77 protein-coding genes and 6 pseudogenes (1 of these 83 cut by a window edge) are annotated in these 115343 nt (G+C 69.8%); 52 read left to right on the forward strand and 31 right to left on the reverse strand.

Features of this window, described 5'->3' with window-relative positions; genetic code table 11:
• The 4 genes from BTH_RS10590 to BTH_RS10605 form a co-directional block, all read left to right on the forward strand.
• On the forward strand, positions 1-1494 hold the 3' portion of the coding sequence (locus BTH_RS10590; RefSeq protein ID WP_009894013.1) for an aldehyde dehydrogenase (NADP(+)). 99 nt of this gene lie to the left of the window's left edge; the window shows 1494 of its 1593 coding nt (coding positions 100-1593); the start codon falls outside the window, past its left edge; the stop codon is at positions 1492-1494.
• The gene (locus tag BTH_RS10595; RefSeq protein ID WP_009894015.1) at positions 1487-2521 is read left to right on the forward strand and encodes an Ldh family oxidoreductase; all 1035 of its coding nucleotides are present in this window, start codon (positions 1487-1489) and stop codon (positions 2519-2521) included. Before BTH_RS10590 ends, BTH_RS10595 begins: the two co-directional genes overlap by 8 nt.
• 374 nt (positions 2522-2895) lie before the next feature.
• Positions 2896-4188 carry an MFS transporter gene (locus BTH_RS10600; RefSeq protein ID WP_009894016.1) on the forward strand — a complete coding sequence of 431 codons (1293 nt, stop codon included), beginning with the start codon at positions 2896-2898 and terminating at the stop codon, positions 4186-4188.
• 175 nt (positions 4189-4363) lie between these two features.
• On the forward strand, positions 4364-5896 hold the full coding sequence (locus BTH_RS10605) for an MFS transporter (RefSeq protein ID WP_025404206.1): 1533 nt from the start codon (positions 4364-4366) through the stop codon (positions 5894-5896).
• A gap of 107 nt (positions 5897-6003) precedes the next feature.
• On the opposite strand, the gene BTH_RS10610 is transcribed toward BTH_RS10605, so the two are convergent.
• The 7 genes and pseudogenes from BTH_RS10610 to BTH_RS10635 form a co-directional block, all read right to left on the reverse strand.
• On the reverse strand, positions 6004-6441 hold the full coding sequence (locus BTH_RS10610) for a DoxX family protein (protein WP_009894019.1): 438 nt from the start codon (positions 6439-6441) through the stop codon (positions 6004-6006).
• Positions 6442-7296: 855 nt separating this feature from the next.
• Complete coding sequence (locus BTH_RS10615; protein ID WP_009894021.1) at positions 7297-7671, reverse strand: DUF1493 family protein; 375 nt, start codon at positions 7669-7671, stop codon at positions 7297-7299.
• Positions 7643-8101 (reverse strand): annotated as a pseudogene (locus BTH_RS30485) (STM2901 family protein). The gene BTH_RS10615 and the pseudogene BTH_RS30485 overlap by 29 nt, the downstream one beginning before the upstream one ends.
• A gap of 377 nt (positions 8102-8478) precedes the next feature.
• Positions 8479-10200 carry a lactate permease LctP family transporter gene (locus tag BTH_RS10620; protein WP_009894024.1) on the reverse strand — a complete coding sequence of 574 codons (1722 nt, stop codon included), beginning with the start codon at positions 10198-10200 and terminating at the stop codon, positions 8479-8481.
• Between the two features lie 309 nt (positions 10201-10509).
• A complete protein-coding gene (locus BTH_RS10625) occupies positions 10510-11238 on the reverse strand; it encodes a LutC/YkgG family protein (protein ID WP_011401497.1) in 729 nt (242 codons plus the stop codon).
• Entirely contained in the window at positions 11235-12683 is a 1449-nt protein-coding gene (locus BTH_RS10630; protein WP_009894030.1) for a LutB/LldF family L-lactate oxidation iron-sulfur protein, read from the reverse strand. The genes BTH_RS10625 and BTH_RS10630 overlap by 4 nt, the downstream gene beginning before the upstream one ends.
• The gene (locus BTH_RS10635; protein WP_009894032.1) at positions 12680-13486 is read right to left on the reverse strand and encodes a (Fe-S)-binding protein; all 807 of its coding nucleotides are present in this window, start codon (positions 13484-13486) and stop codon (positions 12680-12682) included. Before BTH_RS10635 ends, BTH_RS10630 begins: the two co-directional genes overlap by 4 nt.
• A 379-nt stretch (positions 13487-13865) precedes the next feature.
• Between BTH_RS10635 and BTH_RS10640 the strand changes: the two genes are divergently transcribed.
• Positions 13866-14585: a FadR/GntR family transcriptional regulator gene (locus tag BTH_RS10640; protein ID WP_019256118.1), complete on the forward strand. Its 720-nt coding sequence runs from the start codon at positions 13866-13868 to the stop codon at positions 14583-14585.
• Positions 14586-14873: 288 nt separating this feature from the next.
• Entirely contained in the window at positions 14874-15701 is an 828-nt protein-coding gene (locus BTH_RS10645; RefSeq protein ID WP_011401499.1) for a hypothetical protein, read from the forward strand.
• Positions 15702-15782: 81 nt separating this feature from the next.
• Here BTH_RS10645 and BTH_RS10650 read toward each other — a convergent pair whose 3' ends face one another.
• A complete protein-coding gene (locus BTH_RS10650; RefSeq protein WP_009894036.1) occupies positions 15783-16958 on the reverse strand; it encodes an acyl-CoA dehydrogenase family protein in 1176 nt (391 codons plus the stop codon).
• Positions 16959-17362: 404 nt separating this feature from the next.
• Between BTH_RS10650 and BTH_RS34415 the strand changes: the two genes are divergently transcribed.
• Positions 17363-17875 carry a hypothetical protein gene (locus BTH_RS34415; RefSeq protein ID WP_155275563.1) on the forward strand — a complete coding sequence of 171 codons (513 nt, stop codon included), beginning with the start codon at positions 17363-17365 and terminating at the stop codon, positions 17873-17875.
• A 29-nt stretch (positions 17876-17904) separates the two neighbouring features.
• Here the strand turns inward: BTH_RS34415 and BTH_RS10660 are convergent, their stop codons facing one another.
• The 4 genes from BTH_RS10660 to BTH_RS34420 form a co-directional block, all read right to left on the reverse strand.
• On the reverse strand, positions 17905-19299 hold the full coding sequence (locus BTH_RS10660; protein WP_009894037.1) for an LLM class flavin-dependent oxidoreductase: 1395 nt from the start codon (positions 19297-19299) through the stop codon (positions 17905-17907).
• A 20-nt stretch (positions 19300-19319) separates the two neighbouring features.
• Positions 19320-19829, reverse strand: coding sequence for a MetQ/NlpA family ABC transporter substrate-binding protein (locus BTH_RS10665; RefSeq protein WP_025404207.1), 510 nt, complete (start codon positions 19827-19829; stop codon positions 19320-19322).
• Positions 19830-20144: 315 nt separating this feature from the next.
• Complete coding sequence (gene malR / locus BTH_RS10670) at positions 20145-20849, reverse strand: LuxR family transcriptional regulator MalR (RefSeq protein WP_190275336.1); 705 nt, start codon at positions 20847-20849, stop codon at positions 20145-20147.
• A gap of 761 nt (positions 20850-21610) precedes the next feature.
• Positions 21611-21850 carry a hypothetical protein gene (locus BTH_RS34420; RefSeq protein WP_154660016.1) on the reverse strand — a complete coding sequence of 80 codons (240 nt, stop codon included), beginning with the start codon at positions 21848-21850 and terminating at the stop codon, positions 21611-21613.
• A 242-nt stretch (positions 21851-22092) separates the two neighbouring features.
• Between BTH_RS34420 and BTH_RS10680 the strand changes: the two genes are divergently transcribed.
• The 14 genes from BTH_RS10680 to BTH_RS10745 all read left to right on the forward strand — a co-directional run bounded on the left by BTH_RS10680 (position 22093) and on the right by BTH_RS10745 (position 57840).
• Positions 22093-30471, forward strand: coding sequence for a type I polyketide synthase (locus BTH_RS10680; RefSeq protein WP_011401503.1), 8379 nt, complete (start codon positions 22093-22095; stop codon positions 30469-30471).
• 99 nt (positions 30472-30570) lie between these two features.
• Positions 30571-31089 (forward strand): SET domain-containing protein-lysine N-methyltransferase, encoded by a 519-nt coding sequence (locus BTH_RS10685; protein ID WP_009894046.1) that lies wholly within the window; start codon positions 30571-30573, stop codon positions 31087-31089.
• 525 nt (positions 31090-31614) lie between these two features.
• On the forward strand, positions 31615-32640 hold the full coding sequence (locus BTH_RS10690; protein WP_009894047.1) for a TauD/TfdA family dioxygenase: 1026 nt from the start codon (positions 31615-31617) through the stop codon (positions 32638-32640).
• A gap of 8 nt (positions 32641-32648) precedes the next feature.
• Complete coding sequence (locus BTH_RS10695) at positions 32649-34070, forward strand: aminotransferase (RefSeq protein WP_009894048.1); 1422 nt, start codon at positions 32649-32651, stop codon at positions 34068-34070.
• A complete protein-coding gene (locus tag BTH_RS10700; protein WP_009894049.1) occupies positions 34064-35476 on the forward strand; it encodes a gamma-aminobutyraldehyde dehydrogenase in 1413 nt (470 codons plus the stop codon). The genes BTH_RS10695 and BTH_RS10700 overlap by 7 nt, the downstream gene beginning before the upstream one ends.
• 56 nt (positions 35477-35532) lie before the next feature.
• Positions 35533-47679 carry a thioester reductase domain-containing protein gene (locus BTH_RS10705; protein ID WP_009894051.1) on the forward strand — a complete coding sequence of 4049 codons (12147 nt, stop codon included), beginning with the start codon at positions 35533-35535 and terminating at the stop codon, positions 47677-47679.
• Positions 47680-47684: 5 nt separating this feature from the next.
• Positions 47685-48746: an NAD(P)-binding domain-containing protein gene (locus BTH_RS10710; protein WP_009894052.1), complete on the forward strand. Its 1062-nt coding sequence runs from the start codon at positions 47685-47687 to the stop codon at positions 48744-48746.
• Positions 48743-50107, forward strand: a complete 1365-nt coding sequence (locus tag BTH_RS10715) for a hypothetical protein (RefSeq protein ID WP_009894053.1) — start codon at positions 48743-48745, stop codon at positions 50105-50107. The genes BTH_RS10710 and BTH_RS10715 overlap by 4 nt, the downstream gene beginning before the upstream one ends.
• Positions 50104-51366, forward strand: a complete 1263-nt coding sequence (locus BTH_RS10720) for a diaminopimelate decarboxylase (RefSeq protein WP_009894054.1) — start codon at positions 50104-50106, stop codon at positions 51364-51366. Before BTH_RS10715 ends, BTH_RS10720 begins: the two co-directional genes overlap by 4 nt.
• A gap of 29 nt (positions 51367-51395) precedes the next feature.
• Positions 51396-53264 (forward strand): AMP-binding protein, encoded by a 1869-nt coding sequence (locus BTH_RS10725; protein WP_009894055.1) that lies wholly within the window; start codon positions 51396-51398, stop codon positions 53262-53264.
• Between the two features lie 72 nt (positions 53265-53336).
• Entirely contained in the window at positions 53337-53768 is a 432-nt protein-coding gene (locus tag BTH_RS10730) for a hypothetical protein (RefSeq protein ID WP_009894057.1), read from the forward strand.
• On the forward strand, positions 53769-54668 hold the full coding sequence (fabD, locus tag BTH_RS10735; RefSeq protein WP_009894058.1) for an ACP S-malonyltransferase: 900 nt from the start codon (positions 53769-53771) through the stop codon (positions 54666-54668).
• A 16-nt stretch (positions 54669-54684) separates the two neighbouring features.
• A complete protein-coding gene (locus BTH_RS10740; protein WP_009894059.1) occupies positions 54685-56553 on the forward strand; it encodes a fatty acyl-AMP ligase in 1869 nt (622 codons plus the stop codon).
• A 387-nt stretch (positions 56554-56940) separates the two neighbouring features.
• Positions 56941-57840, forward strand: coding sequence for an AEC family transporter (locus BTH_RS10745; RefSeq protein ID WP_009894060.1), 900 nt, complete (start codon positions 56941-56943; stop codon positions 57838-57840).
• A gap of 198 nt (positions 57841-58038) precedes the next feature.
• Here BTH_RS10745 and BTH_RS10750 read toward each other — a convergent pair whose 3' ends face one another.
• On the reverse strand, positions 58039-58509 hold the full coding sequence (locus tag BTH_RS10750) for a GNAT family N-acetyltransferase (RefSeq protein ID WP_009894061.1): 471 nt from the start codon (positions 58507-58509) through the stop codon (positions 58039-58041).
• Between the two features lie 155 nt (positions 58510-58664).
• Between BTH_RS10750 and BTH_RS10755 the strand changes: the two genes are divergently transcribed.
• Together BTH_RS10755 and BTH_RS10760 are read left to right on the forward strand one after the other, a co-directional pair.
• The gene (locus BTH_RS10755) at positions 58665-59324 is read left to right on the forward strand and encodes a GntR family transcriptional regulator (RefSeq protein ID WP_009894062.1); all 660 of its coding nucleotides are present in this window, start codon (positions 58665-58667) and stop codon (positions 59322-59324) included.
• On the forward strand, positions 59308-60549 hold the full coding sequence (locus BTH_RS10760) for a dicarboxylate/amino acid:cation symporter (RefSeq protein WP_011401507.1): 1242 nt from the start codon (positions 59308-59310) through the stop codon (positions 60547-60549). The genes BTH_RS10755 and BTH_RS10760 overlap by 17 nt, the downstream gene beginning before the upstream one ends.
• A gap of 803 nt (positions 60550-61352) precedes the next feature.
• On the opposite strand, the gene BTH_RS10765 is transcribed toward BTH_RS10760, so the two are convergent.
• From BTH_RS10765 to BTH_RS10780, 4 genes are all read right to left on the reverse strand, one after another.
• Positions 61353-62885 carry an efflux transporter outer membrane subunit gene (locus tag BTH_RS10765; protein WP_009894065.1) on the reverse strand — a complete coding sequence of 511 codons (1533 nt, stop codon included), beginning with the start codon at positions 62883-62885 and terminating at the stop codon, positions 61353-61355.
• Between the two features lie 10 nt (positions 62886-62895).
• A complete protein-coding gene (ceoB, locus tag BTH_RS10770) occupies positions 62896-66081 on the reverse strand; it encodes a multidrug efflux RND transporter permease subunit CeoB (RefSeq protein ID WP_009908091.1) in 3186 nt (1061 codons plus the stop codon).
• 61 nt (positions 66082-66142) lie between these two features.
• On the reverse strand, positions 66143-67369 hold the full coding sequence (locus BTH_RS10775; RefSeq protein WP_009908092.1) for an efflux RND transporter periplasmic adaptor subunit: 1227 nt from the start codon (positions 67367-67369) through the stop codon (positions 66143-66145).
• Between the two features lie 49 nt (positions 67370-67418).
• Positions 67419-68273: an alpha/beta hydrolase gene (locus BTH_RS10780; RefSeq protein WP_009894067.1), complete on the reverse strand. Its 855-nt coding sequence runs from the start codon at positions 68271-68273 to the stop codon at positions 67419-67421.
• Positions 68274-68461: 188 nt separating this feature from the next.
• Here BTH_RS10780 and ceoR point away from each other — a divergent pair, with 188 nt between their 5' ends.
• The 3 genes from ceoR (at position 68462) to BTH_RS10800 (ending at position 71236) form a co-directional block, all read left to right on the forward strand.
• Positions 68462-69466, forward strand: a complete 1005-nt coding sequence (gene ceoR, locus BTH_RS10785) for a putative multidrug efflux transcriptional regulator CeoR (RefSeq protein ID WP_009894068.1) — start codon at positions 68462-68464, stop codon at positions 69464-69466.
• A gap of 49 nt (positions 69467-69515) precedes the next feature.
• Positions 69516-70273 (forward strand): IS5 family transposase gene (locus BTH_RS33470; protein ID WP_099005207.1). Its coding sequence is split into 2 segments (ribosomal slippage): positions 69516-69831 and positions 69831-70273, totalling 759 coding nucleotides; the frame shifts between segments, so codons are not numbered across the junction.
• 669 nt (positions 70274-70942) lie between these two features.
• The gene (locus tag BTH_RS10800; protein WP_009894071.1) at positions 70943-71236 is read left to right on the forward strand and encodes a DUF4148 domain-containing protein; all 294 of its coding nucleotides are present in this window, start codon (positions 70943-70945) and stop codon (positions 71234-71236) included.
• A gap of 203 nt (positions 71237-71439) precedes the next feature.
• Here the strand turns inward: BTH_RS10800 and BTH_RS10805 are convergent, their stop codons facing one another.
• From BTH_RS10805 to BTH_RS10815, 3 genes are all read right to left on the reverse strand, one after another.
• The gene (locus tag BTH_RS10805) at positions 71440-72501 is read right to left on the reverse strand and encodes a purine-nucleoside phosphorylase (RefSeq protein ID WP_009894074.1); all 1062 of its coding nucleotides are present in this window, start codon (positions 72499-72501) and stop codon (positions 71440-71442) included.
• A 77-nt stretch (positions 72502-72578) separates the two neighbouring features.
• The gene (locus BTH_RS10810) at positions 72579-72902 is read right to left on the reverse strand and encodes a hypothetical protein (protein WP_102815719.1); all 324 of its coding nucleotides are present in this window, start codon (positions 72900-72902) and stop codon (positions 72579-72581) included.
• A gap of 300 nt (positions 72903-73202) precedes the next feature.
• Positions 73203-73388 carry a 4-oxalocrotonate tautomerase gene (locus BTH_RS10815; RefSeq protein WP_009894077.1) on the reverse strand — a complete coding sequence of 62 codons (186 nt, stop codon included), beginning with the start codon at positions 73386-73388 and terminating at the stop codon, positions 73203-73205.
• Between the two features lie 115 nt (positions 73389-73503).
• Between BTH_RS10815 and BTH_RS10820 the strand changes: the two genes are divergently transcribed.
• Positions 73504-74403 carry a LysR family transcriptional regulator gene (locus tag BTH_RS10820; RefSeq protein WP_038707774.1) on the forward strand — a complete coding sequence of 300 codons (900 nt, stop codon included), beginning with the start codon at positions 73504-73506 and terminating at the stop codon, positions 74401-74403.
• Positions 74404-74586: 183 nt separating this feature from the next.
• Here the strand turns inward: BTH_RS10820 and selD are convergent, their stop codons facing one another.
• Complete coding sequence (gene selD / locus BTH_RS10825) at positions 74587-75651, reverse strand: selenide, water dikinase SelD (protein WP_009894080.1); 1065 nt, start codon at positions 75649-75651, stop codon at positions 74587-74589.
• 207 nt (positions 75652-75858) lie between these two features.
• Between selD and BTH_RS10830 the strand changes: the two genes are divergently transcribed.
• Positions 75859-76692, forward strand: a complete 834-nt coding sequence (locus BTH_RS10830; protein WP_009894083.1) for a DMT family transporter — start codon at positions 75859-75861, stop codon at positions 76690-76692.
• A gap of 271 nt (positions 76693-76963) precedes the next feature.
• Here BTH_RS10830 and BTH_RS10840 read toward each other — a convergent pair whose 3' ends face one another.
• The gene (locus tag BTH_RS10840; RefSeq protein WP_009894086.1) at positions 76964-78652 is read right to left on the reverse strand and encodes a PLP-dependent aminotransferase family protein; all 1689 of its coding nucleotides are present in this window, start codon (positions 78650-78652) and stop codon (positions 76964-76966) included.
• A 141-nt stretch (positions 78653-78793) separates the two neighbouring features.
• Between BTH_RS10840 and BTH_RS10845 the strand changes: the two genes are divergently transcribed.
• Positions 78794-80077, forward strand: coding sequence for a 4-aminobutyrate--2-oxoglutarate transaminase (locus BTH_RS10845; protein WP_009894093.1), 1284 nt, complete (start codon positions 78794-78796; stop codon positions 80075-80077).
• A 93-nt stretch (positions 80078-80170) separates the two neighbouring features.
• Positions 80171-81640 (forward strand): NADP-dependent succinate-semialdehyde dehydrogenase, encoded by a 1470-nt coding sequence (gabD, locus tag BTH_RS10850; RefSeq protein WP_009894094.1) that lies wholly within the window; start codon positions 80171-80173, stop codon positions 81638-81640.
• Here gabD and BTH_RS30535 read toward each other — a convergent pair.
• Entirely contained in the window at positions 81615-82223 is a 609-nt protein-coding gene (locus tag BTH_RS30535) for a hypothetical protein (RefSeq protein WP_201762912.1), read from the reverse strand. The genes gabD and BTH_RS30535 overlap by 26 nt on opposite strands.
• Before the next feature lie 279 nt (positions 82224-82502).
• Between BTH_RS30535 and BTH_RS35630 the strand changes: the two genes are divergently transcribed.
• The 4 genes and pseudogenes from BTH_RS35630 (at position 82503) to BTH_RS10870 (ending at position 86604) form a co-directional block, all read left to right on the forward strand.
• Positions 82503-83045 (forward strand): hypothetical protein, encoded by a 543-nt coding sequence (locus BTH_RS35630; protein ID WP_160457881.1) that lies wholly within the window; start codon positions 82503-82505, stop codon positions 83043-83045.
• Positions 83046-83359: 314 nt separating this feature from the next.
• Positions 83360-84352 (forward strand): Rieske 2Fe-2S domain-containing protein, encoded by a 993-nt coding sequence (locus BTH_RS10860; RefSeq protein ID WP_009894097.1) that lies wholly within the window; start codon positions 83360-83362, stop codon positions 84350-84352.
• Positions 84352-85389 (forward strand): annotated as a pseudogene (locus tag BTH_RS10865) (oxygenase). The gene BTH_RS10860 and the pseudogene BTH_RS10865 overlap by 1 nt, the downstream one beginning before the upstream one ends.
• A 99-nt stretch (positions 85390-85488) precedes the next feature.
• The gene (locus tag BTH_RS10870) at positions 85489-86604 is read left to right on the forward strand and encodes a methyltransferase (RefSeq protein WP_009894098.1); all 1116 of its coding nucleotides are present in this window, start codon (positions 85489-85491) and stop codon (positions 86602-86604) included.
• Positions 86605-86897: 293 nt separating this feature from the next.
• Here the strand turns inward: BTH_RS10870 and BTH_RS10875 are convergent, their stop codons facing one another.
• Together BTH_RS10875 and pcaF are read right to left on the reverse strand one after the other, a co-directional pair.
• Entirely contained in the window at positions 86898-88442 is a 1545-nt protein-coding gene (locus BTH_RS10875; protein ID WP_009894100.1) for a methyl-accepting chemotaxis protein, read from the reverse strand.
• Positions 88443-89206: 764 nt separating this feature from the next.
• Positions 89207-90409, reverse strand: a complete 1203-nt coding sequence (gene pcaF, locus BTH_RS10880) for a 3-oxoadipyl-CoA thiolase (protein ID WP_009894101.1) — start codon at positions 90407-90409, stop codon at positions 89207-89209.
• 235 nt (positions 90410-90644) lie between these two features.
• Here pcaF and BTH_RS10885 point away from each other — a divergent pair, with 235 nt between their 5' ends.
• Positions 90645-91430 (forward strand): IclR family transcriptional regulator, encoded by a 786-nt coding sequence (locus tag BTH_RS10885; protein ID WP_009894102.1) that lies wholly within the window; start codon positions 90645-90647, stop codon positions 91428-91430.
• A 289-nt stretch (positions 91431-91719) separates the two neighbouring features.
• Positions 91720-92475 (forward strand): TetR/AcrR family transcriptional regulator, encoded by a 756-nt coding sequence (locus BTH_RS10890; protein ID WP_009894103.1) that lies wholly within the window; start codon positions 91720-91722, stop codon positions 92473-92475.
• 279 nt (positions 92476-92754) lie between these two features.
• Here the strand turns inward: BTH_RS10890 and BTH_RS10895 are convergent.
• Positions 92755-93114: pseudogene (locus BTH_RS10895) on the reverse strand (MFS transporter); the annotation flags it as partial.
• On the opposite strand from BTH_RS10895, the pseudogene BTH_RS10900 reads away from it, so the two are divergent.
• Both BTH_RS10900 and BTH_RS10905 read left to right on the forward strand, forming a co-directional pair.
• Positions 93098-93688: pseudogene (locus BTH_RS10900) on the forward strand (LysR substrate-binding domain-containing protein); the annotation flags it as partial. The pseudogenes BTH_RS10895 and BTH_RS10900 overlap by 17 nt on opposite strands.
• A 227-nt stretch (positions 93689-93915) precedes the next feature.
• Positions 93916-94698: an ABC transporter substrate-binding protein gene (locus tag BTH_RS10905; RefSeq protein ID WP_009894106.1), complete on the forward strand. Its 783-nt coding sequence runs from the start codon at positions 93916-93918 to the stop codon at positions 94696-94698.
• A gap of 186 nt (positions 94699-94884) precedes the next feature.
• On the opposite strand, the gene BTH_RS10910 is transcribed toward BTH_RS10905, so the two are convergent.
• Complete coding sequence (locus BTH_RS10910) at positions 94885-96996, reverse strand: acyltransferase family protein (RefSeq protein ID WP_009894107.1); 2112 nt, start codon at positions 96994-96996, stop codon at positions 94885-94887.
• Between the two features lie 270 nt (positions 96997-97266).
• On the opposite strand from BTH_RS10910, the gene BTH_RS10915 reads away from it, so the two are divergent.
• On the forward strand, positions 97267-98382 hold the full coding sequence (locus BTH_RS10915) for a succinylglutamate desuccinylase/aspartoacylase family protein (RefSeq protein WP_009894108.1): 1116 nt from the start codon (positions 97267-97269) through the stop codon (positions 98380-98382).
• 261 nt (positions 98383-98643) lie between these two features.
• On the opposite strand, the gene BTH_RS10920 is transcribed toward BTH_RS10915, so the two are convergent.
• Entirely contained in the window at positions 98644-99453 is an 810-nt protein-coding gene (locus tag BTH_RS10920; protein ID WP_009894109.1) for a MetQ/NlpA family ABC transporter substrate-binding protein, read from the reverse strand.
• Positions 99454-99756: 303 nt separating this feature from the next.
• Between BTH_RS10920 and BTH_RS10925 the strand changes: the two genes are divergently transcribed.
• The 11 genes and pseudogenes from BTH_RS10925 (at position 99757) to BTH_RS10965 (ending at position 110188) form a co-directional block, all read left to right on the forward strand.
• Positions 99757-100905, forward strand: a complete 1149-nt coding sequence (locus BTH_RS10925; protein ID WP_009894110.1) for a porin — start codon at positions 99757-99759, stop codon at positions 100903-100905.
• 206 nt (positions 100906-101111) lie between these two features.
• Positions 101112-101372, forward strand: a complete 261-nt coding sequence (locus tag BTH_RS10930; RefSeq protein ID WP_009894113.1) for a DUF2866 domain-containing protein — start codon at positions 101112-101114, stop codon at positions 101370-101372.
• Positions 101373-101808: 436 nt separating this feature from the next.
• Entirely contained in the window at positions 101809-102192 is a 384-nt protein-coding gene (locus tag BTH_RS10935) for a DUF6232 family protein (RefSeq protein ID WP_009894115.1), read from the forward strand.
• Position 102193: 1 nt separating this feature from the next.
• A pseudogene (locus tag BTH_RS30560) lies at positions 102194-102536 on the forward strand (LysR substrate-binding domain-containing protein); the annotation flags it as partial.
• A gap of 170 nt (positions 102537-102706) precedes the next feature.
• Positions 102707-102934, forward strand: a complete 228-nt coding sequence (locus tag BTH_RS10940; protein WP_009894116.1) for a hypothetical protein — start codon at positions 102707-102709, stop codon at positions 102932-102934.
• 507 nt (positions 102935-103441) lie between these two features.
• Complete coding sequence (locus BTH_RS10945; protein WP_025369985.1) at positions 103442-105727, forward strand: TonB-dependent hemoglobin/transferrin/lactoferrin family receptor; 2286 nt, start codon at positions 103442-103444, stop codon at positions 105725-105727.
• Between the two features lie 56 nt (positions 105728-105783).
• On the forward strand, positions 105784-106935 hold the full coding sequence (locus BTH_RS10950; RefSeq protein WP_009894118.1) for a hemin-degrading factor: 1152 nt from the start codon (positions 105784-105786) through the stop codon (positions 106933-106935).
• Positions 106932-107858: a heme/hemin ABC transporter substrate-binding protein gene (locus tag BTH_RS10955; RefSeq protein WP_009894119.1), complete on the forward strand. Its 927-nt coding sequence runs from the start codon at positions 106932-106934 to the stop codon at positions 107856-107858. The genes BTH_RS10950 and BTH_RS10955 overlap by 4 nt, the downstream gene beginning before the upstream one ends.
• Positions 107855-108091, forward strand: coding sequence for a hypothetical protein (locus BTH_RS34425; protein ID WP_009894120.1), 237 nt, complete (start codon positions 107855-107857; stop codon positions 108089-108091). The genes BTH_RS10955 and BTH_RS34425 overlap by 4 nt, the downstream gene beginning before the upstream one ends.
• A complete protein-coding gene (locus BTH_RS10960) occupies positions 108088-109209 on the forward strand; it encodes a FecCD family ABC transporter permease (RefSeq protein ID WP_009894121.1) in 1122 nt (373 codons plus the stop codon). The genes BTH_RS34425 and BTH_RS10960 overlap by 4 nt, the downstream gene beginning before the upstream one ends.
• Before the next feature lie 160 nt (positions 109210-109369).
• Entirely contained in the window at positions 109370-110188 is an 819-nt protein-coding gene (locus BTH_RS10965; protein ID WP_009894122.1) for a heme ABC transporter ATP-binding protein, read from the forward strand.
• A 25-nt stretch (positions 110189-110213) separates the two neighbouring features.
• Here the strand turns inward: BTH_RS10965 and BTH_RS10970 are convergent, their stop codons facing one another.
• Complete coding sequence (locus BTH_RS10970; RefSeq protein WP_009894123.1) at positions 110214-110822, reverse strand: trimeric intracellular cation channel family protein; 609 nt, start codon at positions 110820-110822, stop codon at positions 110214-110216.
• Between the two features lie 12 nt (positions 110823-110834).
• Positions 110835-112967, reverse strand: coding sequence for a penicillin-binding protein 1A (locus BTH_RS10975; protein ID WP_009894124.1), 2133 nt, complete (start codon positions 112965-112967; stop codon positions 110835-110837).
• Between BTH_RS10975 and BTH_RS35885 the strand changes: the two are divergent.
• Positions 112956-113160, forward strand: a pseudogene (locus BTH_RS35885) (hypothetical protein); the annotation flags it as partial. The gene BTH_RS10975 and the pseudogene BTH_RS35885 overlap by 12 nt on opposite strands.
• A complete protein-coding gene (locus BTH_RS10980; protein ID WP_009894125.1) occupies positions 113150-114121 on the forward strand; it encodes an HTH-type transcriptional regulator ArgP in 972 nt (323 codons plus the stop codon). The pseudogene BTH_RS35885 and the gene BTH_RS10980, both read left to right, overlap by 11 nt.
• On the opposite strand, the gene ltaE is transcribed toward BTH_RS10980, so the two are convergent.
• Positions 114090-115103, reverse strand: coding sequence for a low-specificity L-threonine aldolase (gene ltaE, locus BTH_RS10985; RefSeq protein ID WP_009894126.1), 1014 nt, complete (start codon positions 115101-115103; stop codon positions 114090-114092). The genes BTH_RS10980 and ltaE overlap by 32 nt on opposite strands.
• Positions 115104-115343: the final 240 nt, after the last annotated feature.

The following is a 115343-nucleotide window of genomic DNA, read 5'->3' on the forward strand; positions in this document are numbered from 1 at the left end:
CCCGCGTTCGGCGGCGCGAGCCTGCGCGACCTCGACGCCGCGTGCGCGCTCGCCGACGACGCGTTCGACACATACCGCGAAACGACGCTCGACGCGCGCGCCGCGTTTCTCGACGCGATCGGCCGGCACATCGTCGCGCTCGGCGACGCGCTGATCGAGCGTTGCGCGGCCGAATCGGGGCTGCCGCGCGCGCGGATCGAAGGCGAGCGCGCGCGCACCGTCGGCCAGCTCGGGCTGTTCGCGTCGGTCGTGCGCGACGGCGGCTTCATCGACGCGCGCATCGACCCCGCGCGCGCGGACCGCAAGCCGCAGCCGCGCGTCGACCTGCGCCTGCGCAACGTCGCGATCGGGCCCGTCGCCGTGTTCGGCGCGTCGAATTTTCCGCTCGCGTTCTCGGTCGCGGGCGGCGACACCGCGTCCGCGCTCGCGGCCGGCTGCCCCGTGATCGTCAAGGCGCATTCCGCGCATCCCGGCACGTCCGAGCTCGTCGGCCGCGCGATCCAGGCGGCCGTGCGCGAATGCGCGCTGCCGGCCGGCGTGTTCTCGCTGCTGTTCGATGCGTCGCGCGAGGTCGGCCAGGCGCTCGTCGCCGATCCGCGGATCAAGGCGGTCGGCTTCACGGGCTCGCGGCGCGGCGGCGTCGCGCTGATGCACATCGCGGCCGCGCGGCACGAGCCGATTCCCGTCTACGCGGAGATGAGCTCGATCAACCCGGTGCTGCTGCTGCCCGGCGCGCTCGCCGCGCGGCATGATGCGATCGCGCAGCAGTTCGTCGCGTCGCTCACGCTCGGCGCGGGACAGTTCTGCACGAATCCGGGGCTGATTCTCGCGATCGACGGCCCGGCGCTGCGCGCGTTCGAGCAGGCCGCGGCGGCCGCGATCGCCGCCGCCGCCGCGCAGACGATGCTCACGCCGCCCATCCACGCGAGCTACTGCGAAGGCGTCGCGCGGCTCGCGTCGCACGACGCGGTCGAGCGGCTCGGCGAAGGCCCCTCGGGGGAGCGCCATCAGGCGCGCGCCGCGCTGTTCGCGACGACGGCCGATGCGTTCATCACGCGCGCCGAGCTGCGCGACGAGGTGTTCGGCCCGGCGTCGCTCGTCGTGCGCTGCGCGGACGCCGGCGCGCTGCACCGCGTGCTGAAGGCGCTCGAAGGCCAGTTGACGATCGCCGCGCACCTCGGCGACGGCGACGCGCCGCTGTTCGCGCAACTGCGCCCGACGCTCGAGCGCCGGGCCGGCCGCATCCTCGTGAACGGCTTCGGCACGGGCGTCGAGGTCGGCCATGCGATGGTGCACGGCGGGCCGTTCCCGGCGACATCGGACACGCGCACGACGTCGGTCGGCGCGCGCGCGATCGAGCGCTTCCTGCGGCCCGTGTCGTATCAGGACGTGCCCGACGCGCTGCTGCCCGACGCGCTGCGCGACGGCAACCCGCTGCGCGTGCCGCAACGCATCGACGGCGCGCTCGCGCCGCGGGAGGCGCGCGATGAATGATCCGCAAGACCTCGCGCGGCCGGACGTCGTCCTGTCGCTCGACGACGTGCACGCGCTCGCGCTGCGCGTGCTCGCGCGCCACGGGCTGTCCGACGCGCACGCGCGCGCGATCGCGAACGTGATCACGCAAGGCCAGCGCGACGAATGCCATTCGCACGGCGTCTACCGGCTGCTCGTGTGCGCGCGCTCGCTGCGCCTCGGCAAGGTCGATCCGCACGCGGCGCCGACGCTGCGCCGGCTATCGCCGTCGATCGTCGCGCTCGACGCGCATCGCGGCTTCTCGCTGCTCGCGTTCGAGACCGGCCTGCCGGTGCTCGTCGAGATGGCGCGGCGGCACGGCATCGCCGCGATGGCGATCAACCGCTGCTACCACTTCTCGGCGCTGTGGCCGGAGGTGGAGGCGATCGCCGCGCACGGCCTCGCCGGCCTCGCGATGAATCCGAGCCATAGCTGGGTCGCGCCCGAAGGCGGCGCGCGGCCGGTGTTCGGCACGAACCCGCTCGCGTTCGCGTGGCCGCGCCCGGGCGGCACGCCGTTCGTGTTCGACTTCGCGACGAGCGCGATCGCGCGCGGCGACATCGAGCTGCACGCGAAGGAGGGCAAGCCGATCCCGCCGCATTGGGCGCTCGACGCGAACGGCGCGCCCACCACCGATCCGAAGGCCGCGCTGCAAGGCGCGATGCGCACGTTCGGCGGGCACAAGGGCTCGGCGCTCGCGGCGATGATCGAGCTGCTCGCCGGCGCGCTGATCGGCGACATGACGAGCGCCGAATCGCTCGCGTTCGACGAAGGCGTCGGCGCGACGCCGTGTCATGGCGAGCTCGTGATCGCGCTCGATCCGAAAGTGTTTCTCGGCGACGCGCTCGAAGCCGGCCTCGCGCGCGGCGAGCGCATGCTCGATGCGATCGTCGCGCAGGGCGCGCGGCTGCCGTCGCAGCGGCGCTTCGACGCCCGCGCGCGCAGCGTCGCGCACGGCGTGCGAATTCCGGCCCGGCTCCACGACGAGATCGTCGCGCTGCTCGACTGACGCGCCGACGAGCCGGCCGCGCCGCCGAAGCCGACCGAAGCCGACCGGAGCCGACCGGAGCCCGCCGGAAACCCCGCCTGAAGCCGCCCGCCCGCGTCGCCGCGCGGGCGCGCGGCGCGCCCCCACACACGGTTTTCCGCCCGCCGGCAATTGCCGATTTCCACGAGGCCGGCGCGGCCGTCGGCTATTCGTCAGTCCTGTAGAATCGCCGGCATTGCGTCGCGTTCGTCTTCCCGTGCGGCTCCCATCCGGCCGCCGCGCGGTTCGTGTCCCGTGCGCCATCCCGCGCGTTGCACCGTCAGTCCGACGACGAGGCCCGCCGCCCGGCCCCATCCGCGCGGTACACAACCATTCGAACCAGGATCGCCCCGACCATGCCTGCTTCCGAACTGAGCGCCGTCTCAAGCGCCCCGCCCCGCGCCCTGACGGGCCGCGACTACAAAACCCTCGGCCTCGCCGCGTTGGGCGGCGCGCTGGAGTTCTACGATTTCATCATCTTTGTGTTCTTCGCGCCCGCGATCGGCCAGCTGTTCTTCCCGCACGACATCCCCGACTGGCTTCGCCAGTTGCAGACGTTCGGCATCTTCGCGGCCGGCTATCTCGCGCGGCCGCTCGGCGGCATCGTGATGGCGCACTTCGGCGACCTCGTCGGCCGCAAGCGGATGTTCACGCTGAGCGTGCTGCTGATGTCGGTGCCGACGCTGCTGATGGGCCTGCTGCCCACCTACGACAGCGTCGGCATCCTCGCGCCGGTCGCGCTGCTGCTGTTCCGCGTGCTGCAGGGCGCGGCGGTGGGCGGCGAAGTGCCCGGCGCGTGGGTGTTCGTGTCCGAGCACGTGCCGTCGCAGCGCATCGGCTACGCGTGCGGCACGCTGACGGCGGGCCTCACGATCGGCATCCTGCTCGGCTCGCTCGTCGCGACGGCCATCAACAGCCGCTTCTCGACAGCCGAAGTCGCCGCGTTCGCGTGGCGCATCCCGTTCCTGCTCGGCGGCGTGTTCGGCCTCTTCTCCGTCTACCTGCGCCGCTGGCTGCACGAGACGCCCGTGTTCGCCGAGATGAAGGCGCGCAAGACGCTCGCGGCCGAGATCCCGCTGAAGGCGGTGATTCGCGACCACGGCCGCGCGGTGATCGTGTCGATGCTGATCACGTGGATGCTGTCGGCGGCGATCGTCGTCGTGATCCTGATGACGCCGACGCTGCTGCAAAAGCAGTTTCATATCGCACCCGCGACCGCGCTGTTCGCGAACAGCATCGCGACGCTGTGCCTGACGGCCGGCTGCATCACCGCCGGCTCGCTCGCGGACCGCTTCGGCGCGAAGGCGGTGCTGTCGATCGGCGGCATCGCGCTCGCCGCGTGCTACTACGCGATGTACACGCAGATCGCCGTCGACGCCTCGCGCCTCGTGCCGCTCTACGGGCTCGCGGGCTTCGCCGTCGGCACGATCGGCGCGGTGCCGTTCGTGCTGGTGAAGAGCTTTCCGGCCGTCGTGCGCTTCTCGGGCATCTCGTTCTCTTACAACGTCGCGTACGCGGTGTTCGGCGGGCTCACGCCGGTGATCGTGTCGCTGCTGATGAAATCGAGCCCGCTCGCGCCGGCCTACTATGTCGCGGCGATCTGCGTGCTCGGCGCGGTCGCGATGCCGTTCGCGAAGGACGCCGAATAACGTCCGTTGCGCGGGCGGCGCAATGCCGCCCGCCACGCGTCTTTCGGGCCTCGCGCGAACGGGCCGCGAGCCGCGGGAAACGCCGCCGGAACGCACCGGCCCCTCGTCCGCGCCGCATTCGACATTTCAGAAGCGTCCGCAACGTCGCCGTCCCGCACGACACTACGATGCGTGCATGGACACCCGCCTTCCTCACCCCGCCCTTTCCCGCGCCGCGCTCGTGCGCATCATCCCGACCGTGAGCGCGGGCTTCGTCATCACGCAGCTCGACGTGACGATCGTCAACGTCGCGCTCGCGCGCATCGGCATCGATCTGCATGCGAGCGTCGCGGGCCTGCAATGGATCGTCGACGCGTACACGCTCGCGGTCGCCGGCCTGATGCTGTCGGCCGGCGCGCTCGGCGACCGCTTCGGCGCGCGCCGGCTGTTCGCGGCCGGGCTCGCCCTCTTCGCGGTCGCGTCGTTCGTCTGCGGCGTCGCCGCGAACGCGCCGGCGCTCGTCGCGGCGCGCGCGCTGCAAGGGCTCGCGGCCGCCGCGATGCTGCCGAATTCGCTCGCGCTGCTCAACCACGCGTGCGCGCACGATCCGCGGCTGCGGGCGCGCGCGGTCGGCTGGTGGACCGCGTCGGGCGCGATCTCGATCGCGGCGGGCCCGGTGATCGGCGGCGCGCTGATCGCGCAGTTCGGCTGGCGCAGCCTCTTCTTCGTCAATCTGCCGCTATGCGCGGCCGGCCTCGTCGCGACGTTCCTGTGGATCGACAGGGATGACGCGCGCGCGGCGGCGGCGGCGGCGTCCGGTCATGGCCGTGCGCGCGGCCCGGGCGCGCAGACGCAGCAGGCGCAAGAAGCGCAAGAGGCGGCGGCGGATTCGCGGACATCCCGTGCAACCGCGCCCGCGCGCGCCGCCGACACGCCGCGCGGCATCGATCTTCCGGGCCAGTGTCTCGCCGTCGTCGCGCTGACGCTCTTCACCGGCGCGGTGATCGACTGGCATCCGGCGCTCGTCGCCACCGCGCTCGCGGCCGGCGCGGCGTTCGTGTTCGTCGAATCGCGCAGCGCGCATCCGATGGTGCCGCTCACGCTGTTCAGGCAGCGCGCGTTCAGCGTCGCCGTGCTGTTCGGCGTCTGCATGAATCTGTCGTACTACGGAATCATCTTCGTGCTGAGCCTGTACTTGCAGCGCGTGCGGCACGACACGCCGCTCGAGGCGGGGCTCGCGTTCCTGCCGCTCACGGGCGGCTTCCTGCTGTCGAACGTCGCGAGCGGCTGGGCGACCGCGCATTACGGCGCGCGCCGGCCGATGATCGCGGGCGCGCTGATCGGCGCGACCGGGTTCGTGCTGCTGGGCGCCGTGCGCGCCGATACGCCGATCGCGATGCTCGTCGTGCCGTTCCTGCTGATTCCGGGCGGCATGGGGCTCGCAGTGCCCGCGATGACGACGACCGTGCTCGCATCGGTCGAGCGCGCGCGCGCCGCGACCGCGTCCGCCGTGCTCAACACCGCGCGGCAGGCGGGCGGCGCGATCGGCGTCGCGGGTTTCGGCGCGCTCGCGAGCGGCGCGCTGCCGGCGGACATCGTGTCGGGATTGCATGCGTCGGCGCAGGTGTCGGCCGTGCTCTTCGCGAGCGCCGCGGCGATGGCGGCCGTCGTGCGCGGCACGCCGCATCCTGCGGCATCGGGCAAGCGGGCTCGCGCGAACGCGCGCTGAGCCGGCGCGCGCCGCGTGAAGCCGCGGCGGATGAGCGCGCGACGAACGTCTACCGAACGGGGACTGTGAAAGAAATCGATGTGGCGAGGCGCGAGCTCGCGGAAAACTCAGCGCAGCGAGCCGTAAGACGACGACGGCCGCCGCGCGCCGTCGATGCTCGCGCCGCCCGCGCCCGTCACGTACAACAGCAGGAAGCCGCCCGCGATCGCGACGTTCTTCCAGAAATGCACGGCCATGTCGCGCTGCAACGCCGGGCTGGTCGCGTCCCAGAAGTTGTGCCCGATCAGCGCGGTCGCGATCGTGTAGATCGCGAGCATGAGCGCGAGCGGCTTCACCTTGTAGCCGACGACGAGCAGCACGCCGCCGAGCGCTTCGAGCGCGACGATCGCGGGCGCCGCGACCTGCGTGAACGGCACGCCGAGCCCCTTCAGATAGCCGACGAACTCGCCGTATCCCGTCACCTTCATCGTGCCGCCCCAGAGGAACAGCACGGCGAGCAGGAGCCGTGCGAAAAAAATGACGCCGGAATCGACGGAACGCGTCATGCGTGACCTCCTCTGATCAATCGACGAACGCCGCGCCGCACGCGGCGTATCTCGTAAATCCGCCAGAATAGGAGGTCTCGCGCATCGTTCCAAGCAAAAGGTTGTAGCAAAACGTTGCAACCGCGCTCATTCCCTTTGCATCTCCCGCAAATCCGCACACGATCCATCGTCTTGCCATGCAGATGTAAGGCGAGCGCATCTACATCAGATCCGCCCACGTGACGCCAAACGTGACCGGTGAATGCGGCATGCTTTCTGAGTGGTTTCCGCGGACTCTGCCGCTGGAGTCATCACACTGCCGGGCTATTTGCGCATGATCGGTACCCAGTCTGATTAAGTGCCCTGATAGACGCGAGGCGGCGCGGTAAACAGCCTGAATCGCGGAAGCTCCGGCTCGACGGCTCCGCGCGGCTGAACATCCTCTCGCATGGCTCTCAGCAGGTCATCGAGCAGGCGGTCGCGCATTTCGCGGGAGCGCTGCTTGTGAAGACGTCTCGTCAAGCAGGGCATCCAGCGCTTTCGGCCCCCTCAGCGAGCCGACGAGCATTGACGCGTTTACCGCATCGGCGTACCGCTCGTGTGCGTCAGCCTCAATAACGCGGCCTTCAACGACGCCGGAAAATGCTGCCACGTATTCTCGGTAGTGCTCCGGCCGGAATTTGCGCCGGTCCGCATCGTGTTCGCGCTTTCTCGTTAGCAGGACCCCCACCGCAATCCCAGCGACCGCCGAAAAGCCGGTGATGACGCCGGGCAACAGATCGGCGCTCGCCCCCCCTCGAGCGAATATTCGTCAGGCCGCCACTCTACGCAGCCAATCCAGTGAAAACGGCCCGCCGACACTACGACGCCGTGCGCTCATCTACGCCGGCCGCCGACAGAAGCTTCGATTTCGGTGGAGTCCCACCGCCCACGGCGCATCGCCTCAGCCAGCATCTCAAGTGTCAGCGGCACCAGTTCGGGCCGACGAAACTTCTTCGAGAACAACCCAAGAACCGAGGACAGCAATTGCTGCCCCTCCGGGTTGAAGTAGCGACGGTATGGGAAGTCCTGGGCAGCAACCTGAAACGTCTTTGCCCACTTGTCGATAAACTCGACTGCGTCCAGCCCTGTCAGACCGAGGTCCTGTTCCAGACGCGACTCCGGCTGCAGTTTCAAGCTACCACCGAACAACGGCTGCCCGAGTTCTTCCCGTGCAAACGCCTCAAGCCGGCCCCAGATCTCGTCGTTCATCCAAGCATCCGATCAGCGGCTTCACAAGCCGGTTATAGGTCGAAAGCGTGTTACGCATGATGAGAACGGCATCCTTTGCCAGCAAGACCTCACCGACTATGGGAATCGTCCGTCCGACCCAAGCCCCGAGGTTGCGCGTAAAGGCAATACGAAAGCCTGAAAGCCCCACTCCAGTCATCATCGGCAAACGAACCGCCAGCTTGAAGGGCAACAGCTTTCGCGCGGCAAGCGAGGCAACCGACGTACCCTTCGTTGCGTCGGCGAACTTACCGGGCACCGGCACATCGGACTACCCCAACAAAACGGCCGCAGCCGCGCCGAGGTCATCGAATCCTAGTTGTTTCTGCGTTTCATCGAGGGCCACGTACACGAAAAGATCGACGGGCCTGAGATTCTGGCGGACACCGTAAGCGTATCGGTTATCGCTCATTCTTTTCTCCGATCATCGGGCGAGGCTTTGCTGCTCTCTCAGCATAGGCTTGGAGCCCCGCGGACGCGTTACTTTACATGATCGGTATAAAGGAGATGGCCCCGCGGAAGCGAGCCGCCATGCAGAGCGATCGCCCTGTATCGGCTTATTCGGCATGCAAACTGTTCAGGAAGTCGACCGCCCACGGCCCGCGCTGCTTCGCGTCGGCGCTTCAGGCTCTCGTGAGCCCACTTCGTCAGCCTCCTTCCTTCGCCATGCGAAACGGCGAAAGCGAACAGACGCGCCGCCCGCACGCGCCCCGCTCGTCCGCGCGTACGAAACAGCGCGCGCTGTCACGATCGGCGGCGAACGCACGCATGCATTCGCCGCCCGCGCATTCAGTGCACGATCATCCCCGTGAGCCAGTACGCCTGCACGCAGGTCATCACGCCGACGACGAGCGCGAAGAACAGGCTGTGCCGCAACGTGAAGCGGAACAGGTCCGCCTCGTGGCCGACGAGACCGACGGCCGCGCACGCAACCGCGATCGACTGCGGCGAGATCATCTTGCCCGCGACGCCGCCCGTCGTGTTCGCCGCGACGAGCAGCGTGCTCGGCACGCCGATCTGCTGCGCGGTAGTCGCCTGCAGCGAGCAGAACAGCGCGTTCGACGACGTGTCCGAGCCCGTCAGGAACACGCCGATCCAGCCGAGCAGCGGCGAGAAAAACGGAAACGCCGCGCCCGTGCCCGCGAGCAGCAGCGCGAGCGTCGTCGACATCCCCGAATAGTTCTCGACGAACGCGAACGCGAGCACGAGGCCGATCGACAGCACCGGACGCTTCAGTTCCTTCAGCACCTCGAAGAACGTGCGCACGCCGGTGCGCGCCGGAACGTTCAGGATGGCCATCGATACGATCGCCGACAGCAGGATCGCGGTGCCCGTCGCCGCGAGCAGATCCCAGTTGAACACGGCGGGCACGGGCGTCGGATGCGCGACGACGGGCGCCATCTTCTGCGTGAGCTTGTCGAGATGCGGGATGTGAAACTGCAGCGTCGTGAACGCGAGCGCGCCGCCCTTCGCGAACAGCGCCTTGAACGGCTTCATGCTCCAGATCGTCACCATCACGGTCAGCACGACGAACGGCGACCACGCGCGCGCGATTTGCGCGAACGAATACGGCGAAGGCCGCCGGCCGCCGCCCGTCGCGCGCGCGCCGCCCAGGCCGCCCGGCATGCCGCCGAGCGCGAGCGCGCCGCCGCCCGCCGAGACGACCGATTCCGCGCGGGCGGCCTCGCGCGCGCGCAACGGCCGCCACACTTTCAGGAACGACGCGAGCGCCACGAGGCTCGCGAGCGCCGAGGTCACGTCGGGCAGTTCGGGGCCGACGTAGTTCGACGTGAAGAATTGCACGATCGCGAAGCTGCCGCCCGCGACGAGCGCGGCGGGCCACGTCTCGCGCACGCCCTTTACGCCGTCCATCACGAACACGAGCCAGAACGGCAGGAAGAACGACAGGAAAGGCAACTGGCGCCCCGCCATCGCGCCGACCGCCATCGGATCGAGGCCCGACACCTGGCCCGCGACGATCACCGGAATGCCGAGCGCGCCGAACGCGACGGGCGCGGTATCCGCGATCAGGCACAGGCCCGCCGCGTACAGCGGATTGAAGCCGAGGCCGACGAGCAGCGCGGACGTGATCGCGACCGGCGCGCCGAAGCCCGCCGCGCCTTCGAGAAACGCGCCGAACGAGAAGCCGATCAACAGCATCTGCAGCCGCTGATCGTCGGTCAGCGACACGATCGAGCTGCGGATGATGTCGAACTGGCCGCTCTTCACGACGATCTTGTAGAGGAACACCGCCGTGACGATGATCCACGCGATCGGCCACAACCCGTACGCGAACCCGTAGGCCGCCGACGCGAGCGCGCGCTCGGCGGGCATCCCGTAGACGGCGATCGCGATGACGAGCGAAAGCGCGAGCGTGAGCGCGCCCGCGACGTGCCCCTTGAGCCGCAGCACCGCGAGCGACACGAAGAACAGAATGATCGGCGCGCCGGCGGCGAGCGCCGACCAGCCGACGCCGCCGAGCGGCAGATAGACCTGGTTCCAAACCTGCACGTGTGTCTCCTTCCGTGAATGAATCTGAATGGGCGACGGCCTCGCGGGCCGTTCGTATCGGTGCGCCGGTCAGTGCCGGCGCTTGGTTTTCGGTGCGAAGCGCGTCGTCCGCCGTCGCGCGTCGCGTGCTGTTGACTGGGGCGCTTCCTCGATGCCGCAGAAGGCCGTGTCGGCGAATTGCCGGGCCAACGACGCCCCGCTTCGGCAATCAGTCGGATCGCCGCTTTCGGTCTTCTTCGCGCAACGCGCCGCATCGCCGCGCACGCATGCGTTTCGATCCGCCGAGCGCAGCGCCTCGCGCGCCAGCCGTCACGCGTCGTCGCAAATCAGCACGAGCACGCGCTTCGGGCCATGCACGCCGACCTGAACGGTCTGCTCGACGTCGGCGGTGCGCGACGGCCCCGTGATCACGTTGATCGCGCGCGGCAGCGTCGCGATCGTCGCGCGCACGCGCGCCCACGCATCCTCCATCGTCGCGACGATCGCGCTGCGATTCACGAGCACGACGTGCGTCGCGGCGACGAAGTTCAGCGACGTCGGCGTCGCGCTCGACGACAGGCACACGACGCTGCCCGTCTCCGCGATCGCCGCGAACGACGGCGTGACGCTGACGAGCCCGTCGCGGCGCAGGTCGACGCCGGGCAGCGCGCGATGCGTGCGCCACGGCAGCGCGTCGAGCGCCGCGGCGACGACGAGCGGCGCATCGGCAAGCCCGACGTCGCGCAGATACGCGTCGACGGCGGCGGGCGCGCCGGCGGCCGTCGCGATGTGCGCGCACGTCGCGGACACCTGCTGCGCCTTCGCGACGAAGCGCGCGACGAGATCGACGTCGCCGAGCGAGATCGCCGGGCCGCGCGCGGCGGCCGGCGAGCCAGAAGACGCCGCGCTCGAATCGAGCGTCCCGCGCGCGCGCGGCGCGTCGGACGCATCGGCCGCGGCCGCCGTTCGCGCCGGCGCCGGAAACTGCGCGGCGAGCGACGCGCGCTCGCCGCCGAGCGCCGCGCGGATGCGGCCGAGAATGTCGTCGCGCGCGCTCATCGCCGCACCTCCTGCCGGTTCGCTCGCGTCGCGTCCCATGTCTCGAAGAACGTGCGCGGCGGCGGCTTCGGCAGTTCGCGCGAATCGGTCCAGCCGGACGCGAACGGCACGCGCGCGATGCTGCCGCGCTTGCCGCCGAGCCCGCGCAGCACGCGCGCGCCGACGCGCGTGAGCCAGTGATAAAGCGCCGGCCGCCGCGCGACCACGCCGAACGCGCGCAGCAAGAATCGCGTGCCGGGCGCGGTGAGCCGCGCGTCGAACTGCATCCCGCGCAGCTTCTTGAGCAGCGTCGGCAGCGGAATCTTCACCGGGCACACTTCCGCGCAGCGCCCGTTCAGCGTGCACGCGTTCGGCAAATCGGTATCGTGCTCGATGCCCTGCAGGAGCGGCGTGAGAACGGCGCCCATCGGCCCCGGATAGACCCATCCGTACGCATGCCCGCCGACCGCGCCGTACACCGGGCAATGGTTCATGCACGCGCCGCAGCGGATGCAGCGCAGCATGTCGCGGAATTCGCCCGCGAGCATCCGCGTTCGGCCGTTGTCGACGAGCACGACGTGATATTCCTGCGGCCCGTCGAGATCGTCGCCGCGCTTCGCGCCCGTGCTGAACGTCGTATACGACGTGATCTCCTGCCCGGTCGCGCTGCGGCCGAGCAGGCGCACGAACAGCGCGACGTCGTCGAGCGTCGGCACGACGCGCTCGATGCCCGCCGTCACGATGTGCACGCGCGCGAGCGTCGACGTCAGGTCGCCGTTGCCCTCGTTCGTGCAGATCACGTTCGAGCCCGTCTCGGCGACGAGATAGTTCGCGCCGGTGATGCCGACGTCCGCGACGAAGAACTTCTCGCGCAGCACCTGGCGCGCCTCGCCGACGACGTCCGCCACGGTCTCGCGCGGCCCGTCGTACTGCGCGGGCGAGTGATGCCCGGCGAACAGTTCGGTAACCTGACCGATCGTCTTGTGCAGCGCCGGGAACACGATGTGGCTCGGCCCTTCGTGCGCGAGCTGCACGATGTATTCGCCGAGATCGGTCTCGACCACTTCCATGCCCGCGCCCTCGAGCGCGGCGGGCAGGCCGATCTCTTCGCCGACCATCGATTTGCCGCGCGTGATCGTCTTCGCGTTCGCGTCGCGGCAGATCTTCAGCACGATCTCGCGCGCCTGCGCCGCGTCGCTCGCCCAGTGGACGACGCCGCCCGCACGCGTGACGGCCGCTTCATAGCGTTCGAGATACGTGTCGAGATTCGCGAGCACGTGGTCCTTCACGGCCTTCGCGCGCTCGCGCAGCATCTCGAACTCGGGCAACAGCGACACGACGCGCCGCCGCTTCTCGATCCAGCCCTCGCCGAGCATGCCGAGCGCTTCCTGAAGCTGCGCGTCGTGCAGCGCGGCGCTCGCGCGCGCCTTGAACGTCGGCGTCGCGGTGGAAGGTTGCGCGCTCATTCGTCCTCCCCGCAGATCGGCTCGACGTTCATTCCGGTCAGCACTTCGGCGATGTGATAGACGCGCACCGGGCTGCCCTCGCGCTTGAGCCGCCCGCCGATGTTCATCAGGCAGCCGAGATCGCCGCCCGCGAGCACGGTCGCGCCGCTCGCGCGGACATTCGCGGTCTTGTCGGACACGATCTTCGTCGAGATCTCCGGATATTTGACGCAGAACGTGCCGCCGAAGCCGCAGCAGACTTCGGCATCCTTCATTTCCTTCAGCTCGACACCTTCGACGCGCGCGAGCAGCGCGCGCGGCTGCGCCTTGATGCCGAGGCCGCGCAGGCCCGAACAGGTGTCGTGATAGGTGAGCGTGCAGCCCGCCACCGCGGCGCGCTCGGGGCCCGCCCAGCCGAGCACGTCGACGAGAAAGCTCGTCAGCTCGTGCGCGCGCGCGGCGAGCCGCTCGGCGCGCGGCTTCCACGCGGGATCGTTCGCGAGCAGGTCCGGATAGTCGTGGCGCAGCGTGCGAATGCAGGAGCCGGACGGCGCGACGACGTAGTCGTAGCGCTCGAATGCTTCGATCGTGCGGCGCGCGATGCCGCGCGCGTCGTCGAAATCGCCGCTGTTCAGCGCCGGCTGGCCGCAGCAGGTCTGCGCGCGCGGCGCGTCGACCGTGCAGCCGGCCGCCTCCAGCAATTGCACGGCCGCGAGCGCGGCGCTCGGCCGGAAGAGATTCGCGAGGCACGTGACGAACAGGCCGACGCGCGGCGTCTCGCGGGCGCCGCCGGGCGCGCCGGCGGTGTGCGGGGATGAGTCCATGTGTTTGATCCGGCCGCTCGTCGCGGCCGCTTCCTGGTTTCAACGGATGACATCGACGAATGGGCTTCGGCGAACCGGCGCGCGACCCCGCGAACCCGCCGTCAATGCCCTATACTTTGGTCAAGTTGGTCTGACCACGCTGGCCAAGATAGTGAGATGGCGGTCGGCTGTCAATGTCGCGACGATCAGGGAAAACGCCGATCGGCAAGGCGCCGATCGAGCCGAACCCCGCGCCGGCATTGGCTCGGAAGGCCATCGGGGCCCCGCCGGGTATAATTCCGCGCGGCCGCCGTACGCTGCGGCGCGCATCGGCCGGCGCGCGAGCGACCGGCCGCACAAGCCGGCGTCCGCGCCACCCAACCGTCCAGAAGGCCCGTGCATGACGTTTCAGCCAGTCGAGTCCTACACCCGCGTGCGCCTGTCCGATGTGGTGTCCGACCAGATCAAGTCCCTCATCTCGGCGGGCAAGCTGCTGCCCGGCCAGAAGCTGCCGACCGAGCGCGAGCTCGCCGCGCAGCTGAGCGTGTCGCGCCCGTCGCTGCGGGAGGCGCTCGTGCGGCTCGAGGCCGACGGCTTCATCGGCTCGATCGGGCGCGGCGGCTTCGTCGTCGCGGACATCACGGCGCCCGTCGTGTCCAATCCGCTCGCCGATCTGCTGTTGCAGAACCCCGAGGCGAGCCACGACGTGCTCGAGCTGCGCCACGGCCTCGAAACGATCTCGACCGCGTATGCGGCCGAGCGCGCGACGCCCGGCGATCTCGTGAAGATCAAGGCCGCGTACGACGCGCTCGCGGGCCATTCGCTGAAACACGAGCCGGGCCGGCTCGCCGAGGTCGACGCGAACTTCCACCTCGCGATCGCCGACGCGACGCACAACGTCGCGCTGATCCACGTGATGCACGGCATTCACGGGCTGCTGCAGGAATCGATGCACAAGTCGCACCGGCTCGTGAACCATGCGGACGCGATGGAGCGCGCCCTCCTCGAACAGCACACCGAGATCTACGAGGCGATCGCCGCGAAGGACCCCGAACGCGCGCGCGCGGCGGCGGAGCGCCATCTGCGCTACGTGCGCGCGCTGTACGAGCAGGCGGCCTGACGCGCCGCATCGGCCACGGCACGCATCGCCGGAATCCCGCGTGGTCCGAGCGCCTCACGAACGCGAACGTCGAGTCGGACCACGAAGTGAGCGCGCGCTATCCGCGGATCATGAAGGGGCGGCGCATCTCACCGGGCGTCGCGCGCTGACCGCCCGGCATCCGATTGCACCGCCGCGCCGCCCGCCGTCACGGAAACCGCCGGTCGTCACGAGCCGCACATCGGCGTGTCACACATCGCGTGTCTGATCTGATTCGGGATACCGACTTCCGGTCGACCCCGTTCCTCGTTGATCTCAGGGCCCGCATGCGGCGCCGGCGCACGAGCGCCGCTCCGTCCGGGCCGGACCGGCACCGACATGAAAGCACGGCCGATGCTCGAATATGCGCTGCACCCGGTCGACGATCGACTGGTCCACGTCGACGCACTCTGTCGCGCGGCCCCCGTCCCGCACGGGTGGGCGCGCTGTCCGCTGTGCCTGGAAGCGCTGTACGTCGTGCAGTTGCGCGACCGCTCGCACGCGCGCCGCTTCGTCCATCTCGCGGGCGAATTCGCGCGCTGCCCGCTCGTCAACGACGCGCTGCCGAATCCGCTCGCCGTGCACGTCGGCCCGCCGCTCGACGAGCACGGCCGGCGCGCCCGCGCGACCTTCTTCCAGCACTGGCAGCGGCATCTGCACACGATCCGGCAGACGGCGTGCGCGTTCGGGATCGCGCGCTTCATGCGCGCGATCGAGCTCGCGGACGTGCTGAAGCTCTGGGCATGGCCGACGCTCGCGCAACGCGACATCCCCTACATCCTGCTCGTGCTGACGGAATTCATCGCCGCGCCGCGCGGCGAGCGCAGGCAGGCCGCGTGGTCGCGCTTCTGGTTCGACGCGTCGGTGCAGCGGGTCGACGATCTGCGCAAATCGCGCGGCGTGCTGCCGCGCCTCTTCCGGCTGCGCTACCGGCTGCCGAGGATGTCCAAGTTTCCGAACGTGCGGCATCTGATCGACTGCCAGCCGGTGCAGATGGACGACGTCGCTCCGAGCGACGCGGCGATCGGCACGCCGCGCGCGGACATCGCCGCGTTCGAGGCGTTCGCCGCGCGCTTCGCGCGGCGGCCGATCGAATGACGCAGCGCACGAGCGAAACGAAAACGCGGCGAACGAGCGCATGCGCGGCGAACGAGCGATGCACCCGGCTGCGTCACGCCATCAGGAATAGAGCGACGCGTCCGGCAGTTCGCCCGTCAACGCATGGCGGCCGACGTCGCGCAGCCGGTAGTCGAGCGGATCGTGCAGCGTGTGCGTGCGCGCGTTGCGCCAGAAGCGGTCGAGCGCGAGCGGCGCGGCCGTCGCGCGTGCGCCGCACGCGTCGAACAGCGCCTCGCTGACATCGAGCGCCGCGCGCTGCGCGACGATCTTCGCCTCCGAGATCGCGAGCGCCACTTCCGCGCGCGCCGCGGCCGTCAACGCGTCGCGCTCCGCCCATGCGCGCTGCAGCGCGCGCGCCGCACGGTCCGCGAGCGCCTCGGCGCTCACCGTCTGCACGCGCATGTCGCCGAACCGCTGCAGCGTGTACGGATCGTCGGCCGCTCGCTCGACGCCCGAATGCACCCACGGCCGCCCCGCGCGCTGCACGTAGTCGCGCGCCTCGGCGAGCGCGCCCTCCGCGATGCCGACGAACAGATTCGTCAACACGAGCTGCGACACGAGCGTGCGCAGCGTCGCGCGCGGCGTCGGCGGCGCCTCCGACCGATGCAGCACCTCATCGGGCTCGACGCGCACGCCGTCGAACGACACGCTGCCGCTGTCGGTCTGCCGCTGGCCGATCGGGTCCCAGTCGTCATGCACCGCGATCCCTTCGCGCTGCGTCGGCACGACCGCGAACACCGGCTTGCCCGTGTCCGGATCGTGCGCGGACACCGTCATCCGCTGCGAGCCGCGCGTGCCCGAGCAGAAGCCCTTGACGCCGTCGAGCCGGTAGCCGCCGTCGCCCGTCGCGCGCGCGACGAGCCGCGCGTCGAGCGGATTCACCGCGTTGCCCCACCACCAGTCGTGCTCGACCGTGCCGCGCAGGTAGCGCTCGCGCTGCGCGGCGCTGCCCCACACGTCGACGCTGACGATCTGCAAACATTGAAAGCCGAGCAGATGCGCAAGCGCGCTGTCGACGCGCGCGAGCGCGCGGATCGTGTGATAGATCACAGGCCAGCCCGCTTCCTGACCGCCGAATTCGCGCGGCACCGCGAGCGTCAGCAAGCCGGCGTCGGCGATCCACTGCTTCTCGCGCGCAGCATGGCCGCCCGCGCGATCGCGTTCCGGCGCGCTCGCGCGCAGCGCCGCGATCAGTTCGGCTAGCGTGCGTGGCGGGCGGCCGGCGCCGAGCGTCATTTCAACCAGGGCTCGTGGATCGTTCATACGGATGCTTCCCAGATGGCGGGCTTGTCGTGCGATGCGGCGGCGGCCGGCGATGTCACGCGCGCGCACGCGCCGCACCGCCGTTTGTGGTCAGTCGCCCGATTTGCGGTGTGGTGTGCGTCGAATACTAGCGCCGGGCACCTGTAATCAATGTACAAATATGTGTCTGTAAAGTGTCGCGACGCGCAGCCGAGCCGGCGCGCATCGGAATGCTCGGCGCGCGGCCGGGCGGCGAACCGGCATCGACGGGCGGGCGCGCGCGGCGGCCGTCGACAAGGGTTGCTTACATGGCTTACGAAATGCGGTTCGTTCGGATACCTGCCTGTCGGCGCGCCATGCTCGTTCAACCGATGTCCGCGCATCGCGCGAAGCGCCGCGTGCCGAAGACCCTGCCCCGCTCGAACCGCGCCGCGCGCGCAGCCGATCGTGATGGCGGCGGCGGCCGCAGCAAGGTCTTCGTGACGCGATTGCGGCATCGCGCCCATGAAGCCTTGATCGTCACGCATCCGCATGTCAGTCCGATGTGCGGGCGGCGCCTCGGCGCGGGCGGCGTATCTGGCGTCGCGCGCGATCGGCCGGGCCTTCGCATCGCACGCAATCGGCGAACCATCGTCGTGCGGCGTGCATCACGCGGACGCGCCGGATCGGTCCGGCGGCGGCTCGACGGTGAGCTTTTTCGGGAGCCGATGCGGCGCCCGCGATATCCGCCGTGCGCACACGATCCGCGGCTCGCGCCCGTGCAACGCCTCCGGCCGCATCCCGCGCGCCGCCGCGCGACGGCGTTCGCTCGCCCCGTCCGGCGCCGGCCGTCGTTCGCGTGCGCAAGCCGCGCGCACGCGCTCATGCGGCGTGCCGGCCGCACGTTCGATGAAACCCGGGGAACCGAATAGCTGCACCATCGAATCGCCTCGTCGCGTGATCATACTTGCCCGGTGTCGCGCTCGCGGCCGAACCGGTGCTGCGCGCCCGCATGCCAGCCGGGCAACCGGCCGCTCTCGCCGAACAGCTTCGCGCGCAGCGTCGGCGCAGCGTCGTAGTCCTCCTTGTAGAGGCCGCGATTCTGCAACTCCGGCACGATCAGATCGACGAAATCGTCGAACGACTCGGGCACCACCGTGCGCGTCACATTGAAGCCGTCGATGCCCGTTTCCTCGACCCATGCGGCAAGCGCGTCCGCGACTTGCGACGGCGAGCCGACGAGCGGGCGATAGCGTCCGCCGATCGACATCTGCTCGAGGATGCGCCGCACGGTCCATGCCCCCGTCGCGCTCGCCGTCGAGATCGCGTCGACGGCCGATTGAATCGCATCGGTCTTCACGTGCGCGATCGGCTCGTCGGGGCCGAAGCGCGAGAAATCGATGCCGGTCGAGCTCGCGAAGTGCGCGAGCCCCGCTTCCGGGTTCGCGTGGCGCCGGTATTCGTCGAACTTCTCGCGCGCCGCCCGCTCGTTGTCGTCCGTCACGACCGTGATGCCCGCGAAGATCTTGATCGACGCCGGATCGCGGCCGATCCGCGCGGCGGCCGCGCGAATGTCGGCCGCCGCCGAGCGCGCGGCGGCCTTGCTCCGGCCGTTCACGAACACGCATTCGGCATGCTTCGCGGCGAACTCGACGCCGCGCGCCGACGAACCGGCCTGGTACAGCACCGGCGTGCGCTGCGGCGACGGCTCGCTCAAATGAATCGCGTCGACCGAGTAATACGGCCCGTCGTGGCGCACGCGGCGCACCTTGTCGGGCCGCGCGAACACGCGCGCGTCGCGGTCGCGGATCACCGCGTCGTCGTCCCAGCTCCGTTCCCACAGCTTGTAGACGGCCTCCATGTAGTCGTCCGCGCGCGCGTAGCGCTCGTCGTGCCCGATCTGCCCCGCGAGGCCCATGCCGCGCGCCGCGCTGTCGAGGTAGCCGGTCACGATGTTCCAGCCGATGCGGCCTTTCGTCAGGTGATCGAGCGTCGACATTCGCCGCGCGAACAGATACGGCGGCTCGTACGTGAGATTCGCGGTCACGCCGAAGCCGAGATGCGTCGTCGCGTGCGCCATTGCCGGCACGAGCAGCAGCGGATCGTTGACGGGCACCTGCACCGATTCGCGCAGCGCGACATCGGGGCCGCCGCCGTACACGTCGTAGACGCCCACGATGTCGGCGAGAAAGATCCCGTCGAACTTGCCGCGCTCGAGCGTGCGCGCGAGATCGGTCCAGTAGTCGAGGTCGGTGTACCGCGCGGAGCGGTCGCGCGGATGCGTCCACAAGCCGTGATTGATATGGCCGACGCAATTCATGTCGAACGCGTTCAGCAGGATCTTTCTCTTCGCCATCGCGCGCACTCGCGGCCTTGTCACCCGACCGCGTACAGCGAGCCGAATGCGTTGTCGAGCGACTTCCTCACCGCCGGCGAATGCTGATGGATCGCAATGAAGCGGCGAATGCGCGGATCGTTCGCGATCGCGACCGGCGCGCCGTCCTTCGGTTGATCGAAGCGTTTGATCTTCCTCGAATAGAGGCCGATCTTCATGATTGTGCGCGGCGCGATCGCGACGAAATCGTAGCCGCCCTGCTTCTTCGCGTTCTCGAGGAACGGGATGTGATGAAAATGGTTGACGTCGATTTCCTGGTTCGCGAGCGGCGCGCTCCAGTCGGTGAACTCGATGATCTTCACGTCGAGGCCCTGCGCCTCCTTCGCCGCCACCTTCAGCGCTCCGATCTGCGGGCTCGTCGCGATGCCGGCCTTCAGCGGCGCGGAATCGGCATGCGCGAGCGGCGCGGCGAACGCGACAAGCGCAAATGCGGCGGCGGCCGCACGCGATGCGCGCCGGACGACGCGCACAAGGAAAAGGCGAGACTGCATAGGAGAACTCTCTTCAGGATGCCGAAACGCATGTGTCCGGCGGTCAGGCGAAACCGCCTGCACCTACGCTTGCGCGACTGTGCGGCCGCTTCGTTTCGGAATGAACTGCGATCGATGATAGGGCCGGGCGGCGAAGATGGTCTACGAAGCGATTTCGCAAAGTAAATCGCCGCGGACGATATAGCGCGAACGCGCCGAGGGGTAAGCGGATCGTGCGGCAGCGCGATAGCCGCGCTACGTTCGCCCAGCTCCCGCCGGACAGGCGGATCGCCGCACGGCCGCGCGCCGCCGCGTGCGCCCGGCGGCGGCGCCCGCTCAGATCAACCCGCGAGCCGATGCGATGACGACCGCCTGCGCGCGGTTGTTCGCGCCGATCTTGCGCGCGGCGTTCGACAGATGGAACACGACCGTGCGCTCCGAGATGCCGAGAATCTTCGAGATTTCCCACGCCGTCTTGCCGCGCCCCGCCCACTGCAGCGATTCGCGCTCGCGCGCGGTCAGATCGCACGAGCCCTGCCTGCGCAACCGGCAGTCGAGCAGTTCATGCATCGCCGCGTGCACGAAGCTCGCGAGCAACTGCGACAGACTCAACAGCCGCAGTATGTCGTTCGCGTCGTGCTCGAACGGATCGTCGGTCGCCATGCTGAGCATGCTGATCGCGCCGCTGCGATCGTGAACGGGGCAACTGAGCCCGTAGACGAGGCCGTACGATTTCGCCTCGTCGCGCATGAGCTTCGCGCGGCCGGTCGTATAGAGCTCGTCGTGCCAGATGAGCGGCACGGTCCGGCACCGGCAATGCTGGACGACGGGATCGATCGACAGGTAGTCGGCGGCGTCGTAACGCAGCCGCCACTCGGTCGGAAATCCGTCGAGCATGCAGCGGCTCGACGCCGCGCCGGAAATCTGATGCCGGTACGCGAAGTTCTTGAAGCCCAGTTGGCGAACGTGGTACGCCGTCTGCTCAAAGAGGCTCTTCTTGCAAGTCGCGCTCAGAATTTCGTTAAACGAACCAATGGACAAGCCTTCGAACATAGAACCGCCCAGCTCAAGTGAGGATGTTACGTTAGCGAACCAATGAAGAAAGCGTGCTCGAAAGGACGTGCGGGCAACGGCGGCCCGCGCGCGGCGAAACGCCGGCGAGCGCGCCCGCCGCGCCGCCGAAGCGCGAGCGCGCCGTCCGTTTCGTCGGATGCGGCGGGACGATCGGCCGCCTGCGCCGAAGCCGAACCGGCGGCCGGCGATCGAGCATCGCTCGAATCCCGCGCGCGCCGGCCCTACCCGCATCACGGCCACCGCCGCACATGCGCGTGCGCGCGGCGCGCGCACGCGCGACGCCGCCCGGCAAGCAACGGACCCGCTGCGGCATGCGCCCTCGTACGCATGGCGGACCGGCGGCGCGCGCCGAAAGACCGCTGAAGACCGCTGCGGGCGATTGTCGGCTGACTCGACACGCACGACGCCAGCATCGACCGACGATCGAACAGGACATGCCCGGAAGACCGCCGGCGCACGCGGCTCCCTTTGTCTCGTCGGCGCACGCAGCGTTCTAGACGGGCGACGCGCGCACGGCGACGGGCCGCACACGCGACGCACTGCGCACTCCGGCGGCGACGGCCCTTCGCCACGGCGGATCGGCAACGGCATTTCCGACTATTTCAGGGAGAGCGAAGTTCAGTTTGCTTTTAGATTGCCCCAGATTGTTTCAGATATTGGGATCAAAGCGGCGCCTCGTGCGCGAATTCATCCAGAACAAGGAGGAAATCCTCGGTGAATTTCCAAATTTATTTTTCGGTAATTGCATAATTAAATACATTAAAGCAGCCCGCATCATTGGCCTCGATGATATCCACAATGCATCGAATCGACATCACGGTTTTGCGCATATCGCGATCCGATTTCGCAATCGTTGCTTTTGGTTGAACATATCGACCCGGCATTTCGAAAGATAAAAATTTCCCGAGTGAACGTGTCGGGTATGCGGTCAAAGGATTGCGTCCGTCGCGGGTTCGCGAGCGTTCCATTGTTGGATTCCCAATAGCAATTCCTTCGAACCACCGGCATTCCATACAACAGTTTTTGTATTTTTAGGAATAGTCTGATCCCGTTTTTGGAGAAAGTCCCAATCACGGTCGCACTCGCATTTATTGCGCCCGATTTACGCGAAATACACTGCAAATCGATTACGAAGCGACTGTAAGAAGTTGCAGTATCGATTGTTTCATTTCCTCTGATAATTTACCGCCGGTCATTCGGAGTGGTTCTCATGAGGCAAATAGTTTCAACGAGCAACGGATCTCTCGATAGTCGAGCCCGGATCGTCGCATTCCCGTTCGCGGGCGGCAGCGACGCGAGCTACGCGGACATGGCCCGCGCACTTGGCGGCGCGTTCGCTTTCACGACGCTCAGCCTGCCCGGTCGCGGCGCGACCCAGCACATTCCGTTCTACGACGACTGGCCGTCTCTCGTCGACGATCTCGCCGCCGAGGTCGCGCGGCTCGACGACGGCACGCCCTTCTTCCTGTTCGGCCACAGCCTCGGCGCGCTGCTCGCCTACGAAGTCGCGCGCGCGCTCGAGCAACGCGGCGGCGCGCAGCCGGCCGGCGTCTTTCTGTCGGGCCATCCCGCGCCCTCGCGCGAGCGCGCAACCGACGCATGGCGTCAACCGACGCATGCGCTGCCCGACACCGCGTTCATCGAAGCCGTGCGACGCTGGGGCTTCTTCCCGGACGGCGCGCTCGACGATGCCGACGTCGCCCGCTACGTTCTTCCGCCGCTGCGGGCGGACCTCCGGCTCGCCGAAACCTACCGGCACGCCCCCGGCGACGCGCTGCGCGCGCCGTGCGCGATCTACGGCGGCGCGGCCGATCCGAGCACGACCATCGACGATCTGCGCGCGTGGCGCGCGCACGTCGGCTCACAGCATGCGTGCCCGGTCGAGACGTTCGACGGCCATCATTTCTATTTTCTGGAGCCGACATCGCGCGCGGCGCTGTGCGCGAGCGTCGCCGGCCATATCGAGCGACGGCTCGCGGAGCGCCCCGCGTCGATCGTCGCGGCGACGCCCGATCCGGGCTCGCGCGTCGCCGCGTGCCTGCGCGCGGCCGACGATTGGGGCGATGCGCATTCGGTGCTCGCCGCGATCCGCGAGCACGTCGCGCGCACCCCCGATGCGCTCGCGCTGAAGGACGGCGAACGCACGTGGACGTACCGGCAACTCGCATCGCATGCGGGCGAGCTCGCCGACGCGTTTCGCGCGGCGGGCGTCGGCCGGCAGGATGTGGTCGGCGTCTTTCTGCCGCACGGCGCCGAGTATGTGCTGACGATCGTCGCCGCATGGTCGATCGGCGCGTCGGTATGCCTGCTCGAAAAGAGCTGGCCCGATTCGCTCGTCGGCGAATTCGTCGCGAGCTGCCGCGTCGCGCAGTTCGCGACGACGCCCGAGTTGCTCGCGCGCGCGGCCAAACATCTGCCCGATGCGCGCTGCACGCTCGTCGGCGCGCGCCCGCCGCTCGCGGACCGCGCATGGGCGAGCGTCGCGCCGCGCCCCGACGACATCGCGTTCGTCTCGTTGACGAGCGGCTCGACGGGCAAGCCGAAGGCCGTCCTCACGACGCACATCGGCACGAGCTACTGCTTCCACGCGCGCGACGCGCTGTACCCGTACGCCGACGGCGAGCGCGAAGGGCTCAACGTGTTTCTCGCGTGGGAATGCCTGCGCCCGCTGATGTTCGGCCGCCCGGCCGTCGTGATCGGCGACGACGTGATCTTCGATCCGCCCCGGCTCGTCGCGCTGCTGCGTCGCGAGCGGATCACGCGGCTCGTCGTCACGCCGTCGCTGCTCGAAAGCGTGCTCGATTTCCCCGGCGTCGCCGCGCAACTGCGCGACGCGCTCGCGCACATGTCCGCGTGGTTCCTGATGGGCGAAGTCATGCCGCCGCGCGTCGTCGACAAGGCGCGCGCCGCGTTCCCGCCATCGGTGCGGCTCGTCAACGCGTACAGCACGTGGGAAAGCCTCGACGTCTGCTACGCCGATCTGCTGCCGTCGCGCGCGAGCGACGGCAGCAGGCGCGTGCCGATCGGCCGGCCGCTGCCCGGCTGCGCGCTCGCGGTGCTCGACGATGCGGGACGCGCCGTGCCGGCGGGCGAGACGGGCGAACTGCACATCGCGTCACCCGGCCTCGGTCCCGGCTATCTCGACGATGCGGCGCGCACCGCCGAGAAATTCCTGCCGTCCGCGCCCGCGCTCGCCGAACGCGGGCACGACGCGCCCGTCTACCGGACGGGCGACCGCGCGCGGCTGCTGCCGGACGGCCAGATCTCGATCCTCGGCCGCATCGACAACACGGTGAAGATCCGCGGCTTCAAGGTGCTGCTGCACGCGGTCGAGAACGTGCTCGACGCGGTCGAAGGCGTCAGCAAATCGCTCGTCGTGCCGATCGACGATCCGCACACGCGGCAGCCGTCGGCGCTCGCCGCGTACGTCGTCGGCAGCGACGGCGCGCCGTCGGAGACGACGCTCGCGCGGCTGCGCCAGCAAGCGCGCGCGAAGCTGCCCGAATACGCGGTGCCCGCGCATTTCATCGGCCTCGATGCGTTTGCGCTGCGCGCGGGCACGTCGCGCAAGCTCGACAAGCAGGCGCTGCCGCCCGTGCCGAGCGACGCGCGAACCGCCCCTCGCGACGCCGCCGCCCCAAGCGCGGGCGACGGGCTCGAAGCGCGGCTCGCGCAAGTGTGGCGCGACGTGCTCGGCGTCGCGTCGGTCGCGCGCGACGATCACTTCTTCGAGCTCGGCGGCAACTCGCTGAGCGCCGCGAAGGCGGTCGGCCTGCTCGGCGAGCGGCTCGGGCTCTCGCTCGCGGTCGTCGATCTGTATCAGCACAGCCGGCTGCGGGATCTCGCCGATCACTGCCGCCGCTCGCGGGAGGACGCCGCGCGCCCGCGCGCGGACGAAGCGCGCGACGTTCGCGCGCCGCGCGCGGCATCGGCCGCCGATGCGCCGAAGGTCGCGATCGTCGGCATGGCCGGCCGCTTCCCGGGCGCGGACTCGGTCGACGCGTTCTGGCGCAACCTGACGCAAGGCGTCGACAGCCTGTCGCGCTTCGCGCGCGAGCAGTTGCTCGCGAAGGGCGTCGACGCCGCGACGCTCGATCATCCGGACTGGGTGCCGGCCGCGCAGGCCGTCAGCGACGCGGACAAGTTCGACGCGCTCTTCTTCGGCATCGGCCCGCGCGAAGCGGCGCTGATGGACCCGCAGCACCGGCTCTTCATGCAAGTCGCGTGGAGCGCGCTCGAGCAGGCGGGCTACGCGCGCGCCGACAACCGCTACCGCACGCGCACCGGCGTGTTCGCGAGCTGCGGAATCGACGGCTATCTCGTCCATCATCTGCAAGGCGGCGGGCTGCTCACGCCGCTCGATCCGGGCCGGCTGATGCTCACCGAGATCGGCAACGAGAAGGACTACATCGCGACGCGCGTCGCGTATCAGCTCGATCTCGGCGGGCCCGCGGTGTCGGTCGGCGCCGCATGCAGCAGCGCGCTCGTCGCGGTCGTGCAGGCGGTGCAGGCGATTCGCGCCGGCCAGTGCGAGATGGCGATCGCGGGCGCGTCCGCGCTGTCGTTCCCGAACTTCGGCTTCTGCTATGAGGACGGCCTCGTCGGCAGCGCCGACGGCCACGTGCGCCCGTTCGACGCGCGCGCGAGCGGCACGCTGTTCGGCGACGCGGTCGGCGCGGTCGCGCTCAAGCGGCTCGACCTCGCCGAAGCCGACGGCGATCCGATCCTCGCGGTGATCTCGGGCGTCGGGCTGTCGAACGACGGCCGGATGAAGGCGGGCTACACCGCGCCGAACGCGGACGCGCAGCGGCGCTGCATCGTCGACGCGCTCGACATGGCGGGCGTGCGCTCCGAGCAGATCTCGTACGTCGAGTGCCACGCAACCGCGACGCTGATCGGCGACGCGATCGAGCTGAAGGGGCTCTCCGACGCATTCGCGCAAACGCGCGGCGCCGGTGCCGACATCGCCGCCGTCGCGGGCGGCTGTGCGATCGGCAGCGTGAAAGGCAACATCGGTCATGCGAATTGCGCGGCCGGCATCACGGGGCTCATCAAGACCGTGCTGCAGCTCCAGCACCGGCAGCGCGTGCCGACCGTGCATTTCGACACGCTCAATCCGAAGCTCGTGCCGTTCGTCGAGCACGATGCGTCGCCGTTCGTCGTGCAGCGCCGGATCGACGACTGGAGCGTCGCCGATCCGGCGACGCAATTGCCGCGGCGCGCCGGCGTATCGAGCTTCGGGATCGGCGGCACGAACGCGCACGTGATCGTCGAGGAAGCGCCCGCGCGCGCCGCCGCACCCGCCGAAGGCGTGCCGCGCGCGCATCACCTGATGACCGTGTCCGCACGCACGCCCGGCGCGCTCGCGCGCAACCTGCGAGCGCTCGCCGAGCAAGTCGCGACGATGGATGCGGCCGATCTCGGATGCGCGGCCCATACGCTGCACGTCGCGCGCGACGCGCATCCGCTGCGGGTCGCGCTCGCCGTGCCCGCGCGGCCCGCCGAAGCGGCCGCCGCGCTGCGCGAGCGCGCCGGCGCGCTCGATGAAGCGCCCGACGCAGGCGACGCGCCCGGCGCGCCCGTTCGCGCCAAACCCGGCGCGACCGTCGCGTTCTGCTTCTCCGGCCAAGGCTCGCAGCATCCGGGCATGGCGCGCGAGCTGTATCGGTCGAACGCGGAGGCCGGCCGCTTCCGCCATCACTTCGACGCCGCGTGCGCGGCGCTCGAGCGCGCGCTCGGCGCGCCGATCGCGGACACGATCCTGAACGCCGGCGACGATGCGATGCGCCGCCCGCTCGTCACGCAATGCGGGCTGTTCGCGCTCGAGCACGCGCTCGCGTCGGTGCTCGGCGAATACGGCGTGCGGCCCGTCGCGGTCGCGGGGCACAGTATCGGCCAGTATGCGGCCGCCGTCGCCGCCGAGGCGCTCACGCTCGAGCAGGCGGCCGCGCTCGTCGCGGCCCGCGCGCGCGCGACCGAGGCGCTGACGGCGCTCGCGGCCGGCGACGGCGCGCATGTGCGCGGCGGCATGCTCGCCGTGACGGGCGACGACGCGCGCATCGAGCAGTGGGCGGCCGGGCGCGCCGACATGTGGATCGCCGTGCGCAACGCGCCGCGCACGCTCGTGCTCGCGGGCACGGAACCCGCGCTCGCCGACGCCGCGCGCGCGCTCGCCGCGCTCGGTTGCCGGTGCCGGCCGGTGCCGGTGTCACATCCGTTCCATACGCCGCTGATGCAGCCCGTCGCCGACGCGATCGCCGCGCAGCGCATCGAGGGCGCCGCGCCGCGGATTCCGATGACGTGCAATGTGACGGGCGGCTGGCTCGGCGCCGACGCCGCATCGGCCGACTATTGGGCGCGCCATCTGCGCGAGCCGGTACGCTGGTCGGACAACGTGGCCGCGCTGCTGCGCTGGCAGCCCGACATCGTGCTCGAAATCGGTCCGGGCGCCGTGCTGTGCGGCCTGATCGGCAGGCATCTCGCGGCCGGGGCGAGTGCCGATGCATCGGCGCACGCGAACGCGCCGCGCGTGCTGCCGTCGCTGCCCGCCGCGCGCGACGGCGCGGGCGACGCCGATCACTTCAGCAACGTGATCGGCCAATTGTGGTGCGCGGGCGTGGCGATCGACTGGCGCGCGTATCACGCGCACGAAGCGGCGTCGCCCGGCCGCGCGCTCGCGCGCGTGCCGCTGCCCGGCTATGCGTTCGAGCGCGACAGCTACTGGACGCGGCCCGAGGCGTCGATCTATGTCGATGCGGCGCCGGCTGCGGCCGAATCCGAGATCTCGGCAAACCGTGCGGAAAACCACGCAGCAAACCGCGCGAGCGTCCCCGCCGACGCCGCCGGCATCACGCCAAACGACGCGCCGGCAACGCCCCGCGCGCACGCGGCGTCGACGCTCGCGTGTTCCGGCGGATGCTCGTGCGCCGCCGGATCGCGGTCATGCAACGGCGGACATGACGCCACGGCCGCCGCCCGCATCGCCGCGCCGCCGCCTCCCGCGTCGCGCTGGCTCGCGCGGCTCAGGCCGCGCCGCCGGCCGCGCATGAAGCTGTACTGCTTCCCGTATGCGGGCGGCAGTAGCCGCAGCTTCGACGGCTGGGCGCGCACCGCGCCTGACTGGCTCGACCTCGTCGCGATCGAATGGCCCGGCCGCAACGCGCGCGCCGAGGAATCGCCCGCGCGCGACGACGCCGACGACCTCGCCGCGCGCGACGCGATCGCCGCCGCGATCGTCGCGGATGCGGGCGAACTGCCCGTCGCGTTCTGCGGGCTGAGCTACGGCGGCGCGGCCGCGACCGAACTGCTGGCCGGACCGCTGCGCGCATGGGCGGCGAGCGGCCGCGTGAAGGGGCTCGCCGTCGTCGGGCGCGCGCCTCTCCTCGAGCAGCCGGCAATCGACGCGCCCGCCGACAGCTTCCTGCTCGTCCCCGACGCGCTGCGCGACGATCCGCTGTGGCAGGAAATCTTCCGGCCGGTGCTCGAAGCCGATCTCGACGCCGACACGCGCACCGCGCACCGGATCGCGCGGCGCTGGCGCGACGGCGAGCGGCGGCCGCTGCTGGCGACGCCGCTGCAGATTCACGGCGGCGACGACGATCCGGCGTTCGACTGGCGGCTCGCCGGAGACTGGGCGCGGATCTCGTCCGCGCCGCTCGCGGGCCTGCACGCGTACCCGGGCGGCCATGACTTCATGATGCGATGCGAGGCCGAGATCGTCGCGCGCGTGGCCGCGTGGCTGCGGCCGCAGCGCGCCGCGCGAACGGTGGCGCCCGCGCCGATGTTCGCGCTGCATTGGCAGCCGCGTGCGATCGCGCCGGACTCGGCCATCGCCGCCGTTGCTTCGCGGCTCGATGCTCCAGGCGCGGCTGCCGGCGAAGCGCCGTCGCCCGAATGCGCGGTGTACGCGACGGGCGGCGAGGCCGGCGCGCTCGAATGGCTCGCGCCGCGCCTGCGCGCGAGCGACGGCCATGCGGCGCTGCTCTGCATCGGCGCGGCCGACGATCCGCTCGGCGTCGCGCAATGCGCGGGCTTCGTCAGGCTATGGCAGGCGCTCGCCGCGCGCGAGTGCACCGGCACGCTGACGCTCGTGCTGCCGGCCGGCGCGGCAAGCGGCCCGCTCGTCGGCGCGGCGCGCGTCGCGAGCGCCGAGCACGCGGCGCTGCGCGTGCGGCTCGTGCTCGCCGACGATCACCCGGACCTTGCGCCGCGCGAAGCAGATCCGCGTTGGGCCGCCGGGCTCGCACGCGACGCCGCGCGCTGCGGCGGCGAGCCGTGGCTGCTGCACCGCGCCGGCCGGATGTTCGCGCCGCGCCTGATGCCGCACGCGGCGCCCGCGTTGCCCGAAGGCGCGCTCGGCGCGGCGGGCGGCCCGTATCTCGTCACCGGCGCGGCGGGCGGCGTCGGCCGCGCGCTCATCGACTGGCTGATCGACGAGCAGCAGGTGCCGCCGGAGAAGATCGTCGCGCTGTGTCGCGACGCCGCATCCGCGCCGCGCGGCGTGCGCGCCGTCGCCGTCGATCTCGCCGATGAACGCGCGCTCGACGCCGCGCTCGAATCGATCGACGAAGTCGAAGGCATATTCCATCTCGCGGGCACGCTCGACGACGGCGTCATCGCGAATCTCGACGACGCGCGGCTGCGCCGCGTGCTCGCGCCGAAGCAAAGCCTCGCCGCGCTGCTCGCGCACGCGCCGCGCTGGCGCACGCGCTGGGCGGTGGCGTTCTCGTCGACGAGCGCGCTGCTCGGCGTGCCCGGCCAGGCGAATTACGCGGCCGCGAACGCGTGGCTCGATCAGCTCGCGTGCTGGCCCGCGCGGCCCGGCGAGCCGCCCGTACTGAGCATCCAGTGGGGCAGTTGGGCCGATGTCGGCATGAGCGCGCGCAACGGCCGGGCGCTGCGTCGCGCGATGCAGGACGGCGAACGCCCGCTCGCGCCCGATGCCGCGTTCGCCGCGCTCGGCGCGCTGCTCGCCGGCGTGCTCGGCGGCGCGACGGCGGGACGCCAGTTCGCGGTCTGCGACGTCGACTGGCCGCGCTCGCCGTGGCGCGACGCACCGATTGCCGCCGACATCGCGCGCGGCGATGCGGCGGGCGCCGCGACGGCGCACGACACGGCGGCGGCGCACGACGCGCCGAACGCGCCGAACGCGGCAAACACGGCACGCGCGGCAACTGCGGCGAACGGAGCGGGCCGCGCGAACGGCACGACCGCGATGTCGCACACATCCGCATCCGGCAACGAGGCCGTCATCCGCGCCGACGATGGCTCGGACTCCGCACGATCGATACAACCCGAACCCGCGCGACCCGCCGCGGCTGGCCCCGAGGCGCCCGCCGCGCAGGCGGCGCGCCCCGCCAGCATGCGCGACCCCGTCCGCGCGTTTCTCGAAGACTACGTGAGCCGCTGGGACGAGCGGCTCGATCTCGCGACGCTCGGGCTCGATTCGCTCGATCTCGCGCAGATGCGCAACGGCTTTTTCAAGAAATTCGGCGTGCAGATCCCGCTTTCGACGCTCGCGTCGCCGACGCTGAAGATCGGCGAGCTGGCCCGCCGAATGCGGAACGTCGCCGGCATCGCGGACGAGTAGATCCGCCCTTCCCGTCACCCGCGCATTCCGACGCGGCCGCAAAGAAGAGGTCCGCCGGGTGCTCCCGCCCGGCGCACGAACTCAGTCAAGGAGAGCAGCATGACGATCACCCTCATCGAACCTGTCCAGCAGCGCACGGGCATCTACCCGTCGTCCGACCTGAAGGTCGAGGACGGCTATCCGTCGTCCGACACGTTTCAGATCATCCAGACGCAGGACGGCCGCGGTGCGGGCGTGCGCGTGCTGAAAACGTTCGCGCGCGGGCGGCGCATGGCGCGCGTATCCGGACAGATCACCGCGTTCTGCCGGTTGCACACCCTGCAGATCAACGCGCACACGCACCTGTACGACCCGCATTTCAGCGGGCTGCTGCTGCATTCGTGCGATCCGAACGTGCGCCTCGACATGGCGGGCTTCGAGCTCTGGTCGCTGCGCGACATCGCGGCGGGCGAGATGCTGACGATGGACTACGCATCGACCGAGGACGTGCTGATGCGCCAGTTCGAATGCCACTGCGGCGCGCCGAACTGCCGGCGCTGGATCACGGGCGCGAAGGAGCTGCCGAACGATATCGGGCAGGCGCTCCTCGCCGGATTGCGGGCCGCCGCGCTCGCGTGACGAAATCGCGGGGCGCACGGACGGCGGCCCCCCCTTCGGCGAACGTCGTTCGGCCCCCGGGACGCGCGGAGATCGGCATTCCGCGCTCCGTCTCACACGGTCGGCCGCGACGCGTTCCGGCCGGCGCGAACGGTCGACGCCGCGCGAGGACGACGAATGCGAAGGCGTGCTCGGCGTCCGCGCCGGCCACGGCGCCGGCAAGCGCGGCATCGGCGACGGACGTTGCGGCATACGCGCCGGCAAGGATCGCGACAGCGCTCGACGATTCAACGCTCGGCGGCTGTGTGCGCGCGGCGGCGCCGGGCCGGCGTCGATAGCGCCGGTGACGTCGGAATCGGGCCGGGCTTCGGCTTCGGCTTCGGCAGCATCCCGTATCCGGACCGCCGTCGCCCTCGCCGAGCCATTGCGATGCGCGACGCAACGCAATGCCGCCGCTCCGATCACGCGCGCCGACCACCGCAGGCCGCCGGCGCGCGCGATCGCGCATCGCCCCGCCCGCTTCATCAACGCATGGAGAAACGCGCTATGGATAGCTTCATCGAACTGCAAGAAAACGACCGGCGCCAGGTGCCCGTGCGCGGCCGCGCGTATCTCGCCGGCGCAGACAGCCCGCTCGTGCCGGTGACGATTCCGGTCGCGAACGATCTGGCGCTCAAGCTCGCGCACGCGGCCGACACGCCCGCCGAAGCCGCCGCGCGCTGCCGCGACGCGATCGACGCGCGCCTGCCCGACACCGGCGCGCTGCTGTTCCGCGGGCTGCCGATCGCGGATCGCGCGGGCTTCGACACGTTCATGCACGCGCTCGGCTACGCGCCGCACAGCTACGACGGCGGTATCGCGGTGCGCGCGCGCGACGCGGGCTACGCGCTCGTCGCGAGCCAGGAAGACCCGCGCATCACGATGGCGCCGCACAACGAGATGGCGTATCTGCCGAATCCGCCGCGCAAGGTGTTCTTCTTCTGCGCGGCGGCCGCCGACGAGGGCGGCGAGGTGCCGATCAACGACATCCGGCTCACGGCCGCGCAGATCCCCGACGAGATCCTCGCGAAGTTCGAGCGCAAGCGGATCGGCTATCACCGCTACCTGCCGCGCGACTCGACGCCGACGCAGATCGGCTGGACGGACACGTTCGGCGTGCGCGAGCGCGACGCGGCCGATGCGCTGATGCGCGACAAGGGCTACGCGCACCGCTGGCTCGACGACGACGGCCTCGTCTACGGCTACGTGCACGACGCGTTCCTCGACGATCCGGCGGGCGGCGCGCCGCTGTGGTTCAACCAGGTGACGGAGCTGCACGCGTCGTACTGGCGCAGCCATCCGCTCTTCCCGTCCGACTGGGACGACGCGCGCTACCCGGCGACGACGACCTACGGCGACGGCGAGCCGATCGACCCCGAACTCGTCACGAAGCTGCGCGCGGCGCTGTGGCGCACGTCGCGCGCGGTCGCGATGCGCCCGGGCGACGTGCTCGTGCTCGACAACGTCTACGTGCAGCACGGCCGCTTCGCGTTCTCCGGGCCGCGCCTGCATCTCGTCAGCCTGACCGACTGAGGCATCACATGGCACACCGAAACGATTCCCTTCTGACGAGCGCGCAGCAGGACGCGCGGCATCTGCTGCACCCGTGGGCCGACCTGACCGCGCTCGGCCGCGAGACGCCGACCGTCATCGTCGACGCGCAAGGCACGCGCGTGACCGACGCCGAAGGCCGCACGTATCTCGACGCGATCGGCGGCATGTGGTGCGTGACCGTCGGCTACGGCCGGCGCGAGATCGCGGACGCGATCCGCGACCAGGCGCTGCGCATGCCGTTCTACACGCCGTTCGGCGCGATGACGAACGCGCCCGCCGCCGCGCTCGGCGCGCGGCTCGCCGAGCGCGCGCCCGGCGATCTGAAGCGCGTGCATCTGACCACCTGCGGCTCGACCGCGGTCGAATCGGCGCTGCGTTTCGCGCACTACTACTTCGGCGCGACGGGCCGCCCGCACAAGCGCCACATCGTCACGCGCGGCGACGCGTACCACGGCAGCACGTATCTCGCCGCGTCGGTGTCCGGCAAGGCGTGGGACCGCACGTGCTTTCACTACGACAGCACGATCGTCCATCACCTGTCGTCGCCGAACCCGTACCGGCGGCCGGCCGGCATGAGCGTCGCCGCGTTCTGCGCGTCGCTCGTCGACGAATTCGACGCGCTGATCGCAAAGCTCGGCGCGGACCGGATCGCCTGCTTCATCGCCGAGCCGATCCTCGCGTCGGGCGGCGTGATCGTGCCGCCGCCCGGTTATCTCGCCGCGATGCGCGAGCGCTGCCGCCGGCACGACATCCTGTACATCTCCGACGAAGTCGTCACGGGCTTCGGCCGCGTCGGCCATTTCTTCGCGTCGCAGGCGCACTTCGGCATCGAGCCCGACATGATCGTCGTCGCGAAGGGACTCACGTCCGGCTACCAGCCGCTCGGCGCGGTGCTGATCTCGGAGCGGCTCGTCGAGGCGGTGTCCGGCGAGCGCGCGTACGGCAACGGCGTGTTCACGAACGGCTTCACCTATTCGGGCCATCCGGTCGCGTGCGCGGCGGCGCTCGCGAACATCGAGCTGATGGAGCGCGAGCGGATCTGCGAGCACGTGCGCGACGTCGGCCCGTACTTCATTCGCCGGCTCGACGCGCTGCGGCGCTTTCCCATCGTCGGCGACGTGCGCGGCGACCACCTGATGGCGTGCATCGAATGCACGAGCGGCGCGGGCGCGACGGGCGCGCTACCGACGCCCGCGGACATCGCGATCGCGCAGCGCGTCGATCGCCATTGCGAGGAGATGGGCCTGCTCGTGCGGCCCTACGAGAGCATGTGCATCCTGTCGCCGCCCCTCACCGTGACCCGCGCCGACATCGATGAAATCTGCGAGATTCTCGCGGCCGCGCTCGAGCGCACGCAGCGCGAGCTCGCGGAACGCGCCCCCGTTCGCGAGGAAAACGAAACATGCTGATTAACGGCCTTTGCATCGAAGGAAGCGGCGAGCCGCTGTCGATCGTCGATCCGGCGACGGGCGAGCCGCTCGCATCGCCCGCCGCCGCGAGCGCGGCCGATGTCGAACGCGCGGTCGCGGCCGCCGAAGCCGCGTTCCCCGCATGGCGCGCGACGACGCCGGCCACGCGCGCGAGCCTGCTGCTCGCGCTCGCCGACGAAATCGAGCGGCACGCGCACGCGCTCGCGCAAATCGAAAGCCGCAACACCGGCAAGCCGCTGCATCTCGTCGTGCAGGACGAGATGCCCGCCGTCGCCGACTGTTTCCGCTTCTACGCGGGTGCTGCGCGCACCGCGAGCGGGCCGTCCGCGGGCGAATACGTCGAGGGCCACACGAGCATGGTCCGCCGCGATCCCGTCGGCGTGGTCGCGCAAATCGCGCCGTGGAACTACCCGCTGATGATGGCCGCATGGAAACTCGCGCCGGCGCTCGCGGCCGGCAACACGATCGTGTTCAAGCCGTCGGAATGGACGCCGCTGTCGATCGTCGCGCTCGAAGCCGCGCTCGCGCGCATCTTTCCGGCGGGCGTCGTCAACGTCGTGCTCGGCGACGGCGCGAACGTCGGCCGCGCGCTCGCGACGCATCCGCGCGTGCGGATGATTTCGCTGACGGGCTCGGTCGAGGCCGGCAAGTCCGTGCTCGCCGCGGCGGCCAGAAACCTGAAGCGCACGCATCTGGAGCTCGGCGGCAAGGCGCCCGTGCTCGTGTTCGACGACGCCGACCTCGACGCGGCCGTCGCCGGCATCCGCTACGCGGGCTTCTACAACGCCGGGCAGGACTGCACGGCGGCCACGCGAATCTACGCGCAGCGCGGCGTCTATGACGCGCTCGCGCAGCGGCTCGCCGATGCGGCGAGCACGCTGCGCATCGGCCCGCCCGATCGCGCGGACGCCGAGATGGGGCCGCTCGTCAGCGCCGCGCATCGCGCGCGCGTCGACCGTTTCGTGCGGGAAGCGGCCGCGCTGCCGCATGCGAGCGTGCTCACGGGCGGCGCGCCGCTTCCCGGCCCCGGCTGCTACTACGCGCCGACCGTCATCGCCGGCGTGCGCCACGACGACGCGCCGATGCGCCGCGAAGCGTTCGGCCCGGTCGTCACGCTGACGCCGTTCGACACCGAATCGCAAGCGCTCAGGTGGGCGAACGATTCGGAATACGGGCTGGCTTCGTCGGTATGGACGCGCGACGCGGCGCGCGGCATGCGGCTCGCCGCGTGCATCGAGGCGGGCGTCACGTGGGTGAACGCGCATTTCACCTACACGGCCGACATGCCGCACGGCGGGACCAAGCAGTCCGGCTACGGCTCCGATCTGTCGACGCTCGGCCTCGCCGACTACACGCAGCCGCGCCACGTGATGTGGCGGCATTGACGCGCGCGGCGCGCCGTGCGGCGCGCGCTTTCTCGAACCCGACACAGACAATTCCCATGACCGCATCCCCTCCTTCCCGCGAACTCGCCACGGCCGTCGAGGCGGCCGTCCTGTCGCTTGCCGGCGACGTCGCCGGCTGCACGTTCGACGCGTCGGCCGCGGAGCGCCCGCTGCACGCGCTCGGCTTCGATTCGGTTCAGTACGTCGAATTGTCCGGATGCCTGAACGAATACTACGGGCTCGATCTCGCGCCGACGCTGTTCTTCGACGTGCATGCGCCGCGCCGAATCGCCGCGCACCTGCTCGCGCGGCATCCGCTGGAGGTCGCGCGCAAGCATGGCGTCGCGTCCGGCGATGAATCGGATGCGCTCGCGCGCGCCGGCGCGGCTTCGGACGGCGGTCGCGAGCGCACCGGCGCGCGCGACGAAACCGCCGCCCACGAACGCGAATCGGCCGGCGACATCGCGATCGTCGGCATGGCCGGCATCTTCCCGCAATCGGCCGATCTCGACGCATTCTGGCGGCATCTCGCCGCGGGCGACGATCTGATCGCCGAAGCGCCGGCCTCGCGCTGGGACTGGCGCGCGGCCGACGGCGAGTCCGCCTCGCGCTGGGGCGGCTTCATTCCGCGAATCGAGTATTTCGACGCCGCGTTCTTCGGCATCTCGCCGCGCGAGGCCGAGCAGATGGACCCGCAGCAGCGCCTGCTGATGCAGACCGCGTGGGCCGCGCTCGAAGACGCGGCGGTCCGCCCGTCCGACCTGATGGGCAGCGACACTGCGGTGTTCGTCGGCGTCAGCACGTCCGACTATCTCGACCTGCTGCCGGGCGCGGACGGCCATCTCGCGGTCGGCAACGCGCACGCGATGCTGCCGAACCGGCTGTCGCACCTGCTCGGCGCGCACGGGCCGAGCGAGGCCGTCGATACCGCGTGCTCGAGTTCGCTCGTCGCGCTGCACCGCGCGGTGTGCGCGCTGCGGCGCGGCGAAAGCGGCGTCGCGATCGTCGGCGGCGTCAACGTGATGCTGACGACGCGGCTGCACCGCGCGCTCGCCGCGGCCGGCATGCTGAGCCCCGACGGGCGTTGCAAGACGTTCGACGCGGCGGCGAACGGCTACGTGCGCGGCGAGGGCATCGCGGCGCTCGTGCTGATGCCGCTCGAGCGCGCGCGCGCGGGCGGGCATCCGGTGCACGCGGTGATCAAGGGCAGCGCGGTCAATCACGGCGGCCGCGCGGCGTTCCTGACCGCGCCGGACATCAATGCGCAAGCCGCGCTGATCGAGGCCGCGTATCGCGACGCGGGCGTCGACCCCGCCACCGTTTCGTACATCGAAGCGCACGGCACCGGCACGTCGCTGGGCGATCCGATCGAAGTGCAGGCGCTGCGCCAGGGCTTCGACGCATGCGCGCGCGCGCGCGGGCATGCCGATGCGCCCGCGCCGGCGCGCTGCGGCCTCGGCTCGGTCAAGACCAATATCGGACATCTCGAAGCGGCGGCGGGCCTCGCGGGCGTCGTCAAGGTCGTGCTCGCGATGAACCGGCGAATGCTGCCGCCGAGCCTGCATTGCCGCGAGCTGAATCCGTATCTGAAGCTCGACGGCAGCCGCTACCACGTCGTCACGGAACCTGTGCCGTGGCCGGGCGATGCAACGCCGACGCCGCTTCGCGCGGGCGTCAGCTCGTTCGGCTTCGGCGGATCGAACGCGCATGTCGTGCTGCAGTCCGCGGACGCTCGGCCGAATGATCGGCCGAGCGCGCCCCGGCCGCCGATCGCGCACGAGCAGGCCGAAGCCGGCGCGGCCGATGCCGCCGGCCCGCTCGCGTGGTTCATCCCGTTGTCGGCGCGCACCGACACCGCGTTGCGGGCGCGCGCCGCGCAGCTCGCGTGCTGGCTCGACGCCGAGCGGGCCGACGACGCGTGGCTGCCCGCGCTCGCCAAAACGCTGTCGATCGGCCGCGAACCGATGGCGTGCCGCTTCGGCGTGACCTGCGCGTCGCTCGACTCGCTGCGCGCGCAACTCGCGGTCGCGCTGAACGGCCCCGCCGCATCGCTCGCGCGCGACGACGCTCGCCTGCAGCCGCATGCGAACGCGCACGCCGCGTGGCTCGCGGGCGGGGCCGATCCGCTGCCCGTCGCCTGGGACGAAGCGACGCCGCGCCTGCGATTGCCCGTCTATCCGTTCGAAGGCGAGCGGCACTGGCCAACCGATGCAGTGCCGCCGGCGCGCTTCACGCTCGCGCCCGAAGGCGACGGCGCGTACCGGATGCACGTCGCGCCCGACGCGCCGCTCGTCGCCGACCATCGGCTCGGCGGCGAGCCCGTGCTCGCGGCCGCCGCGCAGATCGTGATCGCGTGGCGCGCGTTCGAAGCGGACGCGAACGCAGCGGACTCGAGCCGCGCAAGCGAGGCCGGTGAGCCAAGTCAGCCGGATGAACGGAATGAACCGAACGGTTCGAGCCGCGCGATCGGTTCGAAGGGGTCGAATCCTGCCGGCGCTGCGATCGATTCGACCGACGCCGGCGGCTCGCGCGTTTCATCTAATACCGCCGATGCGAACGCCGCGACGCAAATCACGCTGCGCGACATCGAATGGCTTGCGCCGATCGCGATCGGCGCGCCGGCCGATCTGCACGTCACGCTCGCGCGTGAAGAACGCAGCAACGCCAACGAAGACCGCCGCGGCAACGCGCATCGCCGCGAAATCGGCAACGCCGCGCGATTCGCGATCGCCGTCGCCCCGGCCATCGATGCGCCGCTCGGCCGCGGATACGCGGCGCGAATCGCGCGCGCGCCGACGAACGCGCCCGCGCTCGACGTCGATGCGATCCGCGCGCGCTGCACGCAGCCGATCGCGGCCGATGCGTGCTATGACGCGTTCGCCGCGATCGGCATCGGCTACGGCCCGACCTTTCGCCCGCTGCGCGCGATCGCGGTAGGCCGCGACGAAGCGTTCGCCGAATTCGATCCATCGGCGCTCGCGCGCACGACGGGCGACGCACGCATCGTCGCGCTGCTCGACGGCGCATTCCAGGCGATCGCGGGCCTTCAGCTCGCGGACGCAGGGCGTCTGGAAGGCGGCCTGCTGCCCGCGTCGCTCGCCCGCATCGAATTCACGGGACCGCTCGCGGACAGCACCCATGCATGGATTCGCGAGGCGCCGGGCGAGACCGGCCGCCGCACGTTCGACATCGATCTCGTGACCGCGCGCGGCGTGCCGTGCGCGTCGCTGCGCGGCCTCGCGCTCGCGTCCGGACGCGGCGGCGCGTCGCGCGAAGCGCCGCGCGTCGCGACGCCGGGCGACCATCTGCTCGCGCCGCAATGGCTGCCGTGCACGGCGAACGCACCGAGCGCGGCAACGCCGCCGCAGCGCGCCGGCGCGCCGGCCATACTGGGCGGCACGCCGGCCCAGCGCGCCGCGCTCGCGGCGACGCTCGCGACGCCGCCGCGCCTGATCGACGACATCGCTGAACTCAATGCGCATGTCGACCACCTGGTGTGGCTGCCGCCCGCGCCGGCGCATGCGCATGCGCCGCTCGCGCGCTGCGCCGGCCTCGACGGCTTCCGTCTTGTCAAGCGGCTGCTCGCGCTCGGCGCGGGCGAACGCGCCTTCGAGCTGACGGTGCTGACCGTCCGCTCGTGGACGATGCCGGGCGACGCGCCCGCCTTCCCCGCGCATGCGGATCTCGCGGGGCTGTGCGGCTCCCTCGCGAACGAATACCCGCACTGGCGCGTGCGACTCATCGATCTGTCCGACGCCGATGCGCTGCCCGCCGACTGGCGCACGCAAGACACCGAAGGCGGCCATCCGCTGCTGCACCGGCACGGCCAATGGTTCGCGCGCCGGCTCGTGCCGCTCGCCGCGTTGCCGTCGCCCGCGACGCCGCCGTACCGGCCGGGCGGCGTCTATGTCGCGATCGGCGGCGCGGGCGGTCTCGGCCGCGTGTGGACCGGGCACGCGATCCGCGCATGCGGCGCGCAAGTCGTGTGGATCGGACGCCGCCCGCTCGACGCGCAGATCGATGCGCACTGCGACGCGCTGGCCGAGTTCGGCCCGCGCCCGTCGTACCTGAGCGCCGACGCGAGCGACGTCGACAGCCTGCGCGACGCGCGCGACGCGGTGCTCGCGCGTTTCGGCCGGATCGACGGCGTCGTGCACACGGCGATCGTGCTGCAGGACGGCGGCCTCGCGCAGCTCGACGAAGCGCAGTTCAGCGCGGCGCTGAACGCGCAGGTCGCGACGACCGCGAACCTCGCGCGCGTGTTCGGCGGCGATTCTCTCGACTTCATCCTGTTCTTCTCGTCACTGCAAAGCGCGTTCGTCGCGGCGGGCCAGAGCAATTACGCGGCGGGCTGCACGTTCCGCGACGCGTTCGCCGACTGGTTGCGCACGCAGCTCCGATGCGTGGTCAAGGTCGTGAGCTGGGGCTACTGGGGGCAAACGGGGGTCGTCGCATCCGAGCCGTATCGCAAGCGGATGGCCGCGCTCGGCATCGGGTCGATCGAGCCGGCGGCGGCGATGGCTGTCGTCGATGCGCTGCTCGCCGCGCGCGTCGATCAGGTCGGCTATCTGAAGACGACCGCGCGCGCCGCGGTGCCCACGCTCGCGCCCGCGCTCGCCGCGCGCATCGCGCCGCATACGAGCGCGCTCGCCGGCAAGCCGCCGCCGCGCATCGACGAAACGGGCGCGAGCGCGGCATGGAACGACGCGCTCGCGGCGCTCGATCGCGCGATCGCACGCCGGCTGTTCGCGGAGCTCGGCGCGCTGCGCGCATTCGGCGAACGCGACGTAGCGGACGACGGCGCGCTCGGCAGCGTCGCGACCGGAAGCGATGCGCGCGGCAAGCGCTCGTCGGGCGAGCGCACGTTCGAGCCCGCATCGTTCGACATCGACGCCGCGCTGCGCTCGGGCCGCATCGCCCCCGCGTATCGGCGCTGGCTCGCGCATGCGCTGGCGCTGATCGCGCAACACGGCCACCTCGACTGGGACGGCCGCGCGGGCCGCCTCGCCGAAGCGCCGCCGCCGCTGGACGCGGCGCGCGCCGAATGGGCGCATGCGCGCGCGCAGCTCGATCGAACGGCGCTGCTCGACGCGCACCTCGCGCTCGCCGACGCGACGCTCGACGCGCTGCCCGCGATCCTGCAAGGCAGCGTGCCCGCGACGTCGATCCTGTTCCCGGACGGCGACCTGAGCCGCGTCGAAGCCGTCTACCGGCGCAACGAGCAGGCGGACCGCTGCAACCGCGCGCTCGCCGATGCGGTGCTGCATCTCGTCGGCGGCGCGTCGTCCGCGCAACCGGCGGCGCTCGCGGAAATCGGCGCGGGCACGGGCGGCACGACGGTGCCGCTCCTCGCGGCGCTCGACGCGAGCGGCGCGCGGCTTGCCCATTACGACTTCACCGACATCTCGAAGGCGTTCCTGCTGAACGCCGAGCAAACGTTCGGCCGCGGCCGCGACACACTGCGCTACCGGCTGTTCGACGTCGAGCGGCCGGTTGCCGGGCAGGCGCTCGATGCCGGCGGCTACGACATCGTGATCGCGACGAACGTGCTGCACGCGACGCAGGACATCAGCGTGACGCTGCGCAACGCGAAGGCGCTGCTGAAGACGGGCGGCCATCTGATCGTCAACGAGCTGCTCGGCACGCACGGCTTCGCGCACGCGACGTTCGGCCTGCTGCCCGGTTGGTGGCGGCATCGCGACAGCGCGCGCCGGCTGCCCGGCAGCCCGCTGCTGTCGCGCGACGGCTGGATGCGCGCGCTGCGCGAAGCCGGCTTCGCGGTGCCCGACGGCGATTCGGCCGGCGCGGCGGCGGCCGCGGGTCAGGGCGTGATCGTCGCGGTCAGCGACGGCGTGATCGTTCAGCCGGCGATCGCCGATGCCGGCCACGCGGCGCACGCGAACGCCGATGCGCAGGCAAGCGCCGCCCGGCCGGCCTCGTTCGCCGCATCGGCCGCACCCGCGCGCGCCGCTTCGTCGATCGCCGCCGCATCATCCGGCGCCGAGCTGCGCGAGCGCTGCGTGCAATGGCTCGCGCAGCTCGTCGCGCGGACGCTGAAGATGCCCGCCGGCAGGCTCGCGCCCGATCAACCGCTCGGCAGCTACGGCGTCGATTCGATTCTCGTGATCGGCCTCACGAAGACGCTGCGCGAAACGTTCGGCGTCGCGCTGTCGAACGCGACGCTGTTCGAGCACGCGACGCTGAGCGCGCTCGCCGATTTCTTCGTCGCCGAGCATCGCGCCGCGTGCGAGCGCGTGCTCGGCGGCGACGCGGTCGCCGCCTCCGCCGCCTCCTCCGCGTCGGCCGCATCTGCATCGGCGATCCCGAATCAGGCTGCCTCCAACCCGCTCACATCGCACGCGCCGATGCCGATGGCGCTGGCGACGCGAGCGACGCCTCCGGCATCACCCGCATCGCCCGCAACCGCAACCGCCGCCGACACCGCCATCGCCGTCATCGGCATGTCCGGCCGCTACGCGCAGGCGGACAACCTGCGCGAGTTCTGGGCGAATCTCCGCGCGGGCCGCCACTGCATCACCGAAGTGCCCGCCGAGCGATGGGACTGGCGCACGCACTTCGATGCGGAAAAAGGCGCGCCGGGCCGAACGTACAGCCGCTGGGGCGGCTTCCTGAAGCAGATCGACCGCTTCGACGCCGCGTTCTTCCGGATCGCGCCGAGCGACGCGGAGCACATCGATCCGCAAGGCCGCCTGTTCCTCGAGGAAGCGTGGTCCGCGATCGAAGACGCCGGCTACACGCCGGCGACGCTCAGCGCGAACCGCCAGGTCGGCGTGTTCGTCGGCGTGATGAACGGCGACTACCCGACGGGCGCGCAGTTCTGGAGCATCGCGAACCGCGTGTCGCACGCGCTCGATCTGCACGGGCCGAGCCTCGCCGTCGACACCGCGTGCTCGTCGTCGCTGACCGCGATCCATCTCGCGCTCGACAGCCTGCGCAGCGGCACCTGCGACTGCGCGCTCGCGGGCGGCGTCAATCTCATTCAGAGTCCGAAGCATCTGGTCGGGCTGTCGTCGCTGACGATGCTCTCGGCGGGCGACGCGTGCCGCGCGTTCGGCGCGGGTGCGGACGGCTTCGTCGACGGCGAGGGCGTCGGCGTGCTCGTGCTCAAGCCGCTGTCGCGCGCGCTCGCCGACGGCGACGCGATCCACGGCATCATCCGCGGCAGCATGATCAACGCGGGCGGCAAGACGCACGGCCTCACGGTGCCGAACCCGCGCGCGCAGCAGGCGGTCGTCGCCGCGGCGCTCGCGCGAAGCGGCGTGCCCGCGCGCGCGGTCGGCTACGTCGAGGCGCACGGCACCGGCACCGCGCTCGGCGATCCGATCGAGCTCACGGGCCTCACGCGCGCGTTCGCCGAAGCAACCGGCGATCGCGGCTTCTGCGCGCTCGGCTCGGTCAAGTCGAACATCGGCCATTGCGAGAGCGCGGCGGGCGTCGCGGGCGTAACGAAGGTGCTGCTGCAGATGAAGCATCGCGAGCTCGTGCCGACGCTGCATGCGGACGAACCGAATCCCGACCTCGATTTCGCGTGCTCGCCGTTCGTGCTGCAACGCGCGCTCGCGCCGTGGCCGAAACCGGATCTCGACGGATGGCCGCGCATCGCGGGCGTGTCGTCGTTCGGCGCGGGCGGCGCGAACGCGCATGTCGTGCTCGAAGAGTTCGTCGACACGCGCGTCGCCGCCCCCGACGATCGCGCCGGCCCCGCGATCGTCGTGCTGTCCGCCGCGACCGACGACGCACTGCGCCGCCGCGCGCGGCAATTGCACGCCGCGCTCGCCGACGGCGAAATCGACGACGAACGCCTGCACGATCTCGCGTACACGCTGCAGATCGGCCGCGATGCGATGGCTTCGCGCTTCGGCTGCGTCGTGGGGACCGTCGCCGAACTGCAAGCGGCGCTCGCCGCGTTCGTCGAAGGCGACGCATCGCGCGGCTGGCACGCGCACCGGCTCGCCGCCGATCGCCACGGCCTCGCCGAGCTCGACGCCGATCCCGAGCTGCGCGCGTCGCTCGTCGAGCAATGCATCGCGGCCGGCAAGCTCGACAGGCTCGCGGCGCTCTGGTGCCAGGGGCTCGGCGTCGATTGGCCCGCGCTGCATCGCGGCCACGCGCGCCGGCGCGTGCATCTGCCGACCTATCCGTTCGACGGCCCGCGCCATTGGCTGCGCGACGACGCGACGCCCGCCACCGAGCCCGCGCGCGCGCCGGCCGATATCGCGGACAGCCACGCCGCGCCGCCGATGCGCGGCGCAAGCGCCGGCGCGCCGAACGTATCGACGCCCGACGTCGCGGCGCTCGTTCGCCGAACGGTCGCGCAGGTGCTCGGCTATCCGGATGTCGACATGAACGAATCGTTCCTGTCGCTCGGCGGCGATTCGATCCGCGCGGCGCGCGCGCATCGGATGCTGCAACGGTCGCTCGACGTGAAGATTCCGCTCAGCCTGATGCTGGAGGCGAAGACGCTCGCCGAATGCGCGCGCGCGATCGATGCGCTGCCGCCGGCGGAACCGCCGAGCGCGGCCGGCACGCCGGCGGCGGGCGCGCCCCCCGCCGAGCCGCGAGCGCCCCGCGCATCGGCCTTCGCGCCGCGCGACGCCCGCCCGCGCGTGCACACGCTGTCGTCGAACCAGCGGCAGTTCTTTTTCCTCGACCGCCTGAATCCCGCGAATCCGGCGTTCAACCTGCCGGGCGCGCTGCGCGTGCGCGGCGAATGGCATGCCGATGCGCTCGCGGCCGCGTATCAGGCGCTCGTCGATACGCACGACGTGCTGCGCACCCGCTTCGTCGTACGCGGCGGCGAACCGTGCGCGGAAGTCGCGCCGCGCCGCGCGGCCGCGATCCGCCATCACGATCTGTCGGCGCTGCTGCCGAAGCACCAGGCCGCGCGCATCGCCGAATGCCTGACCGGATCGAGCCGCGAAGGCTTCGCGCTGGAACAGGGCGAGCCGAGCCGGCTGACCGTGCTCGAACTGCGCGACGACGACCACGTGATTCTGCTGAACCTGCATCACATCGTCGGCGACGCCGTGTCCGTCGTCGTGCTGCTCGACGTGCTCGCGCGCGCCGCGCTGACAGGCCGCGCGAGCGCGCCGAACCGTGCGCAGCCGCAATACGCGCAATGGGCGGCGGCAGAGCGCGATGCATTGCCGGCGACGGTCGAGCGCGAACTGCCGTACTGGCTCGAGCGCCTGCGCGACGTGCCCCCGCCGCTGCCGCTGCCGTGCGACCGCGCGCGGCCGCCCGTGCCGAGCTATCGCGGGCGCAGCGTGCCGCTCGCGTTCCCGTCCGCGCTCACCGCGCAGCTCGACGCGTACTGCAAGGCGCACGGGCTGTCGCGCTTCGTCGTGATGCTCGCCGCGTTCAAGGTCGCGCTGCGCGTGCTGTCGGGCCGCGACGACATTGTCGTCGGTAGCCCGTACGCGAACCGCGCCGACGACGACACGGCCGACATGATCGGCAGCCTCGCGTACGCGCTCGTGCTGCGCACGCGGCTTGGCGAAGCCGAGACCTTCGCCGACGCGGCCACGCTCGTGAGGCGCACCGTGCATGGCGCGTTCGATCATCTCGGCGTGCCGTATCCCCGGCTCGTCGAGGCGCTGAATCCCGCACGCCACGGCGGCGCGAATCCGCTCTACCAGATCATGTTCAACGTGATCCCGATGCCGGCGCTGCCCGACGGCGTCGAGCCCGTCGAAGTCGATTCCGGCTGGCTCGATTACGATCTGTTCGTGCGGCTGCGCGCCTCGGGCAGCGCGATCGAGGGCGTGCTGCAATTCAGCGCCGACCTCTTCGATCGCTCGACGGCCGAAGCGATCGCCACGTACTACGTCGAGCTGCTGCACACGCTGCTCGCGCATCCGTCGCTGCCGCTCGCGGGCCTCGCGCCGCCGCCCGAGCTCGCGCTCGAACGGACGATCGCCGACGCAATGCCGCCGCTGCGCATCGAAATCGCATCGACGTTCACCGATCGCCCGCTCGCCGGCACGCTGCGCTACTGGGGCGTCGCGACCGGTCAGCCGATCGAGCCCAATTTCGCGCCATACGGGCAGCTGTTCCAGACGCTTTACGATCCGTCGACGCCATTCCATGCGAATCGGCACGGCACGAACGTCGTGCTCGTCAGGCCGCGCGACTGGCTGCGCTTCGGCCAAGCCGATGCGAACGCCGAGACCACCGACACCGCGGCAGACGCGGCGGCCGCGCAAATCGCGCTTCACGCCGAAGAACTCGCCGACGCGCTCGCCGGCGCCGCACCGTCGCTCGCCGTGCCGGTACTCGTGCTGGTGCTGCCGGATGACGCGTCGTCGCTGGCGGCGCACGGCGAACACGGCGGCGAACGGGATGGCGAACCCGCGATCGACTCGTCGCTCGCCCCGTACCGCACGCTCGCCGCCGCGCTCGCGGATCTGCCGTCGGTGACGGTCGCGCACTGGCGCGACGTCGCCGCGATCTATCCGGTCGCCGACGTGTTCGATCCGCACGCGGATGCGGCGGGCCACGTGCCGTTCACGAGCGAGTACTACGCGGCGCTCGCGAGCTACATCGCGCGCACCGCGTTCCAGCACGCGTCGGTGCCGCTAGACGACGCATGGAACCGGCTCGCCGCGCAGATCCGGGACGACGCCGAGCACCTGCTCGCCGCACCCGCCGACGGCGCGCGCGCGCGCCGCGCGCCATACGCGCCGCCGGCCAACGAAGCGCAGGCGACGCTCGCGCCGATCTTCGCGGCCGCGCTGAAGCTCGCCGATCTCGGCATCGACGATAACTTCTTCGACTGCGGCGGCCACTCGATTCTCGCGATCGGCGTCGTCTATCAGATCAACGAAGCATTCGGCACGTCGCTTTCGGTCGCGGACATCTTCATGGCGCCGACCGTGCGCCGGCTCGCCGAGCGGATGCGCGACGCGCCGGACGGCCCCGAGTACGTCGACCTCGCGAGCGCGGCCGTGCTGCCCGACGATATCGCGCCGCTGCCCGGGCCCGTCGCCGGCACGCCGCGCGCGCTGCTGCTGACGGGCGCGACGGGCTTCGTCGGCCGCCACCTGCTGCGCGAGCTGATCGACCGCACCGATGCGACGATCCACTGCCTCGTGCGCGCGCCGGACGCCGCGCAGGGCCTCGCGCGGATTCGCGCGACGCTCGAGCGCTGGTCGCTGTGGCGCGACGGCGACGACGCGCGCGTGATCGCGGTGCCGGGCGATCTCGGCCGCCCGCGGATCGGCCTCTCCGAGCCCGATCGCGCGCGGCTCGTCGCCGAGGTCGACGCGATCTATCACAACGGCACCAGCATGAACCATCTCGAATCGTTCGAGATGGCGCGCGCCGCGAACGTCGGCGGCGTGATCGAGCTGCTGCGGATCGCAACCGAAGGCCGGCCGAAGACATTCAACTACGTGTCGACGCTCGCGGTGTTCAGCATGCGCGAACGCACAGGCACGCACGTATTCGACGAGTCCGCGCCGATCGACGATGAACGGCACCCGTCCGACCAGGGCTACACGACGAGCAAATGGGCCGGCGAACAGTTGACGCATCTGGCCGCCGCGCGCGGCGTGCCGTGCAACGTGTTCCGTCTCGGCCTCGTGACGGGCGACGTGCGGCACGGCCGTTACGACGAACTTCAGGCGTACTACCGGCTGCTGAAGAGCTGCATCCTGATGGGCGCGGCATTCGACGATTTTCGCTACGACCTCGTGATCACGCCCGTCGACTACGTCGCGCGCGCGCTCGCGCATCTCGGCGCGAAGCATCCGCAAGGCGGCCGCGTGTTTCATCTGTCGACGATGCAGGTCACGCCGATGCGCACGGTGTTCGAGATGATGAACGCGCATCTGCCCACGCCGATGCGCATGCTCACTCACCGCGCATGGATCGACGAGCTGCGCGTGCGCTACCGGCGCGGCGACGTGCAATCGATCGTGCCCGTCGTGCAATGGATGATGAACATGAGCGACGCGGAGCTCGTGAAGCTCGCGCGCGAACGCGAGGAAACGACGTTCATCTACGACTGCACGGCGACGCACCGCGAGCTCGAGGAAGCCGGCATCGTCGTGCCCGTGTTCGACGACGCGCTGCTGCAGCGCTATTTGCGCGGCATGTTCGACGAAGACGCGGACCTGCGCGCGCTCGCCGCCCAGCCGGACGGCGGCGAGCGCGCTTCTCCCCTTCACTCCCACATGTGATACTCATGAACGATCTCATCTATCAGGACGAACACGCTTCGCTGCAACCGCTCGAAGGGCGCACCGTCGCCGTGATCGGCTACGGCATCCAGGGCCGCGCGTTCGCCGCGAATCTGCGCGACAGCGGCGTCGCGGTGCGCGTCGGCAACATCGACGACCGCTACTTCGAGCTCGCGCGCGCGGAAGGCCATCGCGTGACGAACATCGCCGAGGCGGTCGCGCACGCGGACATCGTGCTGCTGCTGATTCCGGACGAAGCGCACGGCGCGGTGTTCGACGTCGACATCGCGCCGAACCTGCGCGACGGCGCGCTGCTGTGCGTCGCGCACGGGCACTCGCTCGTGCAGGGCGACGTGCGCCCGCTCCCGGGGCGCGACCTCGCGATGCTCGCGCCGCGCATGTATGGCGATCCGATTCGCCGCTACTACCTTGCCGGGCAAGGCGCGCCCGCGTACTTCGACATCGTCGCGGACCACACCGGCCGCGCGCGCGACAGGGTGCTCGCGATCGCGCGCGCGGTCGGCTTCACGCGCGCGGGCGTGATGGCGCTCGGCTACCGGCAGGAAACGTTCCTCGATCTGTTCCAGGAGCAGTTCCTCGCGCCCGCGCTCGTCGATCTCGTCGAAACGGGCTTTCAGGTGCTCGTCGAACGCGGCTTCAATCCGAAGGCCGCGCTGCTGGAGGTCTACGGCTCGGGCGAGATGGGCAAGATGATGCTCGACGGCGCGGACATCGGGCTCGACGAAGTCGTCGCGCTGCAAGGCTCGCCCACCTGCCAGGTCGGCTATCACCGCTGGCGCGGCCGCACGCTGCCCACGGCCGTGCGCGAGCTCGCCGCGCGCGTGCTCGACCAGATCGAAGGCGGCGACTTCTCCGCGTATCTGAAGGAGCAGGCATCGAACGACTACGCGTCGCTCGACGACGCGCGCCGCGCGGCGCTGAAACGGCCGCTCAACGTCGCGCATGCGCAGGTGCGCGCGGCGTTCCGGTTCCCGACCGAGGCGGCGGGCGGGCTCTATCAGGCGGCGCAAGCACCCGCCGACGTCGAACCTGAGGCCGCGCGATGAGCGCCGGGCGTCTCTACGTCGGCGCGACGTTCACCGCATCGCCGCTCGAACCGCTGCTGCGCGCGCAGGGCTTCGACGACGTCGCGTTCACGCGCTACAACCAGTTGCTGCAAGCGCTGCTCGCGCCCGATCCGCAACACGCGGGCGACGCGACGCTGCTGCTCGTGCGGCTCGCCGACTTCGTGCGGCACGAAGCGCACGACCGCGCGCAATCGACGGACGCGCTCGCCGCGCTGCTCGCGCAACGCGCGGATGCGTGGCTCGACGCGCTCGCTTCGTTCGCCGCCGGGCGCGCGACGCCGCCGTGCGTCGTCGTGCTGCCGTCGCCCGCGCTCGACGCGCGCGGCGGGGCGCTCGCCGAAGCATGCGGGCGGCTCGAGCGCGCGCTGCTCGACGTGCCCGGCTTGCGCGCGCTCGATTGGGCCGACTTCACCGCGTCGGGCGCGATCGCGCAGCCGTTCGATTCCGTCGCGGACAAGCTCGGCCACGTGCCGCTGACGATCGAGGGCTTCGCGGCGTTCGCGCGATGGCTCGCCGAGCGCTTGCGCGGCGAAGCGGGCGACGCCGCACACGCCGGCGCGAGCGCGAACTCGCCCGCTCGCGCCGAAGCCGACGCACATGCGAAGGTCGATCCGCACGCCGCCACTGCCGCCGCTGCCGCCGCTGCGGCCGCGCATCCGAGCGCCGAAGCCGCCGGCGCGGCCGATGCGGCGACCACGCACGCCGCCGCATCGCCGCCCGCGCCGTCGCTCGCCCGCTTCTTCGAGCGCCTGCAACTGCGCATCGCGAGCGTCCCCTTCGACGACGAAACCGCGCTCGCGAAAAGCGCGCGCCTGAGCCACACGGCCGCGACGTTCCATCTGAGCGCTCGCCCGTATCTCGAAGCCGATCTGCTCGACGCGACTTCGCGCGACGCGGCGGGACTCGCGCTGACCGTCGCCGACCGCTTCGGCCAATACGGCTGCAGCGGCTTCGCACTCGTGCGCGTCGACGCCGGCCTGCCCGTGCTCGCCGAGTTCGTGCTGAGCTGCACGGTGCTCGGCAAGCAGGTCGAGCACGGCGTGCTGCTCGCGCTCGCGCATGCCGCGCAGCGCGCCGCGTTGCCGGCCGTCGCGCTCGATTACGTGCGCACCGGCGGCAACCAGCCGGCTGTCGACTTCGTCGACGCAATCGCCGCGCAAGCGGGCGTCGTCATCGACCGAAGCGGCCCGCGCGCGCGGCTACGCATCGCGCCGGCCGCGCTCGCCGAGGCCGTGCTCGCCTGCGCGAACGCGCCGCAAGCGCTTGCGGCGGCCGCGCAGGCGCTCGATCTCGCGCCGCTCTTCCTCCACTCAACCGCTCACCTGGCCGCCCATCGATGAACGCGAATCCCGACGCACTCAAGCTCACGCGCGCGCACGCCGCGCCGCCCGCCGACTGGTGGGCGCGCGAGCGGCTGCACTACCGCGACAACTCACTGCACTTCTGCGGCCGCCGCGTCGCCGAACTCGCGGCCGCGTTCGCCGAACCGGTGTTCCTGTACGACCCGCAGCGCGCGGTCGACAACGTCGCGCGCCTGCAACGCGCGCTGGGCGACCTGCAACGCGGCGACTTTCACGTCTACTACGCGATGAAGGCGAATCGCTTCCGCCCGCTGCTGTCCGAGCTGCGGCGCTCGCCGATCTTCGGCATCGACGCGTGCTCGCCCGAGGAGTTGCGCGAAGCGCTCGCGTGCGGCTTCGCGCCGGAGCGCATCTCGTACACCGCGCACGGCATGATGCCCGACGAAGCCGCGCTCCTCGCCGCGCTGCCCGACGTGCACGTGAACTGCGACACGCTGAGCGCGATCGCGCTGCTCGGCAGCCGTTCGCCGGGGCGCGAGATCGGCATTCGCGTGAACCCCGGCGTCGGCATCGGCTACGGCGACAGCGAGCGCCTGAGCTACGCGGGCGCGACCATCACGAAGTTCGGCATCTATGCGGAACAGTTCGGCGCGGCGCTCGAGCTCGCCGCGCGGCACGGCCTCACCGTGACGTGGCTGCATTGCCACGCGGGCTGCGGCTATCTCGACGCGCAGCTCGACTCGTTCGAGCGCGTGCTCGATGCGCTCGATGCGTTCGTCGCGCGCGCGCCGGGGCTGCGCGGCATCAACCTCGGCGGCGGGCTCGGCCTGCCGCATCGCGCGACCGACCGCCCGCTCGATCTCGAACGCTGGCGCGCGGCCGTGCACGCGCGCTTCGGCGGCCGGCCGCTCGCGCTCGCGATCGAGCCAGGCGACTTCATCGCGAAGGACGCCGGCATGCTCGTGCTGCGCGTCGCATACGTCGAGCTCAAGCGCAACCGCCGTTTCGTCGGATTGAACGGCGGCTTCAATCTCGCGATAGAACCCGCGTTCTACGATCTGCCGTGCGAGCCCGTGCCGTGCGTGCGCCGGCCGGGCCCCACGCAATCGGTGTGCCTCGCGGGCAACATCAACGAAGCGCTCGACGTGTGGGGCGACGACGTGAGCCTGCCGCCCGTCGAGCCGGGCGATTTCGTCGCGCTGCTGAACGCGGGCGGCTACGCGTCATCGATGAGCTCGAACCACTGCCTGCGCGGGCAGTTCCGCGAGCTCGCGCTGTTCGACGCCGCGCCGCACTGATCCCAACCTCAACGACAAGGAGCCCCAGCGTGTCCTCGCTTTCACGACAATTGAGCGCTCTCGGCAGCCGGATCTTCACGAGCGCGCCGTTCGGCCCCGGCGTGTCGATGCAGAATCTCGCCGAATGGTCGTCGCTCGCGCACGTCCAGTTGCTCGGCAAGGTCGCCGCCGAATTCGGCGTCGATATCGATATCGAAGAAGCCTATCGGCTCGACAGTTTCGAGCGGCTGCTGCAGTACATCGAGCGGCGGTGCGAACCGGGCGGCGACACGCCGCCCGCGTCCTCGACGCCGGACGCGGCGTCGGACGCCGCCGTCGGGCCGCCCGATACGATCGGCGCGCTGCTTCGCGCGCGCGCCGACGCGCTGCCCGACGAGCCGTTCCTGTTTTTCCCCGCCGACGATCTCAGCTACACCTATCGCGCGTTCCACGGGCTCGCGTGCGCGGCGGCCGATACGCTGCGCGCGCACGGACTCGCGCGCGGCGACCGTCTGTCGGTCGTGCTGCCGAACGGCCCCGAGTTCCTCGCGTACTACTTCGGCGCGCATCTGCTCGGCGCCGTGTCGGTGCCGATCAACCCGGCGCTCACCGCGGCCGAGTGCGCGTACATCGTCCGCAACAGCGGCGCGAAGCTCGTCGTGTTCGACCGGCGCATGACGTACCTGCGCGACGCGGTGCGCGCCGAGCTCGGCGACGATGGCGGCGCGCGCCTCGCGAGCGCCGACGCCGCATCCGGCTTCGGCCTGGAAGCGCTGGCCGCGCTCGCGGCAACGGGCGAGCGCGCGGCGATCGCCCCCGATCCCGATCTCGCCGCCGGCGACGACGCGAGCATTCTCTACACGTCCGGCACGACGGGGCACCCGAAGGGCGTCGTGCTGTCGCACCGCAATCTCCTGTCGGATGCGCGCGCGCTCGTCCGCTGGTTCGCGTTCGAGCCCGGCACGCGCACGATGTGCATCCTGCCGCTGTTCCACAACAACGGGCAGGTGATCACGCTGCTGTCGCCGCTGATCGCGGGCGGCAGCTCGGTGATCCTGGAAGGCAAGTCGGCGCTGCCGTCGTTCTGGAAGCTGATCGACACATATCGCGTGAACTGGACGAGCGTGATGCCGGCGTTCCTGTCCGCGTTCCTCGAATACGGCCTGAAGCGCACCGACGACACGCTGCGCGGCATCGTCTGCGGCGGCCAGGTGCTGCTCGACGAAGTGCGCAACCGCTTCGAGAGCGAATACCGCGTGCCGGTGTTCGAGGGCTTCGGGCTCACCGAGACGACGTCGTTCGCGACGATGAACCGCCATCCCGCCGAGCGCCGACGCTTCGGCTCGATCGGCGTCGCGCTGCCGTGCAATGCGTTGCGCATCGTCGATGCCGACGGCCGCGAGGTGGCCGCGGGCGAGACGGGCGAAATCCTGATCCGCGGCGAGAACGTCGCGACGCGCTACCACGGGCTCGCCGAACTCACCGCCGAGCGCTTTCGCGACGGCTGGCTGCATACCGGCGACTATGGCTATCGCGACGACGAAGGCCACTTTTTCTTCGCGACGCGCGTCGACGATCTCATCATCAAGGGCGGCGAGAACATCTACCCGGCCGAAATCGAGAACGCGCTGCACGGCTGCGACGACGTGATCGAATGCGCGGCGCTCGGCGTGCCCGATCCGATTCTCGGCCAGGACGTGTGCGTGTACGTGAAGCTGCGGCCGTCGTCGACGCTCGGCAAGGACGGCGTTCGCCGCTTGTGCGAGGGCCGCATCGCGCATTACAAGTGCCCGCGCCACGTCGTGCTGCTCAACGAGCTCGACGATCTGCCCGAGCTGCCGAAGGGCCCGACGCGCAAGATCCTGCGCCGCAAGCTGCTCGCGCATTTCGCGACGCTGCGCGAGCGGGAATCCGCATGACGCGCGGTGCGCGGCAACCCCGCGCATCGCATCCGCTGTCCAACCGCATCGACCGAACATGAAGGAGACGCCATGAAGCTTGTGCTGTTCCTGCATCTGATTTTCGTCGCCGCGTGGATGAGCTGCGTGATCGTCGAGGGCATCTTCGAGCACGCGATCGATCGGAGTCCCGAGCAACGCGCGTTCATCTCGAAGCTGCACTGGAGCACCGACAAGTACGTCGAGATCCCGGCGTTCACGATCGTGCTGATCACGGGTGCAATCCTGCTCGCGCACCGCGCGCCGACGCCGCTGTTGCTGACCAAGGTCGCGTTCGGCACGCTCGCGATCGCGCTGAACGCGGTGTGCGTGTGGATCGTGATCCGCCGCACCCGCTATGCGGCGCGAAACGACTACGCGGCGTGGGAGCGCATCGACCGCCTGCAGCACAAGCTCGGCGGTGTCGTCGCGATCTCGATGCTCGTCGCGCTTGGCATCGGCGGCTACCTGTTCGCAGGAGGATGAATGAAAGCACTGATTTTCCCCGGGCAGGGCGCGCAGGCGGCCGGCATGGGCGACGGTCTCTTCGAACGGTATCCTGAGATCGTCGAGGCGGCGGACGACGCGATGGGCCTGTCTGTCGAGCGGCTTTGCGTCGACGATCCGGACGGCCTGCTCGCCGACACCCGCTATGCACAGCCCGCGATCTTCGTCGTCAACGCGCTCCACCTCGCCGCATGGCGCGACGCGCACGGCGCACACGACGACGCAAGCGTCTGGTTCGCCGGGCACAGCCTCGGCGAATACAGCGCGCTCCTCGCCGCGGGCGCGTTCGACTTCCGCACCGGGCTCGAGATCGTCAAGCGGCGCGGCGAGCTGTTCGCCTCGGCGAACGGCGGCGCGATGGCGGCCGTCGTCGGCGTCGCCTCCGCCGAGCTCGGCCGCCGGCTGCGCGCCGCCGGCCTCGCCGACGTCGATCTCGCGAACTTCAACAGCGCCGAGCAGACCGTGATCGCCGGCCCAGCCGCGTCGGTCGACGCCGCCGCGCGCATGCTCGACGCATGTGGCGACGTCACCGTTCATCCGCTGAAGGTCAGCGGCGCGTTCCATTCGCGTTGCATGACGCCGCTCAAATCCGAGTTCGACGCGTTTCTCGCACGCTTCGCGCTCACGCTGCCCGCACGGCCTGTCGTGTCGAACGTGACCGCACGCCCGTATCAGCCGCCCGGCACGCCCGCCGACTATCTCGTCGAGCAGCTCGACCAGCCCGTGCGCTGGCGCGACAGCGTCCGCCACATGCTGCGCGCGGGCGTCGACGAATGGATCGAGCTCGGCCCCGGCCGCCGGATTCTCACGCGTCTCGTCGACGCGATCCGGCGCGAGCAGTCCGAGCGGCTCGTCGCGCCGCAACCCGCACAACTTTGAAGAGGACCGATCCGACATGTCATCCATCCAATCCGCCCTCGCCGCCTGCCGCTCGCTCACCGCGCCGCCGCCGCTCGCGCCCGCGGCCAATTTCGCCGACGTACTGCGCTTTCGCGCCGACACGACGCCCGACGAGTTCGCTTACGGCTACCTCGGCTTCGGCCGCACGCCGGACCGCGTGATGCGCTACGGCGACATTCACCGCCGCGCGCTCGCGATCGCGCGCGAGATTGCCGCGCACGGCCGCACGGGAAACCCCGTGCTGCTGATCTTTCCGTCGGCCGCCGATTTCATCGAGGCGTTCTTCGGCTGCCTGTACGCGGGCCGCATGGCCGTGCCGGCGCTGCCGCCGCGCACGGAGAAGGAACGCCGCCGGCTGATCTCGATCGCGCGCGACTGCGCGCCGTCGCTCGCGATCTGCGGCGACGGCGAAATGGACACCGTGCTCGCCGAGCTGCGCACGGCGGGTGTCGTCGCGCCGCCGTGCCGCGAAGTCGGCGCGATTCCCGACTGCGGCGGCGGCAACGGCGGCGGCCCGAGCGAGCTGCCCGCCGTCGCGCCGGACAGCATCGCGTTCCTCCAGTACACGTCCGGCTCGACGTCCGATCCGAAGGGCGTGATGGTCGGCCACGACAACCTGCTCGCGAACGAGCGGCTGCTGCGCCGGCACTGGGGCAGCGACCGCGAGCGCTGGCTGATCGTGTCGTGGCTGCCGCATTATCACGACATGGGGTTGATCGGCGGCATCCTGCAGCCGATCTATGCGGGACGGCCCGCGGTGTTCATGTCGCCGCAGGATTTTCTTCAGCATCCGGCGCGCTGGCTGCATGCGGTGTCCGACTACGGCGCGACCTGCAGCGGCGCGCCGAACTTCGGCTACGAGCTGTGCCGGCGGCGCGCGAGCCGGATGGACCTCACGCGGCTCGATCTGTCGACGTGGGAGCAGGCGTTCAACGGCGCGGAGCCGGTGCGGCCGCGCACGATGCGCGAATTCGCCGATGCGTTCTCGTCCACCGGCTTTCGCCACGACGCGTTCGCGCCGTGCTACGGGCTCGCGGAGCTCACGCTCGTCGCGACGTCGAAGCAGATCGGCGCGCCCGTCGTGATCCGGCGCGCGGACTGCGCGGCGCTCGCGGACGGACGCTTCGAGCCGCCGCAAGGCGACGGCCGATCGATCGACGCCGTGTCGGTCGGCGCGCTCGAGCACGCGCATCAAGCGTTTTGCATCGTCGATCCGTCGACGGGCGAGCCGCAGCCGACGGGCGCGATCGGCGAGATCTGCATCGCGAGCGACAGCGTGTGCCACGGTTATTTCGGCCGGCCGGACGCGACCGACGCGACGTTCCGCGCGTACCGCTCCAGCGCGTTTCCGAACGGCATGCTGCGCACGGGCGACCTCGGCTTCATCGACGACGACGGCCATCTGTTCGTCTCCGGGCGAATCAAGGATCTGATCATCCTGAATGGCGTCAACTACTATCCGCAGGACATCGAAGGCGCCGTGCTGAACGTGTCCGACCAGATCCGCGCGAACCGGCTCGCCGCGATCGCGGTCGAGCGCGGCGAGCAGGCGGGCGTCGTCGTCGTGCTCGAGGCGATCGGCCGGTTCGATCTTGCGGCGCTCGCGCCGGAAATCAGCCGCGAAGTATGGGACGCGTGCCAACTGACGCTGAGCGGCGTGATTCGCGTGAAGAAGGGCGAGATACACACGACGTCGAGCGGCAAGATCCAGCGCGCGACCTGCGCGAAGATGCTCGCCGACGGCGCGTTCACGATCGAGGACGCCTATCTGCACGACGCTGCGCAAGCATGGCTCGCACCGGTGGTCGAGCGGTGCGGGAGCGCTCGCCGCGAATCGTCGGGGCAGGCTCGGGCGGTTGCCTGAGCGTGCGGGGCGGCTTGGCGCGGCCTATTGCGGCGCGCAGCGGTTCGATGCGGCTTGCGCGAGATGCGAGACGCGCGATGTGTGCTCCACGGTGCGCCGGGCCCGCAAACGCGTGAGACGCCCGCGCGCCGTCGCTCCCGGCGTCGGGCGGGCCTCGCACGGACGACGGCGCCGCAAATTCGCGCGACGAATCGCGCAGCCCGCCCCCCGCATCCTCGCGTCGCACGCGCGGCCGCGGTATAGTCCGGCGGGGCGCGCGCCGCGCGAACGCGTGCGACGCGCACACGGCCCGTCGCATCCGCGCCGGCCCCGCGCCGATTTTCGACATCAACCCGCACGAGCGGCCCGCCGGGCCGCCCGGCATCCGATTCGTTCAAACGCCGATCGATGGCTTCGTTGATTCTCGTTCTCGCCTGCCTCGTCGCGGGCGCCGCGCTCGCGCGCAGCAAGCGCCTGCCGGCCAACTTCCCGGCCAGCCTCAATTACTTCGTAATCCAGATTTCGTTGCCCGCGCTCGTGCTGCAACACCTGCACAAGATCGCGTTCGGCGCCGACATGCTGTGGCTGCTCGCGACGCCCGCGATCGTGTTCGCGGCGACGGCCGTGCTCGCGCTCGCCGCCGGCGCGCTGCTGCGTCTCGACAAGGCGACGGTCGGCTGCCTCACGCTCGTCTGCGGCACGAGCAATACGTCGATTGTCGGCGTGCCGGTCGTGCAGGCGCTGATCGGAAGCGCCGCGGTCGGCCACGCGCTCGTCATCGACCAGGCGAACTTCATCGTGATGTGCACGGCGGGCCTCGTCGCCGCCGATCTGTACGCGGGCAGCGCGACGAGCTGGCGCGGCGTCGCGCGGCAGCTCGCCGGCTACCGGCCGATTCAGGCGATGGCGCTCGCGCTGCTGCTGCGGCCGGTGCCGTTTCCGCCCGCCGTCGAAGACGTGCTGACCGCGCTCGGCGCAACGCTCACGCCAATCGCGATGATCTCGGTGGGCGCGAGCTTCAGCGTGCGCCACGCACGCGACGCCGCGCGCAACTTTCTGGTCGGCATCGGCTTCAAGCTGCTCGCCGTTCCGGCGATCGTGCTCGCGTGCGGGCTCTATGTGTTCTCGCAGCGGGGCGTGCCGCTCACCGTCGCGCTCGTGCAGGCGACGATGCCGCCGATGATCATCGCGGGGCTCATCGCGATCGACAAGAAGCTCGATCCGCCGCTCGCGGGCGCGCTGATGACGCTGGGCGTGCCGGCATCGATCGCCGCCGCATGGCTATGGCGAGGCGTGCTGCCGTATTGACGAGCGACGCGAAACGACCATCCCATTTGCTTCGCAAACCGAACGATTTCCCCGCGCCGCATCGCTTGGCATCGGGCGCCTGAGCGCATCTCGCCCGCGTGCGACATACATGTGCGCGCCGCAACCGGAACGAAAGGCGCGTCGCGGGGCCGGCGCGAACGCCCAGATCGCCCGTCGCCGACGGCGCACGCGCCACCGTCACGCGCCGTCGGGCAACAGGCATTGCATTTCGTAGAACACCATGTCGGGGCGCGCGGCGATCGTCAGCGGCACGCCCGACGTGACGAAGCCGAGCGATTCGTAAAAGCCGCGCGCCGAATCGCGCGCGGTGCACCAGACGACCTTTCCGCCCTGCCGCTGCGCGTGCTCGATGCACGCGCGCATGAGCCGCGTGCCGACGCCCAGCCCCTGCATGAACGGCTCGACGGCCACGCCGCGCAGCCGCCATGCGCGGTCCGCCGGAAAATCGCGAAACGGTTGCCGGCAGATCGTCGCGACGGCGACGATCCCTTCCGACGTCCGGGCCGCGAGATGAAGCGTCATCTCGTCGTCGTCGCACGGAAAACGGCTCGCGTTCTCGTCCCCATCCAGCAGGATTCGGGCCCTGAGCGGCAACACGAACGCAACCGGAACGGTCACGATGGAGTACGACTGTTGATCGACGAGCATCGGCTGTTTACGCAAAAGTTGATTGACTCATTCTAAATCCGTGAAAGATTTCGATCGCGAAAAAATAATTGTTGTTCGCCCTAGCCAATACGGTTAATCTAAATAAATGTTGCTCGCGTCATTAAATTCAAGCAAACAAACTGCGATCACAGATAATGGAGAAAATCTCGTCCGATACGGGAAGCGCCTATGACGAGATCCGCTCGCGGATCTTCGACGGCCGATTGTCGCCCGGGCAGAAAATCTCTCACCGGGGCCTCGCGCACGAACTGGGGGTCGGGCAGATGCCGGTGCGCAGCGCACTGCAGTTGCTCGCGTCGGAAGGGCTCGTCAACATCGTCGACAAGAGCGGCACCTTCGTCAACGAGCCGACGCGCGACGATCTGCGCGAAATCTACGAGTTGCGGCTCGCGCTCGAAAGCACCGCCGCGTACCTCGCGGCGCACGGCGGCGTGACCGACGGGCTGTCGCGCTCGCATGCGCAGATGCGCAGGCTCGTCGACGAAAACATCGCCGACATCATGACCGAGCAGAAAATCGGCTGGGTCTTTCATGACGAAATATTCAAGGCGGCGCGCAACGACCGGCTATTCACGACATACAAGCTGCTGCGCGCTCAAACGCACGCGCTGAACGAACTGCCGCGAAGCGATTTCGCGACGGTCAGGCGCGGCACGCTCGAACATTTGGAGATTTACGCGGCCATCGACGCACGGGACGCGGAAACGGCGCGACGCCGGATGTGGAATCACGTGATCGACGGTACTCCGGACAGAATCCGATTAATTCGAGCTCAATATGACACTGGCCAATAAAAAAATTCCTTTGCCGCTACAGATGATTCTCGGCCTGGCGCTCGGCGTGGCCTTCGGGCTGCTCGCGCCCGCCGCGAGCCGCGACCTGGCCTTCATTTCGACGCTGTTCGGCCACGCGATCAAGATGGTCGTGCTGCCGCTGATCCTGCTGTCGGTGACGCTCGGCGCGTTCCGCGCGGGCACGCAGCGCGGCCGGCTCGGCAAGACGGCCGCGTTCAGCCTCGTGTTCTTCGTGCTGATGACGGTGATCGCCGCGTCGCTCGGCCTCGCGCTCAACTGGCTGTTCAGGCCCGGCATCGGCGCGAGCCATGCGCAGACGGCCGCGATGCCGGCGAATCTCGCAAGCGGCATCGACTGGATGAAGTTCCTGACCGACATGATTCCGTCGAACATCGTCGGCGCGCTCGCGGCCGGCAATTCGCTGCCGGTGCTCGTGTTCGGCGTGCTGCTCGGCTGCGCGCTCGCCGCCGTCGAGGATCGCGCGGCGCCGTTCGTCGCTGTCTGCGAATCGATGCTCGCTGCGTTCTTCAAGATGACCGAGTGGGTCGTGTCGCTGTCTCCGATTGCGATCTTTGCTGCGATCGCGGTGCTGCTGTCGTCGAAAGGGCTCGCCGCGATGGCGCCGCTCGCGAAGCTGCTCGGCATCGCATATCTCGGCATGGCGCTCCTTGCCGCATGGCTCACGCTGATCGTCAAGCTCGCCGGCCATTCGCCGCGCGCGGTCGTGCGCAAGGTGAGCGAGCCGCTGATCCTCGGCTTCACGACGCGCTCGTCCGAAATCACGTTCCCCGTGCATCTGAAGAAGCTCACGGAGATGGGCGTGCCGTCGTCGGTCGCGTCGACCGTGTTGCCGCTGTCGTACATTTTCAATCGCGAAGGCGCGGTGCTCTACACGGTGCTCGCGGTCTGCTATCTCGCTGACGCATATCAGCTCGCGTGGAGCTGGCCGCTGATGATCACGATCGCAGTCCTGACGATCATCACGATCGACGGCGCGGCGAACGTGCCGTCGGGCGCGGTCGTCGCGATCACGGTGATCCTCGCCGCGATCGGGCTGCCTGCCGATGCGGTGCTGCTGATTCTCGGCGTCGACGCGTTCTTCGACATGGGCCGCACCGCGCTGAACGTCTACGCGAGCACCGTCGCGACGACGCTCGCGAGCCGCATGTCCGGCGTCGCGCCCGAGATCGCGGAAGCCGCGACGGCACACGCATCGCGCGCTTGAGGCTGTCGCGCGCCGGGTGTTGCCGTGCAGTTGACGTATGCGCCGGCGGCATCGGCGCGCAAGGCGAAACCGGGATCGGCACGGCGAGCGGCCGACGCCGCAAGGCGCGACGGCCGTCGAGACGCACCGGCCGATGCAGAACGTTTTTGCGGGACAGTTTTTTGCGAGCGTGATGCTCGGCGGTTTGGTGGGTGCGGCACGCCGTGCGTGCGGAAGCACGCACGGCAGCCGCCTCGCATGACACCGCTCGCGCGATTGTAGTTCCGTCTGCGAGTATTTCTGGCCCTCGGATGCAGGCGGTTACGCAGTCCCTGTCGCCCCACGCTGGGACTGCGCTTTTTATTGCCGGACCAGCGGCGCAACGAAACGGCAATCAGCCGTCTCATGCGCCGCTGCCAAGTGTAAGTCGGGACCGCTGCGCGCGAAACAGAAATCGCGCTGCAGCATGCCTTCCCGGTCGATTCGGCCCGCACGCCGTTTGCGCGCCGCCGATGCGCAGCGACGGCCGCACGCTCCGCGCATTCATCGCGAGTGCCGCCCGTCACGCGACGGGCGCAGCATGCTTGCGCCCGTCGCGTCCGCGCGGCTCTCAGGCTCTCAGGCTCCGACTCTCTAATTCCCAGGCTGTTCGGTTCCCGCACGTCATGGCACTGGCGCGCCCGACTCCGCCAGCACCAAAGCTCGCGGGCGGCATCCGCATACCCGAAGGCGCGCCGTCCTGCTCTCGCGCGCTTTCGGCAGCGCATGCGACGGAGCATCGCCGCGGCGGCGGCCCGCGAAAACGCGGCACCGCCGCCGCGCGCTCAACGTGCCGCGACGTCCTGCTTGTTCGGCTCGCGCGAACCGACGGCCACGTCGTTTCCCCAACCGCCGCCGAGCGCGCGAATCAGGTTGACCGTCGATACCGCCTGCGTGCCCGTCAGCTGATTCGACTGCAATTGCGACTCGAGCACCGAGCGCTCGCTGTCGATCACCTCGAGATAGCTGACCGCGCCTTCCTGATACTGCGTGCGCGACAGCTTCGCCGCGCGACGCGACGCGTTGACCGCATCGCTCTGCGCGCGGATCTGATCGTCGAGCAAACGCAGATCGGCGAGGTTGTCCTCCACTTCGCGGAACGCGACGAGCACCTGCTGCCGATAGTTCGCGACTTCCTCGTCGTACTTCGCGCGCGCCTGCGCGACGCCCGCGCTGCGGCGTCCGCCGTCGAAGATCGGCAGCGTGAGCGCCGTGCCCGCGAACGGTCCGAGCAGGAACGTGCGGCTCGACCACAGGAACAGATTGCCGAGCGTCGCCGCTTCATAGCCGAACGAACCCGTGATGTCGAGCTTCGGGAAATACGCGGACTTCGCCAGGCCGATGCGCGCGTTCGCGGCCATCATCGCGCGCTCGGCCGCCGCGATGTCCGGCCGCCGCTCGAGCAGCGCGGACGGCAACCCCGCCGGCACGCGCACCGCGACCGGCACGATCGGCGTTTCCTTGAACGAGAAATCAGCGGGCGCCTTGCCGAGCAGGATCGCGAGCGCGTGCTCGGACGCGGCGCGCCGCCGTGCGACGCCGACCGAGTCCGCCTGAGCGGTCGCGAGCTCGTTCTTCGCGCGCGACACGTCGAGCTCGCTGATGTCGCCTTCGCTGAAGCGCCGCTGCACGAGCTTCAGCGCCTCCTCGCGCAGCTCGACCGTGCGGCGGTACAGATCCTGATCGGAATCGAGCCGGCGCAGCTCGAAGTAGTTCTGCGCGACGTCCGCCTGCAACGCGAGCTGCACCGAGCGGAACAGCGCCTGGCTCTGCGCTTCGTCCGCACGCGACGCTTCGACGTTGCGGCCGACGCGGCCGAACAGATCCGCCTCGTACGACACCGTGCCCTGCGCGCGCCAGAGCGTCGCGTTCGTCGGGCCGCTGCCCTGCGGCTGGAACTGCGACGCCGGCGACAGCCCCTCGCGCGTCGGCCCGAAGCCCACGCCCACTTGCGGGAACCACTGCGAGCGCGCGGCGCGGGTCGCCGCGCGCGCCTGCTCGACGCGCGCCGCCGCGGCCTTCAGGTTCTGGTTCGCGGCGAGCGCCTGCGTTTCGAGCGCATCGAGCGCCGGATCGCCGAATACGCGCCACCATTCGCCGCGATGCGCGTCGTCGGCGGGCTCGGCCGTCTTCCACGTGCCGGCCTGCTCGCCCGGCGCGAGCGCCGGCGCTTCCTTGAACGCGGCGGGCGTCGCGACATCCGGCCGCCTGTAGTCGGGCCCGACCGCGCACGCGGCAAGCAGCGCGACGAGCAGCCCGCTCGCCGCCGCGATCTTCGCGACGCGCGCGATGCGTTCGTTGATGTTGGTCTTGTTCATTTTTCTATCCTCAAGCGTCCGGAGCCGGCACGCCGTAGCCCGCCGAATCCTTCTGCGCGACGTGAATCTTGCCGCCCGCGAGCGTGCGCAGCACCACGTAGAACACCGGCGTCAGCATCAGGCCGAACAGCGTCACGCCGAGCATCCCGAAGAACACCGCGACGCCCATCGCGTGGCGCATCTCCGCGCCCGCGCCCGTCGACAGCACGAGCGGCACGACGCCCATGATGAACGCGATCGACGTCATCAGGATCGGGCGCAGCCGCAGCCGGCTCGCCTCGACGGCCGCCTCGAACGGCGTCTTGCCGTCATGCTCGAGCTCGCGCGCGAACTCGACGATCAGGATCGCGTTCTTCGCGGACAGCCCCACCAGCACCATCAGGCCGATCTGCGTGAAGATGTTGTTGTCGCCCTGCGTGAGCCACACGCCCGTCAACGCCGACAGAATGCTCATCGGCACGATGAGGATCACCGCGAGCGGCAGCGTCAGGCTTTCGTACAGCGCGGCGAGCACGAGGAACACGAGCAGCACGCTGATCGGGAACACCCAGAACGCCGAATCGCCGGCCAGAATCTGCTGGTACGTGAGATCGGTCCACTCGAACTTCACGCCGCGCGGCAGCGTCTGCGCGGCGATCCGCTCGACGGCCGCCTGCGCCTGGCCCGACGAATAGCCGGGCGCAGGCCCGCCGTTCACGTCGGCCGCCGTGTACGCGTTGTAGCGCACGACCATCTCCGGCCCGAACGTCGGCGACACCGTGACGAGCGACGACAACGGCACCATCTCGCCCGCCGCGTTGCGCGTCTTCAACTGCAGGATGTCGTCCGCGCGCTGGCGGAACGGCGCGTCCGCCTGCACGCGCACCTGATAGACGCGGCCGAAGCGGTTGAAGTCGTTCACGTACAGCGAGCCGAGGTAGATCTGCATCGTGTCGAACACGTCGGTCACGTTCACGCCGAGCTGCTTGGCCTTCACGCGGTCGAGATCGACGTTCAGCTGCGGCACGTTGATCTGGTAGCTCGTGAAGAGCGGGCCCAGCTCGGGCGCCTGCTGCGCGCGCTTGATGAAGTCGTTCGTGGCGTCAGCGAGCCGCGCGTAGCCCACCGCGCCGCGATCCTCGATCTGCATCTTGAAGCCGCCCAGCGTGCCGAGGCCGAGCACGGGCGGCGGCGGGAACACCGCGACGAACGAATCCTTGATCGCCGCGTACTTCTGGTTCAGCGCGCCCGCGATCGCGCCCGCCGACAACGCCTTGCCGTGACGCTGATCGAACGGCTTCAGCGTGACGAACACGATGCCCGCGCTCGAGCTGTTCGTGAAGCCGTTCACCGACAGCCCCGGGAACGCCACCGCGCTCTCGACGCCCGGCTGCTTCAGCGCGATCGCGCCCATGTCGCGGATCACCTTCTCGGTGCGGTCGAGCGACGCGCCGTTCGGCAACTGCGCGAACGCGATCAGATACTCCTTGTCCTGCGCGGGCACGAAGCCGCCCGGCACGATCTTCGAGACCATCAGGGTCGCGCCGACGAGCACGAGATACACGCCGAGCATCACCGCCTTTCTCGACAGCACGCCGCGCACGCCGCGCCCGTAGTGCTCCGCGCCGCGATGGAACACCTTGTTGAAGCCGCGGAAGAAGCCGCCGAGCACGCGGTTCATCACGCGCGTGAGCCAGTCTTCCTTGTCGCCGTGGCCCTTGAGCAGGATCGCCGACAGCGCGGGCGACAGCGTGAGCGAATTGAACGCCGAGATCACCGTCGAGATCGCGATCGTCATCGCGAACTGCTTGTAGAACTGGCCCGTCAAGCCGGACATGAACGCAAGCGGCACGAACACGGCGACGAGCGTGAGCGCGATCGCGATGATCGGCCCGCTCACCTCCTGCATCGCCTTGTAGGTGGCGGCGCGCGCGGTGAGCCCGTTCTCGATGTTGCGCTCGACGTTCTCGACGACGACGATCGCATCGTCGACGACGATCCCGATCGCGAGCACCATCCCGAACAGCGAGAGCGCATTGATCGAATAGCCGAACAGCAGCAGCAGCGAGAAGGTGCCGACGATCGACACCGGCACCGCGATCAGCGGAATGATCGAGGCGCGCCACGTCTGCAGGAACACGATCACGACGATCACGACGAGCGCGATCGCCTCGAGCAGCGTGTGGACGACCGCCTTGATCGACGAGCGCACGAACTGCGTCGGGTCATAGACGATCTTGTAGTCGACGCCCGCCGGGAAATCCTGCTTGAGCTCGGCCATCGTCTTGCGCACTTCGTCGGAAATCGCGAGCGAGTTCGCGCCCGGCGACTGGTTGATCGCCATCGCGACGGCCGGCTTGTTGTCGAGCAGCGAGCGCAGCCCGTACTCGGACGCGTCGAGCTCGATTCGCGCGATGTCGCGCAGGCGCGTGACGCCGCCGTCCGGCGCCGTCTTCACGACGATGTCGCCGAACTCGTCCTCGTTCTGCAGGCGCCCGCGCGCGTTCACCGACAGTTGCAGCGGCGTGCCCGGCAGCGTCGGCGACGCGCCGATCACGCCGGCGGCGACCTGCACGTTCTGCTCGCGGATCGCGCGCACGACGTCGTCGGCCGTCAGGTTGCGCTGCGCGACCTTCTGCGGATCGAGCCACACGCGCATCGCGTAATCGCCCGCGCCCCAGAGCTGCACCTGGCCGACGCCCTGGATGCGCGACAGGCGATCCTTCACGTTGATGAGCGCGTAGTTGCGCAGATACGTCATGTCGTAGCTGTCGTTCGGCGAGATCAGGTGCACGACCATCGTGAGCGTCGGCGAGCTCTTGACCGTCGTGATCCCGAGCCGCTGCACGTCTTCCGGCAGGCGCGGCAGCGCCTGGTTCACGCGGTTCTGCACGAGCTGCGTCGCCTTGTCCGGATCGGTGCCGAGCTTGAACGTGACGGTGATCGTCATGTTGCCGTCGCTGTTCGCCTGCGACTGCATGTACAGCATGTCCTCGACGCCGTTGATCTGCTCCTCGAGCGGCGACGCCACCGTCTCGGCGATCACCTTCGGGTTCGCGCCCGGGTACTGCGCCTTGACGATCACGGACGGCGGCACGACTTCCGGGTATTCGGAAATCGGCAGCAGGAACATCGCGATCATCCCGGCGAGCAGGATGACGACCGACAGCACCCCTGCGAAGATCGGTCGATCGATGAAGAATTTCGATATGTTCATGGAAGGCTCTATCTGATTGGGCGCGCTGGCGCGGCGAACGCTCGTCGAAAGCGTTCGGGCGTCATGCGCGCGCGTTGCCCGGCGCGCCCTGCGGACGCTGCACGCCGCCCGCCACCGGCGTCGCGGCGGCGTCGTCGCCGCCCGTCATCGGCACGAGATGCGGCTTCACCTGCTCGCCCGGGCGCACGCGCTGCGTGCCGTTCACGACGATCCGGTCGCCCGCCGCGAGGCCGCCCGCGATCACGCGCTGATTGCCGTGCTGCGCGCCGAGCTGCACTTCGCGATACGACACGCGGCCCTGCTGGTCGACGACGAACACGAACTTCTTGTCCTGATCGGTGTTGATCGCCGCGTCGTCGATGAGAAGCGCCGGATGCGGCGCGCTGCCGCCCACCTTCACGCGCGCGTAGAGGCCGGGCACGAGCGAGCCGTCCGCGTTGTCGAAGCGCGCGCGCACGCGGATCGTGCCGGACGACGTGTCGAGCCGGTTGTCGACCGAATCGATCACGCCCTGCCGCGAGTAGCCGCTCTCGTTCGCGAGGCCGAGCTCGACGGGCACCTTGCGGCCATCCTTCGCGCCGCCGATGTATCGCAGATACGTCTGCTCGTCCGCGTCGAACGACGCGTAGATCGGCGACACCGATACGAGCGTCGTGAGCGGCGCGGCCGACGCGCCCGCCGACACGACGTTGCCGAGCGTGATCTCCGCGCGCGACACGCGGCCCGACACGGGCGCGGTGATCCGCGTGTAGCCGAGGTTGATGCGTGCGGTCTCGAGCGCGGCCTGCGCCGCCTTCAGGTTCGCCGATGCCTCGCGCGCGGCGTTCTGCTTCTCGTCGTAGTCGCGCTTGGCGATCGCGTTGTCGCCGATCAGGCGTTGCGCGCGCTGCCAGTCGCTCTGCGCGTAGCCGTTGCGGGCCTGCGCGGCGGCGAGCTGCGCGGCCGCGCGATCGACCTCGGCCTGATACGGACGCGGATCGATCACGAACAGCACGTCACCCTTCTTCACGAGCGCGCCGTCCTTGAAGTTCACCGACACGATCGTGCCGGACACGAGCGGACGCACGTCGACCTTCTCGACCGCCTCGAGGCGGCCCGAGTAGGACTGCCAGTCGGTGATCGTCTTCGACAGCACGGTCGCGACGTCGACCTCCGGCAGCGGCGCCGCCGATTTCTCCGGCGCGCTCGCGTTCACGCGGATCGCGCCGAACGCGCCGAGGCCCGCGATGACGACGACCGCGAACGTCGCGGCCGCGATCCGCGAACGGGAAGTACGCAAGATAGCCATGAAAAAACCCCCAAGTTGTCGGTTGTTCTGGATTCGGATGAAATCGGCGTCAGCCCGGCGAACCCGAGCTGAAGCGCAACTGGAAGAAGCGCGCCGCCTCTTCGAGCGCGCCCGTGTGGTCGGCGAGCGCCGCATGCGACACGTCCCGGTAGCGGACCACCTGTGTCGGCACGCCCGCGTCGATCAGACGGCTCGCGTACTTTTCCGCCTCGACGTGCAGCACGTCGTTCTGCGCGGTCGCGACGAGCGTCGGCGGCAGCCCCGCGAGGCGCGCCGATTCGAGCGGCGCCGCATACGGATGCATCCGCTGCGACGGCTGCGGCAGGTATGCGCGGTAGCACGCGGCGCACTCCTGCGCGGTCGTGTCGGACGACGCGAGACGCGTCGCGTCGGCGAGCCGCGTCAGGCTCGGATCGAGCATCGGGCCGATCAGCACCTGCGCGGCGATGCGGATCTCGCCGCGGTCGCGCGCGATGAACGCGAGGCAATTCGCGAGCTGGCCGCCCGCGTCGTGCCCCGCCACGCCGATCTTGCGCGGATTGCCGCCGAACGCGCGCGCGCGGGCCTCGACCCAGCGCGCCGCGCAGTACGCGTCCTCCGGCGCGGCCGGAAACGGATGCCGCGGCGCAAGCGAATAATCGACCGACACGACGAGCGCCGGCACGTGCTCGGCGAGATGGCGCGCGGCGCGCTCGGCGTCGTCGAGCGCGCCGCGCACGAAGCCGCCGCCGTGGAAGTAAAGCACGACGGGCAGCGCGGACTTGTCGGGGCGGCGATAGAGGCGCAGCACGATGTCCTGCGCGTAGCCGCCGATCACGACGTCCGACACCGCGAGCGCCGGCCGCACGCGTGCGCTTTCAGCGCTCGTGCCGGGGATTTGGCTGCGGAAATCGAATGCGTCCATGACCTGTGTTGCGCGGCGTCGCGCGTCCATTGCGAGATGGATCGAATTCTGGGTCCGGCAGACATCGGGATAAATGCCTATAATCCGGCAACACAATTCACGCCCCCTGAACAATCGTCGGCTGCGTCGCCTTCTCCGGTGTCGCGGCCTGCATCTGTTCGGGGTGCAAATATCGCGGAGGTAAAGTAATGGACCGGCTGCAGGCCATGCAGGTGTTTACGCGCGTCGTCGATACGAACAGCTTTACCAAAGCGGCCGAGACGCTCGGCCTGCCCCGCGCGTCGGTGACGACGATCATTCAGAATCTGGAGGCTTTCCTCGGCGTGCGGCTGATGCACCGGACGACGCGCCGGCTGTCGCTCACGCCCGACGGCGCCGCGTACTACGAGCGCTGCGTGCGGATTCTCGCGGACGTCGAGGAAACCGAGGCGAGCTTCCAGTCCAACAACCGAAAACCGCACGGCAAACTGCGGGTCGACATGCCGGGCTCGATCGGACGCCTGATCGTGATCCCTTCTCTGTGCGAATTCCATTCGCGCTACCCGGATATCGATCTGCAGCTCGGCCTGTCGGACCGGCCGGTCGATCTGCTGCAGGAAGGCATCGACTGCGTGATCCGCGTCGGCGCGCTGCAGGATTCGTCGCTCGTCGCGCGCCGGGTCGGGCTGTTCGAGGGCACGACCGTCGCGTCGCCCGCGTATCTCGAGAAGTACGGCGAGCCGCAGACGATCGAGGCGCTCGCGCAGCACAAGGCCGTCAACTACTTCTCGAGCCGCACCGGGCGCACGATCGAATGGGCGTTCCTGATCGACGGCAAGGAAGTCGAGGTGAAGATGAACGGGCTCGTGTCGGTCAACGACGCGGACGCGTACGTGACCTGCGGGATCGAAGGCTTCGGGCTGATCCAGCCGCCGCTCTTCATGGTGTTGCCGCACCTGCGCAACGGCACGCTCAAGGAGGTGCTGCCGGGCTACAAGCCGCTGCCGATGCCGATTTCGGTCGTCTATCCGCACAGCCGGCATCTGTCGCCGAAGGTGCGCGTGTTCGTCGACTGGGTCGCCGAGATCTTCGAGCGCTGCCCGCTGCTGAGCGGCCGCAAGGGGCTCGATGCGACGTGCAGCAAGCGCACGTTCGAGGAAGCCGAGCGCGCGCCGTCGCTCGACACACCGGTGTTGAACGAATGGGTGGCCTGAGCGGTTAGGGCGTGTTCACACTACATTAGTTTGAGGTTATGCTTCGGAGATGGAAATCTCCGAAGCCCAATTCAAGCAGATCGAACATTGCCTGCCGCGACAGCGTGGCAATGTGAGCCTGTCGAACCTGCAAGTGCTCAACGCGATCCTTTATGTGGCCGAGCACGGATGTAAATGGCGCGGCCTGCCACCACGTTTCGGCCGCTGGCACACGATCTACACGCGCATGAACCGTTGGTCTCGCAACGGTGTACTGGACCGAGTGTTCACGGAGTTGCAGCGCGCGCAGATCATTCGCGTTCGGATTGAAGCGGTATCGCTGGATAGCACGATCGTGAAGGTTCATCCTGACGGCACCGGTGCGTTAAAAAAAATGGACCTCAAGCCATCGGCAAGTCTCGCGGAGGATGGACAACCAAGATTCATATGGTTGCCGCGGATGCTCGAACAGCCATAACGTTCGCACTGTCGCCCGGTCAAGCCGGCGATGCGCCGCAGGGACGTGCACTGCTCGAACGCCTGGGGCCGCCGAATCGGCCGCTGCACCTGCTGATGGACAAGGCGTACGAAGGTAACGAAACCCGACAACTCGCGCTCGATCTCGGCTTCATCCCGGTCGTCCCTCCGTTGAGTACGCGCGTCGAGCCTTGGGAATACGACCGGGAAATGTACAAGCGTCGTAACGAAGTCGAGCGGCTGTTCCGTCGATTGAAGGGTTTTCGTCGCATCTTCTCGCGCTTCGACAAACTCGACTTGATGTTCATTGCCTTTATCAACTTCGCCCTGATTATCGAAGCCCTTCGATAGTGTGAACACGCCCTAGTCGCGCGGGCGGATGCGCGCGGATGCCACGCGCATTCGTTGGTCCGTCATACGTTCTCAGGGGCGGCGTGCAAGCGCCGCCGCGCAACAGGCGTCGTCGGCGGCACTGCGTCGCCCCAATCGGCGCGCGTACGCCGCGAACAAATCGCGGCGTACGCCACTCACTCTTCCAATTCGCGGCGGACATGCGTCGGCATGCGCCAATCGCCTGCCGTCGTTCGCCGAACGTCTTGCGGCTTCGCATGAACGGGACCGGCCTCGATGATGCGAGACGTTGCGTCCGACGCTTGCGAAGTGCGCTTGCCGATGCGATCGCCTCGTCGACGTCGCGGCGCGCCCATCCGATCGAAACGCACGCGCGATGCGACGCGGCGCATGTGCGCGCATGAGCACGGCGTGTCGACCTCGAACGAAGAGCCTTCGACTGCCGCGTTCGCATTCCGCATTCGGCACGGCTGTGCGTCGCGCGCCGTCGCTCAGCCCGTTCGCGCGCGCGAACCCACGACCCCGCCGGCATCATGGACTCCGATTGTTCCATCCTCGCGACAATTCAATTCGCGACATCGCCATTTATCGCCTCGGCGCACGCTCCTAAAGTACAGCCTGTCGCGCACCGTTTCGTGACGTGCGCATCGAATCGACAGGAGTCACATCATGAAACGCAGCAGTCTTCTCGCCGTCGCCGCCATCGCGCTCGCCGTTGCCGCGCCGGCATTCGCCGACGGCGGGATCGGCCCTGCGGGCAGCTACGGCGATACGTCTTGGCACGGCCACGGCACCCGCACGCGCGCCGCAGTCCGCGCCGAACTCGAACAGGCACGGCGCGACGGCACGCTCGCCGCGCTGCGCAAGTCGATGTCGTATGCGCCGCCCGGCGCCGAGCTCGTCGCGCAGCGCCCGTACCGCCCGGACCCCGACGCGAACCAGCTCGCGGGCGCGGGCCGGTAAACGCAACGCGCCGCGCATCGAAACCGATGCGCGGCGCGCCGTCCCGCATGCAGCCGCTTCATTCGTCAGCGTGAGATCACGATCATGAACAGCCCGATTCCATCGCAACTCGATCACTGGGACGACAGCGCGCCCGTCTGGAAACCGTTCCGTTCGAGCGCGCCGTCGCGCTGATCGGCACGCGCCGCGCGCGCGCCGCTCCGTCAACGGCGCGGCACGCCGCCCTTCCATTCGCTCCAGTGCGTGACGATGTCCTGCACGAGCGGATTGCCCGCGCGATACAGGTTCTCGGTCGCGAGCGGGAAGCCGCCCTGGTCCGCGTAGTTCAGCAGATTGTCGACGCTCGTCTGGCCTTGATACGGGCGATCGAAGTCCGAGCCGGTACGCAGCACCGCGACGCGATTCAGGTCGACGCGATGCACGCTCGCCGCGCGCTTGAGCGCCTCGAACGTTGCGTTGTCTTCCTGCGCGGTCATGCAATACGTGCCCTTGTTGTCGGTGAGGAGCTTCGTCCACTGGCGCGCGCGTTCGCCGAGCAGCGTGCCGGAAAACCACGTATTGCCCGACGACGTGTCGCAACGGGTCACGACGGGCGGCTGGTTCGCGGGCGCATCGTTGAACTTCGCGCGCGCGGCTTGCGCCTGCGCGCTGTCGGCGAGCTGCACGTTGCGAGACAGCGCATACGCGGCGTCCGCGAGCTTGCCGTTCAACTGAAACACTTCGGTGCGGTAGTCGAGCGGCGGCTTGTCGGTCGGGCCCTTCGTGTTGATGCCGAGATAGCCGGTGTTCCAGCCTGCGGGAATCTCGCGCGCGTCGAGCTCCCATTGCAGGCCGAAGTCGACGAGGTACTTCGCCCACGCGGCGGTGCCGAGCGTGCCGCGCGCCGGATCGACGCCCGCGATGCCCGAGATCAGGAAGTATGTCTGCCGCAGATCGAAGCGGCGCGAGAACGTGAGCGCCATGATCGTCGACGCCGCGTTCGCATAGCCCATGCCCGTCGTGACGACGCACACGTCCTGCTTGTTGCAATGCACGTCCGGATAGTCGGGCGACAGGCCGGGCACCGCGATGTCCTTCCACGGGCCGAGACGGTCGAGCCACGCCTGGCCCTCCGGACCGAACATCGAGATGATCATCACCTTCACCGGGCGGCCCTGGGCACCGGCTTCGGCGAACGCGTCGCCGTTGTTCTGCGCGACGGACGGCGCCATCGCGCAAGCGGCGAGCGAAAACACGGCTGCGGAAAGTAACGAGCGAGTCAGCATTAGCGTTCCTTATTAAAAATGAGTTCGATGAGAACGGCGTTCGGAGACTGCGCGAGCAGTATAAAGGACGTCAATATTCAGACGTGAGCAAATGCGGCGGCGCCGTATGCGGGCACGGCGATGCCGACGGCGGCGGCGATCCGCGGCGCCGCGAGCCGGCGCGCCGAACGGACAACACGCCTGAGCGCGGCGCCGCGGAGCGAGAACACGAGTTGTCCGGCGACGCTGCCGGCAGGCACCGCGGGCGCGCGCGACGGCCAATGCGTGACGGATGCGGCCCGCCGGCGACGCCCGCGCGCATCGCGCGACGCGCGACGCGCGACGATCGGCGCGACGGGGCGGATCGACAGCGCGATCGCCGAGCCGAACAGGAAGTCTCTCAGTGGAATGGGCGAGCACACGAAGCAAGGCGCCCGCCTGCAGCGGCGCACGCGTGCTCCCGGCGCGATCCGACGCCGCCCGAGCGATCTCCGGGCGCCGGGGCGGGCTGCGAATACTCGTGCGCCGTTCGCGGACGAACGCATCGCGCCGCGCGGGCTCGCCGCCGTCACCGGGCATCGCGCGTCATTGCGATGCCCGGCGACAAGCGATCAGCGCGCTTGCGCGTCGAACGTCGCGGCGACGGCTCGATGGCGTGGCGCGGCATGCGAGCGCGCGACGGGCACGACGCAACCGGCCGGCCCCGCGCGCGGCGCGCAAGCTCATCGATCCGAGACCAGCTTGCCCGCCTTCGCCCACGCGTCGCGCGGCACCTCGGTGATGACGATGTCGACGCTCTCGACGGGGCAGTTCAACGTTTCCGCCGTGACGCGCGTCACTTCGGTCACGAACGCGCGCTTCTGTTCGAGCGTGCGGCCAGGATGCATTTCCAGGTGTATTGTCGGCATCGCCATTCCTTGTCGGAGTTCCCCCGGACCGGGGTGAAGCGACAGGATGGCCTTAAAGGCACCGCAAATAAACATGCGACAATTCACGGCACTCCCAACCTGAAGGTTGTCAATCGTGAACGTCCTCGCCGATATGGAAATGTTCGTGCGGGTGGTCGAATGCGGCAGCTTCGCCGCCGCGGCCGAAGCGAGCCAAGTGTCCGCGACGATGGTGGCCAAGCGCATCCAGGCGATCGAAGCGCGTCTCGGCGCGCGGCTGCTTCATCGCACGACGCGTCGGCAACAGTTGTCCGACGTCGGGCAGCTCTATTTCGAGCGCTGCCGGCGCGCGCTGGCGGAAGTCGAACTGGCCGAAAGCAGCGCGGCCGAGCTGCACGCGACGCCGAGCGGCGTGCTGCGCATCGTCGCGCCGGTGGGGTTCGGCAGCTATAGCCTCGTGCCCGCGCTCGCCGAATACATGGCGCTGCATCCGCAGGTCCGCGTCGACCTGACGCTCGACAACGATCCGCCGCGCTTCTGGCAGGGCGATTTCGAACTGGGCGTCCATATCGGCGAAATCGACGCGCCGGGCCTCGTCGCGCGGCCGCTGAAGCCCTACCGCCGGCAACTCGCGGCCGCGCCCGCCTACCTCGCCCGGCACGGCACGCCGAAGCGCCCCGAGCAGTTGTCCGAGCATGTGTGCCTGGGGCTGTCGTACTGGCGACGCCGGGATCGCTGGCGTCTCGTCGGGCCGCGCGGCGAAGTTCGCGACGTCGCGGTGCGTGGCGGCTTCACGGCGAACCACGGCGACGCGTTGCGCGTCGCCGCGCTGCAGGGCCTCGGCATCGTGCTGCAGCCGCAGGCCGTGCTGACGGGCGACCTCGCCGCGGGCCGCCTCGTGCCCGTGCTGCCCGCGTGGTCGCTCGCGCCGTCGCCGATGTATCTCGTCTACGCGCAGGACCGCCGCCCGACGGCCAAGCTGCGCAGCGCGATCGATTTCCTGCTGGCGCAATTCGGCGAACGCGACAAGCGTTGATGCGCGCGCTTGCTCGCCGGCGAGCCGCGTGTGCGCGAGCGGGCAGCGCTTGAACAAGGGGGGGCCGCCATCGAGCGAGTCGCGCCGCGGCCGCCGCCACGCAAGCGCACGCGAACGCATGGCGTCGCTCGAACCCGCACCGCACGATGCGCCTGCGCGCCGCCGCCGCGCGGCGCGCGCGCGTCAGCTCACGTCGACGCGCGCCGGCCCGTCGATCACTTCGCCGATCACCGCGGCGTGGTCGAAGCCGTCGTCGGCGAAGCAGGCGAGCACATCGTCGAGCGCGTCGGGCGCGCACGCGACGAGCAGCCCGCCCGAGGTCTGCGGATCGGTCAGCAGCGCCTGCGCGACAGCGGGCAGGCCGTCGCGCAGCCGCACGTCGTGGCCGTATGCGGCCCAGTTGCGGCCGGACGCGCCGGTGAACACGCCGTCGGCCGCGAACGCCTCGACGCCCGCGAGCCACGGCAACGCACCGTAGCGCACGCGCGCGGTCAGCCCCGCGCCGCGCGCGATCTCGAGCGTGTGGCCGAGCAGGCCGAAGCCCGTCACGTCGGTCAGCGCATGCACGCCCGGCAGCGCGGCGAGCGCCGTGCCCGGCCGATTGAGCTTCGTCGTCGTCGCGATCATCTGCGCGTAGCCTTGCGCATCGAGCCGGCCCTTCTTCAGCGCGGCGGACAGCACGCCGACGCCGAGCGGCTTGCCGAGCACGAGCACGTCGCCCGCACGCGCGGCCGCGTTGCGCTTCACGCGCGACGGATGGACGACGCCAAGCGCCGCGAGCCCGTAGATCGGCTCGACGGAATCGATCGAATGGCCGCCCGCCACGGGAATGCCCGCGTCCGCGCACACCGCCTCGCCGCCGCGCAGCACCGCGGCGATCGTCTCGTGCGGCAGCACGTTGATCGGCATGCCGACGAGCGCGAGCGCGAGGATCGGCTTGCCGCCCATCGCGTAGACGTCGGACAGCGCGTTCGTCGCGGCGATGCGGCCGAAGTCGAACGGGTCGTCGACGATCGGCATGAAGAAATCGGTGGTCGCGACGATCGCCTGCTCGTCGTTCAGCCGGTAGACGGCCGCATCGTCGGACGTCTCGGTGCCGACGAGCAGGTCGGGAAAGAGCGCGGGCGGCGCGTTGCGCCTGAGCAGATCCGACAGCACGCCGGGCGCGATCTTGCAGCCGCAGCCGCCGCCGTGCGACAGGCTCGTGAGGCGCGGCGGCGCCGCGTCGGTTTGCTTGGTCTCGGTCATCGCCAAATCCGATAGAGGACAGAACGCTCTATTATCGACAATCCGGCGCGCGATTGCGCGCGATTGCGCCGTGCCCGCACCGTGCCCGGCTTCGGAACGGCGCACGCACGGCGTGCGCGAGCCGGCGCGAGCCGGCGCGAAATCCGGAACGCGGCGATAATCGTGCGCTTGCCGGCCCGCCGCTGTCCGTCACCTCCTCTCGCATCGATGGACCAACTGTTCGTCCTGCTCGTGTTGTTCTCCGCGCTGCTGCACGCCACGTGGAACGCGTTCCTGCACGTGAGCGAAGACCGCGTCGCGCAACTCGGCACGATGTCGATCCCGTATCTGCTCGCCGGCGCGGCGGGTGCGCTCGCGCTGCCGCCGCCGCCCGCCGAAGCGTGGCCGTACGCCGCCGCCTCCGCGCTGCTCGAGCTCGGCTACTGCGCGGCGCTGCTGCGCGCATACCGCAGCGGCGAATTCAGCCAGATCTATCCGATCGCGCGCGGGCTGTCGCCGCTCGTCGTCTGCGCGCTCGCGCTCGTCGCGCTCGGCGAGCGGCCGACGCCGTTCGCGCTCGCCGGCATCGCGTTCGTGTCGCTTGGGATCGCGTCGCTCGCGTTCAGACGCGGCTTCCGGCTCTCCGGCGAAGGCGTGCCGTACGCGATCGTCACGGGCCTCTTCATCGCCGCGTACTCGGTCGTCGACGGCCGCGGCGTGCGCCTCGCCGGCGATCCGCTCGCGTACGTCGCGTGGGTGTACCTGCTGTGGAACCTGCCGCAGTTCGCGCTGATCTGCCGGCTGCGCGGCTGGCGCGCGATCGCCGGCCCGCGTGCGGCCGTGTCGCGCGGGCTCGTCGCCGGCACGCTGTCGCTCGCCGCCTATGCGATCGCGATCGTCGCGTACCGGCATCTGCCGGTGGCGACCGTGTCCGCGCTGCGCGAGACGAGTTCGATCTTCGCCGTCGCGATCGGCTGGTTCGCATTGCGCGAGCCGCCCAACGCGCGCCGGCTCGCCGCGTGCGCGCTCGTCGTCGCGGGCGCGATGCTGATCCGGATGTGACGCGGCGCGGCGGCGCGCGGGCCGCGCGGCGAAACGCGGGCCGGATGCCCGCCACCGCGATGCCCCGCGTACGCGTGGTCGACGGATTCACGACGCCCATGATCGACGCGGCATTGTTCGGCGGCGCTCGCCGACACAACGCGCCCGGATAGACGTCCATGCGCTCCGACAGGACATACCGGCTCCCCGCGCTCGCCCGCGCATGGCGCGCGCCGTGCGGCGTGCTCGCGATCGCCGCGCGAACCCGCAGGCGACGGGCGCGCGCGCCGCTTCAGCGCGCGGCGGCGGCCGGCAGCCGATCGGCCGCCGATGCCGCCGATGCCGCCGATGCTGTCGATGCTGTCGATGCTGCCGATGCTGCCGATGCTGCCGATGCCGCCGATGCCGCCGATGCCGATCCCCCCGATGCCGCCGCGCGCCCGAACACCACGTCGTCGATCGCCTGCGACAGCGTGTCGAACGCGCGCGCGATCTCGTCCTCCGGCACGCACGCATAGCCAAGCAGCAGCCCGGACGCCGCGCGCGTCGCATCCGCGTAGTAGCCGGACAGCGCGCGCACGACGATGTCGCGCTCGAGCGCCGCGCGCGCGACCGCGCGGTCGTCGGCGCCGTCCGGCAGCCGCATCACGAGATGCAGCCCCGCATCGCCGCCGACGGCCGGCAGCGCGTCGCCGTAGCGGCGCGCGAGCGCGTCGAGCAGCGTCTGCCGGCGCTGCCCGTACAGCGTGCGCATCTTGCGGATGTGCGACACGAAATGCCCCTCCGCGATGAACTCGGCGAGCACCGCCTGCTGCAACAGCTGCCCTTCGCGGTACAGCTCCGCGCTCGCGGTCGCGAAGCTCTCGGCGAGCGGCTCCGGCGCGACCAGATAGCCGACCCGCAGCCCCGGAAACAGCGTCTTGCTGAAGCTGCCGACGTAAATCACCTGCCCGGCCGTGTCGAGCCCCTGCAGCGACGCGAGCGGCCGGCTGCCGTAGCGGAACTCGCTGTCGTAATCGTCCTCGATGATCCACGCGCCGTGCTGGCGCGCGTATTCGAGCAGCATCCGCCGCCGCGCGAGGCTCATCACCATCCCGAGCGGATACTGATGCGACGGCGTGACGAGCATCAGCTTCGGCGGCGCCGCGAAATCGGCGGCCGCGGGCGCGATCCCTTCTTCATCGACGGGAATCGGCCGCGTCGTCAGGCCCGACACGTGCATCACGCTGCGCACGCCCCAATAGCACGGGTCCTCGGTCCAGATCACGTCGCCGGGATCGGTCAACAGGCGCACCGCGAGATCGATCGACTGGTGAATGCCCGTCGTCACGATGATCTGCTCGGGCGCGCAGCGCACCGAGCGCGACGTGCGCAGGTAGTCGGCGAGCGCCTCGCGCAGCGACGCGAGGCCGCCGCCCGGCGCATAGGTCAAGAGCTCGGGGCGCAGCCGCCGCCAGTACTTGTTGTGCAACCGCGTCCACACGCGCGCCGGAAAGCGCGACACGTCGGGCACGCCCGGCATGAACGCGCCGCCCTGCCGCTTCGACACGCCCGCGCCGCCGACGAGACGCGTGCCGCGCGCGGACAGCGATCGGGGCGCGAAGCCGGGCTCCGTTTCGGGGTCGGATTCCATGCGGGCCGCCGCCCCGGCCGACGCCGCGCCGCGCGCGCCGGGCGGCGAATCGGCCGGCGCGCCGACGATCTCGTCGGGCGCGCTGTCCGCGACGAACGTGCCGCGCCCGGTCGCCGAACTCACGTAGCCTTCGAGCGCGAGCTGCTCGTAGACCTGCGTGACGGTGTTGCGCGCGATCCCGAGCTCCGCCGCGAGAAGCCGCGACGATGGCACGCGCGCGCCCGCCGGCAGTTCGCGGGTCAGGATCGCTTGCTGCAGCAGCCGGTGCAGTTGCCGGTAGATCGGCTGCGCGCCGCCGCCGCGCACGATCCGCTGCGCCAGCCAGTCCGACAGCACGCTCACCCGCATAATTGGCTCCTACATATTTATTAAAATGGCTCTGATTTTCAGAGCCAAGTTTGATTATAGTCGTTTCGACGCGCACGCCGGACGACGTGCCCGCCGGCGGCCGTCGCCGCCGGCGCATCCGAACCCCGAGGAGAGACGACTGTGAACAATGCCGATCTGCACGCCCGCAAGAACGCCGCGACGCCGCGTGGCGTCGGCGTGATGTGCGACTTCTACGCCGCGCGCGCCGAGAACGCCGAGCTGTGGGACGTCGAGGGCCGCCGCTTCATCGATTTCGCGGCCGGCATCGCGGTGCTGAACACGGGCCACCGCCACCCGAAGATCGTGAAGGCGATCGCCGAGCAGCTCGAGCAGTTCACGCACACCGCGTACCAGATCGTGCCGTACGCGTCGTACGTCGAGCTCGCCGAAAAGATCAACGCGCGCGCGCCGATCGCGCAGCCGAAGAAGACCGCGTTCTTCACGACGGGCGCGGAAGCGGTCGAGAACGCGGTGAAGATCGCGCGCGCTTACACCGGCCGGCCGGGCGTGATCGCGTTCGCGGGCGGCTTCCACGGCCGCACGATGATGGGCATGGCGCTCACCGGCAAGGTCGCACCGTACAAGATCGGCTTCGGCCCGTTCCCGGGCGACGTGTTCCACGCGCCGTATCCGAACGCGCTGCGCGGCGTGACGAGCGCCGATTCGATCGCCGCCGTCGAAACGCTGTTCAAGGCCGACATCGATCCGAAGCGCGTCGCCGCGATCATCTTCGAACCGGTGCAGGGCGAAGGCGGCTTCAACCCGGCGCCCGCCGAGTTCGTGCGCGCGCTGCGCAAGCTGTGCGACGCGCACGGCATCCTCCTCATCGCCGACGAAGTGCAAACGGGCTTCGCGCGCACGGGCAAGCTGTTCGCGATGGAGCACTACGACGTCTCGGCCGATCTGATGACGATCGCCAAGAGCCTCGCGGGCGGGATGCCGCTGTCGGGCGTCGTCGGCCGCGCGGACGTGATGGACGCGGCCGCGCCGGGCGGCCTGGGCGGCACGTACGCGGGCAATCCGCTCGCGGTGGCCGCCGCGCACGCCGTGCTCGACGTGATCGACGAGGAGAAGCTCGCCGAGCGCGCGGCCGTGCTCGGCGACAAGCTGAAGGCGAAGCTCGCCGCGCTGCGCGCCGACGTGCCGCAGATCGCCGACGTGCGCGGCCCGGGCGCGATGGTAGCCGCGGAATTCGTCGATCCGGACACGCGCGCGTCCGACGCCGCGTTCACGAAGCGCGTGCAGACGCTCGCGCTCGAGCGCGGCCTGCTGCTGCTCATCTGCGGCGTCGACGCGAACGTGATACGTTTCCTGTTTCCGCTCACGATTCAGGATGCCGTGTTCGACGAAGCGCTCGGCATTCTCGAAAGCGTGCTGAAGGAGGCGGTGGGCGTACCCGCCTGAGCCGCTCGAGTCTTCGCCGCCGCGCGCGCGTCACGGCCTTCGCCGCGCCGCGCCCGGGCGGCGCCAATCGTTTCCGCATACGGTCGACACACGATGACTACAGCTCACGAAACCCTTGCACTGAAAGATCCCGCGCTGCTGCGCGAGCGCGCGTTCGTCGCGGGCGAATGGCAAGCCGCCGACGGCGGCGCGACGCTCGAAGTCCGCAACCCGGCGACGGGCGCGCTGATCGGCACGGTGCCCGCGATGGGCGCTGCCGAGACGCGCCGCGCGATCGACGCGGCGAACGCCGCATGGCCCGCATGGCGCAAGAAGACCGCGAAGGAACGCGCGGCGATCCTGCGCAAATGGCACGACTTGATGATCGCGCACGCGGACGACCTCGCGCTGATCCTGACGACCGAGCAAGGCAAGCCGCTCGCCGAAGCGAAGGGCGAGATCGGCTACGCGGCGTCGTTCCTCGAATGGTTCGCGGAGGAAGGCAAGCGCGTGTACGGCGATACGATCCCGAGCCCGGCGAACGACAAGCGCATCGTCGTGACGAAGGAGCCGGTCGGCGTGTGCGCGGCGATCACGCCGTGGAATTTCCCGGCGGCGATGATCACGCGCAAGGTCGGCCCGGCGCTCGCGGCCGGCTGCCCGATCGTCGTGAAGCCGGCCGAGGCGACGCCGTTCTCGGCGCTCGCGATGGCGGTGCTCGCCGAGCGCGCGGGCGTGCCGGCCGGCGTGTTCAGCGTCGTCACGGGCGAGCCGAAGGCGATCGGCGGCGAACTCACGTCGAACCCGATCGTGCGCAAGCTGTCGTTCACCGGCTCGACGCCGGTCGGCCGTCTGCTGATGGCGCAATGCGCGGCGACGGTCAAGAAGGTGTCGCTCGAGCTCGGCGGCAACGCGCCGTTCATCGTGTTCGACGACGCGGATCTCGATGCGGCGGTCGAAGGCGCGATCGCGTCGAAGTATCGAAACAGCGGGCAAACGTGCGTATGCACGAACCGCTTCTACGTGCACGAGAAGGTCTACGACGCCTTTGCCGAGAAGCTGACCGCCGCCGTCGCGAAGCTGAAGGTCGGACTCGGCACCGAGGCGGGCGTCGTGCAGGGGCCGCTCATCAACGGCGCGGCGGTGCAGAAGGTCGAATCGCACATTGCCGACGCGCTCGACAAAGGCGCGCGCGTGACGACGGGCGGCAAGCGCCACGCGCTCGGCCACGGCTTCTTCGAGCCGACCGTGCTGACGGGCGTCACGCCCGACATGAAGGTCGCGAAGGAGGAAACGTTCGGCCCGCTCGCGCCGCTGTTTAAGTTCTCGACCGAAGAAGAAGCGATCCGCTACGCGAACGACACCGAATTCGGCCTCGCCGCGTACTTCTACAGCCGCGACATCGGCCGCGTGTGGCGCGTCGCCGAGGCGCTCGAATACGGGATGGTCGGCATCAACGCCGGAATCATCTCGAACGAGGTCGCGCCGTTCGGCGGCGTCAAGCAATCGGGGCTCGGCCGCGAGGGCTCGCACTACGGGATCGACGATTACGTCGTGATCAAGTACATGTGCGTCGCGGTGTGATGCGTGAGGTGTGATGCACGATGCGCGCCGCTCGCGTGGCGCGCATCGTGCGAAACGGCAATCCGCGCCCGAAGCGCCCACTGCACGCATCCGCGCGCCTTTGCACGTCGACCGGAAGCGGAACCGGTTTGCGCACGGCGCGGCGTCCTCGTCGCCCTGCGGTGACGCAAGCGCGCGCCGATCGCCTGCGTCGAACATCCGTCGACCCGGATCTTGCGTCGCCGGATATGGCGGCCGCCTCCCTGCCCCCGCGCGGCGCGCATCGCGCCACGAAGGCGCGCTTCGCCAGCCGCGCAACATGCGCGGCTCCCCCCGGAACGCACGGCGCGGCCACGCGCGTCACCGCCGCTCTGCCCTCTTCGGCGCGGATCGTCGCCATCCGCGCTCCGGTCGCGCGCTTCTCCTTTCCGGCCGCACGAAATTGCACCGCAAGCGCTTCATCCATCCCCCATAAAAATCCCGCACTGCCGGGCCGCCGTCGAATAAAAATAGCGAAAATCATTCCCATTTTATTTTCAATACAGTCGGAATCATTTCCGAAAAAACAACGATTAAAATTACGATACTTAAAAATCATTTTCATTAAAACAATCGAGCGGCGAGCAAATTCACCGCCCTCTTTCATTGACATCCCGGGATATATACCTAGACTCCAACGAAAGACTCGACATACCGCTCGTCGCCATCCGGACGCGTCACTTCGCCCGGTCCCATACGGATGCCTCCCATTCGATGAAGGAGCTTCGTCATGAGGGAAACGCTTGAGACAATTCACGCCCCAAAAGCCGGGCCTACCGGCTCCCCCGGCTCCCCCGCCCTCTCGACATTCGACGCAGCCGCTCCGACCGGAATCAAGAAAATAATGCGCCCCGGAGAATCGCGGAAGATTTCGATTCCGGTTCCGATTCCATTCTCCACTCCACTCCCGATTCGTTTATCCGCGACGCGCCGCGCTCACAATCGCGGGTATTGCCGCGCCGAAGATTCGGAACGCGAACGGCGGCACCATGCATTCGATAATCACGCCGATGTCGACGCCGATACCGGCCGGCGGCGCGGTTCGGCGCCGGGTAGCGCCGCACCGGCGGCACGCGATCGGGCAATCGCGGTGAAGGGCGAGTGCGCGATCGACGCGATCCGCAGCGATGCCGGCGGGCCGGCGCGGCCATTCCCGGCTTCGATCGCGTCCCGCGCGCGTCGTCGCGGCGACCGCCGGCGGCTGACGCCCCTCTCGGCACCGGCCGACCGGGCGGCGCCGAACACGCGCTGCGCGGCGCTACGCCCGCCCTCCGCGCCCCATCGGACGGCTACCGCCGCCATGTCGACCGCCGGCGGCCATTTCCACGGCGTTTGCGCCCGCCTCGGCAGCCCATACGCCGCCGACAGGCTGGCGCGCGCCGATTGACGACGCATCGCGCCAGGATCGGCGAAATGTCCCCTCGCCCCATTCAGCATCGCGTGCTTCGCCGGCGCTCGCACGCGCTTGCGCCGGCGCTCGGCGGCGCACGGGCCGAGGACGGCGCGCATCGTCGCGGCGCGCTCGAACACCCGCGCCGCCGGCCGCCGCGCATGGCGCGCGATGCACGCCATGTACGCCACGCACCCGATGCCCCGCTGCGCCGGCGGACATTCGGCCGACCGAGACGAAACGCAAGCGGGCCCGCCGCGGCGCGCGCGCCACGCATGCAGGAGGCATCGCGCTCGCCGCGATGAACACGGATGAATACGGTCGCTCAGATTCGTTTCGATTCCATTGCCCGCTGGATGCCGGTCGCGCTGTCCGAGCAGGTGAGCGGCAGGGCGGCGCTTGCCGTCATCTGCATGGAGCAGCCGCTCGTGCTGTTTCGCGACGCGTCGGGCGCCGTATGCGCGATGGAGGATCGTTGCGCGCATCGCCGAGCGCCGCTATCGCTCGGGCGCGTCACGCCCGACGGCCGGCTGCAGTGCGCGTATCACGGCTGGACCTACGACGGCGCGACGGGCGCCTGCGTGGCGATTCCGAATCTGTCGGCGAGCGAGCGCGTGCCCGCGCACTATGCCGCGCATGCGTACAAGACGCTCGAACGCGACGGCTTCATATGGGCCTGCGCGCGCGATGCACCGCCACCCGCCGAGGCGATCGCTCGCGACGCCCGCAGCGCCCGGCGATTCGCGGGCTCGGTGACGGTCGCCATCGCGCGCGACGAATACGTCGCCGCATTGGCCGACGGGCCGCATCTGACGATGCGCATCGCCGGCCTGTACATCACGGATTACGTGATCGCGGACGCGACGCCGCACGACGGCGACATCGCGACGGAACGCGGCGTCACGTGGCTGGCGCACATCGTCGACAGGCACTTCGGCGTGCGTCATCCGTGGACGCTGCGCGTCACGTCGCCGCGAGACGGTGTCCTCGCGTCGGTCGAACTCGCATCGCGCGACGGCGCGACGGCGCTCTGGGCGTCGATCGCGATCACGCCGGCGGCGCGCGGCGCGACGAACGTACTGTGGCGCGGCGGCGTCGCGGCCGACGCGAGCGGCTTCGGCGCAAAACTGTTTCGGACGTGGGCGCGCCTGCACGCCGTGCCGTTCGCGATGCTCGCGCACGTCGACGGCCGCGCGCTATCGACGCTCGACGCGCTCTATTCGCGGGCATGGCGCGGCCCGATCCCGGAGGGCATCGCCCACACGCGGCCGATGCCGGCCGACTATCGCACAAGGAGCCGATGATGCTATCCGTGGGCAATGAGGACCTCGACCTGACAAACCGCCACAACGCGGAAGACTGGCTGCCCGACCGAATCCGGCTGCGCAACGTGTGGCTGCCGCTCGCCCATACGTTCGAGATCGGCGAACGCGCTTCGCGCTGGTACGTTCATTCGGAGCCGTGCTATCTGTGGCGCGCGGCAGGCCGCATCCATGCGTGCCCCTGGCATCCCGGACTGCCGGCGGCGAAGCGCCCCACGCCGCGCCCGCGGGACGCGGACGCCGCGTGCTACCCGGTCGTCGAACGATTCGGCTATGTATGGGTGTGGTACGGCGAGCCCGAGGCCGCGAGCGACGCCTTCGTGCCGGACGTGCCGTTCCTGCCGCGCGACGGCGGCCTGCCGAAATACATGCAGGGCAACATCCGGGTCGATTGCTGCGCACCGCTGCTCATCGAGAATCTGATCGATTTGACGCACTCGGATTTTCTGCACGCGAAGGCGTTTGGCGATCAGCACGCCGACGAGGACCGGGTCGACGTTCGCTACACATCCGAAACGGTCACGATGATCTGACGCTGCAAGAACAAGTCGATCCTGCCGATCATGCGCTGGTTCGGCGGCGTGCGCGCGAAATATCAAGACATTCACGCGGTGGTCCACGTCCATGTGCGCAGCTCGGTCGCACTCGCCTATGGCCGCCACACGCCGGGCAGCGACCTGCCTCTGTTCCATCCGTGCGTGTCTGAATCGCGCCACTAATGCCGGCTCGACTTCGCGTTGAACGCGACGCAGGCGCCCTGGCCGTTGTGCCTGCTCTTGCCGTTCGTGCCCTATGTCGTCGGCCCTCAGGACAATCGCATGGTCAGGCGGCAAAACAGCCGCTATCTGGACCCCGGCGAGCGCCGCGATCTGTATTCGCGTTTCGATCGCGCGGGATTGCGTTACCGGATTCTGTGGCAGCAGCTCGCGAAACGGCAGCGCGAAGGCGATTTCAGCTACGGGGACGATGCCCTTCCGAGCCAGGACGCACGCGAAATCCTCGGGATGCCGAACGGATAGCGCGCGCACTGACCGTCGGCGACCGGGCGCGCCCGCTTCTCTCGCGCACGCCGTCCGGTCTGCATCGGCCGCCGTGTTTTCGCAGACAACGTCTGCCGCTTGCGCCCCCCTGTCGAATCGCCGTTTGACGAAGCCGGCAGCGAGATCATTCTCATTCGCTCGCGGCCGCTTCTCATCGATACGTGGTATTCGATGAAGACCCTGCCGGAACGTGAGATGCGAGGAAAGCCGCCGCACCCGTGCGCCGCGCCGCGCCCGCGGACGCGGCGCACGACGCAAACATGGCGGTCCCGCGTGCGGCGGCACCGCATTCGCCGCGTTCGCCGCATCGCCCCACGGCTGAGCGCGGCGCTCAGGCTTGCCCGCCGCCCCACCGAGGCGCTCGCCAACATGGCGGTGGCGCTGGGGTTTGCCCGGCGCGACGCGGATCGCTACATGCTCACCACGCTCAGCGAGGCTTTTCTGGTCGAGCGCAGCCCGACGTATTTCGGCCCGTTGTTCGATCTGATGTACGAAACCAGCGAGACGTTCTCGCTCAAGTCGCTAGAGAAGGCGATACGCGACAATGCCCCGCACGCTTACGACGGCCCCGACGTCTTCCGGTCGCACGAGCAGCACGCAGAACTTGCAGCGCGCTTCACGCGGGCAATGGAGAGCGTGAGCGCCGTGCACGCGCCCGTGTGGCCGACGAAACTCGATCTTTCGAGGCATCGCGTGATGCTCGACGTCGGCGGGGGCTCCGGCGTGCACACGAGAGGCGCGCTGTCGGCGTGGCCCGCGCTGCGAGGGATACTGTTCGATCTGCCGAACGTATGCGAATTGAGCCGTTCGTACTTCGCGAAATCACCGGTGCGGGAACACGTCACGCTCCATCCCGGCGACATGTGGAACGATCCGTTTCCCGACGCGGATCTGCATTTCTATTCGAACGTCTTCCACATCTACCCTCGGGAAAAGAACGTGCTCCTCGCACACAAGAGCTTCGAGGCGCTCGCGCCCGGCGGCCGGATCGTGCTGCATGAGATTCTGTATCGCGACGACAAGAGCGGCCCGCTTGCCGCGGCGGCATTCAGCCTGAAGATGCTCAGTTGGACCGAGGACGAGCAATACTTGTCGCGTGAATTGACCGGGATACTGACGGGCGCGGGCTTTTCGTCGATCGAGACCATCGCGAGCGCCGGCCATTGCAGCGTGGTCACGGGCATGAAGCGGTGATCTCACGCGTGAGGCGATGCGCAACGAGAGGCAGCCAGCAGCGAGGTGCGGGGTTCGCAAGAAAATTCGCGCGGCGCGGACAAGGCGAACGATGTCCGGCGGCTGCCTTTGCCCGCGTCGTTTCAGGCTTGCATACGTGAAGCCGCGAAGAATGCCGCAGCCGGCCATCTCGATCGCACGCGACGAATGCGCGACGAATGCGCGGCGAGCAGGCGGTGCAGCGCGCGCCGAACCTCGCCGCGACGACGCAAGCGCACGGCGCCGCGGCGGCCGAGGCCGCGCGCGCCTCGCCGTCAGCGAAACACACCCACCGCGTCGACGAGCAGCGTCGCCTGCTGCCGCAGGCTCTCCGACGCCGCCGCACTCTCTTCGACGAGCGCCGCGTTCTGCTGCGTGATGTTGTCGAGATGCACGACGGCGTCGTCGACCTGCGTGACGCCCGAGCGCTGCTCGCTCGTCGACGCGCTGATCTCGGCGATCAGATCGGACACGCGCTTCACCTGCGACACGATCTCATCCATCGTCTTGCCCGCGTAGTCGACCGTCTGCGCGCCGGATTCGACCTGCTCGACGCTCGCGCCGATCAGCGTCTTGATCTCCTTCGCCGCATTCGCGCTGCGTTGCGCGAGCGCGCGCACCTCGCCCGCGACCACCGCGAAGCCGCGCCCTTGCTCGCCCGCGCGCGCCGCCTCGACGGCCGCGTTCAGCGCGAGGATGTTGGTCTGGAACGCAATGCCGTCGATCACGCCGATGATCTCCGAGATCCGGCGCGAACTCTCGGTGATCTCGCTCATCGTGCTCACCACTTCGCGCACCGCCTGCCCGCCGCGCTCCGCCGCCTGGCTCGCCGATTCGGACAGCCGGTTCGCCTGCGTCGCGGTCTCCGCGTTGCTCGACACGGTCGCCGTCATCTGCGCCATCGACGCGGCCGTCTGCTGCACGCTCGTCGCCGCCTGCTCGGTGCGCGCGCTCAGATCGTGGTTGCCCTGCGCGATCTCGTTGATCGCGCGCTGCACGGTCAGCACCTGCTCGCTCACGTCGTCGATCAGCCAGCGGAACATCAGCCCGAGCTGATTGATCGTGCGCAGCGACATGCCGATTTCGTCGACGCGGTTCATGTTGACGCCCTGACGGCTCGCCCCGGTCGCGACATCGAGCGCCTGCCGGCGCAGCGTGCGCAGCGGGCGCGCGATCTGCGCGTCGAGCCACCATGCGGCGAGCGCCGCGCCGCCGAGCGTCGCGCCCGCGAGTTTCGCGAGCGGCGCGCCCGTCATGCCGGCCGCACACGCGGCGACGACGATCGCCGGCGTCAGCGTGACCATCGGCAAATGAATGCGCGCGCGCACCGACATCGTCTGCAGCAGCGAGCGCGCGCGCAACAGCCCGGCGCGCACGATCAAACCCTTGTGGAAACGCCGGCTGCCCGCGCGGCCCTCGCGAAATTCGCGATAGAGCGAGTCGGCGGCGGCGATCTCGGCGCGCGCGGGCTTCGTGCGCACGGACATGTAGCCTTGCGTCTGGCCGCCGCGAATCACGGGCACCGCGTTCGCGCGCACCCAGTAGTGATCGCCGTTCTCGCGGCGGTTCTTGACGAGCGCGGTCCACGGCTCGCCGCGCTTCAACGTCGCCCACATGTCGGCGAACGCTTCGCGCGGCATGTCGGGATGGCGGACGACGTTGTGCGGCGCGCCGACGATCTCGTCGCTCGAGAAGCCGCTGACTTGCACGAACGCCGCGTTCGCATACGTGATGCGGCCGTGCGGATCGGTCGTCGACATCAGCGTGGCGTCGTCGGGATATTCGAATTCGTGTTGGGTGACCGGTTGGTTGTTACGCATGAGCGCTCCGAATATTAGATCTGCATCCCTTTTCTGCTTTCATCGGCCGAATGAATCAATCGAATTGCTTTCGATAGGCCTGTACCCTTTTTCGGCAAGCATTCAAGAAAATTGACATCGGCCTGGGAAAACCCGATGTGGCAGATTTAGTGTTGACATGCATCAGACAAATGCCCCGAGCGCGCCGGCTCCGCGCGCCGCGACAAAATCGGCCGGCGCCGCCCTATTCGGATGGTTATCGCCGGCCGTCCGGTTTCTTCTGATCGGAATCAAACAATTTCGTATGAATTATTCCAATTTCCTTATCAAGCGAATATTCATGAATTGAAGCGATATTCATTGACAAAAACATTCCGTTTTGAAATGGATGCGAAATGCTTCTGATTTCGCTATCCCGACATTCTTGCGGGACGCGGATTTGTCTTTGAGGCCAATGAGTTAAGCGAGCGACGAAGCGCCGAGGCGGCGTGCGGATGGGGAGCGATCGCGTGCGTCGCGGTGCGGGGCGAAGAGACGGCGGGAACCGGCGGCAGCGCGATCGAGATCGACACGCCGCGCCGTCCATCACGATCGACCGACGCCGGCCCAGTCGGCCGGCGCGCGGCCGGCGGGACCTCGAACGCGGCGTGCGTTCGTTGCGCGGACAACGCACGGAGCCGGCACGCGGCGCGGCCGCCCGCCGAGGCCGCTAAAGACAAACGGCCCGGCTCTTGCGAGCGCGGGCCGCTTGAGGGAAGCCGCCGCGCGACGCGCGGCGGCGCGCATCACACGCGCTCGATCGCGATCGCGATGCCCTGCCCGACGCCGATGCACATCGTGCAGAGCGCGAAGCGGCCGCCGGTGCGATGCAACTGATACGTCGCGCTCGTCACGAGCCGCGCGCCCGAGGCGCCGAGCGGATGGCCGAGCGCGATCGCGCCGCCGTTCGGATTCACGCGCGCATCGTCGTCGGCGACGCCCAGCAGCCGCAGCACCGCCAGGCCCTGCGATGCGAACGCCTCGTTCAGCTCGATCACGTCGAACTGGTCGAGCGTCATGCCAAGCCGCGCGAGCAGCTTCTGCGTCGCCGGCGCCGGGCCGATCCCCATCACCCGCGGCTCGACGCCCGCGGTCGCGATCCCCAGCACGCGCGCGCGCGGCACGAGGCCGTGACGCCGCGCGGCCGCCTCGCTCGCGACGAGCAGCGCGCACGCGCCGTCGTTCACGCCCGACGCGTTGCCTGCCGTCACCGTGCCGTCCGGCCGCACGACGCCCTTGAGTTTGGCGAGCGCATCGAGCGTCGTCTCGCGCGGATGCTCGTCGCGCGCCACGACGAGCGGCTCGCCCTTCTTCTGCGCGATCGTCACCGGCACGATTTCCTGCGCGAGGGTGCCGTCGGCCTGCGCGCGCGCCGCCTTCTGCTGGCTGCGCAGCGCGAACGCGTCCTGATCGGCGCGGCTCACGCGGTAATCGGTCGCGACGTGCTCGGCCGTCTCCGGCATCGAATCGACGCCATACTGCTGTTTCATCAGCGGATTGACAAAGCGCCAGCCGATCGTCGTATCGAAGATCTCGGCCTGCCGCGAGAACGCGCTCGTCGCCTTGCCCGTGACGAACGGCGCACGGCTCATGCTCTCGACGCCGCCCGCGATCATCAGGTTCGCCTCGCCGGCCTTGATCGCGCGCGCGGCGATGCCGATCGCGTCCATCCCGGAGCCGCAGAGGCGGTTGATCGTCGCGCCGGGCACGGCGTGGGGCAAGCCGGCGAGCAGCAGCGACATGCGCGCGACGTTGCGGTTGTCTTCGCCGGCCTGGTTCGCGCAGCCGTAGATCACGTCGTCGACGGCGGCCCAGTCGACGTCGCGGTTGCGCTCGGCGAGCGCCTTGAGCGGCACCGCGCCGAGGTCGTCGGCCCGCACCGGGGCCAGCGCGCCGCCGTAGCGGCCGATGGGCGTTCGGATTGCGTCACACAGGAATGCTTCGGTCATGTCGTCTCCGGTCGGTCTGATCCCGCGAGCCGACTCGACATCGCCGCCTCCGCTCGCCTCGAATTCACTTGATAAAAGTTCGATATATGAACATAAGATCGTTAATCGAACGTTTCCCATGCGATCATAGGGAGCGCGCGAACGCGCGTCAAGCGTAGGGCCCATGCGGGACGCGGGTTGGCGCAACCCGACCCCATGCGCTAATCTTCCCCGCTGCACATCCATTCCACCCGCCATGAGCACAGAATTTCAGGCCAAACCCGGCGACTCCTATGTCCAGTCGTTCGCCCGCGGACTCGCGGTGATTCGCGCGTTCGACGCGGAGCACCCTGAGCAGACGCTCACCGAGGTCGCGTCCGCGACCGGCCTGACCCGCGCGGGCGCGCGGCGCATCCTGCTGACGCTGCAGACGCTCGGCTACGTCGAGGCCGACGGCCGCCTGTTCCGGCTCACGCCGAAGATCCTCGATCTCGGGTTCGCGTACCTGACGTCGATGCCGTTCTGGAATCTCGCGGAACCGGTGATGGAGCAGTTGTCCGCGCGCATCCACGAAAGCTGCTCGGCGGCCGTGCTCGACCGCACCGAAATCGTGTACGTGCTGCGCGTGCCGACGCACAAGATCATGACGATCAATCTGTCGATCGGCAGCCGGCTGCCTGCGTACTGCACGTCGATGGGCCGCGTGCTGCTATCGTCGCTCGACGACGCCGCGCTCGACGACACGCTCGCGCAGAGCACGCGGCGCGCGTACACGCCGCGCACGCTCGTCGATCCCGCCGCGCTGAAGGACGAGATCGCGCACGTGCGCAGCCAGGGCTGGGCGATCGTCGATCAGGAACTGGAAGCCGGGTTGATTTCGTTGTCGGCGCCGATCCGCAACCGGCGCGGGCAGGTGATCGCCGCGATGAACATCAGCGGCAACGCGCAGCGGCACAGCGCGAAGCAGATGGTCAAGGCGTTCCTCGATCCGCTGCTGGAAGCGTCGCAGACCGTGTCGCAACTCGTCGCGCGACGCGGCTGAGGCTGACACTGGCGCGCTTGGGAGCCGCCCCGCCCCCAAGCGCGCACTCTTCGCTTCATCTTCGGCCAGAACGGCCCAGCGGCGCTTGCACGGCCCTATCTTTGTTTTGCTTTATCAAGCAGCGCCGCTCACCGATCGAATCCTGTCCGAATGGTCAGGTTATAGCGCATTAGCGCCGTGAATTCAACGAATTAAAAAAGGCTGTCGCGTATCCGCCGCCGCACGGCGGCCGGCAGCTGCGGCGTCTACAATGTCGGGCTCCGGTTGCCGCCCACCACGAGCGCACGCCATGCCACACGACGATCCGACGACGACGCCCCCCGACGCGCCCGCGCCGCGCGCCCGGACGAAAGCGGCGCGCGCGCCGAGCCGCGCGCGCAAGGCGCACATCCGCGAGCTGAACGAGGCGCACCTGCTCGCGTGCGCGGAAGCGGTGTTCGCCGAGCGCGGCTTCGAGGGCGCGAGCACCGCGCTGATCGCCGAGCGCGCCGGGCTGCCGAAGGCGAACCTGCACTATTACTTCCCGACGAAGCTCGCGCTGTACCGGCGCGTGCTCGACGACCTGCTCGAGGACTGGCACGCCGCCGCCGACAGCTTCGACGTCGGCGACGATCCGGTCGCCGCGCTCGGCGGCTACGTGCGCGCGAAGATGGCGCTGTCGCGCGAGCGGCCGCTCGGCTCGAAGGTATGGGCGAACGAGATCATCAGCGGGGCGACGCACATGCAGGACCTGCTGCTCGAGCGCGTGAAGCCGTGGATGGATACGCGGATCGCGCTGATCGAGCGCTGGATCGCGCGCGGGCTCGTCGCGCCGGTCGAACCGAAGACGCTGCTCTACATGATCTGGGCGACGACCCAGCACTACGCGGACTTCGACGCGCAGATCGTCGCGCTGTCCGGCAAGCGTGCGCTGTCGGCGAAGGCATTCGATGCGACGACCGACGAAGTCGTGCGGCTGGTCCTGCGCGCCTGCGGCGCGCGGTCGCCGGATGCACCGGATGCGCCGGATGCGCCGGATGCGCCGGATGCGCCGGAGCGGGCGTAGGGGGCGGCGCGGCAGGCCGCGAAGGCACGAGATTCGGGTGTCGGCTTTAGCTTTAGCTTTGGCTGAGGCTTTAGCCGCGGACGCAGCTTCGCCCCCAAGCTTCCGGCATTATCTTCTGCCGCGGGCGACATGCTCCGGCCGCCAAGCACGCCTCGAAGCTCGGCGCCAAGGGCGAAGACTGGCCGCCGTCGTCCGATCGGCCGTCTTGTTTTTCCTTTCCCCGTCGCGCGCGCCGCGGATCATGCCCGCACCGCCCCGCCGCCGTCCGCCGCCCGGGCCTCAATCGGCCGCTTCCGCCGCCGTCTCGCGCAGCATTCCGACCGCGACGAGCGACACGATCACGCACGCGGCCACGTAAGCGGCCGGCGCGAGCTTGCTGCCCGTCACGCGCACGAGCCACGTCGCGACGAGTTGCGCGGTGCCGCCGAACAGCGTCACCGCGAGCGCATAGGCGATCGAGATGCCCGTCGCACGCACGCGGCGCGGAAACGATTCGCACATCAGCGCGAACTCCGACGCCGAGCCCATCGAATAGAACAGCGGCATCAGCGCGGTGAGCGGCATCACGACCGCGAGCGACGGATAACGGTTCATCAGCGCGAACGCCGGAAACAGCAGCGCGACGAGCACGCCGCGCGCGGTGATGAGGTTCCGCGCGGCGATGCCGCGCGTGAGCCTGTCGCTCGAGGAAGTGACGGTGCCCGACGCGCTCGCGCGGCTGCGCAACGGCGCGCTCGACATCGCCGCGATCCACCACATCCCCGCGCTCGAGCGCGACTTCGCGCAATCGCCGCTGTGCTCGACCCCGTTCGTCGTCGCGATGCGCGAAGGCCATCCGCTCGCGGGCGCGCGGCGGCTCGCCGAACTGCTCGACGCCGAGTGGATCGTCACGGTCGGCGCCGATCAGTTCCCGCACAGCGTGATGATGTCGATGTTCAACGCGCACGGCCTGCCGCTGCCGCAGCGGCTGCTGCGCGCGCCGTCGTCGTTCGCGGTGACGCTCGGCCTCGTCGCGCGCTCGGACGTGATCGGCTGCTTCACGAAGCCGCTCGCGGCGATGGTCGCGCCGCTCGGCATCCGCGCCGCGCACCTCGACGACATGCTGCCGAGCTACGATCTGTCGATCCTCTCGCGCCGCGATCTGCTGCCGACGCCGGCCGTCGCGCAGTTCGTCGCGTGCCTGCGGCAGGCGGCCGACGAAACGTTGACATAAATCATTCCCCAACCGGCAACGGCGCGCCGCGCCGCGCAAGCCGCCGCGACGCTTGCCCGATCGCTATCGGGGCTTCCACTAAGCAGCCTCGGGCTATTTTGTCTTGGTAATCTTGGCGCACCGTTCGTCCCGCACCGGACGAGGGCACCAGTCAGCCCGGCCGCAGCCGGGCCGAAGCGCACTGCGGCACGACCGCGCGCAACCATCGAACTACACGAGGAATGACAGTGAAAAAAATCTTGGCGGCTTTGACCGTGGCCCTGCTGGCGGTGTCGGCAGGCGGCGTGCAGGCGAAGGACTGGTCGACGATCCGCTTCGGCGTCGACGCGAGCTACCCGCCCTTCGAATCGAAAGGCCCGGACGGCAAGGTGGTCGGCTTCGACGTCGATCTCGGCAACGAGATCTGCAAGCGAGTGAAAGCCAAGTGTGTGTGGATCGAGAACGACTTCGACGGCATGATCCCGGCGCTGAAGGCGCGCAAGTTCGACGGCGTGCTGTCGTCGATGTCGATGACGCCGCAGCGCGAAGAGCAGATCGCGTTCTCGTCGAAGCTGTTCAACACGCCGACGCGCCTCGTCACGAAGAAGGGCGCGAACCTGATGCCCACGGCCGAATCGCTCAAGGGCAAGACGGTCGGCGTCGAGCAGGGCACGATTCAGGAAACCTACGCGAAGGTCCACTGGGCGCCGAAGGGCGTGAACATCCAGCCGTACCAGAACCAGGACCAGGTCTACGCCGACCTGATCGCGGGCCGCCTCGACGCGGCGCTGCAAGACGCGGTGCAGGCCGACATCGGCTTCCTGAAGACGCCGCGCGGCAAGGATTTCGCGTTCGCCGGCTCGGACCTCAACGATCCGAAGACGCTCGGCGAAGGCGCGGGCATCGGCTTGCGCAAGGAAGACACCGATCTGAAGGCGAAGATCGACAAGGCGATCGCCGACATGCGCAAGGACGGCACGTACGACAAGATCGCGAAGAAGTATTTCGACTTCGACGTTTACGGCAAGTAAGCCGGCGGCCGGCGTGCCGCCTCAGGCGCGCCGCGGCCGCGGCGGCAACGGGCTTCGCTTCGCGGCGAAGCCCGTTTTTTTTGACTTGCTTGCCATGCGCTTACCGCTCGCAGCCGCCCGGCCGGCATCGTGCGATGTCCCCCGCCGGCCAGGCGCCGCCCGTCGGCCAACCGGCCGGCCACGCCGCTACGCGGCCTCGAGCAGTTCGCGCATGAACGCCTCGAAGCCCGGCAGCACGCGCAGGTTGCCGTAGCCGCTGATGTGATCGCCGTCGAAAAACAGCGGCCGCGCGCCGTCGTACGCGGAGCACGCCTTTTCGCCGCACAAAAGCGGCAGCGGGTCCCACACATGAACGTCCGGCACCTGCGCCGCGATCCGCGCGTACGCCGCCAGCACGGGCGCCCTCAGCGCGTCGATCTCGCCGCGGCTCACGAGCGGGCCGCGCGCGCAGATCGCGTTGCCGCGATTGAACCAGTCAGAGCAGCGATACGGCACCGTCCGGAACACGGGCGGCGGCGCTTCCAGCACGATCCGCGCGCCGCTTCGCCCGATGTCGCGCAACTCGGCAATCGCATCCGCGATCGCCCGTTCGCGCACTTGCGCAGCCTCGCGGCCGAACGACAGCCGATGCGCGTCGTCGCCGACGAACGCCCACTGCGTGACGAAGCGCGGCAGCCGAAGCGACGGGAGAAACACGATGTCTCCCGGCTCGAGTTTCGACAGCATGTCGCTCTGCGCCGCGCCGCCGTACCGGCGGCACCCGGGATCGCCGCGCTCGCGCCACGGCTGGAGGCTGACGAACGGGCAGCCCGCGTTGTTGTACGAATAGACCGTGACGCCCGTGCGCACGACGAACTGCTTGAACATGCCCGCATACGCCATCGCGTGCGAATCGCCGATCACGAACAGCCGATGCCAGCTTTCCGGCGGCCGCCCGCAGTGCTTGCGCGCGTAGATCCACAGCTTGCCGCCGCTCACGTCGCGATCGTCGACGCCGGCGACGCATCCCGGATACGCGGCGTTCGTGGCGATGCCGTACGGATACCAGTCGAGCCGATGCCGCTCGACCGTGCTGAGCGACAACTGCGGCTGCGCGGCGGCCATCATCGTCGCGAGCGCCGCGCCCGCCGCCGTAGCGCACGCTCCCCACGCGAGCACGGCGAAGCGCGCCGCCGCGCCGCGCCGCAACGGCGTCTCGACGAAACGGTATGACGCCATCGCCAGCCCGACCGCGACGAGCAGCGCGCTCGCCTTGCTGCCCGCCGAATCGAGCCCGGCCGTCCAGCGGAACACGACGAACACCGGCCAATGCCACAGATAGAGCGAATACGAAATCCTGCCGACGAACCGCAGCGCCGGATGCTCGAGCAGCGCGCGGATCGGGCCCGCATGCGCGCGCCCGTACAGCAGGCCGAGCAGTCCCAGCGTGCCGGCGACGGGCGCGATCGCGCCGGGAAACGGATAAAGCGCCGGTTTCGATGCGACGAATCCGGCCAGCACCGCAACCGCCGACGCCCACACGCCCGCTTCGATCCCGAAGGCCGCCGCCGACCGCGCCGCCGGCTTGCCCGCCGAGCGGCCGAAGCGCGCGACGCACTGATACAGCAGCACGCCCGACGCGAGCTCCCAGAAGCGCCCGAAGATCAGGTAGAACGCTTGCGCATGCTTCGCGGGGCCGGCCCAGACGGTCCATGCCAGCGACGCGCCAAGCGCCGCCGCGAACAGCGCGCTCGACGCATACCGGCGCTTCCCTCCCGCGAGCCACGCCCAAAACAGCAGCGGAAACAGCAGATAGAACTGCTCCTCGACGCCGAGCGACCACGTATGCGTGTACGGATTGAACTCCGCCTTCGGCGAAAAATAATCGCCGCCCGGCGCGCCGAGGATCACGTTGCTCAAGCCGAAGAACGCGAGCAGCCCGGTCGTCCGGTTCCGGTCGCTCAGGTAGGCCGCCGGAATGAAAAGCGCCGAGATCAGCGCGGTCGCGAGCAGGGCCACGACGAGCGCGGGCAGAATCCGCCGCGCGCGCCGCGCGTAGAAACACAAAAGAAATTGCCCGAACGGCATCGGCCCGCGGTCCGCGACCGACGCGCTCACGACGAAACCGGAAATCACGAAAAAAATGTCGACGCCGGAAAAGCCGCCCGGCAGCCAGCGCGCGTCCAGGTGATACAGCATGACGGACAGCACCGCCCACGCGCGCAGACCGTCGATGTAAGGCTGATAGGCGGTTGGTTCCCCGCGCGTGGCGGGCTCGCCGGCCCGGCTGCCCGCCCACGGCAATTCGCTCACTGACATAGGATCGATCCTCGGCGCGAGCCTGAGTCGCGCGCGCTCGCGCGACGAAAAAAAATCGACGTCCCCACACGTGCCGCGGCAAACAGTGTATCGATAAAAAAATCGTGATGATTTTGTTCCGGCGCATGCCCAGCTTCGACGCAAGTCATTGATCGAGCGGGAAAACCGCAATCGGCCGGCACAGGTTTGGTGCGGCCGCGACGATCCACGTACAATCGTTCATTCACCGACATCGAACGACGCGCGGCGGCTGCGCCGCTGTCTCCCATCATGCAAACGCACACCCATCCGCTGATCTCGCCGGCCGTCGGCACGGCGCGCCACATCACGAGTTTTCATTACGGCCCGCGCGGCGGGAAGAAGGTGTACATCCAGGCGTCGCTGCACGCGGACGAACTGCCCGGCATGCTCGTCGCGACGCTGCTGCGCCGCAAGCTCGCGGCGCTCGAGGCGGCGGGCAAGCTGCGCGACGAGATCGTCGTCGTGCCGGTCGCGAATCCGATCGGCCTCGCGCAGCACGTATTCGGCGATCATCTCGGCCGCTTCGAGCTCGGCTCGATGCAGAACTTCAACCGCAATTTCCACGATCTCGCCGCGCTCGTGATCCCGCGCATCGAAGGGCATCTCACGCACGACGCGAACGCGAACCTCGCCGCCGTGCGACGCGCGATGGGCGAGGCGCTCGACGAGCAGAAGCCGCGCACCGAGCTCGAATCGCAGCGGCTCGCGCTGCAGCGGCTGTCGTACGACGCCGACATCGTGCTCGATCTGCACTGCGACTGCGACGCGGTGATGCACATCTACACGAATCCGGACCTGTGGGAAGACGTCGAGCCGCTGTCGCGCTATCTGGGCGCGAAGGCGTCGCTGCTCGCGCTGAATTCGGTCGGCAATCCGTTCGACGAGATCCACAGCTTCTGCTGGTCCGAGCTGCGCCAGCGCTTCGGCGAGCGCCATCCGATTCCGAACGGCACGATCTCGGTGACGGTCGAGCTGCGCAGCGAGCGCGACGTGTCGTACGAGCTCGCCGAGCACGACGCGCAGGCGCTCATCGAATATCTGACGCTGCGCGGCGCGATCGACGGCACGCCCGCGCCGCAGCCGCCGCTCGAATTCGCGGCGACGCCGCTCGCGGGCACCGATCCGCTCGTCGCGCCGGTGTCGGGGGTGATCGTGTTCCGCACGCCGGTCGGCGTGTGGATCGACGCGGGCCAGGACGTGGCCGACATCGTCGATCCGCTGACCGATCGCGTCGTCACGCTCAAGAGCAGCGTGTCCGGCGTGCTGTACGCGCGGCAGATCGCGCGTTTCGCGACGGCCGGGATGGAAGTCGCGCGGATCGCCGGCGCGACGCCGATCCGCGCCGGGTCGCTGCTGTCGGCCTGAGCGGCCGGCGGCCCGCATCGAGCGGGCCGCGCCCAGCCGCTCTCGCCCGCTCTTACCCGCTCTTACCGTCTCTCGCCAACCGAAGCGCGCGCGACACCGCACGCACTCAAAACACGCACTCAAAAAAAACGCCCGCGCGAAGCGGGCGAATCGCCATTCGAATGTGTCGATATGAGCGTGCGCGCCGCGCCGGGCCAAGCCCCGCGCGACGCGCTGCCTCGGGCGCACGCAGCGCGCCGCCCACCCCTGTCGGCCTTTTCGTCAGAATGCCGGAACGATCGCGCCGTTGAATTTCGTTTCGATGAACTTGCGCACGTCGTCCGATTCGTACGCGGCGACGAGCTTCCTCACCCACGGCTTGTCCTTGTCCTGCGCGCGCACCGCGATCAGGTTCGCATACGGTCCCTTCGGTTCCTCGGTCGCGATCGCGTCCCTCACCGGCGACAGCCCCGCCTTCACCGCGTAGTCGGTATTGATCGACGCCGCGTCGAGATCCGGCAGCGCGCGCGGCAATTGCGCGGCATCGAGCTCGACGAGCTTGATCTTCCTCGGATTCTCGACGACGTCGAGCGGCGTCGCGTTCACGCCGTTCGCGCCGACGCCCGGCTTGAGCTTGACGATGCCGTACTTCTGCAGCAGCAACAGCGCGCGGTTGCCGTTCGACGGATCGTTCTGAATCCCGACTTTCGCGCCGGCCGGCAGATCCTTCAGCGACTTGAGCCTGTTCGAATAGAAGCCCATCGGCGACGTGTACGTGAGCCCGACGTTCACGATCTTGTAGCCGCGCTGCCTGATCTGGCTGTCGAGGAACGGCTGGTGCTGAAAGCCGTTCGCGTCGAGGTCGCCCGCGTCTAGCGCGGCGTTCGGCTGCACGTAATCGTTGAATTCGATCACCTTGATCGCGAGCCCGTCGCGCGCCGCGACCTTCGTCACTTCCGCCCAGATCTGCGCGTCGGGCCCGCTCATCGTGCCGATCCGCAGCGCCGGGCCGTCCGCATGCGCGAGCGTCGCGGCGATCGCAAGCACGGCGCCGCCGGCCGCCCGGCGGATGATCGAAGCAAATCGTTGCATCGTGTGTCCTCGCATCCCGTCATGTGGAAAACGCGCATCGTCGCATGTGGCGCCGAACGGACAAACCAAGCAATTTTCATACATATATTCCTGCGCCCGGTCAATCAACCGACCAGATCGATATAACGCGACCGGCACAAGTCGCCATCATCACGTGTGGCGTGGGCGCGACACATCGTGAACATGACAGCAATTGTCATATTCATTAAGCGCCCCGTCGATACAGTGCGCTTCCGTTCCCCTTCCAAACGCCTTAAAGAGCGCCGCGGAACCGCAAACATTCTTACTGCTCGGAGATTTGTCTTGAACAAGAAACTGTTGACCACCGCTATCCTCGCCGCAACCGCAAGCGCGGCCCACGCACAAAGCAGCGTGACGCTGTACGGCCTCATCGACGCCGGCGTCAGCTACGTGAACCACAGCAAGAGCGCGAGCGGCAGCGACAAGCTCTTCAAATACGACGACGGCATCGCCCAGGGCAGCCGTTGGGGCCTGCGCGGCGCCGAAGACCTCGGCGGCGGCCTGAAGGCGATCTTCGTGCTCGAAAACGGCTTCAACAGCGGCAACGGCACGATCGGCCAGGGCGGCGCGATCTTCGGCCGCCAGGCCTATGTCGGCCTGTCGCACAAGGACGCCGGCACGCTGACGTTCGGCCGCCAGTACTCGTTCTCGACCGACATCCTCGGCTCGAACTACTCGACGGGCGGCAACACGGTCGCGGGCAACTACGCGTACCACGTGAACGACATCGACCAATTGACGTCGAGCCGCATCAACAACGCCGTGAAGTTCCAGAGCGCGAACTACGCGGGCTTCACGTTCGGCGCGTTGTACGGCTTCTCGAACTCGACGTCGTTCGCGGGCGCACCGGCGACGACGAACGGCACGACGACGACGCCCGGTTCGTCGCGCGCGTACAGCTTCGGCCTGAACTACGCGAACGGCCCGATCGGCCTCGGCGCCGCGTACACCGACATCCGCTATCCGGGCCAGGCAGCGCCGGCGTTCACGACCAACATCGCGAACCTGACGATCAGCAACGTGCGCGACCTGCGCAGCTTCGGCGTCGGCGGCCGCTACATCTGGGGCCCGGCAACCCTCTGGGCGCTGTGGACGAACACGCGCCTCGAGCCGATCACGGGCGGCAGCACGACGTACAACGCGTACGAAGCGGGCGGCAAGTACGCGTTCACGCCGGCGTTGTCGGCAGGCGTCGGCTACACGTACTCGCGCGTGTCGGGTGCGAACTCGGGCCACTGGAACCAGGTCAACGGCGCGCTCGACTACGCGCTCAGCAAGCGCACCGACGTGTACCTGCTCGCGATCTACCAGGAAGCGTCGGGCAACAACCTGCAGGCGCAGATCGGCTCGAGCACGAGCTACTTCAACACGTCGGGCACGGGTTCGAAGAACCAGTTCGCCGCGCGCGTCGGTATCCGCCACAAGTTCTGAGCATTCGCTCGACAACTCGCGGCACACTACGGCAAGAACGCCCCGCCTCGTGCGGGGCGTTTTTTTGCTGCTTTTAAGTTTCGTTTAATTCTGGGTTGAGAGGATGCTCACACCCCCCCTGTTGGCCGCCTGAGCATCGGCGGCTTTTTTTTATCCGGATTGCGGCGGCGAAGACCGTCCAACGCAAGACAGGATCGGAGGAAACGATGGTCGAAGATACCGTTTTCAGCGGCCTGCGCACGTTACTCACGCACGAACACGCGTTCCCGGTGCAAAGCTGCCGCGTGTCGATCGCGATGCAGCGCCCGTGGGGGCGCCCGTACCGGCTCGTCGAATGGACGATGCACCTCGATGCGCCCGCGCGCCGCCGCATCGTGCCGGCCGAGAGCACCGAGGCGGAAATCGCCGAGGCGGTCGCGTCGCACGTGCCCGGACGCCTGTACGAAGGCGGCACCGCGCTGTATTGACCGCGCGCAGTCACCCTCGTTCGCCGCGATCGCGGCGGGCGGCCCACGCCGCGCAAACGGCCCGACGGCGCACCGCGCCGCACGAGGCGGCAAGGTGTGAATCGGCCCACTCCGATCGCGCGCAAAGGCGGCCGGCGATCATGGCCGCCGCTTTTTTTCGCTTTATTACCGTTTATTTCCCGCGTTCGCCGATCGCGCCGCTCGGCCAACGACACGCCACACCCGCCTGTCGCGCTCTGTCCTCGCGCGCGCGAACCCGTTCGATTCCATCGCGAATCGTCGCCGAGCATCCGTCGCCATAGCCGGGAGTCCTGACCGATTTTCCCGGCCGCCTTCCGCGCCGTTCGTCTTTCGGTCTCGATCGATGCGTCGCCGGGTCCCGTTCATGCATCGGTCAAATCTGCTACGCTGCGCGTTTTCGATTCACACCCTTTTGATGGAAAACGCCTTCAACGAACGCGGCGTCATGGTCACGCGCAACGGCCTGTCCGCCGCCGGGCAAATTTTCGCGCTGCGCGAGATTCGGGGCGTCGAGGTTCTCACCGTCAGGAAGAACAAGATCGTGCCGTGCGCGATCTCGCTGACGGGCGCCGCCGCCGCGATCGCGGGCGGCTCGTTCGGCTCGAGCGCGCTGCTCGTCGCGGGCGTGATGCTCGTCGTCGTCGGCTATCTCGCGTGGACGACGCAGGACGTCACGCACCGGCTGATCGTCGACACGCCGGACGGCAAGCGCGAGGCGATCATGAGCGTCGACCGCGAATTCGTCGAACGCGTCGCGCACGCGGTGAACGCCGCCCGCGCGGCGAGCGCGTCAACTTGACGCACCCCGCCTCCTCTTTCACGATTCGCGCCGCGCAGGCGCGCGACGCCGGGCCGCTGCGCGAGATCTGCATCGCGTCACGCGGATGAACGCGCTCGCCGGTCCGCGCTTCGAGCCGTACTGAGTGCCGATTCAGGCGGCGCACGCGGGGCTCGGGATCGCGCTCGCCCCGGCGTTCCTGATTCGCGCCCAGCTCGCTGGCCGGCACGCTCGCACAACCGCTCGACGCGCCCGTCGATGCCGACGAGCAGGGCCATTACCCGTACTGCGCGCCGAAGCGGCTGGAAACGAGCGCGTCGCTGCGGCTGCTGCGCGAATGGATGCTCGGCGAGTGCGGGCGGGTGTGGCACGCTGCGCCTTGTTTCGTGCGTGCGCGCGCGCCGCGGACGCCGCGTGCGCCGGAATCCGGCGAATGCGCGCGCCGCTCGGCTTTTGCGCGCGGCGTGCCTAGTATGAAAAGACGAGCGGCCCGCGATCCCGTGACGCCGCCTCGCCTTCTTCGACGGAGGTCGGCATGAACGTCCAGGCGCTGTCCGGCATGCTTCACGCTCAGGAATTGCTGCTCGTCTCGCTGATCCGCGCGCTACCGGTCGACACGCGCCGGACGCTCGCCGACGAGTTCGACCGGCAGATCCAGCTCGCTGAAACGTCGCACCTCGATTCGCCGCGCGATCGGGACGCGCACGAGGCTTTTCTCGCGCATGTGCGCAAGCTGCTGATCCGGCTCGAGTCGATGGCTTGATCGCGAGCGGCGCGGGCGCGCGCTGGCCTCGCCGCAGGCCAATCGCCGCGAGCCGCCGCGACGGCCGATGCGGAAAACCGCCCTGGGCCGGCCGCCGAACGCCCCATCCGAATTGCCTACCGGCCGCCGGCGCGCAGCGCCGAGATTCGCATTCGCCCGCCGCAGGCGGGCGCGGTTCGGGCTCGCGCCGGATGCCGCCTCGCGTGCGCGCAGCCGCGAAGGTGCCGGCCGGGATAGGCCGTTAGTTGCAAAGAGCGATTGCATGCAATCGCGCGCCGCACGACGCTATCCACCTCATCCGCCAGTTTTCCGCACGGGGAGCGCGGACGTTTTCTTCGATTGAATTGCGAATGATTCTCAATTACACTCTCCGTTCGTTTTCACGACCTTTTCCTTTCAACCCGCCCGCGCCGTAAAGGCGCGCGGGCGCCAGCCAGGTGCACGCGTCACCCAGCCAGCCCTCGGGCTCAAACGTCACTGGGAGACCAAACCGTGCATCAACCTCTGCTGGCGCGGCGGCCGCTTCGCGCCGCGCTGTTCGGGGCCTTCGGCCTCTACGCGGCGGCCGCGCGCGCCGCGGGCGCCGCCTCCGAACCCGCGGCCGCCGCGCCGCCGTCCGCCGCGTCCGCACCGCAAGTGCGACACGCGGCGAGCGCGGCCACACGCGGCAACGCGCGCGCCCTCGACCCGATCACCGTCACCGCGACGCGCACCGCGTCGGCCGCGAGCCGCACCGCGGCGAGCGTATCGGTAATCACCGATTCGGACCTCGAAGAACAGCAGGCCGACAACATCAAGGACGCGCTGCGCTACGAGCCGGGCGTCACCGTGCGGCGCACCGCGTACCGGCCGGCGAACGCCGCGCTCGGCGGCGGCCGCGACGGCGATTCGAGCATCAACATCCGCGGCCTCGAAGGCAACCGCGTGCTGCTGATGGAAGACGGCATCCGGCTGCCGAGCGCGTTCTCGTTCGGTCCGCTCGAAGCCGGCCGCGGCGATTACGCCGATCTCGACACGCTCAAGCGCATCGAGATCCTGCGCGGCCCGGCCTCGTCGCTGTACGGCAGCGACGGCCTGACGGGCGCCGTCAACTTCATCACGAAAGATCCGTCCGATCTGCTGTCGATCCACGGGAAGAAGACCTATTTCTCGTTGCGGCCGAGCTACGACTCGGTCGACCGCAGCGTCGGCGCGGCCGTGGCGGCGGCGGGCGGCAACGACCGCGTGCAGGGGATGCTGATCGCATCCGGCCGCCGAGGCCACGAGGTCGACACGCGCGGCGGCGACAATTCCGCGAGCACGAAGCGCACGACCGCGAATCCCCAGGATGTCTACACGGAATCGCTGCTCGGCAAGCTGACGATCACGCCGACGCCACGCGACACGTTCAAGCTCACCGCCGAGACGGTGCGGCGCCGGATCGACACGAACGTACTGTCGGCGATCAATCCGCCGACGACGCTCGGCCTCACCGCGAACGACAAGCTCGAGCGCAACCGCCTGAGCATCGACTACGATTTCCGCGACGACGCGTCACGCTGGTTCCAGACCGCGCACGTGCAGCTCTACTACCAGGAATCGAAACAGGATCAGGACGCGTTCGAGACGCGCGGCGGCCGCCTGCAATCGCGCTCTCGCTCGAACCATTACAGCGAGCGCGCGTTCGGCGGCTCCGCGTTCGCCGAGAGCGGCTTCGCGACCGGGCCGCTCGCGCACAAGCTGCTGTACGGCGTCGACGGCAGCATCGACCGCATCAAGAGCCTGCGTGACGGCGCCGTCGCGAGCCCCGGCGAGTCGTTCCCGAACAAGGCGTTTCCGGACACCGACTACACGCTGTTCGGCGCGTTCGTGCAGGACCAGATCGGCTTCGGCAAGCTGCTCGTCACGCCGGGCCTACGCTTCGACGCATATCGGCTGAGCCCGAGCGCGGGCGATCCGCTCTTCACCGGCAAGACGGTCAGCTCGAGCGATCACGAGCTGTCGCCGCGCCTCGCGGTGCTGTACGAGGTGACGCCCGCGCTGATCCCGTATGCGCAGTACGCGCACGGCTTTCGCACGCCAACGCCCGACCAGGTCAACAACAGCTTCTCGAATCCGATCTATGGCTATACATCGATCGGCAATCCGAACCTGAAGCCCGAGACGAGCGACACGCTCGAAGCGGGCCTGCGCGGCACGCTCGGCACGGGGTACGGGCCGCTGCGCTACGGCGTCGCCGCGTTCGCCGGCCGCTATCGGAACTTCATCGCGCAGCGCATGATCGGCGGCAGCGGCCGGCCGAACGATCCGCTCGTGTTCCAGTACGTGAACTTCACGAACGCGCGCATCCACGGCTTCGAAGGGCGCGCCGAGTGGGTGATGCCCAACGGCTTCACGCTGAAGACCGCGATGGCGTTCACGAAGGGCACGACGCGGGACAACGGCGCGGCAAGCGAGCCGCTCGACACGGTCAACCCGTTCTCCGCCGTGTTCGGCGTGCGCTACGAGCCGAGCGAGCGCTGGTTCGCGCAGGCCGACCTGCTGTTGCAGGCGGGCAAGCGCGGCCGCGACGTGTCGTCGGCCGCGTGCCGGGAGAAGACGTGCTTCACGCCGCCGTCGTCGTTCGTCGTCGATCTGCGCGGCGGCTATCACTTCAACAAGCACGTGAGCGCCTACCTCGGCATTCACAACCTGTTCGACCGCAAATACTGGAACTGGTCGGACGTGCGCGGCATCGCCGCCGATTCGAACGTGCTCGACGCATACACCGCTCCGGGCCGCAGCGTCGCGGTCAGCATGAAGGTGGATTTCTGATGCGGCCCGCACGCTTTTTATCCAGCCGGCTTGTCCGGCAATCGAGGATCTCCGACATGATGAACACCGCCGCTCCCGCCTCTTCGTCCGCCCGCGCGCTCGCACCCGGCGAACTGCGCGACGCGTTCCTGCATCTGAAAGAAACCCGCAAGCTGCGCAACCGCGACGTCGCGCAACTGCTCGGCGTGAGCGAAGGCGAGGCGCTCGCCGCGTTCGCGGGCGAACGCGTCGTGCGGCTCGAGCCGAGCTTCGTCGAGCTGTTCGAGGAGATGCCGCGGCTCGGCAGCGTGATGGCGCTCACGCGCAACGCGGCCGCCGTGCACGAGAAGGACGGCGCGTTCGATCAGATGAGCCACGACGGCCCGGTCGGCCTCGCGCTCGGCGCGATCGACCTGCGGATCTTCTACCGCAACTGGGCGGCGGGCTTCGCCGTCTACGAGCCGACCGCGCACGGCGTGATGAAGAGCCTGCAGTTCTTCGATGCGCAAGGCGACGCGGTGCACAAGGTCTACCTGCGCAAGCACAGCGATCACGATGCATTCGACGCGTTCGCGTCGCGCTGGCGGATGCCCGTGCAATCTCCGACGTTCGCGGCCGAGCCCGCGCCGCGCGCGACCGTCGAGCGGCCCGACGCAGACGTCGACGCCGCGGGCCTGCGCGCCGCATGGGATGCGATGACCGATACACACCAGTTCCACGGCGTCGTGCGCCGCTTCGGCGTGACGCGCACGCAAGCGCTGCGGCTCGCCGGCGCGCCGCGCGCGCATCGCGTGACACCCGACGCGACGCGGCGCGTGCTCGAGCGCGCCGCGCAAACGCGGCTGCCGATCATGGTGTTCGTCGGCAATCGCGGCATGATCCAGATCCATACCGGCACCGTGACGAACATCCGCCGCATGGGCTCGTGGATCAACGTGCTCGACGAGGATTTCAACCTGCATCTGCGCGAGGATCTCGTTGCGTCCGCGTGGGCCGTGAAGAAACCGACGAGCGACGGCGTCGTCACGTCGGTGGAGCTGTTCGATGCGGCGGGCGACAACATCGCGATGCTGTTCGGCGCGCGCAAGCCCGGGCAGCCGGAGCTCGCGGGCTGGCGCGAGCTGGTCGGCGCGCTGCCGAAAATCGATGCGGCGGATGCGGCGAGCTCGGCGAACGCCGCGGATTCGATCGACGTGCACGGCTCGACCGACGCCGAGGCCGCGCGATGAGCAAGCCGCCGCGCATCGATGCACGCAGGCGCGCGTGGCTCGCCGGCACGGGCGCGCTCGTGTTCGCGGCCGCGCACGCGGGCGCGTTCGCGCGCGCGCCGGCAAGCGCGCCGCCGAAGCGCGTCGTCGCGATCGGCGGCGCGCTTGCCGAGACGATCTACGCGCTCGGCGGCGCACGAACCGCGCGCTACGAGCTCGTCGGCACCGACACCACGTGCACATACCCGGAAGCCGCGCGGCGGCTGCCGAAGATCGGCTATCAACGCGCGCTGTCGGCGGAGGGGTTGCTGTCGCTTCGCCCCGATCTCGTGCTCGCGTCGGCGGAAGCCGGCCCGGTGGCCGCGCTGTCGCAGCTCGCACGCGCGGGCGTCGCCGTCACGACGTTCGACGAGGCGCACGACGTCGAATCGGTACGCCGCAAGATTCGCGGCATCGCCGATGCGCTGTCGCTGCGGGCCACGGGCGACATGCTGCTCGCGCGCTTCGATCGCGACTGGCTCGCGACGCGCGCGGCGGTGGACGCCGCGCCGCCGCGCACGCGCGAGCGCACGCCCGCGCGCGTGCTGTTCGTGCTGAACCACACCGGCAACCAGGCGCTCGTCGCCGGCCAGCAGACGGCCGCCGACGCGATGATCCGCTATACGGGCGCGCACAACGCGATGCAGGGGTTCGATCGCTACAAGCCGCTGACCCCGGAGGCACTCGTCGCGGCGGCGCCCGATGTCGTGCTGATCACGGACGAAGGGCTGCGCGCGGTCGGCGGGCGCGATGCGCTGCTCGCCACGGCCGGGTTCGGCGCGACGCCGGCCGCCCGCGCGCGGCGCATCGTCTCGCTCGACGCGCTGTTTCTGCTCGGCTTCGGGCCGCGCCTGCCGCAAGCGGTCGCCGCGTTGCAGCGGCGCTTGAACAGCGTGCTCGCATGAACGTGCGGCTTCGACTGCGTTTCACCCATCGTGTCGCGGCGAGCCGCGCCGCGCATCGCGCATTCGCAATCGTTCGGGTTCCTGAAGTCATGCCGGCTGCATTCGCCCGTTCGGCCGCGATCGACGCGCATTGCACCGCGCGCCGCGAAGCGGCGTTCGCCGCTCGAATCGCGCCGCTTATCGGCGGCCGCCGCGCGCGCACGCCGGCCGTCCCGTTGGATTCCTCACGATGAGCCTCACCGCCCGCTCCCCGTCGGCCGACTCGACGCCCGCCGAGCGACGGCCGACGCGCGCCTCGTCGTCCATCGCCGCGCCGCGCCGGCGACGCGCGCAATGGACGCTCGCCGCGCTGCTCGCCACACTCGCCGCCGTGTCGATCGCCGCGCTCTGCATCGGCGCGTTCCGGCTCTCGCCCGCGCAGTTGCTCGGCGCGCTCGCCGCGACCAACACGCAGCTCGCGAGCGACGCCGCGCTGCGCCAGGCGCGCGCGGTGCTCGTCGACATCCGCGCGCCGCGCGTCGCGCTCGCGCTCCTCGTCGGCGCCGGCCTCGGCGCGGCCGGCGCCGCGATGCAGGGGCTTTTTCGCAACCCGCTCGCCGATCCCGGCCTGATCGGCGTATCGAGCGGCGCGGCGCTCGGCGCGGCGGCGCTGATCGTGCTCGGTCCGCTCTTCGCCGCGCCGGTGGCGATCGGCTTGCTGCCCGTCGCCGCGTTCGCCGGCGCGCTCGCCGTCGCGGCGATCGTCTACCGGCTCGCGATCGCGCACGGCCGGCTCGCGCTGCCGCTGCTGCTGCTCGCCGGCATCGCGATCAATGCGCTCGCCGGCGCGGCGATCGGGCTCCTCACATACGTCGCCGACGATGCGCAACTGCGCTCGCTGACGTTCTGGAGCCTCGGCAGCGTCGGCGGCGCGCAATGGCGCACGATCGCGGCCGTCGCGCCGCTCGCCCTCGCCGGCTGCGCGCTGCTCGCGCGCGAGCGGCACGCGCTGAACGCGCTGCAGCTCGGCGAAGCCGAAGCGATGCATCTCGGCGTGCCGGTGCCGCGCGTGAAGCGGCGCGTGCTCGTCGGAGCCGCGATGTGCGTCGGCGCGCTCGTGTCGTGCACCGGCGCGATCGGTTTCATCGGGCTCGTCGCGCCGCATTGCGTGCGGCTCGCGGCCGGCCCCGATCAGCGGATCGCGATGCCGGGCGCGGCGCTTTTCGGCGCGCTGCTCGCGGTGGCCGCCGATCTCGCCGCGCGCACGCTCGCCGCGCCGGCCGAGATTCCGCTCGGCATCCTCACCGCGCTGATCGGCGCGCCGTTTTTTCTCGCGCTGCTGTGGAAGCGGCGCGGCGCGCTGGGAGCATGACGTTGCGCACGCCATCCGCTCGTCGGCGCGCAGCAAGCGCCCGCGCGCGTCGAGCGTCCCGCCGCGGCGAGGCGTTCGCCGCGGCGATTCCGAACGCGAACGCGCGCGGGCTTTCTCGAGCGGCCGCGCCGCCGCGCGAACCGACATTCGATCGAACGCCATGCTGAATGCCGAACACCTTCACGTCGCACGCGACAGCGGCGTCATCCTTCGCGACCTGTCGATCCGGATCGCCCCCGGCTGCGTCACCGCACTGCTCGGCCGCAACGGCGCGGGCAAGAGCACGCTGCTCGGCGCGCTCGCGGGCGACCTGCCGGCCGGCGGCCGCACGCGCGGCGCGACGGTGCGCGGCGACGTCGCGCTGAACGGCGAGCCGCTTCGCGCGATCGATGCGACGCGCCTCGCACGGCTGCGCGCGGTGCTGCCGCAGGCGTCGCGCCCCGCGTTCGCGTTCAGCGCGCGCGACATCGTGCTGCTCGGCCGCTACCCGCATGCGCGCCGCGCGGGCGCGCTTGCGCGCGAGGACGGCGAGATCGCGTCGCGGGCGCTCGCGCTCGCCGGCGCGTCGACGCTCGACGCGCGCGACGTGACGACGCTGTCGGGCGGCGAACTCGCCCGCGTGCAATTCGCGCGCGTGCTCGCGCAGCTCTGGCCGTCGGAAGACGCGGCGCGCGCGCCGCGCTACCTGCTGCTCGACGAGCCGACCGCCGCGCTCGACCTCGCGCATCAGCATCAATTGCTCGACACGGTTCGACGCCTGTCGCGCGACTGGAACATCGGCGTACTGACGATCGTTCACGATCCGAATCTCGCTGCGCGCCATGCGGATCGCATCGCGATGCTCGCGGACGGCGAGATCCTCGCCGACGGCGCGCCCGCCGACGTGTTGCGCCCCGACCTGATCGAGCGTTGCTACGGCTTTCGCGTGCGGCTGGTCGATGCGGGCGACGACGTCGCGCCCGTCATCGTGCCCGCATGAACGGGGCGCACGCGCCGCCGCGACGTCAACCCGCTTCGGCCGCGTGAAACGCCTTCAGCCGCCAGCCGCGCCGCACCGCGAGCATCCGCAGCGCGAATCCCGCGATCAGCGCGACGACGGTCGCGAGACCTTCCGCGACGCCGAGCGCCTTCATGCCGACATACAGCCCGCCCGTCAGCAGCGCGATGCTCGCGTACAGCTCCTTGCGCAGCACGAGCGGCATTTCGTTGCAGAGCACATCGCGCAGCATCCCGCCGCAGACGCCGGTGATCGCGCCGGCCAACACGATCACGACCGGGCTGCCGTTCACGGTCGCGGCGACGTCGCAGCCGATGATCGAGAACGCCGCGAGCCCAAGCGCGTCGACGGTCGTGAACAGCGACTTCAGCCGCGCGACGTGCGTCGCCGTCATCGATGCGAACGTCGCCGCCGCGAGCGTCAGCAGCAAGTATTCGGGATGCGCGACCCAGGTCAGCGGATAGCGGCCGAGCAGCACGTCGCGCACGGTGCCGCCGCCCAGCGCCGTCACCGCGCCGACGAGCGCGAGGCCGAAGCGGTCCATCCCGCGCTGCATGCCCATCAGCGCGCCCGACATGGCTTCCGCGACGATCGCGATCAAATAGAGCGTATGCATGTGCGCCCGCCCTCAGTCTTCGGTGCGGAACAGTTCGAGCACGCGCGCGCGCTCGGCCGCGTCGACGGCGGGCAGCGCCGGCGCGCCCGCCTCGCTCGCCTGCGCGTCGCCGTGCGCCGCTCCCCGCGTCGCCGCGCCGCACACGAACGGGCTGCGCACGAACGGCGGCAGCGACGGCGTGCACTTGCCGCCGTTCGCGTATTCGGCGTAAACGAAATCGCCGTCGACGAGCGCGACGTCCGCGGGCGGCGTGCGCGCGATCGCGCTGCGGCCGTCGATCGCCGTCTTCATGTAGTCGACCCACACGGGCAGCGCGGCCGACGAGCCCGTTGCGCGGCCGAGGCTGCGCGGCGCGTCGTAACCCATCCAGACAACCGACACGACGCCCGACGAATAGCCGGCGAACCACACGTCCTTCGAGCCGTTCGACGTGCCGGTCTTGCCGGCCGCGTCCGCGCGCTTGAGCGCGAGCGCGCGGCGCGCGGTGCCGTGAGCGACGACGTCGCGCAGCATGCTGTCCATCACGAACGCGTTGCGCTCCGAAATGACGCGTATGCCGGCCGTCGGCCGCGCGTCGAACAGCACGCCGCCGTGCCGCTGCCGCACCGATTCGATGAGGCGCGGCTCCATCCGCACGCCGCCGTTCGCGAACACGCCATATGCGGTCGCGACCTGCAGCGGCGTCGCCGCGCCCGCGCCGAGCGCGAGCGGCAGCGACGCGGGATTGCGCAGCGCCTCGAAACCGAAGCGCGCCGCGTGCTGCTGGACGAAATCCGGCTGCGCGACCTGCATCAGGCTCACCGCGACGAGATTCTTCGAGCGCATCAGCCCGCGCCGCACCGCAATGAAGCCTTCGTAGTTGTTGCCGAAATTGCGCGGCCGCCACGGGTTCGCGCCCGTTTCGTCGCGCGACAGCGTGCGCTGCGTGTCGTCGATCAGCACGCCGGGAAACATCCCTTTCTCCAGCGCGGCCGAATAGACGAACGGCTTGAAGCTCGAGCCCGGCTGCCGATACGCCTGCAACGCGTGATCGAACACGTTGCGCGAGAAATTCGCGCCGCCCGTGAGCGCGAGGATGTCGCCCGTCGCCGCGTCGACCGAAACGAGCGCGCCCTCGAGCGCATCCTTCGCGTCGCGCCGGCCGCCGAGCCTGAGCCCGCGCGCGAGCGCCGCGTCGGCCGCGCGCTGGTCGCGCATCGTGATCGTCGTCGTCACGTCGAGACCGAGCGTGTACGCATCGTCGTGAAAGCGCTCGACCATCATCCGGCGCGCGCGCTCGGCAACGTACGGCGCGGCCAGGATGCCGGGCGGCGGCGTGGTCGCGAGCGCAACCGGCGCAGCGGCGGCCTGCCGGTACGCGGCTTCGTCGAGATACCCGAGCGCGCGCATGCGGCCGAGCACGTAATTGCGGCGCGTCGTCGCGCGCGCCGGATTGACGACCGGATTGAACGCGGACGGCGCCTTCGGCAGGCCGGCGAGCACGGCCGCCTCGCTGGGCGTGAGCGCATCGAGCGGCTTGCCGAAGTAGACCGACGCGGCGGCCGCGAACCCGTATGCGCGCTCGCCGAGATAGATCTCGTTCATGTACAGCTCGAGCAGCTTGTCCTTGCTGTACGCGCGTTCGAGCTTGTACGACATCAGGATCTCGGCGAGCTTGCGGCTCAGCACCTTGTCGCGCGTCAGGAAGAAATTGCGCGCGACCTGCATCGTGATCGTGCTGCCCCCCTGCCCCGGCTGGCCGGTGACGACGTTCGCGACCGTCGCGCGCGCGAGGCCGCCGATGTCGACCGCGCCGTGCGCGTAGAACTGCGCGTCCTCGGCCGCGAGCAGCGCGTGCCGCACGAGCGGCGGGATGCGTTCGAGCGGCACGAACTCGCGGCGCTCGACGCCGTATTCGGCAAGCAGTTCGCCGTCGCGCGAGAAGATCCGCAGCGGCAGCGCCGGCCGGTAGACGGCGAGCGACTCAACGGAAGGCAGCTCAACCCAGATGCGGTGCAGCGTCCACGTGCCGACCGCGCCGACCGCGATCGCCGCGCCGAGCGCGACGCCCGCGAGCGTGCGGAGATAGCGGCGGCGGCGCTTCGGCGCGGACCCTTGGGGCGACGGCGTAGTCTCCGGCGAAGAGGGCGGCGTGTGATCGGTCATGTCGAAATCCTTCCTTGGCAGATGCAGCGTGTGGCGTGCGGCGTCGCGCGGATGCTGCAGTGCACGATGCGCACGCGCGCATTGTCCGGGGAGGATTCCGATATCGGTACAATATTTAGCTCAAGTTGATTACGCTAAATTTTATTTAGGATGCTGGTTCAGCCGGCACCCGCGAGCGACAGATGACGATCGATCCGAAACAGGCGGCGGCGCTCGTCGCCGTCGCCGATACCGGCAGCTTCGAGCAGGCGGCCGCGCGGCTGCACGTGACCGCATCGGCCGTCACGCAGCGCGTGCGCGCGCTGGAGATGGGCCTCGGCACGCCGCTCTTGCTGCGCACGCGGCCGTGCCGTCCGACGGCCGCCGGCCAGCGCGTGCTGCAGCATCTGCGCCGGATGGCGCTGTTGCAGGCGGATCTGCAGGCCGAGCTCGAGGCCGAGCGCGGCTCGACGATCGCGGTCGCGATCGCGCTCAACTCGGACAGCCTCGGCTCGTGGTTCCTGCCGGCGCTGACGTCGGTGCTCGCGGGCGAAAGGATGCTGTTCGAGCTGATCGTCGAGGATCAGGATCACACGTTCGCGCTGCTCGAAAGCGGAATGGCGATCGGCTGCGTGACGACGCAGAGCAAGCCGATGCGCGGCTGCTTCTCGACGCCGCTCGGCACGATGCGCTACCGGCTGATCGCCGCGGAGGAATTCGCCGCGCGCTGGTTCCCGCAGGGCTTGACGCGCGAGAGCGCGCGCGAGGCGCCCGTCGTCGCGCACGGCCGGCGCGACACGCTGCAATCGTCGTTCTTGCGCGACAAGCTCGGCCTGCCGGACGGCGCGTTTCCGTGCCATTACGTGCCGGGCACGCACGCGCACTTCGCGGCCGTGCGCCACGGGCTGGGCTATGCAATGGTGCCCGAGCTGCTGCTCGGCGCGGTGCCGCTCGCCGAGCAGCGGCTCGTCGATCTCGCGCCCGCGCATTCGACCGACGTGTCGCTGTACTGGCACGCGTGGACCGTGCAGTCGCCGAAGATGGAATCGCTGTCGTCGCGGGTCGTCGAGGCCGCGCGGCAATTGCTCGCGCCGTTGCCGCGCGGCGCCGCGACGGCGGCCGCGCATGCCGCGCCCGCTCGCGTCAAGCGCGCGAACGCGCGAAATACGCGCTGATCGCGGCGACGGCCGTGTCGATGTCGTCGCGCGACACGTCGCAGTGCGTGACGAAGCGCGACGCATACAGCATCTGCGTGAGAATGCCGCGCTCCTCGAGCCACGCTTCGAGCGGCGCGCAATCGGCTTCGGGAATCTGCGCGAACACCATGTTCGTCGCCTGCGACAACACTTTCACCGGCTCGATTCGCGCGAGCCCTTGCGCAAGGCGCTCGGCGTTCGCGTGATCGTCGGCGAGGCGCTCGACGTTGTGCTCGAGCGCATACAGGCACGCGGCCGCGAGCACCCCCGCCTGGCGCATGCCGCCGCCCAGCACCTTGCGCCAGCGATGCGCGCGGTCGATGAGCGCGCGGCTGCCGACGAGCACCGAGCCGACCGGCGCGCCGAGCCCCTTCGAAAAGCAGATCGAGATCGAATCGAACGGCGCGCACATCTGCGCGAGCGTGCGGCCCGATGCGACGGCCGCGTTACACACGCGCGCGCCGTCGAGATGCGTCGCGAGCCCGCGGCTGCGCGCGAGCGCGACCGCCTCGTCGACGTAATCCGCCGGCAGCACCTTGCCGCCGATCGTGTTCTCGAGCGCGAACAGGCGCGAGCGGGCGAAGTGATCGTCGATCGGCTTGATCGCGGCCGCGATCTTCTCGAGCGGCAGCGTGCCGTCGGCGGCGTTCTCGATCGGTTGCGGCTGGATGCTGCCGAGCACCGCCGCGCCGCCGCCCTCGTACTTGTACGTGTGCGCGGCCTGGCCGACGATGTATTCGTCGCCGCGCTCGCAATGCGACATCAGCGCCGCGAGGTTGCTCTGCGTGCCGCTCGGAAAGAACAGCGCCGCCTCCTTGCCCGCGCGCTCGGCGACCACGGCCTGCAGGCGCGCGACGGTGGGATCGTCGCCCCATACGTCGTCGCCCACTTCCGCGGCCGTCATCGCGGCCAGCATCGGCGCGCTCGGGCGCGTCACGGTATCGCTGCGTAAATCGATCATCTGGGTTCTCGTCGGAGTCTCGTCGAAGAGGAGGATTCCACCGTGCGCGAGCGCGCGCTCGCGCGGCGAAGCGGAGGCTTCGAGTGTACGCAATTCGGCGTCGCGCCGCTTGGCGCGGCCGACGCGGCGCGGGCGCAGGTGCGATGCGGCGCGCGCGTGCCGATACGGTGAGCGGCTCGCGAGCGCATCGGCGGCAACTTGCCGGCGATCCGGCGACGAATCCGCCGCGATCCGGCTGTG

Source organism: Burkholderia thailandensis E264, from assembly GCF_000012365.1.
GTDB classification, from domain to species: domain Bacteria; phylum Pseudomonadota; class Gammaproteobacteria; order Burkholderiales; family Burkholderiaceae; genus Burkholderia; species Burkholderia thailandensis.

What these genes read in the sequence shown, in the direction of transcription:
- pcaF (WP_009894101.1), bottom strand. Translation starts at nt 90,409, where the DNA reads ATGACCGAAGCATTCCTGTGTGACGCAATCCGAACGCCCATCGGCCGC.
- BTH_RS10685 (WP_009894046.1), top strand. Translation starts at nt 30,571, where the DNA reads ATGACGATCACCCTCATCGAACCTGTCCAGCAGCGCACGGGCATCTAC.
- BTH_RS10890 (WP_009894103.1), top strand. Translation starts at nt 91,720, where the DNA reads ATGCCACACGACGATCCGACGACGACGCCCCCCGACGCGCCCGCGCCG.
- BTH_RS10955 (WP_009894119.1), top strand. Translation starts at nt 106,932, where the DNA reads ATGAGCAAGCCGCCGCGCATCGATGCACGCAGGCGCGCGTGGCTCGCC.
- BTH_RS10605 (WP_025404206.1), top strand. Translation starts at nt 4,364, where the DNA reads ATGGACACCCGCCTTCCTCACCCCGCCCTTTCCCGCGCCGCGCTCGTG.
- BTH_RS10595 (WP_009894015.1), top strand. Translation starts at nt 1,487, where the DNA reads ATGAATGATCCGCAAGACCTCGCGCGGCCGGACGTCGTCCTGTCGCTC.
- BTH_RS10930 (WP_009894113.1), top strand. Translation starts at nt 101,112, where the DNA reads ATGGTCGAAGATACCGTTTTCAGCGGCCTGCGCACGTTACTCACGCAC.
- BTH_RS10840 (WP_009894086.1), bottom strand. Translation starts at nt 78,652, where the DNA reads ATGCGGGTGAGCGTGCTGTCGGACTGGCTGGCGCAGCGGATCGTGCGC.
- BTH_RS10625 (WP_011401497.1), bottom strand. Translation starts at nt 11,238, where the DNA reads ATGAGCGCGCGCGACGACATTCTCGGCCGCATCCGCGCGGCGCTCGGC.
- BTH_RS10750 (WP_009894061.1), bottom strand. Translation starts at nt 58,509, where the DNA reads ATGCTCGTCGATCAACAGTCGTACTCCATCGTGACCGTTCCGGTTGCG.
- ceoB (WP_009908091.1), bottom strand. Translation starts at nt 66,081, where the DNA reads ATGAACATATCGAAATTCTTCATCGATCGACCGATCTTCGCAGGGGTG.
- BTH_RS10730 (WP_009894057.1), top strand. Translation starts at nt 53,337, where the DNA reads ATGAAGCTTGTGCTGTTCCTGCATCTGATTTTCGTCGCCGCGTGGATG.
- ceoR (WP_009894068.1), top strand. Translation starts at nt 68,462, where the DNA reads ATGGACCGGCTGCAGGCCATGCAGGTGTTTACGCGCGTCGTCGATACG.
- BTH_RS10720 (WP_009894054.1), top strand. Translation starts at nt 50,104, where the DNA reads ATGAACGCGAATCCCGACGCACTCAAGCTCACGCGCGCGCACGCCGCG.
- BTH_RS10715 (WP_009894053.1), top strand. Translation starts at nt 48,743, where the DNA reads ATGAGCGCCGGGCGTCTCTACGTCGGCGCGACGTTCACCGCATCGCCG.
- BTH_RS34420 (WP_154660016.1), bottom strand. Translation starts at nt 21,850, where the DNA reads ATGGAACGCTCGCGAACCCGCGACGGACGCAATCCTTTGACCGCATAC.
- BTH_RS10665 (WP_025404207.1), bottom strand. Translation starts at nt 19,829, where the DNA reads ATGCAGTCTCGCCTTTTCCTTGTGCGCGTCGTCCGGCGCGCATCGCGT.
- BTH_RS10610 (WP_009894019.1), bottom strand. Translation starts at nt 6,441, where the DNA reads ATGACGCGTTCCGTCGATTCCGGCGTCATTTTTTTCGCACGGCTCCTG.
- BTH_RS10635 (WP_009894032.1), bottom strand. Translation starts at nt 13,486, where the DNA reads ATGGACTCATCCCCGCACACCGCCGGCGCGCCCGGCGGCGCCCGCGAG.
- BTH_RS10815 (WP_009894077.1), bottom strand. Translation starts at nt 73,388, where the DNA reads ATGCCGACAATACACCTGGAAATGCATCCTGGCCGCACGCTCGAACAG.
- BTH_RS10640 (WP_019256118.1), top strand. Translation starts at nt 13,866, where the DNA reads ATGACGTTTCAGCCAGTCGAGTCCTACACCCGCGTGCGCCTGTCCGAT.
- BTH_RS10755 (WP_009894062.1), top strand. Translation starts at nt 58,665, where the DNA reads ATGGAGAAAATCTCGTCCGATACGGGAAGCGCCTATGACGAGATCCGC.
- BTH_RS10940 (WP_009894116.1), top strand. Translation starts at nt 102,707, where the DNA reads ATGAACGTCCAGGCGCTGTCCGGCATGCTTCACGCTCAGGAATTGCTG.
- BTH_RS10765 (WP_009894065.1), bottom strand. Translation starts at nt 62,885, where the DNA reads ATGAACAAGACCAACATCAACGAACGCATCGCGCGCGTCGCGAAGATC.
- BTH_RS10950 (WP_009894118.1), top strand. Translation starts at nt 105,784, where the DNA reads ATGATGAACACCGCCGCTCCCGCCTCTTCGTCCGCCCGCGCGCTCGCA.
- BTH_RS10695 (WP_009894048.1), top strand. Translation starts at nt 32,649, where the DNA reads ATGGCACACCGAAACGATTCCCTTCTGACGAGCGCGCAGCAGGACGCG.
- BTH_RS10775 (WP_009908092.1), bottom strand. Translation starts at nt 67,369, where the DNA reads ATGGCTATCTTGCGTACTTCCCGTTCGCGGATCGCGGCCGCGACGTTC.
- BTH_RS10935 (WP_009894115.1), top strand. Translation starts at nt 101,809, where the DNA reads ATGGAAAACGCCTTCAACGAACGCGGCGTCATGGTCACGCGCAACGGC.
- BTH_RS10860 (WP_009894097.1), top strand. Translation starts at nt 83,360, where the DNA reads ATGAATACGGTCGCTCAGATTCGTTTCGATTCCATTGCCCGCTGGATG.
- BTH_RS10875 (WP_009894100.1), bottom strand. Translation starts at nt 88,442, where the DNA reads ATGCGTAACAACCAACCGGTCACCCAACACGAATTCGAATATCCCGAC.
- BTH_RS10970 (WP_009894123.1), bottom strand. Translation starts at nt 110,822, where the DNA reads ATGCATACGCTCTATTTGATCGCGATCGTCGCGGAAGCCATGTCGGGC.
- BTH_RS10830 (WP_009894083.1), top strand. Translation starts at nt 75,859, where the DNA reads ATGGACCAACTGTTCGTCCTGCTCGTGTTGTTCTCCGCGCTGCTGCAC.
- selD (WP_009894080.1), bottom strand. Translation starts at nt 75,651, where the DNA reads ATGACCGAGACCAAGCAAACCGACGCGGCGCCGCCGCGCCTCACGAGC.
- BTH_RS10745 (WP_009894060.1), top strand. Translation starts at nt 56,941, where the DNA reads ATGGCTTCGTTGATTCTCGTTCTCGCCTGCCTCGTCGCGGGCGCCGCG.
- fabD (WP_009894058.1), top strand. Translation starts at nt 53,769, where the DNA reads ATGAAAGCACTGATTTTCCCCGGGCAGGGCGCGCAGGCGGCCGGCATG.
- BTH_RS10680 (WP_011401503.1), top strand. Translation starts at nt 22,093, where the DNA reads ATGAGGCAAATAGTTTCAACGAGCAACGGATCTCTCGATAGTCGAGCC.
- BTH_RS34425 (WP_009894120.1), top strand. Translation starts at nt 107,855, where the DNA reads ATGAACGTGCGGCTTCGACTGCGTTTCACCCATCGTGTCGCGGCGAGC.
- BTH_RS10800 (WP_009894071.1), top strand. Translation starts at nt 70,943, where the DNA reads ATGAAACGCAGCAGTCTTCTCGCCGTCGCCGCCATCGCGCTCGCCGTT.
- BTH_RS10740 (WP_009894059.1), top strand. Translation starts at nt 54,685, where the DNA reads ATGTCATCCATCCAATCCGCCCTCGCCGCCTGCCGCTCGCTCACCGCG.
- BTH_RS10975 (WP_009894124.1), bottom strand. Translation starts at nt 112,967, where the DNA reads ATGACCGATCACACGCCGCCCTCTTCGCCGGAGACTACGCCGTCGCCC.
- BTH_RS10615 (WP_009894021.1), bottom strand. Translation starts at nt 7,671, where the DNA reads ATGAACGACGAGATCTGGGGCCGGCTTGAGGCGTTTGCACGGGAAGAA.
- BTH_RS10980 (WP_009894125.1), top strand. Translation starts at nt 113,150, where the DNA reads ATGACGATCGATCCGAAACAGGCGGCGGCGCTCGTCGCCGTCGCCGAT.
- BTH_RS10965 (WP_009894122.1), top strand. Translation starts at nt 109,370, where the DNA reads ATGCTGAATGCCGAACACCTTCACGTCGCACGCGACAGCGGCGTCATC.
- ltaE (WP_009894126.1), bottom strand. Translation starts at nt 115,103, where the DNA reads ATGATCGATTTACGCAGCGATACCGTGACGCGCCCGAGCGCGCCGATG.
- BTH_RS10910 (WP_009894107.1), bottom strand. Translation starts at nt 96,996, where the DNA reads ATGTCAGTGAGCGAATTGCCGTGGGCGGGCAGCCGGGCCGGCGAGCCC.
- BTH_RS10760 (WP_011401507.1), top strand. Translation starts at nt 59,308, where the DNA reads ATGACACTGGCCAATAAAAAAATTCCTTTGCCGCTACAGATGATTCTC.
- BTH_RS10650 (WP_009894036.1), bottom strand. Translation starts at nt 16,958, where the DNA reads ATGACGCTCGGCGCCGGCCGCCCGCCACGCACGCTAGCCGAACTGATC.
- BTH_RS10660 (WP_009894037.1), bottom strand. Translation starts at nt 19,299, where the DNA reads ATGGCGAAGAGAAAGATCCTGCTGAACGCGTTCGACATGAATTGCGTC.
- BTH_RS30535 (WP_201762912.1), bottom strand. Translation starts at nt 82,223, where the DNA reads ATGAAAATGATTTTTAAGTATCGTAATTTTAATCGTTGTTTTTTCGGA.
- BTH_RS10690 (WP_009894047.1), top strand. Translation starts at nt 31,615, where the DNA reads ATGGATAGCTTCATCGAACTGCAAGAAAACGACCGGCGCCAGGTGCCC.
- BTH_RS10630 (WP_009894030.1), bottom strand. Translation starts at nt 12,683, where the DNA reads ATGAGCGCGCAACCTTCCACCGCGACGCCGACGTTCAAGGCGCGCGCG.
- BTH_RS10915 (WP_009894108.1), top strand. Translation starts at nt 97,267, where the DNA reads ATGCAAACGCACACCCATCCGCTGATCTCGCCGGCCGTCGGCACGGCG.
- BTH_RS10710 (WP_009894052.1), top strand. Translation starts at nt 47,685, where the DNA reads ATGAACGATCTCATCTATCAGGACGAACACGCTTCGCTGCAACCGCTC.
- BTH_RS10805 (WP_009894074.1), bottom strand. Translation starts at nt 72,501, where the DNA reads ATGCTGACTCGCTCGTTACTTTCCGCAGCCGTGTTTTCGCTCGCCGCT.
- BTH_RS10700 (WP_009894049.1), top strand. Translation starts at nt 34,064, where the DNA reads ATGCTGATTAACGGCCTTTGCATCGAAGGAAGCGGCGAGCCGCTGTCG.
- BTH_RS10780 (WP_009894067.1), bottom strand. Translation starts at nt 68,273, where the DNA reads ATGGACGCATTCGATTTCCGCAGCCAAATCCCCGGCACGAGCGCTGAA.
- BTH_RS10960 (WP_009894121.1), top strand. Translation starts at nt 108,088, where the DNA reads ATGAGCCTCACCGCCCGCTCCCCGTCGGCCGACTCGACGCCCGCCGAG.
- BTH_RS10600 (WP_009894016.1), top strand. Translation starts at nt 2,896, where the DNA reads ATGCCTGCTTCCGAACTGAGCGCCGTCTCAAGCGCCCCGCCCCGCGCC.
- BTH_RS10885 (WP_009894102.1), top strand. Translation starts at nt 90,645, where the DNA reads ATGAGCACAGAATTTCAGGCCAAACCCGGCGACTCCTATGTCCAGTCG.
- gabD (WP_009894094.1), top strand. Translation starts at nt 80,171, where the DNA reads ATGACTACAGCTCACGAAACCCTTGCACTGAAAGATCCCGCGCTGCTG.
- BTH_RS35630 (WP_160457881.1), top strand. Translation starts at nt 82,503, where the DNA reads ATGCGCCCCGGAGAATCGCGGAAGATTTCGATTCCGGTTCCGATTCCA.
- BTH_RS10705 (WP_009894051.1), top strand. Translation starts at nt 35,533, where the DNA reads ATGACCGCATCCCCTCCTTCCCGCGAACTCGCCACGGCCGTCGAGGCG.
- BTH_RS10920 (WP_009894109.1), bottom strand. Translation starts at nt 99,453, where the DNA reads ATGCAACGATTTGCTTCGATCATCCGCCGGGCGGCCGGCGGCGCCGTG.